Origin of the sequence: Ensifer sp. Root423, from assembly GCF_001426275.1 — a bacterium.
Classification (GTDB): Bacteria; Pseudomonadota; Alphaproteobacteria; order Rhizobiales; family Rhizobiaceae; genus Ensifer; species Ensifer adhaerens.
The window spans coordinates 379321-492208 of record NZ_LMEG01000045.1; the positions used below are offsets into that span (position 1 = coordinate 379321).

The window sequence follows — 112888 nt, forward strand, 5'->3', positions numbered from 1 at the left end:
CGCAACGGACCGGACTTTCTGCTGCGCGAAATGGGCGGCATTCTCGCCGGACTGCACGGAACCGGCACGATCAGCAACTTTCAGTGGGCGCAGCTGGATGGCACGCTCGGCAAGATGTCGGCCATGCTTGCGGCCTGCGAGCGGATCCGCAACACCCCCGTGCCGTTCGGCTATACGCTGCTCCTGCACCGCACCGCCTATCTCTTCTGCTTTCTGCTGCCCTTCGGCTTTGCCGATGCGCTCGGCTGGGCGACGCCCTTCGTCACCGCGCTTGTCGCATACACCTTCTTCGGCCTCGACGCGCTCGGCGACGAACTGGAGGAGCCGTTCGGCGTGTTGCCGAACGACTTGCCGATCGTTGCGCTTGCCGAGACCATCGAAATCAACCTGCGCGAGGCGCTGGGCGAGACCAACCTTCCGCCTCTGCCGCAGCCGAAGAACTACATCCTGATGTAGCCGCAACTGCCGAGGCGTCAGACCTTCAGCATCGCCAGCACCCGGGCGACGGCCGGACGTGCCGTCATGCGGTTGCGGTGATCGACGATTTTTGGGAAGCGCGCGGGATCCACACCGTCCGGCTCGATCCAGCCGGCGACGGTGAAGAGATAGGGATCGGCGATCGAATAGCTGTCGCCAAAAACGAACGGCCCTTCGAACATCTTGCTTTCGATCAGTTCGTAGCAGGCGGTCATGTTGGAGGCGACCTTGGCCTTCATCGCCTCATGCGCGGCCGGATCGTCGGCCCAGCGTGCGCCACGGCGGCCGTGGGCGTGGGCAATATGCACCGTCGAGCAGAGGTAATTCAGAAACGACTGCAACTGCGCGAAGGCGAAGGCGTCGTTCGCCGGAGCGAGCTTCGCAGCTGGAAAGGCCTGCGCGATGTAGGTCAGGATCGCCGGCGTTTCGGTGATGACGCCCCTGTCGGTCACGAGCGCTGGGACCCGCGCCTTCGGGTTCACCGCGAGATAGTCGGGTTTGGTCTGCTCGGCTGTCGAAAAATCGACACGGCGCGCCTCGTATTCGGCGCCCGCTTCTTCCAGCGCGATATGCGAAGCCAGTGAACAGGTTGCGGGGGCGTAGAACAGTTTCAACACTTTGAGCTCTCCTCTGCGATCATGCGGACCGGTTGACGTGATGTCGATGGACCGAACCGGCTCTGTCAATTCCATGGATAGAAGCGGCATGCGAGCGGAGAACCGCGCGCTTCCTGCCGTGTCGCTCCAAAGCAAAGACCGGCTGCAGAAGAAAGGAAGTCACCCCGATTGACAAGCAGAAGTGGCAAGGCGCCGCAGATCGCTGCCGTCCGCGTTTAGGGGGGCCCGGCAGGCTACAACTGCCGGGCCTGCGCGTTCACGCGACCAGCGGCTCGCTGCAGCCGGGTACGTCCTCCAGGCGATAATAGACGGGAATGCCGCGCTCGCGGGCAATGCGCACGTCGTTATCGGCCCCCTTGCTGTCGCCCGGCAGGCGCAGAACCGCCTCGCAAAGCGCCAGCAACCGGCCCGCCACAGGATGAAAAATCTCCTCATAGAGATCGTCGCCGATCCGTGCGCCGCCAGCCGCATGCCAGACCGGCAGCGCCATCCACTCGCCGATCATCGGCACGTGGCCTGCCTTGAACAGCGCATAGGACGGCTCTTCCAGCCGCTTCAGGTTGGCGGCCATTTTCGCCGGGTCGTCCCCGGTTCCCGAACGATAGGGGCCTGCGATCAAGATCAGCATTTTTCTCTCCCGAGATGCTATGAACGATCCAGATTATTCTGGAATAATCGTGATATTTCGTGCAATATCGTGAAGAGTCAAGGAGACATTTCATGCTGACGATACAGAGGCGGGCTTTGATTTCGGCGCGACTGGCGCGAGACGGCGAGGTCGTTGCCAAGCGCATGGCTGACGAGTTGAACCTGTCCGAGGACACGATCCGGCGCGACCTGCGCGAAATGGCGGCGGAGGGACTGCTGAAGCGCGTGCACGGCGGCGCGCTGCCTCTGGTGCCGCCGCTGCCCAACTTTGCGGCGCGTCAGGAGATCGCCGGCGACGTCAAACGCCGGCTCGGACAAAAGGCGGCTGCGATGATCGAAGCCGGTCAGACAATCTTTCTCGATGGCGGCACCAGCAATGCAGAGATTGCCCGGGCGATGCCGCGCGACATGCGGCTGACCGTCGTCACCCACAGCCCGACGATCGCCGCCGAACTCGAGCGCCACGAAGCGGAGGTTATCCTGATCGGCGGGCGGCTCTACAAGCATTCGATGGTCGCGACGGGAGCAGCAGCGCTTGCAGCGATTGCCGGCATCCGAGCCGACCTGTTCTTCCTCGGCGTCACCGCCATTCACCCGGCCCACGGTGTTTCAACCGGCGACTTCGAGGAGGCGGCCGTCAAGCGGGCGATCCTCGGCCAGGCCGCGGAAACCTACGTGCTCGCAACGGTGGAAAAATTCGATGCGGTCTCGCCGCACCACGTGGCCGCGATCCCTGAGCTCTCGGGCTTCATCGTTCCCAACGAGATCAGCGACGACATGCTCGCCCCTTATGACGGCACGGACATTGCGATCATCGGCGCTTGATGGCGCACTGCGCCGACAGCGGAACGTCGGGAAAGTGAGCGGGCCGAGATGGCCCGCCACAGTTCAGGCGGCGAAAGCGTCGGTCACTCTGACGTCGCCGACATGGATGCCGTTCCAGTTGTGCATGGAATGGTTGGCCTGCGCCATCAGCGCCGCGTGCAGCTCGGGCTCGTCCCTGAAGAAGCGGGCAAGCGTTGCCGCGACCATGGCTTCGGCAGCCCGGGTCGTACCATCTTCGCACTTCAAAGCGATCGCGATGCCTTTTTCCGGAATGGCGGCGCAGAACACACCTTCCGCCCCGGTCTTGGCAAAGATGCGGCCGGGCGCCGTCTTCATCAGCCGCGTGCAGGCGCGCTTGGTGCCAGCAACGAAAAAGGGCTCGGCCATGCAGGCCTCGATCAGCCGCCGCGAGACGCGGGCGCGCTCGGCTTCAAGGCCGACGCCGGTCGCCATCTTCGCGAAACCGTGTGCGAGCCCCTTCAGCGGCACCGCATAGGTCGGGATCGAGCAGCCGTCGACGCCGCAATTGTCCTTGGCAAGGATCGCACCCGTCAGGCTTTCCATAGCGCCGCGGATTTCGCGCTGCAGCGGATGGTCGTAGCCGACATAACCCTTCACCTCCGTGCCCGAATGGCAGCAGGCACAGATGAAGCCGGAATGTTTGCCGGAGCAATTGTTGTGCAGCGCCGTCGGCGCTTCCAGGCTGCGGGCCTGGCCGATCAAGGTCTTCTGGTCGGACGACCAATGGGCGCCGCATTCGAGCGCCGAGACATCGCGGCCTGCGGCGGCCAGCATCTTGGCGGCCAGTTCCACATGTTCCGGCTCACCGGAATGGGACGAACAAGCAAGCGCCAGTTCCCGGTTGCCGAAGCCGTAGGCGTCGGCCGCGCCGCTTTCCATCAGCGGCAGCGCCTGCATCGCCTTGCAGGCCGAGCGCGGGAAGACGGCGCTGTCGGTTTCGCCCAGAGAGAAGACGGTCCGGCCGTCGCCGTCGACGGCAATGACCACGCCGCGGTGGCGGCTTTCGACGAGGTTTCCGCGGGTAACTTCGACGAGAACGGGATTTGACATGCCTTGCCCTCAAATATCCGAAATTGCTCCGTGCATTTAGCAGGATTTTACCGGCAAGGAACGGAGTTTTCATGAAATTCGCCCGCAGGCTGGCCGCTGCTTTTCTCGTCATTTACCTGCTGCCGGCGTTGGCCTCGGCCGGCTGGTGGTACATGCAGGACCGGCCGCAAAGCTGGCGCGACGCCGATTGGTCCTCGGCCGGGATCCTGCCGAAGGCAACGGAAAGCGCGGACGCGGCGATCTACGTGTTCTCGGCGACCACGGGCGGCATGAAGGGTGCTGTCGCGAGCCACGCCTGGATCGTGACCAAGAATGAGGGCGCTGCCACCTACGATCGCTACGACAAGGTCGGCTGGGGCAAACCGATCCGCAAGAACGGCTATCCGGCGGATGCACGCTGGTACTCGAATGAGCCGCGGCTGGTCGTCTCGGTGACCGGCGCTGACGCCACGCGGCTGATCCCGAAGATCGAGGCGGCGATCGCCAGCTACCCTTACGCTTCGCCTGGCGGCTACCGGATCTGGCCCGGCCCGAACTCCAACACCTTCGTCGCCCACGTGCTGCGAACCGTACCGGAACTCGGCGCCGTGCTGCCGCCGGACGCAGTCGGCCGCGACTATCTGCCGGAGGGAAAGCTGTTCCAGATCGATGCCGACGGGCGCGACCTGCACGCGACGCCTATGGCCTGGCCGGTATCTCGGCGGGTGTTCGCAGCGGCCTCGAGCTGCATTTCTTCGGCCTTGTCGCCGGTTTCGACTTCGCCAATCCCGGCATCAAGGTTCCGGCGATCGGACGCATCGGCATATGATGGTCCAGGCTTGACGGGCCATCGCTTAGGTTGAGCGCCGGTGATTTGCATTGCATGGTGCGCCGGTCGAATCAGGAGGACGCGCCCGCATGCATGAAATACCGATCAGGAGCTTTGCTGTTTCGGTTGTCGTTCTCCGCCCGGCTGGGAGCACCTTCGAGGTTCTCCTTCTCAAGCGCACCGGAACACTTGCGGGAACCTGGTGCCAAGTCGCCGGCGCGATCGAAGCGAATGAAACGGCCTGGCAGGCGGGCCTGCGCGAAGTCGAGGAGGAAACGGGCCTGCGGCCCGACCGCTTCTATTCCGCCGACATCTGCGAGCAGTTTTACGAGGCCGACCGCAATGCCATCAGCCTGCTGCCCGTCTTCGTCGGCTTTGCAGCCAAGGGCGCCACGGTCCGGCTCAATGCCGAACACAGCGCGTTTCGCTGGGTGAGCTTTGACGAAGCGCTCCGCATGGTGCCCTTTGCCGGGCAAAGGAAAGTGCTGAAGCATATCCGGGACGAGTTCGTCGACAACGAACCGAACCCTTGGCTGCTGATCCAGGAAACGGCGCCGGTCGGATCGGCCGGTTAGGCGAGGCTTGATGCTGAGCCAAGTGCTAAAAATGGAAAAGGGCCGCGCGAGGCGACCCTTCCATGAGTTTTGGCCGTATGACTGGCCCGGGCTTTCAGACCCGAAGGAAGGCGGGGATTATGCCGAGGGCTGCCTCGACACCTTCACCTCTTCCATGCCCTTCACCAAGACCGAAATCTCATTAGACATTGGACCACCTTCCTTTCTGTTCGTTGCTGATGATTTGAAGGTAAGCGATCCATCAGCGATTACAAGGGCGACGATGGTCGAAGATCGTTTTCCTCTTCGCCGCCGATCACAGGCCTGACGATCGTTCCGATCACAGGGACATGATGATCTTGCCGACATGGTCGCCCTGCTCCATCTGGCGATGGCCGTCGGCGACCGCGCTGAAGGGCAGGACGGAATGGATGACCGGCGCGACCTTGCCCGCTTCCAGCAGCGGCCAGACCTTCTCAACCAGACCGTCGCGGATCGCCTGCTTTTCCGCCGCCGTGCGCGGACGTAAGGCCGAGCCCATGACATGCAGCCGCTTGGTCAGGATCGGCGCGATGTTCGCCCCTTCAACCTTGGCGCCGCCGAGGAAGGCGATGATCGACAGACGGCCGTCCTTGGCGAGCGAACCGATGTTGCGGTCGAAATAGCGGGCGCCGACCATGTCGAGAATGACATCGACGCCACGCCCGCCGGTCTCTTCGAGAACGACCGTCTTGAAATCCTCGTCGCGATAGTTGATCGCCCGCTTGGCGCCGAGCGCTTCGCAGGCGCGGCATTTCTCGGTGCTGCCGGCAGTGACGAAGACCTCGGCGCCGAAGGCCTTGGCGAGCTGGATCGCCGTCGTGCCGATGCCGCTGGAGCCGCCGTGGATGAGGATGGTTTCGCCCGCTTTCAGCCCGGCCATATCGAAGACATTGGCCCAGACGGTGAAGAAAGTTTCCGGCAGGGCGGCCGCCTTCACGGCGTCATAGCCCCTAGGCCAGGCGAGCACCTGGGTCGCGGGCACCGCCGTATATTCCGCATAGCCGCCGCCATTGGCGAGCGCACAGACCTTGTCGCCGATCCGGAACCCTTGAGCCCCCTCGCCGAGCGCCACGACTTCGCCCGCCACTTCCAGGCCGAGGATCGGGCTTGCGCCCGGCGGCGGCGGATAGTCGCCCTTGCGCTGCAAAACGTCGGGACGGTTGATGCCCGCCGCCTCCACCCGAACGAGGATGTCGCCCGGCTTGAGCTCTGGCAACGGCCCCTTCGCGAGCACCATGTTTTCAGGCCCGCCCGGGGCTGGAAGGTCAACGAATTGCATTTCCAATGGAAGAGACATGGCACTACCTCGCGAATTCTCAAGGCGCATAGGTAGCGCCGGAAACGCGAGGCGAAAAGGCTGATTGTCGAACGACCGGCCGTCGAAAGCGCAGCTCAGCCGCCGAGTGCATCCATGACAAGACCGGTATCGCTCGCCTTGGCGCGCGACTTGATCTCGGCGATGCGGGCGCTGACGGCCTGGGCGTCGGAGAAAACAAAGCCTTCGGGCAGCCCAAGGACGGCGATCGAGCAGCGCATCAGCGGAAAATCCTTCGCCGAGCCGTCACGGCCGTAGCCGCTGATGCGGCCCTCCGCCTGATGCTCTGGCGAATAGAGCTGGCCTACGTCGGAGCGAAAATCGTCGAGCAGGCGGTTCAGCACCGCTTCCAGCTCCTCGACCGAACAGCCGCTGACACCGACGAAGAAGTCGTCGCCGCCGACATGGCCGAGGAATTTCTCCTCGCCGATGAAATGGCGGCGCAGCAGGGCGGCAAAGAGCGTGATCGCGAGATCGCCCTTCTGGAAACCGTAGGTATCGTTGAAGGGCTTGAAGTCGTCGAAATCGCAATAGCAGAAGTAACGCGCATGATCGCCGTCGAGGATCGCGTCCTGGACATAGTCGCGGATGGCGCGGTTGCCGGGCAGACCCGTCAGCGGATTCTGCTCCTGCGCCATCTTCAATTGTTTTTCGTTGATAATCTTCAAGAGCGACGAGGCCGAGAGCGTGCCGGCGTAGCGCATGTTCTCCGTCAGGATCAGGCAATCGCTGCCGTCCATGCCGGCGAAGATTTTCAGCATTTCATCCGCCGGCGTGTCGAGATCGGCAATCGGCGCCGGGCTGGCGAAGTGCGAAATCCGCCGCTGGTAGATCCGGTTCTTCAGGAGATCGCGGCCGAAAGGGTGATAGATCAGCTCCTTGACGTGATACTCGTGCAGGATGCCGCGCGGCTCGCCATTGGCGTTCAGGACCGGGAAGAATCCCTGGCGCGGATTGCGCCGGAAGAGATCGAAGACGGAATCGAGTTCGTCACTTTCGCGAACGGTCGGCAGTTGCTCGATCTGCTTGCGGATCAGGATGCCGTCCAGCGTCGACGAGGACCGCCGGCTGGCGACGCTCTGGTCGAGATGCGGATAGGCAGGCAGAAGTTCGCTCAGATGCGTCGTCGGCCGGGCGACGTAATAACCCTGCACCAGATCGCAGCCGAGGTCGCGACAGGTCAGAAACTCCGCCTCCGTCTCCACACCTTCGGCAATCACCCGCGTGCCGAGCACATGGGCGGTGTTGACCGTGTGGCGGACGAGATGGCGCTTGCGGGCATCGGCCTCGATGCCCGAGACGAAGTGTCTGTCGATCTTCACATAGTCGACCGGCTGGTCGCAGAGCAGCTTCAGCCCGTTGAAGCCGGCGCCGAAATCGTCAATCGCCAGCTTGAAACCGGCAAGCCGGAGATCACGCACGAGGGCCGAGAAATCCGGCATCTTGCCGCCATCGAAGCGCTCGGAAAGCTCGAAACAGAGTGACGACGGGGCGATATTGGCGCGCTTCAAGTGGTTGACGAGGCGTTCGACGATGTCGCCTTCACCGCCAACGAGGCGTGAGTCGAAGTTGAGGAACAGCGTGCGTGCGGAATGATCGGGCAGCGTCGCAAAGCCGGCGACGGCGCGACTGTTGATCATGTGTTCGAGCGCCAGCAGCTGCCCTTCTTCTTCCGCCTTGTCGAGCAGCTCCAGCGGCGAGGCAAAGCCGAGTTTCTGAAAGCCGCGCATCAGGGATTCGTAGCCGAAGACGGTGCCGGTCGCCGCTTCTGCGATCGGCTGGAAGGCGGTTTCGATCACCAACTTGGCGAGCGTTACGATCTGGTCGTCGCCGAACCGGCGCAACGAGAGAATTTCGGCGGGGGCGGCGGACATGCCGGGCTCCAGAAATATGGGACGGACGGTCGAACGCCGGCAGCATGGCCAGCAAGCGTCAACGAAGTCTTTCCCCATTATGAAGCTTTGATGAAAGCTATGTGACAGCCGCAACTGCGCCAATCAGATGCAAACACTCTAATGAAATCAGTAGTTTCATGAGCAAGTCCTGCGATCGGTCGGCGTCTGCCCCATCCTGACCGTCGCGCCAGGATGGTTCAGACGAGAACGAGCAATGTCAGGTATCCGGCACCGATGACCAGGCAGAGCGGACCGTAGATGCGACGGTCGAGCGTCACGAAGGGCTCCGTGCCGTGGCGTTGGTGGAACGCGGTGGTGAAGGCCAGGAGGCCACGGGCGACGAAGATGGCGGCAAGCCCGGCAAGGCCGCCATGGCCGAGGATCGGCGGCAAAAGCCCTGCAAAGACGGGCGTCACGGACAATGGCAGGAGCGCCGCCGCAAAGAGGAGTACGACGACGACCAGCGTCAGCCAGACCGGCGGCATCGCCGACCGGTGCTTCGTGCCGACCACCGTGCGGACAAGCGTTTCTTCGTCGTCACAGGGCCAAAGTCCGCCGAACGCCCAGTAGGCATGCAGCCCGGCGATACCGGAAAGAACGAGGAAAAGCAGGATCGCGATTGCCGCCAACATGATGGGTTCCTTGCTTGCCTGTGGGCGGACCGCCTCAAGCGGTCACGGTTGACGGAGACCCTTTGCCCGACCGCACGCCGATCGCCGCGAGCGCGGCCATGAGGAGAAAGGCCGCCCATTGCGGCGTGGTCGAGAGAGAACCGAGATGGGCAAGCCCGTAGCCGATGAAGAGCACCGCATAGGCGAGATATTGCACGATCACCGCAGCGGCCAGCGGCGCACGGTAACGCCCGTTCACGGCGGCAAACAGCAGGGTGATACTGTTGATCAGGAGGATGGCGCTCGTCGCGTGCCAGAGAAGCGAGACATAGGTTTTAAGCAGCGCCGAGGGGCTGCTTGCAAGCAAAGGCACATGCACCTCCGGCCCGCCGGCAAAGAGATGAATGCCCGTTGTCGCCAGGGACAGGATGCCCGCTGCCAGAAGCCATTTGCTCATGCCTTCGCCTCCAATCTTCACCATACGGCAGCGTATGTACGCGACCTGGTTGCATCAGTCAATACGGTGACGTATGGAAGGCTATGACGACAAAAAGTACCCTCACGAGCGATGATTGGATCAAGGCCGCCTTCCGCGCACTGACGACCGGCGGCGTGCAGGCGATCCGGGCCGAGGCGATCGCCCGCGACCTGAAGGTGAGCAAGGGCTCCTTCTACTGGCATTTCAAGGATGTGCCGGATCTGAAGGCAAAGATGCTAGCCCATTGGGCGCGCGAAGCGACAGACGCGATCATCGCGGAAATCGAAGCCGTGGAAGTAACGGCGCAGGAGCGATTGCGGTTGTTGGTGCATGCCGCGACCGACGAACGCAGCCTTCCCTATGGCGGCTTGCTGACGGACGGCGCGGTCCGCGAATGGGCGCGCTTCGACACCATGGCCGCCATGACCCTTAAGTCCGTCGACGAACGCCGCCTTGGCTACATTGCCGACCTGCTCGGTCATTGCGGATTTTCGTCAAGTGAGAGTCGCAGCGGCGCCAGCGCGCTCTACGGCGCGCTGATCGGACTTGAGGCGCTCGCTGCAAACGGTCTTGCTGATCTTCGCGGCGATCTGCTCCGGCTGCTCGAGGCGCTGCTCGGCAGCAGAACCTCGCGCTAAACTCAGCCCTTGGCCAGAACGCCGAAGGCGATCAGCGACAAGCCCTGCATGACGAGGTCGACGGCGAGAAACAGGCCGAGGATCCAGAGGCTGTTGACCGGCCAGCCGGCAGCGATGATCAGGCCGGCCACAAGCGTGACCAGACCGCCGAGTGCAACCCAGCCCCAGCCCTGCAGCGGCCTGAGCTTCAGGCCAACCCAGATGCGGAAGCAACCCGCGACGATCAAGGCGATCGCCATGATAAAGGTGAGGAAGGACGAGGCGAGCACGGGATTGATGAAGGCAAAAAGGCCGGCGATCGTATAGCAGGCGCCGCTCAGGCCCCAGTAGAGCACGCTGTCCCAGCCCTTTACCTGAAAGGCGTGGGCGAGGTTGAACAGCCCGCCGACCAGCATGATGATCCCGACATAATAGACGGACGCGACCGTCGCCATCAGCAGATTGCCGAAGGCAAGGCCGCCGCACATGATCAACAGCACGCCGAGGGCGACGAACCACCCCCATTTACCGGCAACCGCTGACTTGTCGGCTCGATCGAATGCGTGGGTCATCTCAACCTCCAGTCCTTTGCAACGCGAGATCGCTAACGCGGGGATTGAGCCGGATTTCTGCACAAAAGGAAAGTGAAAACACAGTCGATTTTTATTGATTGATGAGTCAATCAAAAATAGACTGATCATCGTCAAGGGAGAGACGGATGCCGAAGGTCGGGATGGAACCGGTGCGCCGCAAGGCGCTGGTCGACGCAGCGCTGCGCGTGATCGGCGACCAGGGCACGCTTGCCGTCACCATGTCCGAGATCGCCCGCCACGCCGGCGTTTCCCCTGCCCTTGCCCACCACTATTTCGGCAGCAAGGAACAATTGCTGATCGAGACCATCCGCAGCCTTCTAAGGCAATTGCGCGACGACACGGTGACGGCGCTCCGCACCGTGGCAGGCCCGCGCGAAAGGCTGAGCGCGCTCATCCGCGTCTCCTTCCAGGCAAGCCAGTTCGCCCCCGATACGATCGCCGCCTGGCTTGCCTTTTACTCGGAAGCGCAGCGCTCGGAAGAGGTGCGGCGGCTGCTCGTCGTCTATGCCCGGCGCCTGCGATCCAATCTGCTGGCGAGCCTCAAGACGCTTTGTGCCGATGATGACGCGGAACGCATTGCCGAAGGCGCAGCTGCGATGATCGACGGGCTCTATATCCGCCAGAGTCTGCGCTCCGCGCCGATCAGCATCGAAGCTTCGATCGCACTTACCGAAGACTATGTCACCTCGCACATCGATCGGCTCACATACCAGGGAACGGCCGCATGACCGCAAGACCGAACATCCTGATCATCATGGTCGACCAGCTGAACGGAAAGTTCTTTCCCGACGGACCGGCCGCGTTCCTGCATGCGCCGCACCTGAAGGCACTCGCCGCCCGCTCGGCCCGGTTCCGCAACAATTACACCTCGTCGCCGCTCTGCGCCCCTGCCCGCGCCTCGTTCATGGCCGGGCAACTGCCGAGCCGCACCCGCGTCTACGACAACGCCGCCGAGTACCAGTCGTCGATCCCGACCTATGCACACCACCTGCGCCGCGCCGGCTACTACACGGCGCTGTCGGGCAAGATGCATTTCGTCGGCCCGGACCAACTGCACGGCTTCGAGGAACGGCTGACGACCGACATCTACCCGGCCGATTTCGGCTGGACGCCGGACTATCGCAAACCCGGCGAGCGCATCGACTGGTGGTACCACAATCTCGGCTCGGTCACCGGCGCCGGCGTCGCCGAGATCACCAACCAGATGGAATATGACGACGAGGTCGCCTTCCTTGCCAACCAGAAGCTCTACCAGCTGTCGCGCGAAAACGATGACGCGGAGCGCCGCCCCTGGTGCCTGACGGTCTCGTTCACCCACCCGCACGACCCTTACGTGGCGCGAAAGAAGTTCTGGGACCTCTACGAGGATTGCGAGCATCTGTTGCCCGAGGTCGGCATGCTGCCGGACGACCGGCAGGATCCGCATTCCAAGCGCATCATGCATTCCTGCGACTACGTCAATTTTGACCTGACGGAAGACAACATCCGCCGCTCGCGCCGCGCCTATTTCGCCAACATTTCCTATCTTGACGAAAAGGTCGGCGAACTTCTGGATACGTTGACGCGCACCCGCATGCTCGACGACACGCTGATCCTCTTCTGCTCGGATCACGGCGATATGCTTGGCGAGCGCGGCCTGTGGTTCAAGATGAACTTCTTCGAGGGGTCGGCCCGCGTGCCGCTGATGGTCGCCGGACCGGGTGTGACGCCCGGCCTGCATCTGGCGCCGACCTCCAATCTCGACGTGACGCCGACGCTCGCCGATCTCGCCGGCATCTCCCTGGACGAGGTCAAGCCCTGGACCGATGGCATCAGCCTGGTGCCCATGATCAACGGCGAGGAGCGCTCAGAGCCGGTGCTGATGGAATATGCGGCGGAAGCCTCCTACGCGCCGCTGGTCGCCATCCGCGAAGGCAAATGGAAATACATCCACTGTGCGCTCGATCCCGACCAGCTCTACGATCTCGAAGCGGATCCGCTGGAACTGACAAACCTCGCTGCCAAGCCCGAAACGCCGGTACAGGCGGCAACCCTGCAGGCGTTCCAGGACATGTGCGCCGCCCATTGGGACATGGCGGCCTTCGATGCGGCCGTGCGTGAAAGCCAGGCCCGGCGCTGGGTGGTCTACGAGGCGCTCCGGAACGGCGCCTATTACCCTTGGGATCACCAGCCGCTGCAGAAGGCATCCGAGCGCTACATGCGCAACCATATGAACCTCGACAATCTCGAGGAATCCAAACGCTATCCGCGGGGAGAATGACATGAAAGCCCAACCGCAAGCCTCGCACTTCATCGACGGCGAATATGTCGAGGACATCGAAGGCACTGTCATCGAGAGCATCTACCCGGCGACCGGCGAAGTGATCGCCCGGCTGCATGCGGCAACGCCGGCGATCGTCGAAAAGGCGATTGCCGCTGCCAAGCGCGCCCAGCCGGAATGGGCGGCTATGAGCCCGACGGCGCGTGGCCGGGTCCTTAAGCGCGCCGCCGAGATCATGCGCGAGCGCAACCGCGAGCTCTCCGAGCTCGAAACGCTCGACACCGGCAAGCCGATCCAGGAGACGATCGTCGCCGATCCGACCTCCGGCGCCGACAGTTTCGAGTTCTTCGGCGGTGTCATCGCCACGGCGCTCAATGGCGACTACATCCCGCTTGGCGGCGACTTTGCCTATACCAAGCGCGTGCCGCTTGGCGTATGCGTCGGGATCGGCGCCTGGAACTATCCGCAGCAGATCGCCTGCTGGAAGGGCGCGCCGGCGCTCGCCGCCGGCAACGCCATGGTCTTCAAGCCCTCGGAAAACACGCCGCTCGGCGCCCTGAAGATCGCCGAAATTCTCGTCGAAGCCGGCCTGCCGAAGGGCCTCTACAATGTCATCCAGGGCGATCGCACCACCGGGCCCCTGCTCGTCAACCATCCCGACGTCGCCAAGGTATCGCTGACAGGCTCGGTCCCGACCGGCAAGAAGGTGGCGGGTGCAGCAGCGGCCGAACTCAAGCACGTCACCATGGAGCTTGGCGGCAAGTCGCCGCTGATCGTCTTCGACGACGCCGACCTCGAAAGCGCCATCGGCGGCGCCATGCTCGGCAACTTCTATTCGACCGGCCAGGTCTGCTCGAACGGCACCCGCGTCTTCGTGCACAAGGGCATCAAGGAACAGTTCCTGACGCGGCTCAAAGCCCGCACCGAGGCGATCGTCATCGGCGACCCGATGGACGAGGCAACGCAGCTCGGGCCGATGGTCTCGGCGCCGCAGCGCGACAAGGTCTTCTCCTATATCGAGAAGGGCAAGGCCGAAGGTGCGCGACTGGTGACCGGTGGCGGCATTCCGAATGCGGTCAATGCCGAAGGCACCTATATCCAGCCGACCGTCTTTGCCGACGTCACCGACGGGATGACGATCGCCCGCGAGGAGATCTTCGGGCCTGTCATGTGCGTGCTCGACTTCGACGACGAGGCCGAGGTGATCGCCCGCGCCAATGCCACCGAATTCGGCCTTTCGGCCGGCGTCTTCACCGCCGACATTACGCGCGCCCACCGCGTCGTCGACCAGCTGGAGGCCGGTACGCTGTGGATCAACACCTACAATCTCTGCCCGGTGGAAATCCCCTTCGGCGGCTCCAAGCAATCCGGCTTCGGCCGCGAGAATTCGGTCGCGGCGCTCAACCATTATAGCGAGCTGAAGACCGTCTATGTCGGCATGGGACCGGTGCAGGCGCCGTATTGAGATTGTTGATTTGGCCCTCCCCCTAGCCCTCTCCCCGCTCGCGGGGAGAGGGGACGAGGCCTGCTCGCCAGACCACACGCGGCAACGCATAGGGACGTCAGAGAGGGAGCAAGACATATCCGCGTTTTCCTTCTCCCCGCCTGCGGGGAGAAGGTGGCGGCAGCCGGATGAGGGGCGGATCCCTCACCGTGCGTATGAGCGGCGCATCCCGTCACTGCGGATGAGAGGCATGCCGAGGGGCAACGATTAAAAGAAAGACCACGCTTATGCAGGCAGATTACATCATCATCGGCTCCGGCTCCGCCGGCTCGGCGCTCGCCTATCGCCTCTCAGAAGACGGCAAGAATACCGTCCTGGTACTGGAATATGGCGGAACGGATGCGGGGCCGTTCATCCAGATGCCAGCAGCGCTTGCCTGGCCGATGAGCATGAAGCGCTACAACTGGGGCTATCTGTCTGAGCCTGAGCCGAACCTCAACAACCGCCGCATCACCGCGCCACGCGGCAAGGTGATCGGCGGCTCCTCCTCGATCAACGGCCTCGTCTATGTGCGCGGCCATGCGGAAGACTTCAACCGTTGGGAAGAACTCGGCGCGCGCGGCTGGGCCTATGCGGATGTGCTGCCCTATTTCAAGCGCATGGAAAACAGCCACGGCGGCGAAGCCGGCTGGCGCGGAACCGACGGACCGCTGCACGTTAAACGCGGCCCGGTCCACAATCCGCTGTTCCATGCCTTTATCGAGGCCGGCCAGCAGGCCGGTTTCGAACTCACCGATGACTATAACGGCTCGAAGCAGGAAGGCTTCGGGCTGATGGAGCAGACCGTCTGGCAGGGCCGGCGCTGGTCGGCGGCAAACGCCTATCTGAAGCCGGCGATGAAGCGGCAGAACGTGTCGCTCGTGCGTTGCTTCGCCCGTCGGATCATCATCGAGAACGGCCGAGCGAGCGGGGTCGAGATCGAGCGCGGCGGCAAGATCGAGGTCGTCAAGGCCAACCGTGAGGTCGTCGTCTCGGCCTCCTCGTTCAATTCGCCGAAGCTCTTGATGCTCTCGGGCATCGGCCCGGCCGAGCACCTGAAGGACATGGGCATCGAGGTGAAGGTTGACCGACCAGGCGTCGGCGCAAACCTGCAGGACCATATGGAGTTCTATTTCCAGCAGATTTCGACCAAGCCCGTGTCGCTCTATTCCTGGCTGCCCTGGTTCTGGCAGGGCGTTGCCGGCGCGCAGTGGCTGTTCTTCAAGAAGGGCCTCGGCATCTCTAACCAGTTCGAGGCCTGCGCCTTCCTGCGCTCGGCCCCCGGCGTCAAGCAGCCAGATATCCAGTACCACTTCCTGCCGGTGGCGATCAGCTACGACGGCAAGGCGGCCGCCAACACCCACGGCTTCCAGGTGCATGTCGGCTACAACCTCTCGAAGTCGCGCGGCAACGTCACGCTGCGCTCCTCCGATCCGATGGCCGACCCCGTCATCCGCTTCAACTATATGAGCCACCCGGAGGACTGGGAGAAGTTCCGCCACTGCGTGCGCCTCACCCGCGAGATCTTCGGCCAGAAAGCCTTCGACCACTATCGCGGTCCGGAGATCCAGCCGGGCGAGAAAGTCCAGTCGGACGAACAGATCGACGCGTTCCTGCGCGAGCATCTGGAAAGCGCCTACCACCCCTGCGGCACCTGCCGGATGGGTGCCAAGGACGACCCGATGGCGGTGGTCGATCCGGAGACCCGCGTCATCGGTGTCGAAGGGCTTCGTGTCGCCGACAGCTCGATCTTCCCGCACGTGACCTACGGCAACTTGAACAGCCCGTCGATCATGACCGGCGAGAAGGCGGCCGACCACATTCTCGGCAAGCAGCCCCTCGCCAGATCGAACCAGGAACCGTGGATCAATCCGCGCTGGCAGGTCAGCGACAGATAGTTCGCGGCAAGGCGAACTTTTTTGCCGGCGATCGACGGCCGCATGTCACATTCGCCGGTGTTATCTTGTCTTGTCTTCTCGAGTGCTTGAGATGAAGGAGACGAAGATGACAGCGAAGCCCGATCCGCATGGGACCGCCGCAGCGGTGATGCCATCATGGCCTCGTGTGCGCGCTAGCCATTTCGGGGCCGGCCGCGCCATATCGCAGCGGGGCGCGTGATGGCCGGGATGATCGACGAAGACGTCAGAACGACCTTCGGCGCGGTACGCCCGCGACTGATCCGCATCGCCTATCGCATGCTGGGCTCCGTCAGCGAAGCCGAAGATGTCGTACAGGAAGCATTCCTGCGCTGGCTGAACGCCGACCGTGCGGCCGTCAAAGAACCATCGGCATTTCTGGGCCGGATCGTGACACGCCTTTGCCTCAACCAGTTGAAGTCGGCACGGCGGCGGCGCGAAACCTACCTCGGGCCATGGCTGCCGGAACCGGTCGTCGAGCAGTGCGACGAACTCGACGACATTACCCTGCCTCTGATGATGGCACTGGAACGCCTGTCGCCGCTGGAACGAGCGGCCTTCCTGCTGCACGACGTCTTCGGTGTCAGCTTCGATGAAATCGGCGAGACGCTCGGCCGCAAGGCAGCAACCTGCCGTCAACTGGCCAGTCGTGCCCGTGTCAATGTCCGCGAGACCCGCCGCCGATTTGCGATGCCACGGGAACAGGGCATGGAAATCGCCGCCGCCTTCTTTGCCGCTTCCCGTGGCGGCGATTTGCACAAGCTCCGTTCGCTGCTTGCGACCGGCGCGATCGTCTATGCCGACGGCGGCGGCAAGACAGTGGCGCCAAGACGGCCGATCGTCGGAATAGACGAAGTGATAATGCTGCACGCCTCGCTGAGGCTGATCTTTGCCCGGGCGATGTCGCGGCTCGTGCGTTACGAATTCATCAATGGGCTGCCCGGTTTTATCACCATCGAAGACGGGGTCCTGCAGACCACCGCGATCGAGATCGAGCGGGATAGAATCACCGTCATCTATGTCACGCGCAATCCGGACAAGCTAAAACACCTCCCAGAAGCGCTGACATATCTCGATGCTCCGGCCGTTCATTGAGTGACGGGTGACCGCGCCCTAACGATCGCGCCCCCGCGCACAGGCACCAGAGCCGACAGCTCTGCTGATCGCCCCTGCTCCAAACAAACTTAACCTGCCACGCGCCGAAGGCGCGTGCCTCTACTCGCTCGGCAGGCCCAACACCAAACCATAGGAGACCAAACCATGAGCAACATATGCATTGCCGTCATCTACCACAGCGGATACGGGCACACGGCACGCCAGGCCAAGGCTGTTAAAGCCGGTATCGAGCGCGTCGACGGCGCACAAGGTCTGCTCCTAGCGGTTGAGGATGTACCGGCACGGTGGAACGATCTCCGCTCGGCCGAGGCGATCATTTTCGGCACGCCGACCTATGTCGGAGGCCAGTCAGCCGCGTTCAAGTCATTTCAGGAAGCGAGTTCCAGTGCCGTGATGGCCAAGGGCTACCTTTGGAAAAACAAGTTTGCTGCCGGTTTCACCAACTCGGGAACCGCCTCGGGCGATAAACTCGCGACGCTGATGCAACTTGCTCTCTTTGCTGCCCAGCATGGCATGCACTGGATCAACCTCGACCTACCACCGGCCAACCACTCGACCAAAGGATCACCTGACGATCTCAACCGGCTTGGCTTCTGGCTGGGCGCCGGCGCCCAGTCCTATGTCGACCAGGGCGCCGATCTGGCGCCGCCACCATCCGATCTTGAGACGGCAAGTCATCTCGGCCAACGCGTGGCCGAGACAACGCTGCAATTCGTGCGAGGAAGAACGGTCGAACAGGAGCCTGCCCTTCCCGCGTGGAGAACGGCAGGCGAGCGATAGGATCAGCGTCAGAGAAAGCCGATCCAGCGGCCGGCGAGCAGAGCACCCAGCCATGTGACCAAGGAGGCAAGCGCCTGCGCACGCAGGCGCAACGCAACGGCTCCCCCTGCGCGCGCGACCGACCAGGCCGTACCCACGCGGACCGACAGTGCATTGAGCGTTCCGATTGCCAGCAGCGCGAGCTTGGTCAGAAACGCCGGATTGGCGAGATAGGCCGAAGGCCTGACGCTGAAGAGGCAAAAGCCGGTGACGATCGCCATCGCCAGGCCGATCGCAGCCGCTTGCGCCAGAAAGGGTCCAAGCACCGCGACGGGCGCATCACCGACAAGCCCGAGCAGCCTCAGATCAAGCGGTACGATCGCGCCGATGAGCAGGCCGATCGCGAGAATATGAGCCGCGTTGACCACGAGATAGAGGATCGCCGAGCGTCTGAGCGCCGCGCCCACCGGCCAGCCGGCGATCCACTCGACGAGTTCCGCGCCGCTCATCCACCGGCCCGGATGCGTTCCGGATAGATGTCATAGGTCTTGCCGGCGACCGTGATGCGCACCGCCTTCATGCGCTTTTCGTTCGGGTCGAGCGAACGGTTGCCGAGAACGATGATCTCGTCACCGGCCTTGGCCGATCCCTCGACAAAGCCTGAGCGCTCCGTCTGGCGGGGATTGCCGAGTTCGACGTGCCACATGCCATCCGTGGACGACTCCACCTGTAAGGTCGGATGCGGCGGCGCCATCGAGATCTCGCGGATGGTGCCCTTGAGCTCGATCTGGTCGGCCTCGGCCCAGGACCATCCGTGATGGGCATAGGCGCCGGTAACCAGAAGCCCCGTCAGGATGATTGCGACAACGCCACGGCGTGAAATGGCATTCAACATGTCCCTGCTCCTTCGCCTGTTTCGGAGAGGTGGCAGCTTGAACCCGAAGAGCGGTTTGCGAAAGGACGCGGTCTTCAACACTTCTTGAGCATCGCAGACAGCCACCGCCTATGGTTGCGATAATCTTGGGTTGCGCGAACTTTAATCAACAGCTTAAAATTTAGCCATTCTTAATCTCCGGTTGTTATGTCTATATGAGACGGAGTGAACGCTGGGCGAACATGCCATGACGGCAGTTTCGCCGCGCAATATCGCGTGCTCCATCCCATCATCGACATCACTCCCCTGCCAAGGCGAGCTCGCTTACCGATGCCTTTGCGGCCATGCCCGCGGCCATCGGCCGAGGATGATTTGCCTTGCGGGCAACCGCGGAGCGTTATTCATGACAATCAAAGCACGCCTGCTCGTCTGTCTGTCCCTGCTCGCCGTCGCCATGCTGGTCATGATCGTTACGGCCTTCAGTGCGCTGACTTCCATCTCCAAACGCACTGAATCGATTGTCGCCGACCGGTTGCTGCCGGTCGACCACTTGAAGACGGTGTCCGACATGTATGCGGTCGAAATCGTCGACACGAGCCATAAGGTCCGCAGCGGCGCCCTAGACTGGGCGGCCGGCGCAAAAGCGATCGACACGGCGCTTGCGACCATCGATACGCGCTGGCGCACCTACGAAGCCACACGACTCACGCCGGAGGAAAAGACGCTGACCGAGATTTTCGACAGGGCGCGCATCGCAAGTGATGCGTCGATCCGCGATCTCGTGCAGATCATGCAGCGTCAGGACAAGGCCGAACTCGAACGCTTTGTCGATACCAAGCTCTACTCATCAGTCGATCCCCTCGCCGCGCCAATCAGCGACTTGATCAAGCTGCAGCTTTCCGAGGCTAACGGCGAACTCGAAGCGGCGAATGCCGAGAAGGACAACCTGACACTCTGGCAAAGTGTGATTGCCGGCTTCGCCCTGCTCATGCTTGGCGCGACCGTCTGGTTCGTCATTGCCGGCCTGCTGCGCCCGCTGACGAGCCTGCGCGAAGCCATGCGCCAGCTTGCCGCCGGCAATCTCAAGGCACTGATCTTCGGCGAAGGTCGCCGCGACGAAATCGGCCAGATGGCCGGCGCTGTCGCCGTCTTCCGAGACAATGCGCTGGAACGCGAGCGGCTGGAGCAAGAGGCCGAAGCCGGTCGTTCGCTGTCTGAACGCGAGCGTGAACAGCGCGAGGCACAGAAGGCGAAAGAGGCGGCCGAGGTCCAGGCGGCAGTCAGCGCGCTCGGCTTTGGTCTCGATCGCCTTGCCGAAGGTGATCTGACCTTCCGCATCGACACGCCGCTTGCCGAACGGCTCGACGCGCTGCGAACCAACTTCAACAGCTCGGTCACCAACCTCGAAGAGGCACTGCGCTCGGTCGGGGAGAATGCCCGCAGCATCAATGCCGGCGCCAGCGAAATCCGCTCCGCCGCCGGCGACCTCTCCAAGCGCACGGAACAACAGGCCGCCTCGGTCGAGGAAACCGCAGCCGCGCTCGACCAGATCGCCACCACCGTCGCCGATGCCAGCCGGCGCGCGGAAGAGGCGGGCACGCTCGTCACCCGCACCCGAGGTGCTGCGGAGAAATCCGGCGAAATCGTCGGCAATGCCGTCACCGCCATGAGCGGCATCGAAGCCTCGTCGCGGGAGATCTCCAGCATCATCGGCGTGATCGACGACATCGCCTTCCAGACGAACCTCTTGGCGCTCAACGCCGGCGTCGAGGCGGCTCGCGCCGGTGAGGCGGGCAAGGGTTTTGCCGTCGTCGCCCAGGAAGTGCGCGAGCTTGCCCAGCGCTCGGCTCAGGCTGCCAAGGAGATCAAGGTGCTGATCGCCACATCCGGCCAGCAGGTCAAATCCGGCGTCACCCTGGTGCGAGAGACCGGCGCGGCACTCGAAAGCATCATCGTCGAGGTCAAGGAGATCAGCAACCACGTGACGGCGATCGTCGAAAGCGCCCGCGAACAGGCAGCCGGCATCCAGCAGATCAATACGGCGGTGAATGCCATCGACCAGGGCACGCAGCAGAATGCGGCGATGGTGGAGCAATCGACCGCCGCCAGCCACAGCCTTGCCCGCGAGGCCGGCGCGCTCAACGACCTCCTGATGCGCTTCAGGACCGGCAACGGCTCTTCGGCAGGACCACGCCTCGTGGCAAGTGGTGCCACGGAAAGTGCAGCCCCCTCGCCCGCACGTGCGTTGACCCGCAAGCTCGCCGGCGCCTATCGCGGCGGCGCGCGACCACAGGAGGACGGCTGGGCGGAGTTCTGACGATCAGGCTTCGGCCGCAAAACAAGGAGACGCGAGCCGCAGGGTTCGCGTCTCTAGCTTTTGCCACATACAGTATTAAATCTAGTAAATTAATAGTCTATATTCGGTTTTTCGCTGCTTTTCGATCTGAGAGGCAGATTTGCTCCAAACAAACAGCATTAGAAACCGCTATTTCTGTCCATTGTCCTGTTCGGCTGCGATATTCCGCCCAAGTTGGAACAGGACGCAGCCATGACCACGTCATCCCTCGAAACCACCGCCAAGGCACTGAACGAGAGGCTCGAAAGCCTGGATCTCGCCGGGCGGCTGGCGCTCGTTGCAAGCCTTGAAGGGCGGGCAGTCTTCACGACCTCGCTCGGCATCGAGGATCAGGTGATTACCGCCGCGATCGGCAAGAACAAGCTTGCCGTCGATGTCGTCACGCTTCAGACCGGTCGTCTCTTCGATGAGACCGCGGCGCTGATCGACAAGACGGAAGAAGCCTACGACATCCTGATCAAGCGCTACCATCCGGAAAAGGCCGACATCGATGCCTATGCGGCGCGCTACGGTCTCAACGGTTTCTATGAAAGCGTCGAAGCGCGACATGCCTGTTGCGACGTGCGCAAGCTGAAGCCGCTTGCGCGCGCACTCGAAGGAGCAAGCTTCTGGGTTACCGGGCTGCGCCGCGGCCAGTCGGGCAACCGTGCCTCCACGCCCTTTGCCGAGGCAGATGCCGAACGCGGCCTGATCAAGATCAATCCGCTGGCCGACTGGGACATCGAGACCATCAACAGCTACGTCGCCACGCACGCCGTTCCGGTCAACCCGCTGCACGCCCGCGGCTATCCGTCGATCGGCTGTGAGCCCTGCACCCGCGCCATCAAGCCCGGCGAGCCCGAGCGCGCCGGCCGCTGGTGGTGGGAGAACGACGAGAAGCGCGAATGTGGTCTGCATGTTCCCGAGGCCGCCGCAAGCTCCATCATCCCCAATTCGAGCAGCGCCGCCTGAGGCTGGCGCGCTCGTCCGAAGACAAATCCTCCCGGAGACTGAAATGCCCCACATCCATCCGGAAACGGAACTGCATAATCCGCAGAGTGCCAAGCCGCCGCTCGATCCGCATCTGAAGGCGCTGGAAAACGAAGCGATCCACATCTTCCGCGAAGTGGCCGCCGAGTTCGAGCGCCCGGTCATGCTTTATTCGATCGGCAAGGATTCCTCGGTTCTCTTGCATCTGGCACGCAAGGCCTTCTATCCCGGCCGCGTTCCCTTCCCGCTGCTGCACGTCAACACCGGCTGGAAATTCGCCGAGATGATCGCGTTCCGCAACGAGATCGTCGAGCGCTACGACCTTGACCTGATCGAGCACGTCAATCCGCGCGGTGCCGCCGAGAACGTCACGCCGTTCACCCACGGTTCGGCGCTCTATACGGACATCATGAAGACCGAGGCGCTGCGCCAGGCGCTCGACGCCGGCCAGTTCGATGCTGCCTTCGGCGGCGCGCGTCGCGACGAAGAGGCGAGCCGCGCCAAGGAGCGCATCTACTCCTTCCGCACGCCCGACCACCGCTGGGACCCGCGCAACCAGCGTCCGGAACTCTGGAACGTCTACAACGGCATGATCCGCAAGGGCGAGAGCGTGCGCGCCTTCCCGCTGTCCAACTGGACCGAGGTCGATATCTGGCGCTACATCCAGGCCGAAGACATTCCGATCGTGCCGCTCTACTTTTCTGAAAAGCGCCCGATCGTCGAACGCGACGGCATGATGATCCTCGCCGAAGACCCGCGCCTCGAACTTTTGCCTGGCGAGACCAAGCGCGAAGAAGTCATCCGCTTCCGCACGCTCGGCTGCTTCCCGCTGACCGGCGCCATCCGTTCGACCGCGACGACGCTCGACGACATCATCTCCGAACTCGAAACCGCGACCGTTTCCGAACGCCAGGGCCGCGCCATCGACCGTGACCAATCCGGCTCGATGGAAAAGAAGAAGCGCGAAGGATATTTCTGATGACCGCACCCGCAACCGCGAATGCCGTCGAGCACGTTGCAGCTGGCGAAGTTCTCGCTTTCCCGGCGCAGGAGCCGGCGCGCGCCACCCGTGACAGCCGTCCCCTTCGGCTCATCACCTGCGGCTCGGTCGACGACGGCAAGTCGACACTGATCGGCCGCTTGCTCTGGGACACCAAGGCGGTCAAGGAAGACCAGGCAGCGACGCTTCAGCGCGATTCCAAAGGCAAGCAGAACGATCTTGGCCTTCCCGATTTCGCGCTGCTGCTCGACGGGCTGCAGGCCGAGCGCGAACAGGGCATCACCATTGATGTCGCCTATCGCTACTTCTCGACCGACAAGCGCTCGTTCATCGTCGCCGACACGCCCGGTCATGAGCAATATACCCGCAACATGGCGACCGGCGCCTCGACCGCCGACCTCGCCGTGCTGCTCGTCGACGCCCGCGTCGGACTGCTCGAACAGACCCGCCGGCATGCGACGATCGCGACACTGATGGGCATCAAGCAGTTCGTGCTGGCGGTCAACAAGATCGATCTCACCGACTACGACCGCGCCCGTTTCGAAGAGATCAGCCACGAGTTCCGCGAGCTGGCGCTGTCGCTTGGCGTGCGCCAGGTCATCGCCATCCCGGTCTCGGCGCTAAAGGGCGAGAACGTCGTCTACGACGGCCGCGCCTCGATGCCCTGGTATGACGGCCCGACGCTGATCGAGGTACTGGAGCTGGCAACCACCCGTTCGGCCCAGACCGTTGGTTTCCGCCTGCCGGTGCAGCGCGTCTCGCGGCCCGGCGAAAGCTTCCGCGGCTATCAGGGCACGGTTGCCGGCGGCTCGGTGAAGCCCGGCGACAGTGTTGTCATCCTGCCCTCGGGCATGGTTGCCAACGTCACCAAGATCGTCACCTTCGATCTCGTGCGCAACGCAGCGGTCGCCGGCGACGCGATCACGCTCGTGCTCGACCGCCAAGTGGACGTCTCGCGCGGCGACATGATCGTCGCGATCGACAGCCAGCCGCTGACCGGTCTTTCCTTCGACGCCCAGCTCGTCGCGCTGCAGGCCGAAGGCATCCAGCCCGGCAAGCGCTACTGGCTGAAGAGTGGCAGCCGACGCCAGCGCGTCCAGGTGCAGCCGGCAAGCCAGCTTGACCTCCAGACCGGTAAGTGGAACCAGGCCGATCAGCTGCCGATGAACGCCATCGGCAAGGTGCATCTTGCCTTCGACGAGCAGGCGATCTTCGACACTTACGAGCAGAACCGCACCACCGGCGCGTTCATCCTGATCGATCCGGACACCAACAACACGGTGGCGGGCGGCATGATCACCGCCAAGCGCTCGGCGCTCGGCGGCATCCACACGGAAGACGCCCGCGTCATCCTCTCGCTGCCGGCCGACCTTGCCGACCAGCTGATGGCGACCGAACTTTTCGCCGGTCGCCGCGAGGAAGCCGAAGTTCGCCGCGTCTCCGCCGGCAGGGCCGTGGAGATCATCGACGACATCGACGGGTGAGCGACATCGCACGCAGCAAAAAGGGGCCGGAGCGGCCCCTTTTTATTTTGCATGGACGGCTGAGAACCAGTGGTGATCGCCGTGGACGCATTTCGACAGCTTGCCGGAGGCGCAACTCCGCAGGCATCCATCAAAGCTGCTGCTCGATCGCAGGAAGAGTGATCGTCAGCGGCGCAGGATCGGCGTGCTGCCAAAGCTGGTAGCCGACGACGCTGCCAAGAATAGCGGACCAAATGGCGATCTCGCGAAAGTTAAAAATTGGTTCCTTCAACATCTGAGCCTCTCGGGCAAAAACAAGTGTTGATGGAAATATCGCCCCGATTGTTCACGCTGATAAGACACCAATCTGCGAACACGTCGTTTCCATGTGAACAATAAACGGCCTGCGTCGGCGCCGCGATCGCCGAGGTCAAGGTTCCGTTGCGGCGTTATCAAGCCGGAGAGGCGCTGTTTCAAAATGAAACAACGCTGGTAATCGCTTCACCATGACGCAAGCCTCGCGCGATCACGACTATCAATCCAACGCCGCATTCGTAACTTGGCGCGTCGATCATGAGGATCGATAGGGCTGTTTCACCGTTTCCGAACGCCGTGGGACAGTCCGCCTGACTATGGACTAATGAAAGCGGACGCGACGTTCGCCTTCACCCCCTCGCCCGGAACATTTGCATCGACGGTCGCGCACCCTGCGGTGGACAGAACCGCTCTCCTCGGCGTATCTGGGCGGCCTTGGCGCAAGAATGCCGAATCAGGGAGACGACAGGGTGAGCACCGACAAGCAACCGGAAACCACCGTAAAGGTCGAGAAACGCATCAACGGCAAATGGTGCTTCGTCATCAAGTTCCGCGGCGTCACCTACCCCGCCCAAGGCAACTTCACGTCGATGCTGGAGGCACAGGCCGCCGCGCAATCCGTGCTGAACGGCCTGGAAAAGCGGGGCTGACCGAGCGCATGGCGGGCGGCGGTGCTATGCGGCCCGCACCGCACCGCCCCTACACAAGTCAAGCGCAGCTACCGAGCAAACGCCGAGAGCCACTGCCACTTCTTTCTGATCGATAGCAGCAGCGTGCGAATGCGCCGGTCGCGATTTGTGATTAGTCGCGCCGAACGCCAGGGCGTTTGTTTCCGGTACTCCAGAAACGTCGCCTTCTCCGGGTGCTCGCATTCTTTCGTGTTCGGCTTGGCGTGAGTGAAGTGCACGATGGAAGCTTGAGAATAGTCTTCCCACCCCTTCTGCGCATTCCAGTGGCCGGGGAGATGAACGAAATTCCCTTCGGTCGTAAGGTTCAGTACGTCCTGATCCAAGAAATCGAACGAACGCGCCTGAAGCAGCCTGGCAATGCGAGCCGTGTAGTCCTGCGCGTTCCAGGCATCGATATCGACCAGCAGGACTCCCGCGTTGAAGTAGGGTGTGTTCGCCTCTCGGCCGAGCGACGGATTGAAACGCGTCGGGTCATCATAGGGAACGGCTGCAACGGCCCTGCCTTCAAACGACAGATCGGCCAGTGGTGCCAGGCTCTTTTTGATCAGCGTGTCAGCGTCCAGGTAGAGCAGACGGTCGTGCCGGTCGGCTAGCAATTCCGGCAGATACAGTCGAGCGTAGGTAGCGCGGCTCCAGTAGCTCGTCGTCTTCAGGCCTGAGATTTTTGAGAGAATGTCGCCTTCGACATCGATGAAGCACAGCTTCCGTTTGGCACAGGCTTGCAGCATCTCCTTGTCGGACGCCCGCAGCCCGTCACCTAGGATAAAGACCTGCGCATCTGGAATGCCACCGTTCTTTTCGAGCGAGTAAAGCATGACACCCGCGAGTTCCGCGAAGCGCCTGTCGATCGAGCATGCAACAATCATTTAAAGTCAATTTCAGCAATGCAACGCGCAGCCACAGGGCCGCATGCAGTGTCCAGGCCAAAAGCAAGATCTCGCTCGACCGCACATACCGGTAGACGCTTTGATTGCTTTCATTTGAAATGGCGTGACCCTCGCCAAGCGAGGGCCACGCTCATGGTGTCGCGCAATATGCGACGGAAGTATCAATGAAATTAATAGGTCATCTCTTACCCGAAAACACGCGGATGCACTGGTGTGCTTCTCTTCATGGCGAATGACTTCGCACACCATGCTTCCGCGTCAAGTGGGCAGAGCAGATAATAGTTGTTTGTCCGCAGAATCTCGCGCAGATCGTGTAAAAGACCTGCGCGCGGCACCTATTCGGTCGCGGACCGGATGATGTTGCAAAGGCCTTCCTGCACCACCTGCTTGGTGGCCACCTGCCCCACCTGAATATCAAACATCGCATCAACCCGCGTGCCTGAACCGCGCTTGCGGGCGACGACTCGCAATGTCTGCAGCCGCCCGGAGCCTGCCGTATCCTGGTAAGCTTCGATGGTTCCGAGTGCCTTGTTGATCTCGATCCCGGAAAAGCCTTCCGCCGCGACGCCCCGCGCCATCCGCTGCAGAGCGGTCTCGGGCTTCAGCTTCGGGAACTCCTGCCAGGTCTTATAGAAAACAGGCGTCACCAGCGGAACGCCGCTCGCCTTGAAATTCTTCTCGCAGCTCTGCGCCGCCGCCACCGAATGGCCGGCCACCAGCAGAACCGTCGCAATGGATAGATGCTTGATCGACATTCCCGTTCCCCGTCGTCCGTGATTGAATGGCGGGAACCTAGAGGCTTCGCCCGCATGCCGACAGAGCAACCCCGTTGCGAATACACCTCTATTCGACCAACGGCTTTTAAGCGGCGACGAACGGCATTTGCGCAGACATTAAGGCACCGGAGTGCAGCGTCGCGAATAGCCATCTCAAACAACCCCAAACCGGTTGCGTCACAAAAGTGTGCAGCACTGGTTGTGAATCCACCAGCGAGGCTCTAAAGCTGCCTCAAAGGCTCCCTGTAACAGGATTGCGCTCATGAAGCTGGTGACCGGTAACTCCAACCGCGCCCTTGCCGAAGCCATTGCCAGATATCTCAATCTTCCCCTCACGGACTGTACGGTCGGGCGCTTCGCCGACCAGGAAGTCAACGTTCAACTTCACGAGAACGTGCGCGGCGAGGATGTCTATATCCTCCAGTCGACCAGTGCTCCTGCCGACGGCAACCTCATGGAACTGTTGATCCTGACCGATGCGCTGCGCCGTTCGTCTGCGCGCCGGATCACCGCCGTCATCCCCTATTTCGGCTATGCCCGTCAGGACCGCCGCGCCACCGGCCGCACACCGATTTCGGCGAAGCTGGTCGCCAACATGATCGCCGGCGCGGGTGTTAATCGCGTTATGACGCTCGATCTGCATACAGACCAGATTCAGGGCTTTTTCGATATCCCGACCGACAACCTTTATTCGGCGCCGGTGACGACCCGCGACATCAAAGAGCGCTACGACGTCGGGAATCTCATGATCGTTTCGCCTGACGTCGGCGGCGTGGCGCGGGCTCGCGGCATCGCCAAGCGCATTGGCACCGATCTTGCGATCGTCGACAAGAGGCGCCCCCGCGCCGGCGTGTCGGAGGTCATGAACATCATTGGTGACGTCTTCGGGAAGACCTGCCTCTTGATCGACGACATCATCGATAGCGGCGGGACCTTGATCAATGCGGCTGACGCCTTGCTGGAAGCGGGCGCCAGAGAGGTCTCGGCATACATCACCCACGGCGTGCTTTCCGAGGGGGCTTGCGAGCGTATTGGCGCCAGCAACCTCAGGGAACTGGTGCTGACCGATTCCATTCAAGACACCGAAGCGCAACGCCAGACCGCCAACATCCGCCGCGTCACCGTCGCGCCGCTGCTCGGAGAAGCCCTTGCCCGAACCGCGCGAGAGCAAAGCGTTTCAAGCCTTTTCGACTGAACCACGCGAACAGTGCAAAGCCGTTTCGATTGAGCCAGGCGGCGTTTGCCGGTGAGAAAAGAACGTAATCCGCCCGCTCATCCGAAAAGACCACAGCGTCACGCGGCGCAAGATACAAATGCATTATAGAAGTGATGATTGAAGCAGTCCGCAGTCGATCCGCGCTTTGGCGCATATTTCGGGAAAGATCGGCTAAGCGGTTGATTTGGCTGGTCGGAGTGGCAAGATTCGAACTTGCGACCCCCACGTCCCGAACGTGGTGCGCTACCAGACTGCGCTACACTCCGTGACCAGCGGCGCCTCTATAGAACAGGCATTTTGATTTCACAAGCGCCTATCTCGAAAAACATTGCGCCTTTTCCAAAAAAATCGTGACGGTGGAAAACGTAGGCGCAAAATGGCCCTGGTCAGCACCAACGGCGCCCCGGAGATGCGCGTGATAGGGACTTTCTGCAACGCTTCATAATTTCCTGGAACCGGAACCGCTGCGTGCATTTCCTTTCGTCTCTTTTGGCGCTAGAGGCTCAACGGAAAGCGCGGAAAGCCAGGGGATACGGGCTTCCGTGCCATGCCGATTTCAGAACGAGAGCCAAAGGGGCAGAAACATGAACTTCCGCATGATGACGGTGGCGGGCCTCGCGCTCGTGCTCGCCGGCTGCACGACGACCGGGACGGGGATTTCCAGGAACGCAGTCGAAGCCCGTTGGCTCGGCCAGCCGGCCGGCGGCTTCTTCGCCCAGTACGGTCCGCCGATCTCCGACGTCGAAAGCGGCAGCTCCACGGTCTATAGCTGGAAGGGCGGCTACAAGACCCGCAAGATCCCGGCGCAGTACGAAACCACCAAGGACGGCAAGCGCGGCAAGCGCATTTCCTCGGCGCGCACCGAGTATCTGAGCTGCGCGGTGCAACTGACCGTCTCGTCCGACTACGTCATCCGCTCGATCCACATTGCCGGCGACCGCAAGCGTGCCGAAGGCCCGAGCTGGTGCGAAGAGTTCCTCGGCGCCCCGGCCCAGACCAAGCCGGCGGCAACCGCAGGCTAAACCAACAAACAAAAAACCCGCCGGTGAAAATCGGCGGGTTTTTTCTAGGGGATTGCGTCGAACTCAGCCGGCGCTGTTGTCCTCGACGGGCGCGTCGGGACCGTTCTTCTTGATCGAGTCGATGGCGTTCTGCGCGCTGGCCTTGGTCTTGTAGCCCTCGGTCGAGAACATCACTTCGCTGTTGTACTTGAAGCGAACACGGAACTCGCCAGCCTTGTCTTTGTAGATTTCGAATTTGTGAGCCATCTTCTCCCTCACACATGTTGGAATCAACGAAACTAGCGTGTCAGTTGCAAGATGACTTGACAAGAGTGCATGCAAATCCGGCGCGCGCGATCGCCCGCCCAATGGATCAACTGCCTGGAAAAATGTGGCTGGGGCGCCAGGATTCGAACCTGGGAATGCCGGTACCAAAAACCGGTGCCTTACCGCTTGGCGACGCCCCAACGGATTGACGGGACAATACGTCCGCCAAATCGAGCGCCTGATTATCAAAGCTCGCCGCCCGTCACAATCACTAAGTTGGCACTAAGTTGAATTTTCGGCGGATTTGTTGGCGACGACGCCGAAGGGCGCTCGCCGTGGGTACCGGATGTACCCTTCCCTTCGCTGACCGCACCTCCTATTGTCCCGGCAGATGGAGAATTTCATGAGCCAGTTTCGCGCCCGCCCCCCTGCCGTTCCAACCGTACTCGTCGACGACACGGTCGTCAGGATCACCCGTTGGGATTTCGAGCCCGGCGCCGACACCGGTCACCATGTGCACGGGCTCGGCTATGTGGTGGTGCCGATGACCGACTGCCAGTTCCTGCTCGAGGAAGAGGCGGGCAGCCGGCGGGTCGATATCGCCAAGGGTGCCGCCTACCGCCGTGAGGCGGGCATGGCGCACAACGTCGTCAATGCCGGCAAAGAGCCGATGTCGTTCATCGAGATCGAATACAAGTGAAATCCAGGAAGAGACGCATGCAGGGCCCGGACTTCGATCTCGATTTCAAGCCGGCCCATGGCGAGGCCGTGATGGTTGCGGACGATGTGCAGCGCATCACGGTCAACAATCCCGGCCCTTTCACCTTTCACGGAACCAACAGCTATATCGTCGGAAGACGTTCCGTTGCCGTCATCGATCCCGGCCCCGATGACGAGGCGCATTTCCAGGCGCTGATGGCGGCGCTCGCCGGCCGTGAGGTCACCCATATCGCCGTCAGCCACACGCATCGCGACCACTCGCCGCTGGCGCGCCGGCTGAAGGCTGCCACAGGTGCGGTGATCGTCGGCGAAGGCCCGCATCGCTCCGCCCGTCCCTTGCATGCGGGCGAGAGCAATCCTTTCGCCGAGAGTTCCGACATGGAGTTCGTCCCCGATCTCGGGCTTGCCGACGGCGGGCGCATCGAGGGCGACGGCTGGAGCCTGACGGGGCTTGCCACGCCCGGCCATACGGCCAACCACATGGCCTTCGCGCTCGATGGCACCGGCATTCTCTTTTCCGCCGACCACGTCATGGCCTGGGCGACGACGATCGTCGCGCCGCCCGATGGCGCCATGGCCGATTACATGGCCTCGCTCGAAAAGCTGCTTTCCCGCGACGAGCATCTCTACCTGCCCGGCCATGGCGGACCTGTGATCGAGCCTGCCTCCTTCCTTCGCGGCCTGCGCGCCCACCGCAAGATGCGCGAGCGTGCCGTGCTCGAACGCATCCGCGCCGGCGACAGCCATATCCCTGACATGGTCAAGGTCATCTATGCGTCCACCGACGTGCGGCTGCATGGGGCGGCGGCACTTTCGGTGCTCGCCCATCTCGAAGACCTGATCGAACAGGGACGGATCGAAACCGATGGCCCGCCCTCGCTTCTCGGCGCCTACCGGCTGGCGCCCGGCGGAGCGGGCTGATCATGCGGCGCGAGGCCTACAGCTATCGCAATGATGCTTCGGTGCCCGCCTTTGCCGACGACAAGCCGGTGATCGTCTTCGACGGCGAATGCATCTTTTGTTCCGGCTGGGTGCGCTTTCTGCTTCGCCACGACCGACGGGCGCAATATCGCTATTTGACAGCACAGTCGCCGCTTGGCCAGGCGCTCTACCGGCACTACGGGCTCGATACCTTCCATTTTGAGAGCAACATGCTGATCGAGGACGGCATCGCCCGCATCAAATCCGACGGATCGATCCGCACGCTTGCGCGGCTGGGTCTGCCGTGGTCGCTCGCCAACATCTGCCGGATCCTGCCCGCTGCCCTTCGCGATCCGCTCTATGATCTCGTGGCGAGAAACCGCTACCGCATCGCCGGCCGCCGCCAGAGCTGCATGGTGCCGACGCCTGAGGAGCGTGGGCGCTTCATCGCATGACGATGGAAGACATGGTCCAAAAACAGAGCCTTTACCGCCAGATCCTCGGCCGGCAATGGAACCACCTGCCCGCGTCGATCCGCGCCCTGCACCACCTGTCAGAGGGGCATGCCACCTTTCGCGGACGTGCGGTCATCGAGCGCGGCAGCTCGATAGGGGCTCGGCTCGTCGCCTCCATGCTCGGCTTTCCCGGTGCAGGCGCTGACGTCCCTGTTGAAATCCACTTCGCATGCAGCAATGGTCGGGAAGTCTGGACCCGACGCTTCGGTGGGAAAGTCCTGCGCAGCTCGCAACGGAAGGCCGAGAGGCGGAACGAACCACTGCTCGCGGAAGATTTCGGACCGTTCCGTGTCCTGTGCGCGCTTGAGCCCGCCGAAAACCGCCTGCATCTCTCGGTTCGCGCCTGGTCCTTTCTTGGCCTTCCGCTTCCTTTACTGCTTGCGCCGGGTGGCCGGACGTTCGAGGAGGATCGTGACGGCCTGTTTCATTTCCACGTGGAGGTCGCAAGCCCGTCGACCAGCCTGATCGTGCGTTATCGCGGCTGGCTACGGCCAGCGGGCGAGCCGACAGCCGACTTGGGTGGTCGCAAAGCCCTCGTAGACGAATGACGTTTTCTGGCGGGCACTCCGCCGATCAGTCGCCGGCAATGCCCAACAGCTCGGCATCGAGCGCCCGCAGGAATTGATCGGCGAAGGCGGCGCCCATGCCGAGATCATGAGGCCCGTAACGCGAGGCGACGCGCAGGTCGACGAAGGTGGTCTCCGCCTCTTCGCGCAGCCGGATCAATACATCGAAACGAAAACCCGCGATCAGCGTGCGCCACTCGCCCTGCAGCACGACATCGCTGGCGCGGCGCCCTGCAATCGCGCCTTCGAGAGCCATCTCCGGGCGCGCCGCCGGAACGGGTACATTTTCCGGTTCGGCGTTCGTATCCGCGCCCGCATTCGGCCGTACTGCCAGATCCTCCAGATCGGCGCGGGCGTTCTCGACACCAAGTTCTTCGGTGATGCCGACGCGGCTCTGTTCGATGACGTTGCGCACCCCCTGATAGACGCGGTCGAGTGCGCCATCGTAGCGCCGGCCGGTCAGAGCCGGATAGGCGAGGATCTGCGCTTCACGGTCCTGAGGCGTTACCGCCGCCTTGCGCTTCAGCCAGCTCTCTTCCGCCTGCGGCACCTTGAGCCACGGCGGCGGCGTCACCGTATCCGTGCTGACGTCGTAGATTTCCGGGCGGGTGAGATACTGGACGACGCCATAGCCGATAAAACCGAGCGTCGGCGCGGCGTAGACAAGCGCCGCAGCAGACGCCAGGCCACCAATCGCCGCAACCTGCCACAAGCGCGCCAACCCGACGACGGCAAACAGCACGCCCAACAGCGCAAAGGCGCCGGCGAGGCCGACAAGGGCGAGGAAATGCGGTGTCGTCAGCGGACCGAAGCGGTGCGCCAGCAGCGAGAGCGCAAAAAGCAGGAACGAGACACGGGCGAAGCGGCGCGCCCAGTGGGCGGCAAAGGAATAGGGGCGCTCGTACCGGACCATCATATAGTTGAATCAATTCCCTGCCGCGAAACAGACCGCATTCTTAGACCATGCCCCGTGCCGAGGGAACAGGCAATGCGGCAGTCCGCCACCGCGCTCCGGGCCTACCTTACAGTTCGCCGCAAAATCGCCATTCTCGTTAACCACCTATCAACACATGGGAATGTGCCCGCGCGCCCGGGATTCAAAGGGCACGCGGAGTTTCAATCGGAGGCAACGGCCAGCGCGCAACATCAATCGAGGGCGCTCGGCAATCGACGGAGAACCGACATGGGCGCATCGCAAGCAGCCGTGGCCATCGCCACCCCCTCTGCCCTACCGGCCGGAGACGGCGGCATCCCCATGGGGCTCCTTGAGCTCGAACTCTCCCTCGATGGTTTCTCCGGCAACAATGCCGATTTCACCAGCTTCGTCCGCACGGTTGCTGACAACGTCGGCGGTGAGTTTCTGTTTGCCCTGCCCGCTTCTGATCTGATCGAAGACTGCCGCAGCATTGCCGTGCTCCGTCTGGCTGATGCCGGAGGCGACGCTTCGATCCTGTTTGCCTGCCTCGACGAACAAGGCCGAGCCGTCCGTATCGAACATCCGAGCGACACCACGCGCGACCTCGAGCGCTTCGCCGAATCCTTTGTCGGCGTGCTCGAACGCATGTAGCACTGCAGGCCTCTCACAGGGACAACTCCAACCACATCCCTGGGCGAGGCAGCAAGCGACGGTGAATGCGTTTTGGCAGCGGATTACGCGCAATCGGACCATCGCGCAGGGATCACACCCCGACACCCCTCCGGAACAGGCTCACACACACACACGTCAACGACGGGTGTGAGGTGCCCTCGCCTACAACCGCGACATGGCACAGAATTGGCATCGTTCGTTTCGATTCTCGATACAAGTCCCTATATTGATTGTGATTCGAGGCGTTGAGTGGTGTGCCGCTCGATTGCTCACGGCGAGACGCAGACCGGTACGGCCTCACACGACCCGGTTGCGCCCAGGAGGCGCGAGAACCATGATGAAACGACTGTCCATCCTTATCGCAGCCGCGCTTCTCTTGACGGCATGCCAGACGATGACGCCGGAGGAACGGCGCATCGCCGACGGCAACACCTGCGCGTCCTACGGCTTCCGCCGCGGCACCGATGCGTTTGCCACCTGCCTGCAGCGGATCGAGCTCGACCGCCGCGCCGAATCGCGCGCCTTCCGCTACCAGAACGACATGATGATGTGGGGCTGGGACCGGCCGGTCATCGTCTCACGACCGGTAATCGTCCAGGCCAGGTGAAGCGGATCATGCCGAGCCAACGCCGCTTGGGCGGCGTTGGCGATAGACGTTACCCCTTGCCGTTGATCGCGGCCTGGGCCGCGGCGAGCCGGGCGATCGGCACGCGGAAGGGTGAACAGGAGACGTAGTCGAGGCCGGCGTCCTCGCAGAAGCGGATCGAGGCCGGGTCGCCGCCGTGTTCGCCGCAGATACCGAGTTTCAGACCGTTCTTGGTGCGACGACCACGCTCGGCTGCGATCTGGATCAGTTCGCCGACGCCGTCGAAATCGAGCGAGACAAAGGGGTCCTGCTCGATGATGCCCTTCTGCTGGTAGGTCGCCAGGAACTGCGAGGCGTCGTCGCGCGAGATGCCGAAGGTCGTCTGCGTCAGGTCGTTGGTGCCGAAGGAGAAGAAGTCGGCCGCTTCGGCGATGACGCCGGCGCGCAGGGCTGCACGCGGCAATTCGATCATGGTACCGACGAGATAGTCGATGTCGATACCCGCCTCACCGATCACCTCCTTGGCGACCGCATCGATGCGCGCCTTGACGTAATCGAGCTCTGCCTTGAGGCCGACAAGCGGCACCATGATTTCGGGAACGACGGCCGCTCCGGTCTCGTGCGCCGCTTCAACGGCGGCTTCGAAGATGGCACGCGCCTGCATCTCGGCGATCTCCGGATAGGAGATGGCCAGCCGGCAACCACGGTGGCCGAGCATCGGATTGAATTCGTGCAGTTCATCGACGCGCTGGCGCAGTTCCGACGGATCGAGCGAGAGCGCGCCGGCAACGTCGGCGATCTCCTCGTCGGTCTTCGGCAGGAACTCGTGCAGAGGCGGGTCGAGCAGGCGGATCGTTACCGGAAGGCCGTGCATGATCGAGAACAGCTCGGCGAAATCCGAGCGCTGCATCGGCAGAAGCTTGGCGAGCGCTGAACGGCGACCTTCTTCGTCGTCGGCGAGGATCATTTCGCGCATGACATTGATGCGGTCGTCCTCGAAGAACATGTGTTCCGTGCGGCAGAGGCCGATGCCTTCGGCGCCGAAGGAGCGAGCGGCGCGCGCGTCCGCCGGCGTTTCGGCATTGGTCCTGACGGTCATCCGGCGGGTGGCGTCCGCCCAGGCCATGATCTTGCCGAAGTCCCCGGAAAGTTCCGGTTGCAGCATGGCGATCGCGCCCTTCAGCACCTGGCCGGACGAGCCGTCGATGGTGATGACGTCGCCCTTCCTGAGCGTCACGCCTCCGGCGGTCAGCGTTTCGTTGCGAAGGTCGACACGAATGCTGCCGGCGCCGGAAACGCAAGGGGTACCCATGCCGCGGGCAACCACGGCGGCGTGGCTGGTCATGCCGCCGCGGGTCGTCAGAATGCCTTCGGCGGCATGCATGCCGTGGATATCTTCAGGGCTGGTCTCGACGCGGACGAGGATGACCTTGCGGCCTTCCTTGTCGGCCTGCACCGCTTCCTCCGAGGTAAAGACGATCTCGCCCGTCGCAGCCCCCGGCGAGGCCGGAAGGCCCGAGCCGATGATGTCGCGGCGCGCATGCGGATCGATCGTCGGGTGCAGCAGCTGGTCGAGCGAGGCGGGATCGATGCGGGCAACGGCCTCCTGTTCGGAGATCAGCCCCTCCTCCGCCATATCGACCGCGACCTTCAGCGCCGCCTTGGCGGTGCGCTTGCCGGAGCGCGTCTGCAGCATCCAGAGCGTGCCGCGCTCGATGGTGAATTCCAGATCCTGCATATCGCGATAGTGGCGTTCCAGCGTATCGCAGATCGAGCGAAACTCGGCGAAGGCTTCCGGCATCAGCTTTTCGAGCGAGGGCTTGTCGGAGCCGGAGCCAAGGCGCGCCGCTTCGGTAATGTTCTGCGGCGTGCGGATGCCGGCAACGACGTCCTCGCCCTGTGCATTGACCAGAAACTCGCCGTAAAGCTCGTTCTCGCCGGTCGAGGGGTTGCGGGTGAAGGCAACGCCAGTCGCCGACGAATTGCCGAGATTGCCGAAGACCATCGCCTGGACGTTAACGGCGGTGCCCCAGGCGGCGGGGATGGCGTGCAGGTGGCGATAGGTGATCGCCCGCGGGTTCATCCAGCTCGAAAACACGGCGCCGATCGCGCCCCAGAGCTGCACTTCCGGATCCTGCGGAAAGGGTTCGCCCAGCGCTTCCTCGATCGCTTCCTTGTAACGGGCAATGACGCTCTGCCACTCCACCGCCGAAAGCTCGGTATCCTGCTCATGGCCGAGGCGCGCCTTTTCGTCCTCGAGGATTTCCTCGAATACGTCGTGGTCGACGCCCATGACGACGTCGCCATACATCTGGATGAAGCGACGATAGCTGTCCCAGGCAAAGCGGGCATCACCGGCGTCATGGCCAAGCGCATGTACCGACTGATCGTTGAGACCGAGGTTGAGAACCGTGTCCATCATGCCGGGCATGGACGCGCGCGCGCCTGAGCGAACCGAAAGCAGCAGCGGACGGGAGGTGTCGCCGAAGACGCGGCCGGTCACCTCTTCCATCCGGCTGATCCCCTCGCGCACCTGGTCGCGCAGACCATCCGGCATCTGCCTGTCATTGTCGAAGAAGCTGTTGCAGGCATCGGTGATGATCGTCAGGCCCGGCGGAACCGGCAGGCCGAGGTTGCACATCTCGGCAAGGTTGGCGCCCTTGCCACCCAAGCGCTCACGATCACCCGCACGTCCCTCGGCCTTGCCCCCACCGAAGGTGTAAACCCATTTCGTCATGCCTGCTCTCCACCCAGAAACAGTCTTTAATGACGATTTACAGTATATGCTTCAGGCTGAAAATGCACCCGGCGAAGATTTATGCTGCAGCGCATCATTTTCTGTAACATTGCTACACATCGCGCTTGACCTCCCACAAATCGTGTCGGTGGCTTTAAATTGCAGCCGAAATTCCTGAAAAGGCTGCGCCAGGCGGCCCGATCCGACATTGCCCGAAACATAACAATTATCTAATATACAGATGTGCGATGGGGGTGCATCCAGGAATATCCCGTCATGGCAATCCGTTTCCGTCTCGATGGCTCGGAGGGTCGGTCATGAGGTGGCGTGCAAATCTGACAACCTGGCTCCTTTCGGCGGCGCTCATGGTCCTTTTCACCATGGGAAACGCCTTTGCCGAAGGAAACGGCAAGCGGCTGGCGCTCGTCGTCGGCATGAGCAACTACGTGCTCGCTGGAACGCTGCCCAATGCTTCACGCGATGCAGAAGCCTTCAACACTTTTCTCAAGGACCAGGGCTTCGAAACGAACCTCGTGCTCAACGCCGATCGCCGCGGCCTTGCCGGTGCACTTTCAAACTTCTCGCGCAAGATCGGGCCTGACGATACCGCCCTGTTTTACTACGCCGGCCACGGCATGCAGTTGCACGGCGAGAATTTCCTTGTTGGCACCGATGCCAAGCTCGAAAGCGAGTTCGACGTGCCGGCCGAGACCGTGGCACTGTCCGAGATCATCGGCGCGATGGAAAAACGTGCCCGCATCTCGATGGTCTTCCTCGATGCCTGCCGCAACAATCCGCTCGCCGAGCGGCTGACACGCGAAGTCGAAGGTGCGACCCGCGGTGCGGCGACCCGCGGGCTGGCGCCGATCGAAACGCAGGGCGGCGGCACGCTCGTCGCCTTTGCCGCAGCCCCCGGACAGGTCGCCGCCGACGGCACCGACGGGCATTCGCCCTTTACGCGGGCGCTGATCGCCAATCTCTCGGGCGCCGGCCTCGAGGTCGGCACCGCCTTCAAGCGGGTCGTGCGTGACGTGCGCAAGGAGACGCAGGGCAAGCAGCAGCCGCAGATCCTGTCATCCCTGTCGCTAGAGTTCTACTTCGGGCCGGAAACCGCAGCGCCCCAGACGACCCCGGCGGTGCAAACCCCGGCGGTACAGACGGCCATGCCGCAGACTGCGGCGGTTCAGCCGGTGCAGCCGGCACTCACTGTGCCGGCCATGGATCCCGAAGCGCTTGAGGCAGAGAAGGACTTCAAAAAGGCGCTGAAGATCGGAACGGCGCGCATCTGGCACTTCTTCGTCGAAAAACACCGCACCGGCGAATATGCCGACCTCGGACGCCAGGCGCTGGCGCAGATCGAACCCGCCGCCGTGCGCAACCAGTCGCATCTGCCTCAGTCCGTCGAAGCGCGGCTATTGCCGGACAAGGACAAGCGACGAAACGTCCAGGTGGCACTCGCCTCGCGCGGATTTGCGGCGGGCACGGCCGATGGTGTTTTTGGTGGACAGACGCGCGAAGCGATCAAGCGGTTCCAGAGCACCAACCAGCAGCCAGCAAGCGGCTTCATCACAGAGCGCACGGCAGAAGCCCTCGGCATCAAAGTCAACGACAGAGCCGAGGGCATATACAGCTCTCCGAAGGCCCGACGCTATGATGTTGCCAACCTCGAGGGTCTGGAAACCGATCAAACCGTCCTGCGGGCGCTGACCTGCCTGCGCCACTTCGAAACCGTATATGGCGTGTTCGAAGGGCACCTCTATGTCGCAGTGCGGACGGGAATAATTTTGGCCGTTTATGCGCGGGGGATCGCCGGCGGTTGCGGCGCGCACCTCGCGTCGATTTCGTCTCAAGAGGAGAACGCCTTCGTCGCATCGCTTTTCAACGCCGATCAGACCTTTTTCAACACCGGCTACGACCCCTCAGGCAATGTCAGCTACAAGATGGGCCCCTGGATCGGCCTGACGCAGGACCCACAGGGCAAGGAGCCCAGAGGCGGCTGGCGCTGGGACACCGGCGCGCCCCTGACCTACACGAAATGGTTCCAGGACATGCCGAACGAAGGCAAGAAGGGCGACGATATCGGCATGTACTACGCCCATCGCAACGGCAGAGCCGACACGAAATCCGTCTACGTCGATAGCTGGGACGATATGGGGCCAACCGATGGAACGGGCGGTCTGATCCTCGAATTCGAGTGACCGCTTGGGGCAATTCAACACCTGCACGGCTGAGTCAATCATAAGCAGGAGGCAAGGTCATGAACTGGCGTGTGAAGCTGCTATGGCTGGTTCTTTGCGCTCTGATCGTGCCCTTCACCACAGGGAATGCCCCCGCCGAAGGCAATGGCAAACGACTGGCGCTTGTCATCGGCATGAGCAACTATGTGCTTGCTGGAACGCTGCCCAATGCTTCACGCGATGCAGAAGCCTTCAACACCTTTCTCAAGGACCAGGGCTTCGAAACGAACCTCGTGCTCAACGCCGATCGCCGTGGTCTTGCCGGCGCACTTTCAAACTTCTCGCGCAAGATCGGGCCTGACGATACCGCCTTGTTCTACTACGCCGGTCACGGCATGCAGTTGCGCGGCGAGAACTTCCTCGTCGGCACCGACGCACGGCTCGAAAGCGAGTTTGACGTTCCGGCAGAAACCATGCCGCTGTCGGAGATCATGAACGCGCTGGAACAACGCGCGAAAATCTCCCTGATCTTCCTCGACGCCTGCCGCAACAATCCGCTCGCAGACAGACTCAATCGTGACGTGGCGGGCACAAGCCGCGGCGGCGCCACCAGAGGTCTGGCACCGATCGAGACACAGGGCGCCGGCACGCTCGTTGCCTTTGCTGCGGCGCCCGGACAGGTGGCGGCTGACGGAACCGACGGGCATTCGCCCTTCACCCGGGCGCTGATAGCCAACCTCTCCGGCCCAGGGATCGAAATCGGCACCGCCTTCAAGCGCGTGATCCGTGAGGTGCGCTCGGCAACGGGCGGCAAACAGTCGCCGCAGATCCTCTCCTCTCTCGATCTGGAATTCTACCTCGACGGCAGCGCCACGCTTGAAGCGCCTCGACCCTTGAAAGTTGACAACGTCGATATCGCCGCGCTCGACTTCAACAAGGCGATGCGCGTGGACACGGCCAGGACCTGGAAGCGCTTCATCGCCAAACATGGCGAGAGCAGCTACGCCGACGCGGCGCGTCAATCCATTCAGCGGCTCGGCAAAAGCGACGACTTCAGATCATCCCTGGCTGCGATGGCACAGGAACAGAAGATGCTCGATAGCAAGGACAAGCGCGCAGCCGCGCAACAGGCCCTGCAGAGTAAGGGTTTTGACACGGGCGCGACGGACGGCGCCTTCGGTGGCCAGACACGCAGGGCGGTCACGGCATTTCAGGCGGCCCGCGGGCTAAAGCAATCCGGATTTCTCGATCAGGAGACCGGAGCGAGCCTGGGTCTCACCTTTGCCCGCATCGATCAGGACATTCTCTCGGCTACCAGCGCACGTCGCTATGACGCCACCGATCTCGAGGGACTGGAGGACGAACCGGTGATCGCCATGGTGCGGTGTCTTTCGCCTCTACCACTGACCTATGGCACCTTTGCCAGACACCTCTATGCAGCGGTCTATGACGGGCAGCAAGTCGGCTGGCAGGAAGCGAAGGCGATCGTCGAGCGCTGCGGCGGTCACCTTGCCACGATCGATTCCAGCGATGAAAATACGTTCGTCGCCTCACTCGTGAATACGGATGACCGGTTCTTCAGCAGTTCGTTCGAAGGCGGCGAGCACCGGCGGGTCGGGCCATGGCTCGGGCTCTCCAACGAGAACGGCAGTGCCGAAGGGTGGAGATGGACGACGGGCGCTGCCGTCACCTTCGGCAGGTGGTTCAGGCGGCCGCCGGAAAAGGCTGGGGCGGCAACGCTTTACGCAGCCTATCGAGCAAACAAGGTCCCCCTCGCCGCCTACGTCGACACCTGGGAAGCGCGCGACCCATCGCGGCCGGTATCCGGTTTCATCGCCGAATTTGAGTGAATCAGACGACTTCGCGCAGGCGTTCCGCCGTCTGCAGGTCAACGGAGACGAGCTGGGATACGCCCTGCTCGGCCATGGTCACGCCGAACAGGCGGTTCATGCGGGCCATGGTGATCGGGTTGTGGGTGATGATGATGAAGCGTGTCTCGGTCGACGCCGCCATTTCGTCCATCAGGTTGCAGTAGCGCTCGACATTGTGGTCGTCGAGCGGTGCATCCACTTCGTCCAGCACGCAGATTGGCGCGGGATTGGTCAGGAACACGGCGAAGATCAATGCCATCGCCGTCAGCGCCTGCTCGCCGCCGGAAAGCAACGTCATGGTCTGTGGCTTCTTGCCCGGCGGGCGGGCGAGAATTTCAAGGCCGGCCTCCAGTGGATCGTCGCTCTCGATCAGTTGCAGCTCGGCCGTGCCACCCCCGAAGAGGTGGGTGAACAGCCGTTGGAACTGTACGTTGACGACGTCGAATGCGGCGATCAGGCGCTCGCGGCCCTCGCGGTTCAGGTTCTGGATGGCGCTCCTGAGCTTGCGGATCGCCTCGATGACGTCGTCGCGCTCTCTGAGCAGCAGGGCGAGCTTTTCCGAAAGCTCCTTCTGTTCTTCTTCGGCACGCAGGTTGACGGCGCCAAGCCGCTCGCGCTCGATCTTCAGCCGTTCGAGTTCGCGCTCGATGTTGCGCATGTCCGGCAGTGCCTCGTCGACGGCAAGCCCCGTCAATCGCATGACCTCGTGCGGCGCGCAGGAGAGCGCTTCCTGAATGCGGGCCTCGATCTCGACGCGGCGTTCGCGGGCGGAGACCAGCCGCTCTTCGGCGCGGCCGCGCTTTTCGCGCGATTCCGCCAGTTCGGAGAGCGCGGTTGCCGCCAACCGGTCCGCCTCGCGCTGACGGTTTTCAGCCTCGGCAAGCAGATCGGCCGCTTCGCGTCGGGCCGCTTCCGCCTTCTGCAACTCGTTCATCAGCGCCCGGCGCTTGTCCTCGAACTCGTCGGGCGCATCGATCAGCTCTTCGACCTCGTCGCGGGCTTCTGCCTCGCGGTCGCGCAGGGTCGCGATGTGCTCATCGGCGCTCGCCGCGCGCGCCTTCCAGGTCTGTCGTTCATTGGCAATCGCCGCGATGCGCCGCTGACGCGCCTCGTTCTCGCGCGCCAGGCCATCATGCGCAGCACGGGCCTCGGCGACGGCGGCACGATCGGCTGCGACATCGGCCGCCTGGGTGCGCAGCGTCAGTTCCAGTTCGGAGAGATCGGGCGCATCGGCGAGCGCGTCGTTGGCCGTCTCGATCTGCTCGGCCACCTCTTCGACCTGCGCCTCGATCTGGCTGCGCGATTCGGCAAGCACCGCGCGGCGGCGGGCAAGGTCGCCCGAGGCGCGTTCAGCTGCGGCGAGCGCGTCGCGGGCTTCGCCGAGCTGTCGGGTGATCATGCGCTGCGCGTCGCGGGCAAGCCGCAGCCGCTCGTCCTCGGCGCGGATGCGACTGCCCGCAGAGGCAAGTTCGGCCTCCGCGAGGCGCAGCGCCTCAGCGGCGCCGTCGGCCTCGGTATCGAGTTCGGCCAACCGGTTCTTCTGCGCCAGCCGCAATGCGGCAGCACTTGGCGCCTCGGAGCCGGTCACGTGGCCGTCCCAGCGCCAGACGGAGCCCTGCTTGGTGACAAGGCTCTGGCCGGGTTTCAACAGGGGCAGCAGCCGCTCGGCTTCCGCCTCGCTTGCGACGATGCCGATCTGCTTCAGGGCGCGGGTCAGCGCGTCGGGCGCCTTCACATGGGCAATCAGCGGGCTCACGCCTTCCGGCAATCCGTCGTCCCCGACATGATCCCCCGGCGCGCGCCAATGGGCCGGCGCGTCGGTTTCGAGCGGCGAGTCGAGATCGTCGCCAAGGGCCGCGCCCAATGCGGTCTCGAAGCCCCGGTCGACCTTCATCTCCTCGACGACGGCGGGATAGGCGCCACCGGCCACCGCCTCCAGCATGCGCCGGATGGTGCGTGCCTCGGTCTCGATGCCGTTCAGCGTCGCGCGCGTCCGATCGACGGGCTGACGCGCCTCGACCTCCATGCGCCGCGCGTCAGCGAGGCTTTCCTCGATCGCGAGCACATTGCTTTCGGCTTCTTCCAGCGCAGCTTCTGCGACCTCGACCTGACCCTGCTTTTCGTGCGGATCGGGAAGGGCCGCCATCTGGCGGTCGAGTTCGTCGAGATCGCGCGACTGGTCGCCAAGTTGGCGGGCAAGACGTGCCTGGCGCTCCGACAGGTCGCGCAGCGTGCGCTCCAGCTGGTTGCGGCCGGCCTGTGCCTCGGCGCGTTCCGCCGTTAGACGCGCCAATAGCGCCTCGCTGCCGGCGAGCTTTTCGTTTGCGTCTTCGAGGCGCTCACGCGCTTCCGTCGCACGGTCGTCGGCCTCGGCGAGCATGTCGCTGAGTTCGGCTTCCTCTTCGTCGAGACGCGAAAGAATGCCGGCATTGTCGGCGACAAGGCGCTCCTCGCGGGCGATATCCTCGGCAAGCTGCGCCAGCCGGCGCTGCAACTCGTCGCGGCGCCTGAGGATGCGGCCGGCATCCTCTTCGAGCTGTGAGCGGGCAATCTGCAGACGCTGGAGGGCGGCGGCGAACTTCGCTTCGTTTTCGCGCAGCTCCGGCAGCTTCAGGCTGGCGATCGCCTGGTCCTTGGCCGCCTGCATCTGCTGCTGCGCCTTTTCCGCGACCAGCGCAGTCACCTGGTTGAGCTGGCTCGTCGCCTCGCCCTCCGCCTCCTTGGCCTGTACCCAGCGAATATGGAACAGGATCGCCTCGTGCTTGCGGATATCGGCCGAGAGCATTTTGAAGCGGTTGGCCTGGCGCGCTTGGCGCTTGAGGCTCTCGATCTGGCTTTCGAGCTGCGAGGTGACGTCGTCGAGACGCTCGAGATTGGTCTCGGCGGCACGCAGACGCAGCTCCGCTTCGTGGCGGCGAGAGTGCAGGCCGGAGATGCCGGCCGCCTCTTCCAGGAGCTGGCGACGGGCCTGCGGCTTGGCGGCGATCAGTTCGCCGATGCGCCCCTGCCCGACCATCGACGGCGAGCGTGCACCAGTCGACGCGTCGGCGAAGAGAAGCTGTACATCCTTGGCGCGCGCTTCCTTGCCGTTGATGCGGTAGACCGAGCCCTGCTCGCGCTCGATGCGGCGGCTGACCTGGATCTCGTCGCTGTCGTTGAAGGCAGCGGGTGCCGTGCGGTCGCTGTTATCGAGATAGAGGCCGACCTCGGCCGTGTTACGCGCGGGACGATTGCCGGATCCGGAAAAGATCACGTCGTCCATGCCGGAAGCGCGCATGTTCTTGTAGGAGTTCTCCCCCATCACCCAGCGCAAGGCTTCGACGAGGTTCGACTTGCCGCAACCGTTCGGTCCGACGACACCGGTCAATCCGCGCTCGATGATGAATTCGGTCGGTTCGACGAAGGACTTGAAACCGAGCAGGCGAAGCTTGTTGAACTTCATGGAGCGGACGCTGGGGCTACGAGGTCCCCCCCTCTACCATCAGCCCAGACAAGAAAAACGGGCGCACAGCTGCTGCCGTCGCCCGTTTTCAGGAAAAGCGAAGGATCAGAGCTTGCTGTCGATGAGGGCCGACATAACGTCAACCGACATGTCCCCCGAATAGTGCTCGCCATTGACAAAGAAGGTCGGCGTCGACTGAACCCCGAATTCCTTGGCGCCCCGTTGCATAACAGTGTTCACATCATCCAGAAGTTTTTGGTTCGTCAAGCAGGCCTCGAAGCTCTCCTGTGTAAAACCAGCGAGTTTGGACATCTGCAGCAGAGCGTCGCGACCATTCTGGGCTGCGGCCCACTGCTGCTGCTGCTTGAACAGCATCGAGATCATCGGGAAGTACTGGCCTTCCGGAGCGCAGCGCGCCAGCATGAAGGCAGCCGCCGCGCGCGGATCGAACGGGAATTCGCGCAGCACGAAGCGGACCTTGCCGCTGTCGACATACTTGGTCTTGATCGCCTCGAAGGTGTTGTTGTGGAAGGCGGCGCAGTGCGGGCAGGTCATCGACATGTATTCGACGATCGTCACCGGCGCGTTGGCGTCGCCGATCGCCATTTCCGGCAGGGCGCCCGGTTCCATCAGCTTGGCGACGTCGACGGACCCTTCCGACGAGGGGAGCTCGACCTTGACGGGAGCAGCCGTCGTCTGGGCGACTTCGGTGCCGGCAGAGGGCTTGGCTTCGGTGGTGGCCGGGGTCGCGGTCGTCGATGCAGTCGTGGTCGCGTCCGTTGCCGGCTTGGTTTCAGCCTTGGCGGCTTCGGTGGTCGCGGCCGGTGTGGTGGAGGCCGTTTCCTTCTTTTCGTCGCTGCAGGCAGCAAGCACCAGGGCGACAGTTGCGATGGCGGCACCGCTGAGCAGGCGCTTGGTAAGGTTCATTGCGGAAGCGGACATGATTTGACCCGTGTTCGGAGGGAATTGCAGTGCGGATTCGATATCTTGCCCCGCGCAGGGCGGCAAGTGGCGCGGCGTCAACAGAATTCAAAGAATTGTGACCGAGCGATGGCCGCCCAAAAGCGCGTCGCGATCTTTCCGATTCGCTGCTTGCGCTTTAAGCCTCTGGTTTTCGCGTCTCGTAGTCGCGAAAACCGCTGCATAGTTTTGCGCGCCGTGCCTTAGCGGCGCCGGGGATTGAGCACGGCGGTCCCCAGCCGACGCAAGGCGGCCTTCAGCTCCTCGCTTTCGATGCCTTCGACCATGGCCTCGAGCCGCCGGGCGGGTTCGCCCGAAAGCGGCTTGGGCTTGCCACGGTGTTTCGGCTGCTGGGAGACGGGCTTTTGAACGATGCGCAGCTGCCCGATCGCATAGAAGCCGAAGAAGCCGTTGATGCGCTGGATCAATTCGCCCTGAGCGTGGGTCAAAAACAGGGCGCGCGCGCCCTCGCAGGCAACCGTCAGGACGCCCGGCTGATGGCCGCCCTCGCCCATGATCTCGGAGGCCCGGCGCGGCCAGGCGATCTTTTCGGGCCGCGTGCAATCGGCAAAGTCCTCGCCGGCGATTTCGTCCCAGGAGCCGAGCAGCATGGTGTTGATGCCTGCCCGCTTGGCGAGCACCGGGTCGATCAGGCCGTTCGCGACTTCGCTGATCTGGACGACGCCCTTCCGGGTCTTCTGCTCGCTCACGTATGGACTTTCTGTAGGCAATGTCGATTGAGCCTTGATGCCGCGGCTCCGCTTCGCCAAGTATAGGCCGGAAACGGAACTCCCGGCAAATCATGCACGATACGATACCGGCGGCGGACGCCGCACCCCTGCTTTTGGAATGGTACGACAGGCACCATCGCGACCTGCCCTGGCGGGTTTCGCCGCCGATGGCGCGCCGAGGCATCGTCGCCGATCCCTACCATGTCTGGCTTTCCGAAGTGATGCTGCAGCAGACGACGGTGCAGGCGGTAAAAGCCTATTTCGAAAAGTTCCTGTCACTGTGGCCGACCGTCGAGGACCTTGCGCGCGCCGAGAATGAGGACGTGATGAAGGCATGGGCCGGGCTCGGCTATTATGCGCGCGCCCGCAACCTGAAGAAATGCGCCGAGGCCGTCGCGAACGATCATGGCGGCCGCTTTCCCGACACGGAGGATGGGCTGAAGTCCCTTCCCGGCATCGGCGACTATACCGCCGCCGCGATCGCGGCGATCGCCTTCAATCGCAGAAGCGCCGTGCTCGACGGCAATGTCGAGCGGGTGATTTCCCGCCTCTATGCAATCGAAACGCCGCTGCCGGCGGCAAAGCCCGAGATGCGGGCCCGCGTCGCCGCGCTCACCCCTGAGAGCAGGCCGGGTGATTTCGCCCAGGCGATGATGGATCTCGGCGCGACGATCTGCACGCCGAAACGGCCCGCCTGCTCGCTCTGTCCCTTCCGCGCCCACTGTCGCGCGCTTGCCGTCGCAGACCCGGAAACCTTTCCGCGCAAGGCGCAGAAGAAGGACAAACCGCTTCGGCGCGGCGCCGCCTTCGTCGCGATCGACGCCGACAACGCGGTCTATCTGCGCAAGCGGGCCGAGACAGGCCTGCTTGGCGGCATGACCGAAGTGCCCGGCACTGACTGGACATCGCGGCAGGACGGCGACACCTCGCTTGCCTCCCAACCCTTTGCAGCGGCCTGGGAAGATTGCGGCACCATCAGCCACGTGTTCACGCATTTCGAGTTGCGTCTCTCGGTCTACCGCGCCAATGTCGCGCGCGCCGGGACGCAGGGCAACGGCTGGTGGGAGCCGGTTCACTCGCTGAGTGCCCAGGCGCTGCCGACGGTGATGAAGAAGGCGATCGCCCAGGCGATCCCGCATGCCTTCAAGGCGGAACGCTAGCACGGTACGGGGCCACCCGTCCCGCTCCAACTCCGAAAGTTCAAGCAGGGAATACGTTCATGAGCAGCATCGATATCCGCCACATCGTCTTCGACATCGGCAAGGTGCTTATCCACTACGACCCCAACCTGCCCTACAGCCGCATCATCCCCGACGAGGCCGAGCGCGAGTGGTTCTTTGCCAATGTCTGCACCCACGACTGGAATATCGAGCAGGACCGCGGCCGTTCCTGGGAAGAGGCGGAAGCGCTGCTGATCAAGGACTTTCCCGAGCGTGAAGAACAGATCCGCGCCTTCCGCAAATATTGGCAGGAGATGGTGCCGCACGCCTATGTGGAGACGGTGTCGCTCCTGGAGCGACTGATCGCCGAAGGGCGCGACGTGACGATGCTGACCAACTTCGCCTCCGACACGTTCCGCGAGGCGCAGGTCCTTTATCCCTTCCTGACGCTGCCACGCGGCGTCACCGTTTCGGGCGACGTCAAGCTGATCAAGCCCGATATCGCCATCTATGAGACGCACACGCGGACCTTCGATCTCGACCCATCGGCCACCCTCTTCATCGACGACAGCATTCCCAACGTCGAAGCTGCGCGGCTTGCCGGCTGGCATGCGGTGCATTTCGTCGATCCGGAAAAGCTGAAGGCCGATCTCGCCGGCTACGGCATTCATCCGTAGGCTGAACTGCCGATCGACGATGGCTCCTGCTCGTGGCGGCACGATTCCGCCACGAATCATATTTACTACCTGCGATTGCGTAATCGCAGAGGCAATATATGAATAGTTTAGAATTTTCAGTAATTCGAGACGGCGCCGCCAAGGACGCCTTCATCGACGAGCTCTACGCGACGACCGAGGCCAGCTTTCGCGACGAGGTGCCTCCGGAAGAGTTTGGAGAACGGTTTTCAGATACCCGTTTCGTCGTCGCCAGACGCGATGCCAAACTGGCGGGCTGGCTCAGCCTTCGGCCGCCGACTGAAGGCGACAACAAGAGAGCGGCCGATCGAGGCTGGCACGCCATGCCGTCGCACGACCTGCACGACGCCGAAATTCTCGCGCGGCTCTTTCGGCTTGCAGCCGTAGAGGCCGGTTCAGAAGGCATCATCTGGCACTCCCGAAAAACCGCCCTCAACCAGCAGGTCGTCGAAATGACCGGCGCGACCGCGCTTCGGGATCTGTTCAGGACCTGGCAGGCGTCACCCAAGCGCTGGCCGGCCGCAATCGCAAAACCCAAGGACGGTGCCGTCGTTTACGCCGTCCAGGCGACTCTCCCAGAAAATCTCCTCGCAAAGTTCGTGGACTTCCTCACACGCGCGGGGATATCGGACTGCAGTGGAGAAACCTGCTCCACGACCTGGGACGCGGACTCCGTCGCCCAACGTATCGCTGACTGGGATGAGGGCGGGCTGCTGATGCAGTGGCTGGAACATCACGACCTCGTGGTCGCCGAGGCCTACGCCTTTGTCTGGAGCGATGAAATGATGATCCACATCACCGAACACCATGCCCCGTCTTGCGGGCTGATTGCCCTGGTTGCCGCCCTGCTTCAGCGCATACCCGCGGCCTATCCCGATATCAGGGTCGCCACCGTCGAGTTACAGGAAGACGAAAGAGCACGCTTCGAGCCTGTGCTCGCCAGTTGCGGCTTCGAGGATAAGGGCGCCCGAACCCTCTACCACTTGCGCCCACAGGGAACGCCGGCTCTCTAAAGGCGGCGTATCCTCCATTCAACGCGCGGCGGCGGCACGGGTCGCCGCCGCCCATTGTCAGGGCCTGGCCGCGGTGAAGCCCCATGCCAGCCAGGCCGCAATGACTGCGGCCACGAACCAGACACTCAGGATCGCGAGGAGGCCGCTGCGGCTGGACGGGCGTCCTTCCAATGCCGCCGCCCGCTCTCGGAATTCTTCCATCAGCGCTGGCGGCACCAGACGTACGGCCAAGAGGATGCCGAGCGGAACGAGAATAAGATCATCGAGGTAGCCGAGTATCGGAATGAAATCGGGGATCAGGTCGACCGGCGAAAGTGCGTAGGCCGCCACAGTGCCGGCAACGAATTTCGCCGAAAACGGCGTTCGACGATCTCGCGCGGCGAACCAGAGCGCAACGACGTCGCGTTTGATTTGCCGCGCCCATTGCTTCGCGCGCTGGAGACGATCGGGCACGGCCATGCGGATAACACTCTTGTTCGGATGAAGGTTGCTCTGTCCGAACCCTATGAGCGGATGCGAAGATTGGCAATCGACCTCAGGGCCCTAGAGCTCGCTTCAAACGCTCCATCGGATGGCCCAAACATACAAATGCCCGGAATCCTCACATTGAGGATTCCGGGCATTTAAAGCTCTCTTTCCGGGACTGAAGGTACAAAAACCGGTTAGAGCGCTTTTCGAAGGATCCGGCGGAACTGGTTGATCAGTTCAGTTTTGCCAGATCATTTCGAATGACGCTTCTGAGTTCGTCGATGGGCTTCAGGGTGTTCCCCTCTTCGAAGTGCCAGAATGTCCATCCGTTGCAGGCATCAAGCCCCTGGACCTTGGCGCCCAGGCGATGAATTGAACCGGCCTCGCCGCCGGAGGCGACCGTGCCGTCTGCACGAACGATCGCGCTGTAGCGGCGCTTGGCGTCCGTCAGAACCGTGCCGGGCTTGATCAGCCCGCTTTCGATCAGCGTGTTGAAGGCGACGCGCGGCTCAGCCTTCTTGCCGGTCATGACAGAGAGCATCGCCTTGCCGAGCGGTTCGACCGCGTCGATGCGTGCCGATGCCGCGTCGATGTAATCCTGCTCGCGCTCGATGCCGACGAAGTGGCGGCCGAGGCGTTTGGCGACGGCACCGGTCGTGCCGGAACCGAAGAAGGGATCGAGAATGACGTCGCCCGGCTTGGTCGAAGCCATCATGATACGGGCGAGCAGCGCTTCCGGCTTCTGGGTCGGATGCACCTTCTTGCCGTCGTCACCTTTCAGGCGCTCGTGACCGGAGCAGATCGGGAACAGCCAATCGGAGCGCATCTGCACGTCGTCATTGGCCGCCTTCATCGCATCGTAGTTGAAGGTGTAGCCCTTGGCATTGGCGTTCGGCGTCGCCCAGATCAGCGTCTCATGAGCGTTCTGGAACCGGCGGCCCTTGAAATTCGGCATCGGGTTGGTCTTGCGCCAGATGATGTCGTTGAGGATCCAGAAGTGCAGATCCTGCAGGATGGCGCCGACGCGGAAGATGTTGTGGTACGAGCCGATCACCCAAAGGGTGCCGGTCGGCTTCAGCACGCGGCGGCAGGCGAGCAACCAGGCGCGGGTGAAGGCGTCGTAAGCTTCGAACGATGCGAACTGGTCCCATTCGTCGTCGACGGCGTCGACCACCGACTGATCGGGACGGGTCAGCATGCCGCCGAGCTGAAGGTTGTAGGGCGGGTCGGCGAAAACGACGTCGACCGAATTGTCGGGAAGCGCATTGAGCGCGGCAACGCAGTCACCCTTGATGATGCTGTCGAGCCAGCCCAACGGACGGGTGGAACGGGAGACTTCGGCAAGCGAAACAACTGAAGACATGGACAACTCGCAAATACGCTTACTCGGAACGGATCATGGAGCGTATGGTTACCGAAGATGGTTACCAAAGCCTGAAGGCCGTTTCGAAAAAGTGCGTAGTCGCGCTATGTTAGAGAGGTCTTCTGGAGTGGACAGGAAAGGCGGGAACGGGCGTTCACCCGCCTCCCGCCGCCCCGTTCAAGCGTCGCGGACGCCGTTTCACCGGGCATCGTGAAAGGCGCGGCTGTCTGAGGGGGCCTCATGGCGCTCGTTCAGCCCGTAGTCGCGGATCACGGAGGCGATGCGCAGGCGGTAATCGGCAAAGACGCCGTGACGCCCCGCATCCTGGGCGGCACGATGTTCGGCGCCGTTCCGCCAGGCCTTCACCGCCTCCTCGTCGCGCCAGAAAGACAGGGACAACACCTTGTCGGGATTGGCCAGACTCTGGAACCGCTCGATCGAGATGAAGCCATCGATGTCGTCGAGCAGCGGGCGCAGGTCGGCGGCAATGCCGAGATAGGCGTCACGCCGGCCCTCGGCCGGCAGGACTTCGAAGATGACGGCAATCATGTTTCACTTTGCTCCGATGGGCGTCGAGACGTTCTTCAGGAAAATACGATCCTCCTTCAGGATAAACCGCTCGCGGCGGGAGAAGGCATAATTTTCCCGGCCGAGCGGATCGGCGGCAAGCCGGGCGCGATAGGCCTCGTAGGCCGCGAGGCTCTCGATGTTGTAGGCGCCGTAAGCCGTTGTCGCCGACCCCTCATGCGGGCCGAAGTAGCCGATAAGATCGGCGCCGCAGCGCGGGATCGCCTCGCCCCAGTTGCGCGAATAGGTGGCGAACTCCTCCTTTTTGAAGGGATCGATTTCATAGCGGATGAAGCAGGTGATCATCGTCGTCTCCTTGTGGTCGGGCAAGGCGCCAAGCCTTCGATGGAGTGACTATGCCTCCTTGTTCGACGCGGATGCTTCGACTACGATCGAAGTATGAAGGAAGGTCCAGATATCGCTCTCATCGGATCGCTGATCGGCGATCCCGCCCGCGCCAACATGTTGACGGCGCTGATGGGCGGACGTGCGCTGACCGCAACCGAACTTGCGACACATGCCGGCATCACGCTGCAGACCGCCAGTTCCCACCTGTCCAAGCTCGAGGCCGGCGGTCTGCTCAGCCAGCGCAAGCAAGGCCGTCACCGTTATTTTCAGCTGGCAGAAGACGAAGTCGGGCTGATGCTCGAGAACCTGATGGGCTTTGCCGCCAGCCGCGGCATGAACCGGCACCGCCGCGGGCCGAAGGATCCGGCGCTGAGAAAAGCGCGCGTCTGCTACAATCATCTGGCCGGCGACTATGGCGTGCGCATGTATGACAGCCTGATTGCCGAAAAGCAGATCGAAGTCACCGGCGACGACCTGGCGCTGACGCCCGACGGGCAGAACCGGATCGAGGCGCTCGGCATCGACTATTCAGCACTCAAGAAATCCCGCCGCCCGATCTGCCGCACTTGCCTCGACTGGAGCGAGCGCCGCTCGCATCTGGCCGGTTCGCTTGGCGAAGCGTTGCTGACGCTATTCATCGACAAGGGCTGGGCCAAGCGCGAGGCGAACAGCCGCGCCATCCGCTTCACCGCCAATGGCGAGAAGGCTTTCTCCGAGCTGTTTCCGCAGTAGCGGCTGCCAGCAAAACCACTCTAGCCGACGATGGAAAAGGCCTCGCGGGTTTCGCCCGCGGCGGTCCTGACCGGCGTCTTGCCGATCCAGCCCACATGGCGTTCGAGGATCTTTGCCGCCTCGTCGCCTCGGCCTTCGCGCAAGGCGGCGAGGATCGCGCGGTGATCGTGATCGGTGCGCGCCTCCCAGCTCGTGCGCCAGGCGGAAAACAGGAAGCGGGCGCTCGCTGCATGCAGATCATCGATCGCCGCCAGCAGCCGCGGCATGCCGCAGGGTTCGAGGATCAGCCGATGGAAGGCGCGGTTTGCCGCCTCCCAGGAGCGCACGTCGCGCGAAGTATCGGCGGCGGCCGTGGCCATCTCGGCCCGATCGAGGATCGCCGGCGTCAGATGCGGGATGGCATGGCGAAGCGCCAGAACCTCAAGAACAGCGCGCATTTCGGCGACCTCCCTCACCTCCTTCAGGTCGAAGGAGGCAACGCGAACGCCGCGGCGCGGTTCGCTGACGGCAAGGCCCTGGGCCTCCAGCCGTCGAAAGGCTTCGCGAACGGGAACGTGGCTCGCACCGAACTCCTCGGCGATATGATCCTGCCGCAAGCGCTCCCCGGGCATGAGCATGCCGGAGATGATCCGCTCGGCCAGGGCCTTGCTGATGCGACTTGCGAGCGTGTCGTCCTGCTGCTTTTCCATCGCCTACTGATAGAGCCGCGAAACAATGCTGTCGAGCAAGCGCACGGGCGGTTTCGATAATTTCCAATGGTTGAGCTTTGGCCTACCATCGTATAAAAGCTCTGCCGTACGAAAGCCCCGCGCCGCGCGAACATTCCTCCCCCCGCCTGCGGCGCCTCTCCTCCCAGGGAACTGTTCCATATGACCGGTATCGATCTCATCATTTTTGATTGCGACGGCGTTCTCGTCGATTCCGAAATCATCGCGTCGGAAGTCGAAGCAGCACTGTTGACAGAAGCGGGTTACCCGATCAGCGTCGAGGAAATGGCGGAGCGTTTTGCCGGCATGACCTGGCACAACACGCTGCTGCAAATCGAGAAGGAAGCAAGCATCCCGCTTTCGGCCCAGCTCATCAGCAAGGTCGACGTCATCCTCGACGAGCGCCTTGCCCGCGACCTCAACATCATCGACGGCGTCAAGCCGATGCTGGCGCAACTGACGCTGCCGCACTGCATCTGCTCCAACTCGACCTCGGCGCGGCTTGCCATGATGCTCGGCAAGGTCGGCATCAAGGACCATTTCGGCCGACACATCTATTCCGCGCGCGACCTCGGCGCCGACCGCGTCAAGCCGAAGCCGGATATCTTCCTGCACGGCGCCAAGCAGATGGGCGTCGACCCGTCGCGGGTGCTGGTGATCGAGGACTCCGTGCACGGCATTCACGGTGCACGTGCCGCAGGCATGCGCGTCGTCGGCTTCACCGGCGGTTCGCACACCCATCCCTCGCATGCCGACCAGCTGACCGAAGCGGGTGCGGAAACGGTGATTTCGCGCATGACGGCGTTGCCGGGCGTGATCGCGGCCCTTTCCGCATGGTCGGAGTCGATGACGGCCTGATTGGCCGCAGGCGGTCGCACACCGCCATGCCCCTTTCGCTCCGGCTTTTCGGCCGGAGCGGGAAAGAAGCCTTCGGCCAACACGGCAGACGTCCAATTAGACGCCGAGGGACATGATGACACATTGCAGTGGCGTCACGTCCCCTAGAAAATCTTCCCGGTTTTCGAGGAGCCGCGCACGAGGGCCGTACCAAGCAAGCCCCATCGGGGTATTTTTAGGAGGAAACACAATGCGTCTTTCAATGTTGACCGGCCTGACCCTGGCGGCCAGCGTCGCCTTTGGCCCGCTCGCCTTCGCCGACATCACCATTGGCGTGATCACGCCGCTCACCGGCCCGGTCGCGGCCTATGGCGAGCAGGTGAAGAACGGCGCGGAAACGGCTGCAGACGAGATCAACAAGGCTGGCGGCATCAATGGCGAGAAGATCGTGCTGAAGATGCTCGACGACGCCGGCGATCCGAAGCAGGCCGTTTCGGTTGCCAACCAGGCTGCTGGTGAAGGCATCCGCTACGTCGTCGGCCCGGTTCTGTCGGGCACCTCGATGGCGGCTTCGGACATCCTTGCCGAAAACGGCATCCTGATGGTGACGCCGACGGCAACCACGCCTGACCTCACCACCCGCGGTCTCTGGAACGTGCTGCGCACCTGCGGCCGCGATGACCAGCAGGCCGAAGTCGCCGCTGCCTATGTGGTCAAGAACCTCAAGGACAAGAAGATCGCCGTCCTCCACGACAAGGCGCCTTACGGCAAGGGCCTTGCTGACGGCTTCAAGAAGGCGATCAATGCCGGCGGCATCACCGAAGTCGTTTATGAAGGCCTGAACCCGGGCGACAAGGACTTCAGCGCGATCGTTACCCGCCTGAAGTCGGAAAACGTCGATGTCGTCTACTTCGGCGGCTACCATCCGGAAGGTGGCCTGCTGGCACGCCAGATGCACGACCAGGGCGTGAAGGCGCAGATCTTCGGCGGCGACGGCCTGTCCAACACCGAGTTCTGGGCAATCGGCGGCGAAGCTGCGACCGGCACGGTCTACACCAATGCCAGCGACGCGACCAGCAACCCCGCCTCGGCTCCGGCTGTCGAAGCGCTGAAGGCGAAGAACATCCCGGCCGAAGCCTTCACGCTCAACGCCTATGCTGCCGTCCAGGTGCTGAAGGCCGGCATCGAGAAGGCAGGCTCCGCCGAAGACGCGACCGCGGTTGCAACTGCGATCAAGTCTGGCGAAGCCATCGACACGGTTCTCGGCAAGCTGACCTACAGCGAAGCCGGCGACCTGACCTCGCAGGCTTTCTCGCTCTACAAGTGGGAAGGCGGCAAGAGCGTTCCGGCTGAATAAGCCGCACACGACGGAAATGAAAACGCCGGGGCAAGCCCCGGCGTTTTTTTTGCGGCATAGGCCGCTGCTTACTTCTTCTTGCCCTTGGCCGGCGGGCCTTCGTCGAAGCCCACATAGACGGTGACATTGGATCCGGCGCCGGCCGGCAGCGTCACGTCGGCCTTGGTGAAGACGAACTGGGCCGAACCGGTTGCGGGGATTTCCACCGCATGCTGCGTCAGTTCCGAATAGAGCGTCTTGTCTTCGTCGGTTGCAGCCACGCGGATCGGCATGGTGACCTTGCCGGGACCACCGGCAGGACCGCTGACGACGCGGCCCTGGACCACGACGGTTATCGTCAACGCGCTCTCGCTCTGCACGCATTGCCGCGTGGTGTCTGCCAGGGAGGCCTGATAGACGAGCTTCGTCGGGTCGTTCTTGGCCCCCTTTGCGTAGCTGGCATGCACATTTGTGCCGTCACGAATGACGACCTGCGGGCATGCGGCCTGAACGACGGCCGGCGTCGGAGCAGCGGCACTGCCGCCTGCGTCGATCGCCCCACCGGATTGCGTCTTATTGCAGCCGGCTAGGACTGCGAGAAAAGATATTGCGAGAACAGGCCGGGAAACTTTGCCAAACACGTTGAACAACCTCTGCTGGACCGGTTGAAACTCCTTGACCGAAATCTCGGCCGGAAGACCTTTCATGGCCTTCGGGCATCGTCTATAGCAGCGACAAACTGAAAAATCGATTGGGTCAGTTCGTCCCTTCCGAATTTTCCGAAGCTAGTTTTGCGACCGGAAATTGGGTCGGTGACAAGAATAGATGCAGACTTTGTCAAGGACTGACGCAATAAGACGAGCGTGTCGCGACGACGTTTCCCAAGGTCGCCGCAATCCTTGAGGTGGGACGAAGGACAACGATGGTGAAGTATATCTCGACGCGCGGCGAAGCCGCTCCTCTCGGCTTCTGCGACGCGCTGCTTGCCGGTCTTGCGCGCGATGGCGGTCTCTATCTCCCCAAGGAATGGCCGAAGTTTTCCAAGAAGGAAATTCGCGGCCTGCGCGGCAAATCCTACCAGGACATTGCCTTTACCGTGCTCGAACCCTTCATCAATGGCGAGATCCCGGCGGCCAAGTTCCGCGAAATGATCGACGAGGCCTATGCCACCTTCCGCCACCCGGCGGTGGCGCCGCTGGTGCAGACCGGACCTAACGCCTTCGTCATGGAGCTCTTCCACGGCTCGACGCTCGCCTTCAAGGACGTGGCGATGCAACTGCTCGCCCGGCTGATGGACTATGTGCTTTCCGAACGCGGCGAGCGCGCCACCATCGTCGGCGCGACTTCGGGCGACACCGGGGGCGCCGCCATCGACGCCTTTGCCGGTCGTGAGCGCACCGACATCTTCATTCTTTTCCCGCACGGCAAAGTCTCACCGGTGCAGCAGCGGCAGATGACGACCTCGAGCGCATCGAACGTCCATGCGATTGCAGTCAACGGCAACTTCGACGACTGCCAGAACCTCGTCAAAGCGATGTTCAACGACGTCGCCTTCCGCGACCGCGTCAAGCTTTCGGGTGTCAACTCGATCAACTGGGCGCGCATCATGGCCCAGATCGTCTATTACTTCACGACGGCGGTCGCGCTCGGCGGCCCAGACCGCAAGATTTCTTTCACGGTCCCCACCGGCAACTTCGGCGATATCTTCGCCGGCTACGTCGCCAAGCGCATGGGCCTGCCGATCGATAAGCTGATCATCGCCACCAACGAAAACGACATTCTCGCCCGCACGCTGAAGACCGGCCGCTACGAGATGCGCGACGTCAAGGCGACCACCGCACCGTCGATGGACATCCAGATCTCGTCGAACTTCGAACGGCTTCTGTTCGAGGCGAACGATCGCGACCCGGGCGAAATCCGCTCGGCGATGGACGGGCTGAAGCAGTCCGGTTCCTTCACCATCCGCGAAAAGGCGCTGAAGGCGATCCGCAAGGAGTTCCGCGCCGGTCGCGCCTCGGAGAAAGAAGTCGCCAAGACGATCGCAAAGACGCTTGCAGACACGGGCTATCTGCTCGATCCGCATAGCGCCGTCGGCGTCTTCGTCGCCGCCAAACACGAGAAGGCATCCGCTCCCATGGTGACGCTTGCCACCGCCCATCCGGCGAAATTCCCGGACGCGGTAAAATCGGCAAGTGGTATTGACCCGGCGCTTCCGACGTGGCTTGCTGACCTGATGAACAGGGAGGAGCGTTTCGATATCCTGGATCCGGACCTGAAAACCGTCGAAGCCTTTATCGGCGAGCGTACCCGTCTCCGGGGGTAAGAACGAGAAGAAACGTATGATGAAAGTTGAGTGCACCCGGCTCCCTTCCGGGTTGACGGTGGTAACCGAGCACATGCCGCATCTCGAAAGTGTGGCGCTCGGCGTGTGGATCAAGTCCGGTTCGCGCAATGAAACTCTCGGCGAACATGGCATTGCCCATCTGCTGGAGCACATGGCTTTCAAGGGCACCGCGCGGCGCACCGCCCGCCAGATTGCCGAAGAGATCGAAAACGTCGGTGGAGAGGTCAATGCTGCGACCTCCACCGAAACGACCTCCTATTATGCCAGGGTTCTCAAGGACCACGTGCCGCTTGCTGTCGATATTCTCGCCGACATTCTGACCGAGTCCAGCTTCGACGAGGAAGAACTGCGCCGCGAGAAGCACGTGATCCTGCAGGAGATCGGCGCTGCCGACGACACACCCGACGATGTCGTCTTCGACCGCTTCGCCGAGACCGCCTATCGCAATCAGACCGTCGGCCGGCCGATCCTCGGCACGCCGGACACGGTCATGTCGTTCTCCGCCGACCAGATCCGGCACTATCTCGGCCGCAACTACACGACCGACCGCATGTTCGTGGTCGCCGCCGGCGCCGTCGAACACGAATCCTTTGTTCGCCAGGTCGAAGAACGCTTCTCGTCATTGCCGCGCACACCGATCGCAACGCCCGTGCTCGAGACTGCCCTCTACACCGGCGGCGAGAGCCGCGAAACCCGCGACCTGATGGACGCGCAGGTGCTGCTCGGCTTTGAAGGCAAGGCCTACCACGCGCGCGACTTCTATTGCTCGCAGATCCTCGCCAACATTCTCGGCGGCGGCATGTCCTCGCGCCTCTTCCAGGAAGTGCGCGAGCATCGTGGCCTCTGTTATTCGGTCTATGCCTTCCACTGGGGTTTCTCCGACACCGGCATCTTCGGCGTGCATGCTGCGACCGGCGGCGAGAACCTGCCGGAGCTGATGCCGGTCATCGTCGATGAACTGCGCAAATCCTCGATGAACATCGAGCAGCAGGAAATCGAGCGCGCCCGTGCCCAGATCCGCGCACAGCTTTTGATGGGTCAGGAAAGCCCGGCGGCCCGTGCCGGCCAGATCGCCCGTCAGATGATGCTCTACGGTCGCCCGATCCCGAATGAAGAACTGATGGAGCGCCTCTCCGGCATCACCATCGAACGCCTGACCGACCTTGCCGGTCGGCTGTTCTTCGACACCACGCCGACGCTTTCGGCGATCGGCCCGCTGGAACAACTTGCCCCGATGGGCGACATCCTGTCGTCACTGACCGGCAAGGCCGCCGTCCCGCACGCCGTCGCAAGCTAAGCCGAAGGCTGAACGGCCGGGCTCCATTTCATCAAAACGATGAAGCGATCCCGGCCTCCCAAACATTGCGCAATTTCGCGCGGAAGGCGCTTTCAAGCGTCGCCTGGAAACTGCGTTCGGCCAGCCGGCGCGCCACGGATGATGACCGCATGTCCGAATGGTGAAGTCTTTGCGACTTTTCGCAAAATCGGATTCGATTTGCGCGCAAAGTTGTGCAACGTTTCGATTTGTGACGGCGCAAAGACGTGCCGTCGGGCGGATGGTACAAGGTCCTCGCGCGTAAACGGAACGGCCTCGGAGGCAGCTATGACACGATCGGTTTTTCGGTTCCTGTCGCGGCAGCCGGAGACGGTCGAAATCGCCGACCAGAATTACCTGCTCCGCCTCCCCCGCTATTCCGATTATCGCCAGTGGTATCAGCTCAGAAGCGACAGCCGCGCCTTCCTGGAGCCGTGGGAGCCGACCTGGCGCACCGACGAAATGACCGAAAGCGCCTTCCGCGGCCGGGTCGTCCGCAACGAGCAGGAATATGCCTCCGGCCAGGCGGTACCGCTCTTCCTTTTCCACAAGCCAGGCGAGGTCCTGCTCGGCGGACTGACGATCGGCCACATTCGCCGCGGCGCCGGGCAAAACTGCATGATCGGCTACTGGATGGGCGCGCGCCACGCGGGCAAAGGCCACATGTTTGCGGCCCTCAGGCTCGCGATCCCCTACATCTTTTCGACCCTTGAGTTGCACCGTATTGAAGCAGCCTGTATTCCGGACAACTCAAGAAGCATCCGGCTCCTTGAAAAGGCCGGTTTTGAGCGTGAAGGCTATTTAAGACAGTACTTGAGAATCAACGGCCAGTGGCGAGACCATCTGCTCTTTTCTCTCCTGTCCGACGATGCCCTACCGAACAGGAATATGCCCCTTTGATGCCTCTAGCCCGCTCGCCCTTCGCCTGGTCAGCCTCCAAGCTGGCAGCGTTTCTGATAACGCTCACGACGATTTTCTGTGCGCTCGGCGGCGCGGCCCAGGCTTTGGAGCCGGTCAAGATTTCGCGCGAAGACACGGCGCTCGACCTGACGGCAACGACCGAAATCTACAGCGGCCGCAACGAAGCCTTTCAGGTTTCGACAGCACCCGGAACCGACGGCATCGTGCGCCGCATCGAAGTGCGCTCCAACAGTGCGGACCATCAGGGCGACTGGGCTGTGTTCGCGCTCGCCAACGTTTCGGCCGAACCGCTCGACCGCGTGATCGTCGCACCGCATTTCCGACTGGTGAATTCCAAGCTCTTCTGGCCGGACCTCGGCTCCAAGCGCATTCTTTCGATCACGCCAAGCGAAGGCTCCGCGCTCAGCCGCGAACCGAGCGACGAGGCGGACGTTTTCCGCATCACGCTGGCGCCGGGCGTCATCATCACCTTCGTCGCCGAACTGGCAACACCGGAACTGCCGCAGATCTATCTCTGGGAGCCGGACTCCTACAAGGACACGGTCAACGCCTTCACGCTCTATCGCGGCATCGTGCTCGGCATTGCCGGGCTGCTTGCGGTGTTCCTGACCATCCTTTTCGTCGTCAAGGGAACCTCGATGCTGCCGGCAACGGCAGCCCTTGCCTGGGCCGTTCTCGCCTATATCTGCGTCGACTTCGGCTTCTTGTCGAAGCTCATCAGCGTGACGGCGGGGGACGAGCGAATATGGCGCGCGGGCACAGAGGTCTTCCTTGCGGCCGGCCTCGTGATCTTCCTGTTCACCTACCTCAATCTCAACCGCTGGCACCAGCATCTCGGCTATGCGACGCTCGCCTGGATCCTCGGCCTCGGCCTGCTCTTCGGCGTCGCCGTCTACGACCCAGCGATCGCATCCGGCATCGCCCGCCTCTCCTTCGCGCTGACCGGCACGGTCGGCATCGTCCTGATCGCCTATCTCGGCTTCAACCGCTACGACCGCGCGATCCTTCTCGTTCCCGCCTGGCTGCTGATCCTCGTCTGGCTCTTCGGCGCCTGGCTGACGGTCACCGGCCAGCTCGCCAACGACATCGTGCAGCCGGCGCTCGGCGGTGGTCTCGTGCTGATCGTACTGTTGATCGGCTTTACCGTCATGCAGCACGCGGTCGCCGGCAGCGGCTACCAGCAGGGCCTGTTCTCCGATCTCGAGCGCCAGTCGCTGGCGCTCACCGGCTCCGGCGACACCGTCTGGGACTGGGACGTCGCCCGCGACCGGGTGGTGACGATGCCCGATATCTCGACGCAGCTCGGCCTGTCGCTCGGCAGCATGCACGGCCCCTTGCGCAACTGGCTTCCGCGGCTTCACCCTGACGATCGCGACCGCTTCCGCGCCACGCTCGACGTGTTGCTGGAACGCCGCCGCGGCAAGCTGAACCATGAATTCCGCGTACGCGCCGAGGACGGCCACTATCACTGGCTCTCGATCCGTGCCCGGCCGGTGCTTGGTGCCAACGGCGAAATCATCCGCTGCGTCGGCACGATCATCGACATTACCGAACAGCGCAACTCGGTCGAACGGCTGCTGCACAACGCCCTGCTCGACAATCTGACCGGGCTTCCGAACCGTCAGGTCTTCCTCGACCGGCTGCAGGCCATGCTCTTGATGGCCGACGGCAGCAACTCGGTCCGCCCGACGGTGCTTGCGATCGACATCGACCGCTACAAGCAGGTCAACGATCTCTTGGGCATTGCCGCCGGCGATAACATCCTCATCGCGCTGACGCGACGCCTGCGCCGGCTGCTGCGCCCGCAGGACACGCTGGCTCGCCTCGGTGGCGACCAGTTCGGCCTGATCCTGATGTCCGAGCGCGATCCGGCCAAAGTCGCCGATTTCGCCGATGCGGTGAGCAAGGCGATCATGGTGCCCCTCAACTACGGCAACCGCGAAATCAACCTGACCGCATCGATCGGGCTCGTCTCCTGGCTCGACCAGGAACAGAGTGCGACCGGCCTTCTCGACGACGCAGAGCTCGCGATGTTCCGGGCCAAGAAGGAAGGCGGCAACCGCGTCGAGCCTTTCCGCCCGGCCTTCCGCACCTCCGGCTCGGACCGCATGCAGCTTGAAGCCGATCTCAAGAAGGCAATCGAGCGCAAGGAACTTTCTCTCGTCTACCAGCCGATCGTGCGATTGAACGATGCCGAGATCGCCGGCTTCGAGGCCCTGATGCGCTGGGATCACCCCAAGCGTGGCAACATCTCGCCGACCGAGTTCATCCCGATCGCCGAGAATTCCGACCTCATCAACCAGCTCGGCATGTTCGCCTTCGACCGGGCGACCAGCGACCTGACGGAATGGCAGCTGCAGACCGGCGATCTGCCGATCTTCGTCTCGATCAACCTTTCGAGCGCGCAGCTTCTCAACAATGAGCTTTATGACGACGTCCGTGCCATTCTCACCAAGAACCGCTGCGACCCGGGCAAGGTGAAGATGGAGCTGACTGAATCGCTGGTAATGGAAAATCCGGAGCAGGCCCGTCTCGTACTCGAAAAGCTGAAGGAAGCCGGTCTCAAGCTGGCACTCGACGACTTCGGCACAGGCCACTCGTCGCTCTCCTACCTCACCCGCTTCCCCTTCGACACGATCAAGATCGACAAGGCGCTGGTGCGCGACCCAAGCGACAAGCGCGGCATCCTCTTGCGCTCCGTCATCACGATGGCGCGCGAGCTCGACATGCAGGTGGTGGCCGAGGGCATCGAATCCGAGGACGACGCAATCCAGCTGTCGCAGATGGGCTGCGACTATGGGCAGAGCTTCCTCTTCGGTCCGCCGATCGGTTCGGAATCGATCCAGCGCCTGCTGAAGGAACGCTTTCCACTGATGAAGCGGGCGTAATCGCCAAGGCGACGCCGCTCAGCGCGCAGACCAACGTCTCCAGGCCCGTCGGTTACAATCCGACGGGCTTTTCATTTCTGCATCAAGGATCTGGGAAAGGTCGGTCAGCCGCCAATCAGGCGTGGCCGGCATCCATGGAGAGCATCGCGGCCGAAACACCCATCAGCGCCAGCGCCCGATCGTATTTGTCGTCGAGCGCCTTGTCGAAGATCAGTTCATCGCGCGCCGGGCATGTGAGCCAGCCATTCTGGGTGATTTCCGATTCGAGCTGGCCCGGTCCCCACCCGGCGTAGCCGAGCATCATTGTCGCGCGCACAGGCCCCTCCCCGCGCGAAATGGCGCGGACGATGTCGAGCGTCGCCGTCAGGCAGATATCGTCGCTGACGGGAATGCTGGAATCGCTCAGATAATCGTCGGAATGCAGCACGAAGCCGCGCCCGGTCTCGACCGGACCGCCCGCCTGAATCTGGAAATCCCGTGTTACCTGCGGGAGTCGGATCGCCTCGTCCTCATCGAGAAGATCGAGGTGAAGCAGCACGTCGGGGAAGGTCAGTTGCTGAGGCCGGTTGAGAATGAAGCCCATGGCGCCATCGTCCGAATGGGCGCAGATGAAGATGACCGTGCGAGCGAAATTGGCGTCAAACATCCCGGGCATGGCGATCAGGAACTGACCGTCAAGAAAGCCTCGCTCGCGTCTCTTTTGCGCCATCGGAGTAGCCATCATGCGAACAGCCTATCAATTCGCCGCGAAATGAAAAGCGCCTCAGCGTCGCGGCCCATAATTATTGCACGCACGGCGTTCACTTCGCCGTGTCCGATCAAGCAATTATGATCGTTGCGTCCGTCGCAGCGTCTGGAGCGGTTTTGGCAAAAGCGATATTGCTTGCCGTATGATCCAGTGCTTCACCCACCAGAAAATGGCCCAGTTCATCGGCGCGGCAAGCCTTGCCGGCTGTTTTTTTCTCCCCTTCGGCGCCAACGCGGCCACCAGCGAGTGGGTCACCTCCCCCGGCGGCATGATCCGTCTGGTCGCCGCCCAGCCCAAAGAGGATGGCACGATCCCGGCGACGCTGGAGGTCAAGCTCAACCCTGGCTGGAAGACCTATTGGCGCGAGCCGGGTGCAAGCGGCATTCCCCCGCAGGTGACGCTCGACCCGGCAGGCGACGTGGAGCTGGAAAAGATCGGCTTCCCGGTGCCCAAGACGTTCGACGACGGCGTCGTGCGCTACATCGGCTATGACAGGCCGGTCGCCTTTCCGCTGACCTTGAAGCGCGTCCACGGCAGCGGCGACGTTACCATTCGCGCCTCCGTGTTCCTCGGCATCTGCGAGGACATCTGCATCCCCATTCAGGGCGAGCTAACGCTCGCCATCAAGCAAGGCGGCTTCGACAATCCGCTCGACGGCGCGCGGATCGACGATGCCGTTGCCGCGTTGCCGGAGGCGCCGTCGGCTGATTTCTCGGTGACGGCGAGCCGCTACGATGCCGACAAGGCGCTGATGCATCTGTCGGTTCGCCTGCCCGCCGACGACAAGGATCCGGAACTCTTTCTCGCCGGACCTTCAGGCATTTCGTTCGGCAAGCCTGAGATCCTGCCTGCAGGCGACAGGGCGTTAAACGCAGCCGTTCCGGTGAGGCTCACGGGCAAGGACAGGGAACTCAAAGGCAAGCCGATCGTTTTGACTGTGCGCGCCCAGGGCCGCAGCATGGAGACGACCCTTGCCTTTGATTAGGGCGCATCTATAGTCCGCCGAGTTCTCCGACGAGTGCGGAGAACCGAGACGCAAGCAACGCAAGGAGAGCGCCGTGACCATTGCCGTCGGAGACAAGCTGCCAGCCGCAACCTTCAAGGAAAAGACCGCCGACGGTCCCGTCGAGGTCACCACCGATCAGCTCTTTGCCGGCAAGCGCGTCGTGCTCTTTGCCGTTCCCGGCGCGTTCACGCCCACCTGCTCGCTCAACCACCTGCCCGGCTATCTCGAAAACCGCGACGCGATCCTTGCCCGCGGTGTCGACGACATCGCCGTGGTCTCGGTCAACGACCTGCATGTGATGGGTGCCTGTGCGACCACGTCGGGCGGCATGGGCAAGATTCACTTCCTCTCGGACTGGAACGCCGCCTTCACCAAGGCGCTCGGTATGGACATCGACCTGTCGGCCGGCACGCTCGGTGTGCGCTCCAAGCGCTATTCGATGCTCGTCGAGGACGGCGTGGTGAAGTCGCTCAATCTCGAAGAAAGCCCTGGCCAGGCGACCGTTTCGGGCGCCGCCGCCATGCTCGAGCAGCTCTGAGCGCAGAAGCGAGTGCAAATGAAAAACGGGCCTCTACGGCCCGTTTTTTTCATTTCACGAGAAGTGAGTCCGAACGACGCCCCTTCTTGTAGGGTTCCATGCCCTTGCGGGCGAGCTCGTCGGCGCGTTCGTTTTCCGGATGACCGGCATGGCCCTTGACCCAGTGCCATGTCACCTTGTGGCGGCGATTGGCTTCGTCGAGCCGCTGCCAGAGCTCGCCGTTTTTCACCGGCTTCTTGTCCGCAGTCTTCCAGCCGTTCTTCTTCCAGCCGTGGATCCACTTGGAGATGCCGTCCATCACATATTTGCTGTCGGTGTAGAGATCGACCTCGCAGGCGCTCTTCAGGGCGTCGAGCGCCGAGATTGCCGCCAGCAGCTCCATGCGGTTGTTGGTGGTCTCGGCCTCGCCGCCGGACAGCTCCTTTTCCACCTCGCCATAGCGCAGCACAGCGCCCCAGCCGCCCGGCCCCGGATTGCCCGAGCAGGCACCGTCGGTAAAGATATCGACATGTTTCATGCCTGACCCCCGTCCCGGCGCAGGCCATATTCGGCGCTGGACGTAATCGCCCGGTGGAACCGGATCTTCGTCAGATATTCGAGCGGATCTTTCTTGACCACCAACGCGCCCGCGGGCGTCATCAGCCAGTCGTAGAGGCGCGTCAGGAAGAAGCGCAGCGCCGAGCCGCGGCAAAGCAGCGGCAGGGCGTCGACCTCGGCGGGCGTCAGCTTGCGCACGCTCTCGTAGCCCGAAAGCATCGCCATGCCCTTGGTGATGTTGTAGGAGCCGTTCTTCTCGAAGCACCAGGAATTGAGGCAGACGGCGACGTCATAGGCGAGATAGTCGTTGCAGGCGAAGTAGAAGTCGATCAGCCCGGAGAGCTGGTCGCCGAGGAAGAAGACGTTGTCCGGAAAGAGATCGGCGTGGATGACGCCTTCCGGCAGCGATTTCGGCCAATGGCGCTCCAGATGTTCGAGCTCCGCCGATATCTCGTCCTTGAGACCTGCCTGAACCTCATCGGCGCGCGCTTCGGAATTGACCCAGAGCGGCCGCCAGCCGCCGACGGAGAGCGCATTGGTGCGCTTCAGCGCAAAGCCTTCGCCGGCGACGTGCATGGCCGCCAGCGCCTTGCCCACTTCGTGGCAGTGCTTGGCTTCAGGCTTTCTCAGCCACATGCCCTCGAGGAAGGAGATGACGGCGGCAGGGCGGCCGGAGAGCTCACCGAGTAGCTCGCCATCGGCGCGCGGCAGCGGCAGCGGGCAGGACAACCCACGTTCGGCCAGATGATGCATGAGGCCCAGGAAGAACGGCAGGTCGCCGGCATTCACGCGCTTTTCGTAGAGCGTGAGGATGTAGGAGCCTTTGGTCGTGTGCAGCAGGAAATTGGAGTTCTCGACACCCTCGGCGATCCCCTTGTAGGAGGTCAGCTGGCCGACGTCATAAGCGGTGAGAAAACGGGCGAGATCATCTTCCGTAATATCGGTGTAAACGGCCAAGGGTGTCCACTCTCAAGAAAATGCGGGCAGGGAATGCGGCTTATTCGCCGTTGACGAAGGCCATGTCGGCAGCCGTCAGCGGCACGTGGCGGATCTCGCGGTTTACGAGGAAGTTCTCGTTCTCCTCGACCGTATCGGCAAGTTCCACCGAAGCGTCGTAGCGTTCGCGAAACGCCTCGATGATCTCGTTGACGATTACTTCCGGCGCAGACGCGCCGGCCGACAGGCCGACCGTAGAGATATCGCCGATTTCGTCCCAGTCGATTTCCGACGCCCGCTGGACCAGCACTGATTTTTTCGCGCCGGCCCGAAGGGCCACCTCGACAAGCCGCTTGGAATTGGACGAGTTGGGCGCGCCGACGACCAGGAACAGGTCGCAGCCGGGTGCTGCCTGCTTCACCGCCTCCTGGCGATTGGTGGTGGCGTAGCAAATCGAATCGGCGGCGGGCGCCGTCAGGTTCGGGAAGCGCTCGTGCAGCCGCTTGATGACGCCGGCGGTGTCGTCGACCGACAGTGTCGTCTGGGTGACGAAACCAAGATTGTCCGGGTCCGGCGGCTGATAGACGTCGGCGTCCTCGACGGTCTCGACCAGCGATACCGTGCCTTCAGGCAATTGGCCCATAGTGCCGATCACTTCCGGATGGCCGGCATGGCCGATCAGGACCACATGGCGGCCGAGGCGGTTGTGGCGCATCGCCTGCTTGTGGACTTTCGAGACCAGCGGACAGGTGGCGTCGAGATAGAAAAGGTTGCGGGCATCCGCGTCGGCGGGCACCGATTTCGGCACGCCGTGCGCCGAAAAGACGACCGGTTGCTTGCGGTGCTCCGGCGGGATCTCGTCGAGCTCTTCAACGAAGATTGCGCCCTTGGCTTCGAGGCCTTCGACGACGTAGCGATTGTGGACGATCTCATGGCGGACATAGACCGGTGCGCCGAATTCCTTCAGCGCCAGGACGACGATCTGGATCGCGCGGTCGACGCCGGCGCAAAAGCCGCGCGGGCCGCAAAGGCGGATGGTGATCGGGGATTTTTCTGCCGCTGATGATGCCATGGATCAGGATGCCATTAGTAGGAAAACGAGCGCTGCGATCGCCGGGCCGCCCTGGATGAGGAGGATGCGCGGCTTGACCGACCACGCGCCATATATAGCGGCAACGACCACGCACACAAGGAAGAACACCTTCAGCTGAAAGGCAAAGGCGGCTTCCGCCTGGATCAACGACCAGAACAGACCGGCGGCAAGAAAGCCGTTGTAGAGCCCCTGGTTGGCCGCGAGCACCCGTGTCGCCTCGGCCTGCTCGGCCGTCATGCGGAACACGGCCCTTCCCTTCGGCCCGGTCCACAGGAACATTTCCAGCACCAGAAAACCGATATGCAGCAAGCCGGTCAAAGCAATCAATGTGTTTGCAATGATCGTCATAATTGCTCCCACCGCCGTTCGTCCCACACGGTTAGCATGACGGCAAACGCGAGACTATCGCCCGCGCCGCATAGCATAGATGCCGCTGACCAACACCAGAGCCGCTGCCAGCCCATACCAGGTCAGCGCATATTGCAGGTGGTTGTTGGGCAGGTCGAACTGGGTGACACCGCCAATCGGCAGACCGCCCGGATTGGGCGTCGCATCGGCATCGACGAACAGCGGCACGACCTTGTCGGCGGGAAGGCCGACCGAAGACGCCATCGTGTCGAGATCCTTCCAGTAGAAGATGTTCTTGGCGAGGTCGTTGTCGGGAACGAGCGACGACGGCTTTCCGTCAAGCTTCGGCCTTGCAAGACCATGAACGCCTACGAAGGCGGGAAGCTCGCCGGCAAGCCGGGTCGATGCATCCTTCTGCTCGAAAGGCACGAAACCGCGATTGACGAAGAGAAAACGGTCGTCGTCCAGCCGTAGCGGCGTGAAGACGTAATAGCCGGTGCGGCCATTGAACGTCGCGAAGAAATGCCGCTCCTTGGTGTGGTCGAACCCACCGGTCACCGAAACCGTGCGGTAGTCGATGTCGCCACCATCAGCGAGGATCTTCTCGATCTCGGCAAGCGTCGCCGGCGGCGCAGACCTGCGCTCGGCCATGGCTGAAAGCAAGCTTTCCTTCCAGTGTAGCCGCTGCATCTGCCAGGTACCGAGAGAGACAAGAATGGCAAATGTCGCGACGAGCAGCAGCAACGTGCCGATGCGGCCGATCAGGCCACGCTTTTTGCTGGTCGCGATCTCAGCCACGGTCGATCTCGCCGGGACGCGCATTGTTGCGATATTGCAGGTTGATCAGGATACCCTTCAGCATCCGCGTCAGGCCGAGGCTGAAAATCACCGCAAGCGGGATCCACAAGATGAAATGCAGCCAGAGCGGCGGGTTGAAGTTGACCTCCGCCCAGAGCGCCGCGCCGACGACAATGAAGCCGACGATCAGGATCACGAAGACCACGGGACCGTCGCCGGCATCGGCGAACTTGTAGTCGAGATCACAGCTTGCGCAGGCGGGCTTGACCTTCAGAAACCCGTCGAAAAGCTTGCCCTGGCCGCAGCGCGGGCAAAGCCCCTTGATCCCGGTCATCACCGGGTCAACCGGCGGGAAATGTGCCTTGTCTTCACTCACGGCTTGATCTCGATTGGCGTGTTGTTGGGAACCATGGCCCAGATTTCTTCCATTTCGGCATTGGTAACGGCAATGCAGCCATTCGTCCAATCGAAGCGCTGCGTCAAAAAGGCCAGCCAGCCGAAATAATTGGGCTGGCCATGGATCATGATCATGCCGCCCGGATCGACACCGTTCGCGGCAGCGGCAGAGACATCGGCCAGCGCCGGATAAGAGACGTGGATGGACTTGTAGTAACCGCTGCCGGGATTGCGCCAGTCGAGAGAATAGAGCCCTTCCGGCGTCCGCTGGTCTCCCTCCTGACGCTTGTGACCGATGGGGTTGCCGCCGAGGGCAACCGTGTATTCACGGATCACCTGGTCACCTTGCAAGAGCTGCAACAGCCGCCGCTCCTTGTGCACGACAACCCTGTCCGCGCTATCGGCCGCCGCAGCGGGAAAACCGCCGGATACCACTAGCGTCGCAGCCACCAAGGCCAACCTCATTTCCGTCTCCCCTCAAGCCGATCTGCGGGCACACCACCAAAAGAACAAGGCGGCTGCATGACTGCAACCGCCTTGTTCCTTGACTTAGATGCTCGCGCTATCAGCCGTGCGCGATCGGCGCGCCCCAGCTTCCCCAGATGTAGATGGAGAAGAACAGGAACAGCCAGACGACGTCAACGAAGTGCCAGTACCAGGCGGCCGCTTCGAAGCCGAAGTGCTGCTTCGGTGTGAAGTCACCACGCAGTGCGCGGAACAGGCAGACGAGCAGGAAGATCGTGCCGACCAGAACGTGGAAGCCGTGGAAACCGGTCGCCATGAAGAAGGTCGCGCCGTAGATCGAGTCCTTGAAGGCGAAGGGAGCGTGGGCGTATTCGTACGCCTGGACGAAGGAGAACAGCACGCCGAGCACGACCGTCAGCGTCAGGCCGTTGATCAGGCCCTTGCGGTCATTGTGCAGCAGCGCGTGATGCGCCCAGGTCACCGTCGTGCCCGACAAAAGCAGGATGACGGTGTTGTAGAGCGGCAAGTGCCACGGATCGAGCACTTCGATGCCCTTCGGCGGCCAGACGCCACCGGTGAAGGTAGCGCGGGTTGCCTGGATGGCTTCACCCGGGAACAGGCTCGCATCGAAGAAGGCCCAGAACCAGGCCGCGAAGAACATCACTTCAGAAGCGATGAACATGAGCATGCCGTAGCGCAGATGCAGCGAAACGACGCGGGTGTGGTGGCCCTCGTGCGCTTCCTTCACCGTGTCCGACCACCAGCCGTACATGGTGTAGAGCACGATGATGAGGCCTGCGAGCAGGATCCAGACGTTGGCAAGCTCGAGGCCGAAGATCTTCAGCGAGCTACCCGACAGGTAACGCATGTAGCAGATGCCGCCGAACGCCATGACAAAGGCGCCGATGGAAGCAAGCAGCGGCCAGGGGCTCGGGTCGATGATGTGGTAGTCGTGATTCTTCTGATGCGCACCGGCCATGTCAGTAATCCCCGATATGTCTCTCTCTTGTCGCCCTTCCGGCATAGCCGAAAAGGACCTCCAGTCAAAGTTTGTTCTGTTCCGTCTTCACCTGTGCGACCGGTTTCGACGGTTCGCGCGGATAGAAGGTGTAGGAAAGGGTCAGCGTCTTGATGTCCTTGGTCTCCACCGCCTTGACCATGTCCGGATCGACGAAGAATACCACCGGCATCTCCATCTCCTCTCCCGGCTGCAGGGTCGTCTCGGTGAAGCAGAAGCACTGGACCTTGTTGAAATAGGCGCCCGCCTGCATCGGCGTGACGTTGAAGGTCGCCTGGCCCGTCGTCGGCTTCGACGACAGGTTCTTTGCCTTATACATCACCTGCACCGTTTCACCGATGCGGATGTCGATGTCGCGCTGGACCGGCTTGAACTCCCAGGGCAGGCCGCCCGAAGTGTTCGCGTCAAAGGTGACCTTGACCTTCTCGTCGAGGATGACGTCCGACGCCTGCTCGACGCGCTGCGTCGTGCCGTTATAGCCGGTGACGCGGCAGAACATGTCGTAAAGCGGTACAGCCGCATAGGCCATGCCCACCATGCCGCCAACGAAGGCGAGGCAAGTGCCGACGACGACGCGGTTGGAGCGCTGCGAGCTTGTGGTCTGCGGTGATTTCGTCATGCCATTTCGCCTCAGTTGACCATGCCGTTGCCGAACTTGATCAGCGTGACGATGTAGAAGAGGACGACGAGGCCGAAGAGCACGAAGCCGAGCGCGATGTTGCGGCCGCGGCGCGATTTCTTCTGGGCATCAGTGAGCTTGACGGTTTCCATCAGGCAATACTCCCGGCATTCAGCCAGATATTGACGATCAGGTGATCCGCCATCAGGGCGGAGAAGATCACGAACAGATACATGATCGAGAAGGCAAAGAGCTTCTTGGCCGGCAGCATGCGCTCATCTGATTCCGGCATGCGCAGCACGCCGATCGAGTACCATACGAAGCCAAGGCCGAGGGCCGCTGCGACTGCGCCGTAACCAATGCTCGCAAAACCGAGCAAGGTGGGACAGATGCCGATAAGTGCGGTCAGAACGGCGTAGATGACGATCTGCTTCTTGGTGGTCGCCTGGCCGCAGACATTTGGCATCATCGGTACGCCGACAGCGCCGTAGTCGCCCATCTTGAAGAGGGCGAGCGCCCAGAAATGCGCCGGGGTCCATAGGAAGGTGATCAGGAAAAGCACGATGCTCTCCACCGACACGGCGCCGGTCACGCAGGCCCAGCCGATCATCGGCGGGAAAGCGCCGGCAGCACCGCCGATGACGATGTTCTGCGGCGTCGAGCGCTTCAGCCACATCGTGTAGATGACCACGTAGAAGAAGATGGTGAATGCGAGCAACCCGGCTGCGAGCCAATTGACGGCGAGCCCGAGGATGATCACGGAAAAAGCAGACAGCGTCAGGCCGAATGCCAGCGCTTCCTGCGGCAGGATCTTGCCTGCCGGGATCGGGCGCTTGGCGGTACGGGTCATGACCGCGTCGATGTCGGCGTCATACCACATGTTCAGCGCGCCCGAGGCGCCAGCGCCGACGGCGATGCAGAGGATGGCGATGAAACCGATGAAAGGATTGATGTGTCCTGGTGCCAGCACCAGCCCGGCGAATGCCGTGAAGACGACCAGGGACATGACACGCGGCTTCAAAAGCTCGAAGTAATCGCGCGCAGAGGCTTCGGACAGGCGCGGTACGCCTTCCATGCCGACTGCTTCGTGATTGTCGATGACCGTCATGTCCTGTCCCTGCAAAAGTCCCGGCCGCAAGGGCCGTGTGTCGCCGGTTGCCCGGCGGGGTGAAGCCGCCGGAACCGGCGGCTTCTGTTCTTTGCCCGTCACTTGATGCGCGGGAGCTGTTCCCACTGGTGGAACGGCGGCGGCGAAGACAGCTGCCATTCCAGAGTGTTCGCGCCCTCGCCCCACGGGTTGTCGCCAGCGACGCGCTTCTTGGCGAAGGCTTCGAAGACGCCGAAGAGGAAGATCAGGACGCCGACGGCTGCGATGTAGGAGCCGTAGGACGAAACCATGTTCCAGCCGGCATAGGCATCCGGATAGTCGATGTAACGGCGCGGCATGCCTGCGAGGCCGAGGAAGTGCTGCGGGAAGAAGATCAGGTTCACGCCGATGAACATGACCCAGAAATGCAGCTTGCCGACGAACTCGGAGTACATGTAGCCGGTCATCTTCGGGAACCAGTAGTACCAGGCAGCAAAGATTGCGAAGACGGCGCCGAGCGACAGAACGTAGTGGAAGTGAGCAACCACGTAGTAGGTGTCGTGCAGCGAGCGGTCGAGGCCGGCGTTGGCGAGCTGAACGCCCGTGACGCCACCGACGGTGAACAGGAAGATGAAGCCGATCGCCCAGACCATCGGGGTCGTGAAGCGGATCGAACCACCCCACATCGTCGCGATCCACGAGAAGATCTTAACGCCCGTCGGAACAGCGATGACCATCGTCGCGAAGACGAAGTAGCGCTGCGTGTCGAGCGACATGCCGACGGTGTACATGTGGTGTGCCCACACGATGAAGCCGACGGCGCCGATCGCGACCATGGCGTAGGCCATGCCGAGGTAGCCGAAGATCGGCTTGCGCGAGAAAGTGGAAACGATGTGGCTGACGATGCCGAAGCCCGGCAGGATCAGGATGTAGACTTCCGGGTGACCGAAGAACCAGAACAGGTGCTGGAACAGGATCGGGTCGCCGCCGCCTTCAGGCGCGAAGAAGGCCGTGCCGAAGTTGCGGTCGGTGAGCAGCATGGTGATGCCGCCTGCCAGAACCGGCAGCGAGAGCAGAAGCAGGAAGGCGGTGATCAGAACCGACCAGGCAAAGAGCGGCATCTTGTGCAGCGTCATGCCCGGAGCGCGCATGTTCAGGATCGTGGTGATGAAGTTGATCGCACCGAGGATCGAGGACGCGCCGGCAATGTGCAGGCCGAGGATGACGAAGTCCATCGCCGGTCCTGGCATGCCCGATGTCGAGAATGGCGGATAGATCGTCCACCCTCCCCCTGCGCCGTAGGCACCAGCCGGGCCTTCGACGAACATCGAAAGCAGCACGAGCAGGAAGGCAGGAATGATCAGCCAGAAGGAGATGTTGTTCATGCGCGGGAACGCCATGTCCGGCGCACCGATCATGATCGGAACCATCCAGTTGGCGAAGCCACCGATCAGCGCCGGCATGACCATGAAGAAGATCATGATGAGCGCGTGCGCGGTCGTGAACACGTTGAACATGTGCTTGCCGCCATCGATGGCAGCATCGCCCTCGAAGCCGTAAACCATCTGCGCCAGGCCGTGGAAGATCTGGATGCCTGGCTCCTGGAGCTCGGCGCGCATGAAGATGGACAGCGTGCCGCCGATGATGCCCGCGAAAATCGCGAAGATCAGGTAGAGCGTGCCGATGTCCTTGTGGTTGGTCGACAGGAACCAGCGCTGGAAGAAGCTCAAAGGCTTATGCGCATGGTCTGCGTGGCCATGATCGGAGTGATCATGGCGTTGGTCGTGATGAACGGCTGTTCCAGCCATGGGTCGAGCTCCCCTTCCGATTACTGTGCGGCGTTAGCGGCGACGTCGACGGTCTTGGCCGAGTCGATGGACGCCATGAGCGCCTTGTTCGCATCGCCAACATTCGTTGCGGCGGCTGCGAGCCAGGTGTCGTATTTTTCCTGCGAAACCACGCGGATGGCGATCGGCATGTAAGCGTGGTCCTTACCGCAGAGCTCGGAACACTGGCCGTAGTAGAGACCTTCGCGCTCGGCCTTGAACCAGGTTTCGTTCAGGCGACCGGGAACGGCGTCGATCTTCACGCCAAAGGCAGGCATTGCAAAAGCGTGGATCACGTCAGCAGCGGTGACGAGAACACGAACCGTCTTGCCGACCGGCACGACGACTTCGTTGTCGACGGCGAGCAGGCGCGGATATTCTTTCTTGTCTTCCTTGCCGAGCGTCGCGCGATCTTCTTCCTTCATCATGATGCTGTCGAAGGTGAGCGGGCTTTCGCCGACTTCATACTCGTAGGACCAGTACCACTGGTTGCCGGTCGCCTTGAGCGTCAGGTCCGGATTGGCCGGCGGCGTCAGCTGCGCGGTCAGGAGCTGGAAGGACGGAATGGCGAGGAAGAGAAGGATGACGACCGGACCGACGGTCCAGACGACTTCGATCGCGGTGTTGTGGCTGGTCTTGGACGGAACCGGGTTCGCGCTTTCGCGGAACTTGATCACAACGATGATCAAAAGGAGGAGAACGAAGAGAGTAATCGGAATGATGAACCACAGGGTATAATGTTCAAACCACGTGATTTCTTCCATGATGCCCGTAGCGGCCGTCTGAAAATTCGTCTGCCATTCGACAGGCTTGTCAGCAAAGGCGCTCGAAGCAAAAAGCAGACAGGCAAGCGCTGCCAGAACTGCATAAGCCTTGTTTTTCACAATGTGTCTCCCCAATGCGCTTGATCAGGATCAAACCGGAACGCAGAATCCCTGCGATACTGCTGCGCTTCAAACCACAGTTTGTCCGATGCCGCAACATCTGACCAATCAACCCCATGCGGCATTTTTGCACAAACGCAGCTTTTCACACAGGCACCCCTCGAAACCCGTGGCGAAACCACCTATAGGGGCTCTTCTGCGCGCTTGGCGATCCGATTGCACAGCGCTTTGACGGCGGCGCGCCGGATAGGGCGCCCAACCCGCCCAATTTCCGCCATATGGCGCTGGAATGTGCCCCGCAGGGCTTTTCATTTATTCCTGCGCGCTTCAAGAATAGCCCTGATGATTCGACGTTTTGAGGTTTACATGGGCCTGCCCCTCTTTTCCCGACTGTCGGCCTTCGCCGCCTTCGGCCTTGCCGTTCTCGCTCTCCCGGCTCAAAGCCTGGCCCAGCAGCCCGCCGGAACACCCGGCACGGTCAAGTCCAACCATGGCGCATGGTCGATCGTCTGCGATCAGCCGCCGGGCGCCTCCGCTGACCAGTGCGCGCTGATGCAAAACGTCATCGCCGAAGACCGGCCCGAAGTTGGCCTGTCGGTGGTCGTTTTGAAGACTGCGGATCGCAAGGCCAAGATCCTGCGCGTACTCGCTCCGCTCGGCGTGCTTCTGCCGAACGGCCTCGGCCTGAACGTCGACGGCAAGGATATCGGCCGCGCCTATTTCGTGCGTTGCTTCTCCGACGGCTGCTACGCAGAAGTGGTGCTCGAGGACGAACTATTGAAGACCTTCCGTTCCGGTGCGACCGCGACCTTCATCGTCTTCCAGTCGCCCGAAGAAGGCATCGGCATCCCTGTCGACCTCAAGGGCTTCGGCGAAGGCTACGACGCGTTGCCCTGAACGGCGACAAATTCAAAGACAAACAAAGAGCCGCGCTTCGAGCGCGGCTTTTTTGTTGGCTGCCGCCGAGCATAAAAGACAAGGCCCGGATCGATGATCCGGGCCTGATGCATGCGAGAGCGACGCGTCTTTAGATGATGTCGGTCCCGACGATCTTGATGCCGAAGCCTTCGAGGCCGACATAGTGGCGTTCACGCGAAGCGAGCAGCCTGATGGAGCTGATGCCGAGATCCTTCAGGATCTGCGCGCCGAGGCCGATTTCCAGCCACTCGTTTTCGCGCGCCTGCGCCTCGTCGTGCGCTTCGCGCTCGTGCTTGCCCTTGCGCGCCGTCTGCGACACGCCGACGCCGACCGAGCCTTCGCGCAGATAGACGATGACCCCCCTGCCCTCATCGGCAATGCGCTTCATGATGCGGTCGATCTGGCAGTCCCTGCCGAAGACGTCGGCGCCGACATTTTCGAGATGCAGGCGAACCGGGATATCGACGCCGTCACGGATGTCGCCAAAGACGACGGCGAGATGCTGCATCGGATCCCAGGGCAGAGAATAGGAATGTCCCTTGGCCGGACCATAGGGCGTCTCGATATCGAAGGAGCCGCCATGCTCGATCAGCGTTTCCTTGCGCTGACGATAGGCGATGAGATCGGCGACCGAAACCTGCTTCAGGCCATGGGTGTCGGCGAAGCTCGCCACCTGCGGCCCACGCATGACGGTGCCGTCGTCATTGACGAGTTCGCAGATGACGCCGATCGGCGGCAGGCTGGCGAGCCTGCAGAGGTCGACGGCAGCTTCCGTATGGCCGGAGCGCATGAGAACGCCGCCTTCGCGCGCGACCAGCGGGAAAATGTGGCCGGGGCGAACGAAGTCCGTCGGCCCGACATTGGGATTGGCGAGGTTGCGTACCGTCAGCGTGCGGTCGTCGGCGGAAATGCCCGTCGTCGTGCCGTGCTTGAAGTCGACCGAGACTGTGAAGGCGGTGGTGTGCGCGGAATCGTTTTCCGCCACCATGGCGTTGAGGTTCAGGCGCTTGGCCTCCTCGCGCGGCATCGGCGTGCAGACGATGCCCGAGGTGTGGCGCACGATGAAGGCCATCTTTTCCGGCGTGCAATGCACCGCCGCGACGATCAGGTCGCCCTCGTTCTCGCGGCCGTCGTCATCGGTGACGACGACGATTTCGCCGGCCTCGAAGGCGCGAATGGCATCGACGACACGCTTCTGATCATAGGACATGGTGTTCTTCCCGAATTGTCTGGGCCGGTTGAAGCCGAATTACTTGAGGCGGCCGGTCTGGCCGCGGTCACGCAGGTAGTGATCGGCGATCGTGCAGGCAAGCATCGCCTCGCCGATCGGCACGGCGCGGATGCCGACGCACGGATCGTGGCGACCCTTGGTACGCACATCGACCTCGTTGCCGTCGCTGTCGACCGAGCGTCGCTCGGTGAGGATCGACGAGGTCGGCTTGATGGCGAAACGCGCGATCACCGGCTCGCCGGTGGCGATGCCACCAAGAATACCGCCAGCATGGTTCGACAGGAAGACCGGCTTGCCGTCAGCGCCGATGCGCATTTCGTCGGCGTTTTCCTCGCCGGTGATTTCGGCCGCACCGAAACCGTTGCCGATCTCGACACCCTTGACGGCGTTGATCGACATCAGGTTCGAGGCGATGTCCTGGTCAAGCTTGGCATAGATCGGCGCACCGATGCCGGCGGGCACGCCCTCGGCAACCACTTCGACGACGGCGCCGATCGAGGATCCGGACTTGCGGATGCTATCGAGATATTCTTCCCAGACCGGCACGATCTCCGGATCCGGTGCGAAGAAGGGGTTGTTGTCGACCTCGGTCCAATCCCAGTTGGCGCGGTTGATCTTGTGTTTGCCGATCTGCACGAGCGCGCCGCGCACGACGAGACCCGGCACGACCTTGCGGGCGACACCACCGGCAGCGACGCGCGCCGCGGTCTCGCGCGCCGAGGAACGGCCGCCACCGCGATAATCGCGGATGCCGTATTTCAGATCGTAGGTGTAATCGGCGTGGCCCGGGCGATAGCGCTTGGCGATCTCGGAATAGTCCTTCGAGCGCTGGTCGGTGTTTTCGATCAGCATCGAGATCGGCGTTCCGGTCGAGATCATCGTCTCGCCGTCCTCGTCGAACATGACGCCGGAGAGAACCTTGACCAGATCGTCCTCGCGGCGCTGTGTCACGAAGCGCGACTGGCCGGGTTTGCGCTTGTCGAGCCAGACCTGGAGTTCGGCGAGCGTGAAACGGATGCCGGGCGGGCAGCCGTCGATGACGCAGCCGAGCGCCGGCCCGTGGCTTTCGCCCCAGGTGGTAACGCGGAAGAGATGACCGAAAGTGTTATGCGACATGAAGGCAACCGACCCTAAGCAAGCAACGGCCGTACGTTTTGTACGCGGATGCCTTCTCTTAGTGGAAAGCCGGAGATGGGGAAAGGCTTTTGCGACCCGACGCGACCTCCTTCATCACGACGCCAGGCGCAAGCCGCGTTCGGTTGCAAAGGCGAGAAACTTCTCCGCGCTCAACGGCCGGGCAAATGCGTAGCCCTGCAGCACATCACAGCCCAGAATGCCGAGCATTTCGGCATGCGCCATGGTTTCCACGCCCTCGGCCACGGTCTCGATATTGAGCGAGCGGGCAATCTCGATAATCGAGCGCACCAACGCCTGCTCCCTGCGGGCGCTCAAAACCGGAACGACGAGCTGGCGGTCGATCTTCAACCGCTTCGGCTTGATCTTCAAAAGGCTGACGATCGAGGTATGGCCGGTGCCGAAATCGTCGAGTTCGATATCGATCCCGAGCTTCTTGATGCCCTCGATGTTGGCGGCGACGATATCGTCGCTTTCGTCGAGGAAGATCGACTCCACCAGTTCGAAACAGATCTGTCCGGGCGTGATGCTCATGCCTTCAAGCGAGGACAGCAGGTCGTCGTCCTGCAGCCGCTTGGCCGAAACATTGACCGAGATCTTGGGAACCCGAATGCCGGCCGCTGCCCATCGCATCTGATCGGTGAGAGATTTCTCCAGAACGAGACGGTCGAGCATCGCCGTCACGTTGAGTTCGTCGGCGATGCCGAGAAAACGATCCGGCGTCAATATGCCCTCGCGCGGATGCCTCCAGCGCACCAGTGCCTCGACGCCGCAAAGCGCGAGCGTCGTCGCATCGAACTGCGGTTGATACCAGGGTTCGAATTCGTCGCGCTCGATGCCTTCCAAAATCTCGTCGGCAATGCGCTTGGCGGTCACCACTTCCGCCTGCAGCACCTCGGTGAAGAACTGGTAGCGGTTCCGGCCCGCCTCCTTGGCGCGATAGAGCGCGATATCGGCGTTAACAAGCAGCTTGCGCGCGTCGATGTCGGCGCCATGCCCGACTGCCACGCCGATGCTGACACCAAAACGGCAGGGAAATCCGTTGTAGTCGACCGGCTGCCGCATCGCGGCAATGATCCGGTCGCAACGGGCAGCAAGCGTCGCCTCGCCCTGTTCGCCGGTAACGGCGACAACGAACTCGTCGCCACCGATGCGGGCAATGATGTCGCCCGACGATGTGTTCGCCCGCAGGATCTCCGAGGCATGGATCAGCATGGCGTCGCCGGCTGCGTGACCCAGGGTGTCGTTGATCTGCTTGAACCGGTCGAGATCGATATGAAGGATGGCGATGTCCTCACGGTCGCTGCCGGCGTCCAGGGTCAGTCGCTCCAGCGCCTTGTCGAGCATGCGGCGGTTGCCGAGCCCTGTCAGCGGGTCATGCAGTGCGTTGTGCTCGATGCGAACCCGGGCCTGCTCCAGCTCGGCGTTCTTTGCGTCCGCCATGGCCTTGGCCGCGCGCAACTGTTCCGTCATCAGCACGTCGTCGGTAACATCGAGCGCCATGCCGACGAATTTCCGTGCACCGTCCGGGGCGACGTGCAGCTTGCCGACCGAGCGGATGTGGCGAACCGTTCCGGCCGACAATATCACCCGCACCTGATGCACATAGGTTTCGTCCGCTTCGATGGCGCGATTGACCGCGTTGAGCGCCGGCTGCCGGTCATCGGGGTGCAGCGCTTGAAGCCATGTCTGCTCGTTGGTGGCGCCGTCGGTATAGACCAGCCCGTAGAGCTGATGCATGCGCTCGTCCCAATAGGCGACGTTGTTGTCGAGATCGGCCTCCCACATGCCGCAGCGATAGGAATCAAGAGCGAGGTCGAGACGTCGTGACAAGAGTTCTAGATCCTGTTCACGCTCGTAGAGACCCTTCAGCGCCTGCTCGAGCTCAAGGTTCTGCTGGTCGACCTGTGCCTTGGCCGCACTCAGCCGCTCGTTCTTCAGCACATCGTCGCTGACATCCCAGCTGATACCGGTGACCTTGGCGCGGCCATCGGCGCCGCGGTGGCTGGATCCGACATTGCGGATGTGGCGCACCGTACCGTCGTGCAGAATGACACGATACTGCGATCGGTACTCGAGGCCGTCATCGAGACTACGGAACAGCGCATTGGCGGCAATACCTATGTCGTCGGGATGCACGGTCGCGCGCCACTCGTCGTACGTGGGCTCGTCCAGATGCACCTCCAGTCCATGCAGGTGGAACATCCGGTCGTCCCAGGAACGCTGCTGGCTCTCTACGTCGATTTCCCAGATACCGATCTTCGACGCGTCGAGCGCGAGGTTCAGGCGGTGAGACAGCGTCATCACCTCCCCTTCCCGCGCCTTCAGCTTGGCGATGTTGCGCTGTCGCTCGTTGACGAGGCCGCCAGCCAGGAGGATCGGGATAACCACCACCGTGACGGCGACGGCGATCGCCAATTGGATGAAGATGCTGTTTTCGGGAAGCTGCTGCCATCCGCCGACGGGCATGGCCGCCAGCTCCCACACGCCGCCTGCTAGCTCCAACCGGCGGTTGACCGGCGCAGCGCGAAAAAGAGCGTCGTCGCCATAGAACGCATCCTGTATGCGGTCCGGCTCGGAAATATCGCGGATCGCCAGGTGAACGTCGACATGGCGGTGGTCCCGCGCCAGTTCCGGCGCCTCGCCGCCCGACTCGAGCAGGCGCGCGGCGCGGTACAGCGCCTTCTCGTCGAGTATGGCCTCGACGTAGCCCCAACGCTCCATGCGTCCCTGGATCTTGGAAAAGACTGGCAGGAACAGCTCGAAACCATTGCGACCGCTTGGCAACCGGATCGGGCCGATCATCACCGGCCTAACCGTCGAGGACGCGCGCTCGATGGCATGTCTTGTCGCGCCGAATCGGTTGAAGTCGCTGCCGACGAACCATTGCTGGCTCTCGCGCGGAAAGGCGATCCGCACGACGCCACCGGGCGCTGCCGAGGCGCGCACCATTTGCGGATTCTGCAGGAGGAGCTTCGTCGCCATGACGGTGAAATCGTCTGTTGTCATGGCCGGATGCACGCCGATGCTGTTGGCAAAACCGTTCAGCGCGGCAATGCTGGTGTTAACCTCCGATTGCAGGCGGTTGGCAATGAGGTTCAGTTCGTTCTCGACGTCGATCCTGAGGTCGTTCTGGAAGTTTTCACGGTTTTGCCGCTCATAGACATGCCCGCCCGTAAACACGACGAGGCCCGCGATCGCCGCCGGAATGAGCGAGGGTTTCGCAAATCTGGCGGCGGCCCGAATGCGCTGGCGCAGAACATCAATGATCTTCAATCTCTTCCCCTCGATCCCCAACCAAAGGTAGCGAGCGAGTCTTAAGATTGGCTTTCGTCACAATTCCTTGGCAAACCCTATAATTCATGGGGAAACCACCCCGCCGATACCCGGAGTTCGGCCCCTGCCCGCTTGAAAAATACGGTACCGCCGTCCAGTCTCCAGAGTTCGGATAGACCATCAAAAAAGCGGGGGCGTCCGGCCAAAAGCCACGCCGCAAGGCAATTTTTGCCACAATCGGGGATCAAAGGGGAGTGACAAGGATGTTCGCAGAAACGTTGAAGAGGGCAAGAAGAATGCGTTTTGTTATTGCCGCACTCATGGCCACCGCAGGGCTGCTCTCCCCCTTGTCCGCCCTTGCCGAAAGCGCCGACGTTGAAGCTACCATTACGGGTGTTGATACCGAAAGGCTGAGCCTGTCGCTTGACGACGGCAAGAACTATCAGGCGCCCGAGGAATTCAATTTCGAGGGCCTGAAGGCCGGCGTAAAGGTTCTCGTCTTCTACACGGAAGTGGACGGCAAGCGGGTCATCAACGATCTCGAAATCGTTCAATAGAAAGCGCGGCCTTTCCTACAGGCCGCTGCGCGGTTCGCCCGAACCGGATTTTCACATTTCTGGAAAATGACCTTTTATCGGATGCCCCTCGCGCGGGCATCCATGTGAAGCGCTTTGCGCGTCGCTGCGCCAATCTACGCCCTACGCTTCAGGCTATCAGACCCAGCCGATGGCATTGCCGGAGATGCGCAGAAGGCGGTCCTGCGGGATCGCCGCGGTCGCGGCCTCCTCGGCTTCCATTTCCCCGAAAAGCTTGAAGAGCACGCGAATGACGCCGCCGTGGCTGACGCAGACCGTCGGCTTCGTCACGTCCCTGAGCCAGGCGGCTATGCGCCAGGACAGAATTTCGTAACTCTCGGCATCCTCACCGGGCGGAATGAAGTCCCATTTCACCGCGCGCCGCTCGGCGATCCTCTGTGGCGCAGAGCGCTTGAGTTCTGGCAGCGTGTGCCCTTCCCAATCGCCGAAGGAAACTTCCTTGAGCCGCTCGTCGGTGCGGTAGGCGTCCGGATCGAGCCCCATGGCCCGCCGGACACGCTCCATGGTCTCGCGCGTGCGGCCGAGCGGACTGGCGACGAAGTCGAAATGCCGGGCATCGGCGCCGAGGATGCCTCCAAGCGCCACGCCGTTGCCGGTCGCCTGCTGGCGACCGAAATCATTGAGAGGGATATCCTTTTGCCCCTGGAGCCGGCTTTCGGCGTTCCAGTCGGTCTGTCCGTGACGGATCACATAGATCAGCACAACATGTCTCCGGGCAGCAGGCTGCCGAATCCGCCTTGGCGGTTCGGTCAGTCCTTGATCACGGAGATATCGGGCGCGTCCACAGCCTTCATGCCGACGACATGGTAGCCGCTGTCGGCGTGGTGCACTTCACCGGTAACCGAGCGCGACAGGTCCGAAAGCATGTAGAGGCCGACGTCGCCGACTTCCTCGATGGTGACGGTGCGGCGCAGCGGCGCGTTGTACTCGTTCCACTTGAGGATATAGCGGAAGTCGCCGATGCCCGAAGCGGCCAGCGTCTTGATCGGGCCTGCAGAAATCGCGTTGACGCGGATGTTCTTGGGGCCGAGGTCAACGGCGAGGTACTTGACGCTTGCTTCCAGGGCAGCCTTGGCGACACCCATGACGTTGTAGTTCGGCATGACCTTTTCGGCGCCGTAATAGGTCAGCGTCAGCATCGATCCGCCGTCCGTCATCAGCTTTTCAGCGCGACGGGCAACCGAAGTGAAGGAATAGACCGAGATCTGCATCGTCTTGGCGAAGTTGTCGGCCGAGGTATCGACGTAGCGGCCGGTCAGTTCGTCCTTGTCGGAGAAGCCGATCGCATGCACCACGAAATCGATCTTGCCCCACTTCTTCTCAAGCGCGTCGAAGACCGCGTCGATGGTGGCTTCGTCGCTGACGTCGCAATGGCCGGCCATGAAGCCGTCGATTTCCGCGAGCAGCGGCTCGACGCGCTTTTTCAGAGCGTCGCCCTGATAGGTCAACGCAACTTCACCACCCTGCGCGTGGATGGCCTTGGCAATGCCCCATGCGATGGAACGGTTGTTTGCAACGCCCATGATGACGCCGCGCTTGCCCTTCATCAGACCGGATGCCTGAGCCATGGTAAGTCCCCAATACTATTCCAGCATCGGCCGTCGCCGGTGCCAAAGATCAAAAATGTCACAGACGCCCCACGAGAACGGGTGCGGCAAAATGTCGAGAATTGCCTATGGCATAGCCGCAAGGGTGGTTCAAGCACGGCTGAGATCAGGAACTGTTAGTCCCCGTAATATTGGTTCAGTGTGTCAGCGAACTGTCACAAATGGCCTGTCACAGATAGAGGCCGTCGCGCTGCGACTTCATCAGATCGGTGATCTTGTCGTCGGGCGCCTCGGGCAGGACCAGCCGCAATTCGACCAGCAGATCGCCATGCGTACCATAAGCACCGGGCATCCCGCTGCCCGCAAGGCGGAGGACCTTGTCGGAGCCGGACCAGGCCGGCACGACCACCGTAACCTGCCCGACCGGGGTTTCGAGCACCTGTTCGCAGCCGAGCACGGCGCCCTGCAGATCGATCGGCAAGGTGGTCATGAGATCGAGGCCGCGGGCGCGGAACGTCCCGCCCTGGTCGACCCTGAGCGTGACGACGACGTCGCCACGGGTCATGCCGGTCACCCGATAGCCCTGCTCCGCCAGACGAATGCTCTGACCGTCGACGGCGCCCGGAGGGATCTGCACCTTCAGGCTTTCGCCGTCGGGAAGCTCGACGCTGAGGCGCTGGCGGCTGATCAGGTCCTCAATACTGACGGCGAGATCGACGGGAAGATCCGGGACCTTCTCGGCCGTCTTTGCCGCGCGACCCCGGATGCGCCGGACGATCGCCGCCACAAGCTCGGCGGCCGGTGCTGCTGCACGCTGCATCAGCGGAGTCTCTGTCTTGAGAGCGTTTTCCTGCTGCGGTTCGAGGGCTGGTTCCGGCTTGCTTTCGGAAGCCTGGGCCGGGCGCTCCGGCTCCTTTGCTGCCGCAGCCGGCTTGGGCGATGGTTTCGGCGTCGGCTTCGGCGATGGGCGGGCCGACTTGCTGCGGGTCTCCGCGCCGAAAATCTGTGAAATGGCGTCCTCGGCGGTCTCGGCGTCGACCGGCGCCTCTTCCTGAGGCCGCATCTTTGCCTTCATCGCCTCCATGCGACGAAGCTCGGCTTCGCGGCGCGCATAGTCGTAGCGGCTTCTGAGCTTCGGGTCGCGCAGCAGCTCATAGGCCTTGCCGGCTTCGGCAAAACGCTCCGCGGCGTTGGGATCGTCCTGGTTATGGTCCGGATGCACGGCCTTTGCCAGCGAACGCCAGGCGGCCTTGATTTCATCCTGCCCGGCATTGCGCCGCACCCCGAGGATCACATAGGGATCACGCATGGTTTCTACCATCTTCTCTGATCGGCGGCCTCTCCCTGATGCCCGCCTTTGCCCCGATTGCAGGCGCCATTGTCGCCCGTCCACTGAACACCGATGATCCGGAGAAGTTGCTAAATAGTGGTTAGCCACGCGGCCTCATGTGGCCGTTGAGACGGCAACGTCGGCCGTCATGCGCGCATTTGCCAAAACGTGGTTAATCACCGATTTCAACGGCTTGCGTCGAACGCTCCCTCAGGCGCGCGGGCCGAAGCTCGTCAGATACCAGGCGCCGTCGCCGCCCTGGCAAGTGCTGCCGTCGAACTTGGCGATGCCTTCGTAGGAATGACGCGTCGTGGTGAAGCGGCGGCAGAGCATGCCGCTGGCGCGGTCTTCCTGGATGCTGCTGATGACACCGGCACTGCCGGAGGTCGCATTGGCCCAGGGAATAGGATTGATGGCGCCGCTGTTGAGCTCGGCCGATGTCACGGCGTTGCGAACCATCACCGCATCGGAAAGGCCATCGGAGGTCTTGGCAACGGGAACTGTGCCCGTCGAAACCGTGCGGTCGACTCCGCTGCCGAAAAGGTCGAGGCCAGCCCCCATGCAGCCGGACAGCGCCAGGACCGGCAGGCAAATTGCCGCGCTACGCAGCAAGGCGAAGGAATACCCCTTCTTGGCGTCGATCCACTTTGCTATGTCTTGCACGGCAATCCTGTCAGACTCGCTGGAGCCGCACGTTTCTCGACAAGGTCAACATACAGGCTCCGACATTTTCGATGCGGAAACACCGGTCGGGCTCATCCCGAAGTATTTCCGCGCCAGACATCACGGCATTGGAACGCAATATGGCGGCGAATGAGTTAACAAGCGGTGACTTCACCGAATCAAATGAACCCTTTTCCCTGTTTGGCACATGGCTGAAGGACGCGGAAGGTAGCGAGATCAACGACCCGAATGCGGTGGCGCTCGCAACCGTCGATGCCGACGGACTGCCGAATGTCCGCATGGTGCTGCTTAAGGGTTTCGACGAGCGCGGCTTCGTTTTCTACACGAATTTCGAAAGCCAGAAGGGTGAGGAGATCCTTGGCGCCCGCAAGGCGGCGATGTGCTTCCACTGGAAATCGCTGCGTCGGCAGGTGCGCGTGCGCGGCCCGGTCGAGATCGTCACCGACGAGGAGGCCGACGAGTATTTCAAGAGCCGGCCGCGCGGCAGCCGCATCGGCGCCTGGGCCTCGAAGCAGTCGCGGCCACTCGAAGGCCGCTTCGCGCTGGAAAAGGCCGTTGCCGAATACACGGCCCGCCACGCGCTCGGCGAAATCCCGCGCCCAAGCTATTGGTCAGGCTTCCGCATCTGCCCGACGTCGATCGAATTCTGGCACGACCGCCCCTTCCGGCTTCATGACCGGATGGAGTTTCGCCGCGAGGCACCCGAAGGCGGCTGGGAAAAGGTGCGTATGTACCCATAAGCCGCGCGTCCGTCGCAAGAGAGGCGCCAGATGCAATCACGACGCTCGGCCATGCAGGTGGCCGAGCGGATCTTTTCTTTTGCCCGGCCCGAGCCGGGCATTTTCGTTGAGTGCCTATTGATGACGATCGATGTTCGTGACGCGACGCTCGACGATATAGCCGGTTGTCACCGCTGCCTCGATGACGTCGCCCAGGAAGGCCGCTGGCTTTCACGGCTAAGCGCACCACCCTTCGACGGATGCCGCATACATGACAGTCCTGCATCGCGCCCGGGCGCCCAGATCGTTGCAGTCGACGATCGCGTGGTCGGCTGGTGCGATATCCGGCTGGATGCCTCACCCGTTCGGCGCATGTCGGGACCGTGGGCATGGGGCTCCTCGGTAACGTGGGAAGGGAATTGGACGCCGCCGCCTGCAACTGGCGATGCAACGCGCTCGCGAACGCGGATTGGAACGCATCGAGCTTTCCGTCCTTCATGAGAACGCCGCTGCCCGGGCGCTCTACGCGCAGTTTGACTTCCAGATCGAAGGCCGTCGTGTTCGCGACTGGAAACACGACGGTGTCTACCAGGACAGCATTCTCATGGCTTTCGCCTTCAATTGACGTCGAAGCACTCGGCTGCCCAAGTCGCCTTTTCTAGCCGGCCGCCCGGCGGAACGGTATGCCGGAGGCCAGAGCCGAAACGTAGCGGGCGCGCTGGAAATGGCCGTTCAGAGAAATGCGCGGTAGCGCATAAAGGCTGGCTTGCGCGCGAGCGATGAGCGTGCCGGGCTGGGTGGTGACGGCCAGGGTGAAACCCAAATCGGCGACGATGCGGTGGTCGCGCTCGGATACCGCCGGCGCGTCGCCATAGGGATAGGCGAAAGTCTGGGGCGGCCGACCGGTGATCGCCTCGACGCGCCGCAGCGATCCCTCGATCTCCCGCCGCGCCTCAGCATCCGTCAGGCGCGCGACCGCGCGGTGGCTGATCGTGTGGGCGCCGAGGCTCGCGATAGGACTTTCGATCAGGCGCCGCAAACCGGCCTCGTCCAGTGTGAGGCGTTCGGTAATCGCCTGCGGATCGATGCCGCCATCGAGGGCTGCAGCGTTCAAGGAAGCGATCGCCTTTGCCTCATCATGGCCGTGAATGAACGCCGCAATGCGATTGAAGACGGCATGCCTTTCGGCCGCGGTCGACGCCTGCAATGTTTCTACGCCACGGCCGAAGTCAAAGCGCAGCTTCTCGCTCGTTGCGAGCATATCGGCAAGCGTCTCCCACCAAAGCGTATGGGTGCGATCGACGAACCCGCCGGTAACGAACACCGTGAATGGCGCCTGATGGCGCTGGAAGACCGGCAACGCGCGCTCGAGATTGTTCCGGTAGCCGTCATCAAGGGTAAAGCAGGCGACCGGCCCACCTTTGGCGGCCAGCGCCTCCGGCAAGTGTTCGAGCGGGGTGAAGCGATAGCCGTCGCGCTTCAGCGTCCTCAACGCGACATCGAGGAATTCCGGCGTGATTTCCAGGTGCGCATTGGGATCGAAGGCACGGGCAGATTTCGGCCGGACATGATGCAGGGTAAAGATCGCCCCCTGCCCGCGCGCGCTGGCAATCAGCCCGGCGCGGCTCAGCCCCCCCGCGACTTCCAGCCCACCGGCAATTGCGGCGCGGCGAACAATTGTCCTGATCATGCCCTTGATGGTCGCCCCCAAATCTGGCCCGCGAGGTTCCGGCGCGGACTAACAGCCTGGAAAGTTAACGGCGAGGGCGTTAAACCTTGTTGAACGGGGAGAGCGTTCATCGGCCATTTACCACAACCTCGAAAACAAGGTCGGCTCGCCACATTCCGCCCTAAAGTTGCAGCAAAGACACGGATCTTGTCACAAAACGAAACAGCTTTGCGCCTTGCCGAGGGCGCTACTCGACGGGGATCGATATGAAAACTTTGCGCTGCCTCCTGCTGGCGACCTTCGCACTGGCGCTCGGGACGGCGACAGCCGTCGCCGGAAGCGCCTCGCTGGTGCTCGATGCGCGCACCGGCAAGGTCCTCTCGTCTGAAAACGCCGATGTCCTCAATCATCCTGCCTCCCTGACCAAGATGATGACGGTCTATATGGCCTTCGAGGCGCTGAAGAGCGGCAAGCTTTCCTGGGACAGCAAGATCAAGGTTTCGAAGGCGGCGGCCGCCAAGCCGCCGATGCGGCTCGGCCTCAAGTCCGGCATGACGATCACGGTGCGCGAGGCGGTCCTCGGCATGATCGTGCGCTCGGGCAACGATGCCGCGGCAGCGATGGCCGAGAAGCTCGGCGGCTCCGAGGCGAATTTCGCCCGCATGATGACCGCCAAGGCGCGTCAGCTCGGCATGAGCAAGACCATCTTCATCAATGCCTCCGGCCTGCCTGCCAGCAAGCAGGTGACGACGGCGCGTGAAATGTCGACGCTCGCCGTGGCGCTGATGCGCGACTTCCCCAGGGAGTACCGGCTGTTTGCGACCGAAAGCTTCAATTTCCGCGGCCGCAAGGTGCGGGGGCACAACAACCTGATGTACCGCTACGACGGCATGGACGGCATCAAGACCGGCTACACCAATGCCTCCGGCTTCAACCTCGTCAGCGCCGTCAAGGACGGCAATCGCCGGGTGGTCGGCGTCGTTCTCGGCGGCAAGACGGCGCGCAGCCGCGACGCCAAGATGGCGGCCCTTCTCGATCGCCATGTCGGCAAGGCAGCCAAGGGCGGACGGCAGCTGGTGGCATCCAAGCGCGGCGGCAAGACGATTGAAGCCCCCGTCGAAGTAGCCGCGGTCGCGACATCCGAGGTTCCGATGCCCTACACCGCACCGCAGCGGGCCAAGCGGGATTCGGTTGCTGCCCTGATTACAGCGACATCGACGTCCGCCATCCCCGCGGAACGACCGACGGAGCTTGCCGAGATCGAAACGACGGCTGCAGTTCCAGCTGCGTCAGGCGGCTGGCAGATCCAGATTTCGGCGGCACCATCAGCCGAGGCTGCGCGCATGCTGCTGGCGCAGGCGCGCTCGGAAGCCGGTGCGCCGCTCGCGGGCGCCACGCCCTACACGGAAGCCGTCGGTAAGGGTGCCAAAGCGATCTATCGTGCCCGCTTCGTCGGCTTTTCGAGCCGCGACGCGGCAGCGGCAGCCTGCGATGCCCTCAAAGAGCGCTCCTATGACTGCATGATGCTGCCGTCGCGCGGCTGATTGGCCGCCGGCCTCAGAGCCTTCGTCACTCTTGCACGACGGCTCTACGGAAGCGGTTGGCGAGCCACCAGTCGCACTGCTCCTGGCTATAGCCAAGCAGCAGCCCCTCCTCGCGCTCGTCTTCTGCCGTCCATGGGCGCCAATTGCAAAAGAGCTGGTGGCAGCGTTGCCTGAAGCGCTCGAAACGCCACTCATCCCCCGGCAACGCATAGGTGAGGTAGAGAACCCTCTGCTCCTTCTCGCCACCGGTCGTTGTCGGGCACATCCGCGAGAACTCGAACATGTCCGCAAGCAAAGTTCCGTCGGCAACGTGCGGCGCGAACAACTCTTTGGTTTCGGCAAGCCAGGGCGACGCGGCATCGTCGCTGAAGAAGGCGAAGGGCTTGCGCCCTTCCAGCATCAGCGGAAGCTCATAGCCGGTGTGCACCAGATAGGGCACGGTATCGAACGCATGCGGCCGCCGAAGCTCAGCTTCCTCGCCTGTTTCTGGCAAGGCAAGCCCGACGGCCGACGCCAGCAGCGTCAGGTCGTCTTGATCCAGACGGTAGCAGGCATGATCCAGGAAGACGCCGTTGCGCAGGCCCAACGCCCGCGCGATCTCGGCGGCATCGCGATCAAACCTCAGTTCGTGCGTCGGTGTGGCGGTCTTCGGCGACAGAAAGGACAGCTTGAAGACCGCCATCGGACCTTACGCCTGCGTGCCGCCGACGGTGATCTGATCCATGCGCAGATGCGGCTGGCCGACGCCGACCGGTACCCATTGGCCGGCCTTGCCGCAATTGCCGATGCCCGTGTCGAGCTTGGTGTCGTTGCCGACCATGGTGACACGCTTCATCGCGTCCGGACCGTTGCCGATCAACATGGCGCCCTTCACCGGCGCGCCGATCTTGCCGTTTTCGATCAGGTAGGCCTCGGTGCAGCCGAAGACGAACTTGCCGGAGGTGATGTCCACCTGGCCGCCGCCGAAGGAGACGGCATAGATGCCCTTCTTGACCGAGGCGATGATTTCCTCCGGCGTTTTGTCGCCGGAGAGCATGTAGGTATTGGTCATGCGCGGCATCGGCACATGGGCATAGCCCTGGCGACGGCCGTTGCCGGTCGGCTGCATGCCCATCAGCCGGGCGTTCTGCCGGTCCTGCATGTAGCCGACGAGCTTGCCGTCCTCGATCAGCACGTTGTAGCCGGACGGCGTGCCCTCGTCGTCGATCGAAATCGAGCCGCGGCGGGCCTCGATGGTGCCGTCGTCGACGACCGTCACGCCCTTGGCGGCCACCTGCTGGCCCAGCAGGCCGGCAAAAGCCGAGGTCTTCTTGCGGTTGAAGTCCCCTTCCAGGCCATGGCCGACGGCTTCGTGCAGCATGACGCCCGGCCAGCCGGAGGCAAGCACCACGTCCATGGTGCCGGCGGGCGCATCGATCGCTTCGAGATTGACGAGTGCCTGGCGCAGCGCCTCGTCGGCGCCCTGCTTCCAGTTTTCCGCGGTGACGAAATCGCCGAAGCCGCGACGCCCGCCGGTGCCGAAGGAGCCGCTTTCCTGGCGATCGCCTTCGCCGGTGACGACGGAGATGTTGATGCGGGTCATCGGCCGGACGTCATGGACGCGGTGGCCATCGGCGCGAAGGATGTCGACGACCTGCCAGCTAGCGGCGATGGTCGCCGTCACCTGACGGACCTTCGGATCCTTGGCGCGCAGATAGGCGTCGATTTCCTGGAGCAGCGCGACCTTCGCCTCGAAGCTCGGTTCGCCGATCGGGTTTTCGTCGCCGTAGAGTTTCTTGTTGGTGCGCTGAGGGGCTGCGGCATAGGAACCGGCATAACCGCGCGTCACCTGCGCCACCGCATCGGAAGCACGGCGGAGCGCCGAAAGCGAAAGTTCGCCGGAATGCGCGTAGCCGACCGCTTCGCCGGCAACGGCGCGCAAGCCAAAACCCTGGTCGGTATTGAAGCTGCCGCCCTTTAGCCGGCCGTTGTCGAAGGAAAGCACCTCGGCCTGCGCATGTTCGAGGAACAGTTCGCCGTCGTCGGCACCGGCGAGCGTTTCCGAGAGAACCTTGCGGACCGTTGCCTCGTCGGCATCGAAGAGGCTCATCAGATCGGTGTTCATAGTGGCACGCTCCCGCGTCAGGAATTTCTATCGCCTCCATTTAGGAAGGCGGCGGGTTCAAGCCAAGGAAAATATCACAGGCCGCATGTTTCCTCGATCCGCACTGATCGACGCAAGCATGCAGCAGCTCAAGTCGCTACAGCGACGTATTCCAGCCGTCGAGCCGTTCCACCCGCTCGACGCCGGCGAAGCGGGCAACCCGATCGAGCTCGGCATCGATGCGTTCCAGGCGCCCTGCCGAGGCGCGGACGCCCTTTTCGAGCCAGAGCTTGCGGACATCGAGGCTGCCGCGCTTGCGGTCCGCCTTCATGTCGATGCGGCCGATCAACCGGTCGCCCTCGATCAGCGGGAAGACGTAATAGCCATATTCGCGCTTGGCCTCGGGCACGAAGATCTCGATGCGATAATAGAACCCGAACAGGCGCTCGGTACGATTGCGGTCGCGCAGCAGCGGATCGAAGGGGCTCAGCACCCGCACCCGGCCCGGCGGCTCAGGGATATCGCCAAGTGCGTCCGGGAATCCAGCGAAGGCGTAGGCGACACGCGGGCGTCCACCATCGATCGCTTCGATCTGCACTTCCACGAGTTCGTCGCGATGCTCCGCCACCCAGGTCTTGGCCTCCTCGGGCGACACCAGATCCCAGAAGGCGGCAATCTCGCCATGGGTGGCAAAGCCGAGACGCTCCAGCGCACTGCGGCAAGCCCAGTCGATGAACTCCGGATGGCTGACGTCATCCTCGTTGTGGTGCGGCGGGATCACTCTTTCCGTGAGATCGTAGACCTTCTGGAAATTCTCGCGCCGCGCGATCGCCAGCTTGCCCGTGCGCCACAGCACTTCCAGCGCCGTCTTCGACGGATGCCAGTTCCACCAGCCGCCAGACTGGTGTTCGGCTTCCTTCAAGTCTCGGGCGAGCACCGGGCCGCCTTCGGCAATACGTTGATAAGTGTCGTCGCAGCCTTTTTCAAAGCCTTCGCCACGCCACGCCTTCCACCGCTCGACGATCGTCTCACCTTCCCATTTGAAGCGATGCTTCCAATAGCGGAAGAAGCTGCTTGGAATGATCGAGGCATCGTGGGTCCAATGCTCGAAGAGGTCGCGATCGTCCTCCAGCAGCGCCGTCAGATGCTCTCGACGATAGGTCTGGTTGCGGGAAAACAGGATCTGGTGATGGGCGCGCTCCACCGTGGCGATGCTGTCTACCTGCACGAAGCCGATGTCGTGGATGAGCTTCAAGAGGCCTTCCTTGCCGAGCGCGCGGTTGGGCGCGCCTGAAAGGCCCTGCTTGGCGAGGAAGATGCGACGGGCGTCGCTGTTGGAAAGGCGAATCGTCATGACGATAACAATAGGCTTTTATTCCCATAATTCAAATGCCGCATCGGTCCGCGGACTGCATTGCCCTTGTTGTCGCACTTGGCCTATAGAGCAACCCGAAAACGGCGCGGGCCGGAGACAGCGAGGAACGGAATGGACATCCGCTTTACCGATTGCGCGGTCCGCTTCGGCGAGCGGGTGGCTTTGCACCCCTTGACGCTCACGCTCAACGAAAAACGGATCGGCATCATCGGCCTCAACGGTTCCGGCAAGACAACCTTCGCCCGGCTGATCAACGGTCTGGTGAAGCCTTCCTCCGGCGGCGTTACGGTCAACGGGCTCGATACGATCAAAGACGACCGCGCCGTGCTTTCCGAGGCCGGCTTCATCTTCCAGAACCCGCACAACCAGCTGATCATGCCGATCGTCGCCGAGGACATCGCCTTCGGGCTGAAAAACCGCGGGCTTTCGCGCGAAGAAGTCGACCGCCGCATGCAGGCAGCACTTTCGCGCTTCGGCATCGAACACCTGGCAAGGCGGCGCGTGCATGAGCTTTCGGGCGGAGAAACGCAGCTCGTCGCCATGGCGAGCGTCGTCGTTACCGATCCGAAGATCCTGATCCTCGACGAGCCGACGAACCAGCTTGACCTGAAGAACCGCCGCCGTGTCGCCGTGGCGATCGACGACCTGCCGGAGGATACGGTGGTGATCACCCATGATCTCGGTCTCGTCGAGAATGTCGAACGGCTATTGCTCTTCCATGAGGGCCGTCTTGCCTTCGACGGCAACCCGCAAGACGCGATCCGCCGCTATCACGAGATCGCCGGATGCTGACGAGCCTGCACATCGAGGGCAGCAGCTTGCTCCACCGGCTGCCGGTCAGGGTCAAGCTGATGGCACTCGTGGCGTCGAGCATCGGCCTTTTTTTGAGCGCTTCGCTCGCGGTTCAGGCGATCGCCTTCATCGTGGCCGCCGCACTTTATCTCTCCGCCGGCCTCACGCCCAAGGAGGCGCTGAAGCGCGTCGGCTTCGTCTTCCTGACGATCTTCTTTCTGGCGGCCGTCAATCTCTTTTACCTGTCCGTTGCCGAGGTCGCCACGTTAACCTTGCGGCTGATGGCGCTGGTTCTGTTTGCAGCCGCCGTCACGGCGACGACGACGATCAGCGCCTTCATGGACGAGATCACCATCCTCTTGAGCCCGCTGGAACGGCTGGGCTGGCTGAAGGGGGCCGATGTCAGCCTGGCGCTCGGGCTCGTACTGCGCTTCGTCCCGGATATCTTTGCGCGCTATCAGGCAATCCGCGAAGCCCATCACGCCCGCGGACTGCCCGTCCGGCCGTTGACGATCATAGGGCCGCTGATCATCCTGACGCTGAAAGATGCCGACACGATTGCTGCCGCGATTGACGCGCGCGGATTTCGCCGTCAATAAATTCGCGAATTCTAAAAAACAGGGAAGCGGAACTACATGAATACCAGAGATCTCGTGCTCATCGCCCTCTTCGCCGCGATCGTCGTCGTGCTCGGCTTCATTCCGCCGATCACGCTCGGCTTCATTCCGGTCCCGATCACTGCGCAATCCATGGGCGTCATGCTCGCCGGCTGCATTCTCGGCGCCAGGCGCGGCGCGCTCGCCTTCCTGCTGTTCCTGCTGCTGGTCGCCATCGGCCTGCCGGCGCTTTCGGGCGGCCGCGGCGGCCTTGCGGTCTTTGCCGGCCCGTCGGGCGGCTTCATCATCGGCTGGGTCGTTGCCACCTTCGTCACCGGCCTGATCGCCGAGCGCACCGTGCGCGAAGGCCAGGCCGAAACGCGCCAGTTCATCGGCTTCTTCCTCGCCTCCGTCCTCGGCGGCATCGTCGTGCTCTATGCGATCGGCATGCCCTGGGTTTCCGCCGTCACCGGCACCCCGCTCATGACCGTTGCAGCCGGCTCGCTCGCCTTCATTCCGGGCGACCTGCTGAAGGCTGCGATCGCGACGCTTGCCGCACGCGCGGTCTACGCCGGCTATCCGCTGTTGCCGGCCCGCGCCTGAGCCGATGCCGTTTGCCGCCGCGATCCATCGCCACGCGCAAGACCATCCGCATGCCCCGGCCTTCCAAATCGAGGGCCGGGTTTTCACTTTTGGTGACCTCGCACGCATCGCCGGCGCACTTGCCGAACGTTTCGGAGACTTGGTTAGGATTGCCGAACGCCGCAGCGTGCTCGGCGACCGCTCTCGCCTGATCGCACTGGAGACGGGCAATCACCCGCTCTTCGCCGCTGCCTTCCTGGCCGCCACCAGCGGCGGCAACTGCGTCGCGCTGATCGATCCGCATCTGCCGGAGGCGACGCGCCAGACGATGCACGATCGCCTTTCGCCCGATCTCATTGTCACGGCCGATGGCGCCAACCTCTCGCTCCATGCGCCCGCAAGCGGCGAGACGCGAACCTTTCGCGAGGCCGAAGGCAACGAGCGAAAGCCGCTCGCAATCGGCGACGACACCGAGCCATTCCTGATCGTCTTCACCTCGGGCACGACAGGAACGCCGAAAGCGATCATCCGCGATCGCGGTTCGTGGCGCAGAAGCTTGGCCACGGGCGAACCCTTCTTCGGCATCGACCGCGCCACCCGCACCTTTGCGCCCGGTCCGCTCGCGCACGGGCTGACACTTTATGCGCTTGCCGAAACCCTTGTCGCCGGCGCCGAATTCATCGGGGCCGCGCATTTCGAGGCCTCCCGGGCGATGTCCATCGTCGAGGCGAAAGAGGTCAAGCGACTGGCGCTGGTGCCGACGATGCTGCGGCGGCTCTGCGCTGCAGCCGCCGACCGGCCGCAAACATCCGTCACCCAGATCACCGTCGCCGGCGCCAAGCTGACCGAAAACGATCGCGACAGCGCGGCACTCGCGTTTCCTCAAGCCGATATCATCGAATATTACGGCGCCTCGGAACTGGGCTTCATCAGTGTTGCTACCAACGGCGACACCGCTTCGGCCACCGCCGTCGGCCGTGCCTTCCCGGGTGTTACGCTCAGCATTCGCGACGACAGGGGGGGCGAAATGCCAACCCGTGAGACGGGCACGATCTTCGTCGACAGCGCCCTCATATCCGACGGGTATGTCGGCACCACCGATGGTGCCGGCTTCCGTCGTCTCGGGTCGCTGGCGACGGTCGGCGATCTCGGCTTCCTCGATGAGTGCGGCACCCTGCACCTCCTCGGCCGGTCCGGCGGCATGGTGCTTTCGGGCGGCAACAACATCTACCCGCAGGAAGTGGAAGCCGCGCTGACCGCAGATCCCGGCGTGCACGCCGCTCTCGTCCTCGGGCTCGACCACCCGGATCTCGGCAGCGAACTCGTCGCCGTCATCGAGCCGGAAGGCGGTATGTTTGATCGAGAAGCGCTTGAGCGTCATCTCGCCGCCCACCTGCCGCGCTATAAGCATCCGCGCCGCATCTGGCTCTGCCTGAATATGCCGATGACGCAGTCGGGCAAGGTGGCGGCGGGCACGCTCAGACAATGGATCGCGGATGGAAACGATGCTCTCGAACTCATCGACTGACCCGGCACGCATACCTGTCATTATCGCCGCTCTCCGCACACCGATCGGCCGCGTCAACGGCACGCTTCGCGATATCGAACCGTCGCAGCTGGCGGCACCGCTGATCGCCCGTATTCTCCGCGATACCGGTGTAAAGGCGAGCGAGATCGACGACGTTCTTCTCGGAAACGCCGCCAACAGCGCCGGCAATCTCGCCCGGCTCGCCGCCCTCGAAGCCGGCCTGCCGGTCTCGACGCCGGGTGTCACCGTCGACCGCCAATGCGGTTCCGGGCTGGAGGCGATCACCCTTGCCGCACGGATGATCCAGGCGGGCGCCGGCCGTTTCTACCTGGCCGGCGGCGCCGAGAGCGCCAGCCGTGCGCATATCCGCCTGAGACCGCCGCTGGAGCGCGGCGGCGAACTCGCGCCGGTCAAGCGCGCCCGCATGGCACCAGACGAGATCGGTGATCCGGATATGGGCGTCGCCGCCGAAAACGTCGCGACCGCCTGCAAGATCTCCCGTGAGCGCCAGGACGCCTTTGCGCTTCAAAGCCACCGTCGCGCGGTCGAGGCCGCCGTTGCCGGCCGCTTCGCCCGCGAGATTGTGCCGGTCGAAACAGCGACGGACCTTATGTCGCGCGATGAGTGCCCTCGTGCCAATGCTTCGCTGGAGACGCTGCAACGGCTGAAGCCGGTCTTCGTCGAGGGCGGGACGGTAACGGCCGGCAATGCCTGCCCGATCAACGACGGCGCGGCGGTGGTGCTGGTGACGAACCTTGCCGAGGCCCAACGACTTGGCGTTTCCTTCGCACTCGAATTCGTCGACGCGGCGACCGCGGGCGTCGATCCCAATCTGCTCGGGCTTGGCCCGGTCCCGGCAATGCAGAAGCTGAAGGCACGGCAATCCGCGCTCGATCCGGCAAAGGTCGATTTCATCGAATTCAACGAGGCCTTCGCTTCGCAGGTGCTCGGCAGCCTCGACCAACTCGATATCGCCGCGGAAAGGGTCAATCTCGACGGCGGCGCCATCGCACTCGGCCATCCGTATGGCGCCTCGGGGGCGATCCTCACCGTCCGGCTTTTCTCGCAGATGCTGGCATCGCCGAAAGGCACGGAAGGACTGGCGATGATGGGCGTCGGCGGCGGCATGGGCATCGTCACCCTGTTTCGCGCGGTTTAGGCGGCGCAATTCCGGACGGAAAACCGCTTCGCATAGTACGCGACACTGGTCTGGTAACGAGATAGATGCCCCCTCTGCTCTGCCGGACAGAGGGGGGGCGCCTTTTGCCTGGACGGGCCAAAAACACCATGAAAGCTGGAGCGTCGTCTATTGTGACGGCTGCGCGCTTTTCCCGGAATCGCTTTGGCTAGACCGAATAGGCCGCCAGCCATTCGCGCGTCGCCGTCGGCAGCGGCAGCGGCGTGTGTCGCTGCGGATCAACCGCGACCCAGACGACCTCGACTTCGGCAGCGAGTTGGCCGCGTGCTTCGACCTTGACGACAAAACTGATCGAGCTGCCGCCGACCTTCGCCACGTTGACGGTAAGACGGGCCGGCTCGTCGTAGCGCAGACCACGGTGATAGACGCAGGCCGAGCGGCGCACGAGATAGCTCGGCTCGTTCACCACATGCGGACGGTGACGCCAGAGGCTGGAAAGCGCGGCCTCGGCGTGGGCATAATAGGCGGCATTGTGCATGTGGCCGTGCATGTCTATATCGCGAAACGGAATCCGGATTTCCGTGACGTTCTCCAGCTCCCTGCCGTCCATGCGAGGCTCCCTGACGATGCGCTCCACCCTCGTTAGCCAGTTCGGTGATCCCCGGCAAGTGATTGCGATGGTCGACGCCGGGCGCGTGGCGCCTGCGGCGGGCGAAGTCGAGGTTGCGCTGTCGCTTGCCGCCATCAACCCGTCCGATCTCATCCCGGTGACTGGCGCCTATAGCGCCCGCACCACGCTGCCCTTCGTGCCGGGCTTCGAAGGCTTCGGCACGGTGACGCGCGTCGGCCCTGGCGTGACGTCGCTGAAACCCGGTGATCGCGTGGTGCCCATCGGTGCCAGCGGTCTCTGGCAGGAATATCTGATCCGGCCGGCCGAATGGTGTTTCGCCCTGCCCGACGACATCGGCGAGACCGATGCGGCCACCTGCTACGTCAATCCGCTGACGGCGCTGCAACTGGTCGAGGCGCTGCGCCAACATTTCGGCCCGCTCGGTGGCCGCCGTATCGGCGTCACCGCGGCAGGGTCGGCGATCGGCGGCATGCTGATGAAGCTGCTGGCCGGCGAAGACGCGGATGCCACCGGGATCGTCCGCAGCGCGCGCAGCGCCGAGCGGCTGGCAACCGGGGTCCCCGGCCACATCGTGTTTGGCGACGAGGGCCGCGTGCCGCAGCTTCGCCTCGACGCAATCATCGACGCTGTTGGCGGTCCGTTTGCCGGCGATCTTATTCTGCGCACGCTCGAACCGGGCGGCGCCTTCATCCAGTATGGGGCGCTCAGCGGCGTTCCGGTGCCGCAGGCGGCGATCCAGGCGCGGCCGGACATCCGCTTCTCCTTCCTGTGGCTGCGGACCTGGGTGCATTCGGCCGGGCGACCCGTGATCGAAGCGGCCTTTGCCAAGAGTTTCGAAGGTTTGCGATCGGGTCTCTTTTCCAGCCGCATCGCCGAAATCTATCCGCTAAGCAAGCTCGACGCGGCGCTCGCGCATCAGGCGGATCCGAGCCGCGACGGCAAGCTGCTCATCGATCCGCGCTGTTGAAAATTGCGCCTTTCGACCGGCTCGCCATGGACCTTGCAGGGTGGGCGCACTAGGTTCCGGGCATGACCACGTTCCTCTATGAAAATCCGGTCTTTCTGGAACACGAGGTTCCGGAAGGGCATCCCGAGCGGCCGGACCGGCTGAAGGCGCTGAACCTTGCGCTCGAACATCCGAACTTCTCCGATCTCAAGCGGATCGAGGCGAAGAAGGCGAGTGAGGATCTCGTCCTGCTCGCACATCCGGAAGAGCATCTCGCTGCCGTCAGGCGCGCCATTCCGGAGGAAGGCCTCAACCATTTCGAGGCCGACACCTGTGCCAGCCCCTTGAGCCTCGACGCGGCGCTAACCGGGATCGGCGGAGCGACCGCAGCGGTGGACGCCGTCTTTACCGGCGAGACCGACAACGCCTTCGTCGCGGCGCGGCCGCCAGGACACCACGCCGAGAAGAACAAGGCGATGGGGTTCTGTCTTTTCAACACGGTGGCGATCGCCGCCCGCTATGCCCAGAAGGTCCACGGCGCCGAGCGGGTCGCGATCGTCGACTGGGACGTGCACCACGGCAACGGCACGCAGGACATCTTCTGGGACGACCCCTCGGTGCTCTTCTGCTCGACGCACCAGATGCCGCTCTATCCCGGCACCGGCGCCAAGGACGAGACGGGTATCAAGGGCAATGTCGTCAACGCGCCGCTGTCGCCGAACATGGGCAGTGAACATTTCCGCGAGGCGTTCCGCAGCCGCGTGCTTTCAGCACTCACCAATTTCCGGCCGGACTTCATCCTGATCTCCGCCGGCTTCGACGCGCATCACCGCGATCCGCTGGCGCAGATCAATCTCGTCGCCGAGGATTTCGACTGGGCGACCGGGCGTCTGCACGAGATCGCCGATCGCAGCGCTGGCAACCGCATGGTCAGCCTGCTCGAAGGCGGCTATGACCTTCAGGGCCTGGCCGAATCGGCCGGCCTGCACATCTTGAGACTGATGAGAGGGTAGACATGAACACCACTACGCAACCGGACGTTTCCGCCCTCTCCTTCGAGCAGGCCGTCGAGGAACTGGAGCGGATCGTTTCGGCGCTGGAGCGCGGCGATGTCGCCCTCGACAAGTCGATCGAGATCTACGAGCGCGGCGAAGCGCTGAAGAAGCATTGCGAGGCGCTGTTGAAGGCCGCCGAGGACCGCATCGAAAAGATCCGCCTCGACCGCGCCGGCAGACCGCAGGGCGTGGAGCCGCTCGACGCCGACTGATCGTTTCATCGCAATTCCGGGCGGAAAATCGCTTCACGCTTTTCCCGGAATTGCCAAGATCGGATTGATCGTCGCGCGGAAACACTGCGTCCTTGCTTCGCCCCTACCCGCCTGATGTCATAGGCGTTAGGACTTGAAGCGACAGCAAAAACGGGAGCACGCGCCATGTCTTTCTTTCCAGGCCCCGACCCGCTCGCCGGCGACAAGCCCGCCTGCGACGCCATCGAACATCTGATCGTTCCGCGCACCAGCGACATCGGCGGGCTGCAGGTTCGTCGCGCTTTGCCGACAGCCAAGCGCCGCCTGGTCGGCCCCTTCATCTTCTTCGATCGCATGGGTCCGGCGCTGCTGCGCGCCGGCGAGGCGATCGACGTGCGTCCGCACCCGCATATCGGTCTTTCGACCGTCACCTATCTCTTCGACGGCGAGATCAAGCACCGCGACAGCCTCGGCACCGAGATGGTCATCCGTCCCGGCGACGTGAACCTGATGACGGCCGGCCGCGGCATCGTGCATTCAGAGCGCTCGCCCGAGAACCAGCGCGGCCACGACCGTTCGATCTCGGGCCTGCAGACCTGGCTGGCGCTGCCCGATCACAAGGAAGAAATCGACCCGATCTTCAGCCATACCGAAGAACGCATGCTGCCGCATATGAGCGACGACGGCATCAAGGCGCGGGTGGTGATCGGCAACTTCGAGGGCTCGAAGTCGCCGGTCTCGGTCTTCACCGACACGATCTATGTCGATCTCAACATTGCACCCGGCAAGAGCGCCCCCTTCGCGGCGCAATGGGAAGAGCGCGCGCTCTATATCCTCTCCGGCGAGGCGATCATTGCCGGCGATCATTTTGCAGACAACCAGCTGCTCGTCTTCCGTGCCGGCGACGAGATCACGGTCACGGCCGGACCGCAGGGTTGTCACGTGATGCTCTTCGGGGGTGCTGCGCTCGGGTCGTCCCGCCACATCTGGTGGAATTTCGTTTCGTCTTCGAAGGAGCGCATCGAGAAAGCCAAGGAAGAGTGGCGCAGCGGACGCTTCGACATCGTGCCCGGAGACGAAGAGGAATTCGTTCCGCTGCCCGAGGGCTGACCGCGACCTAAAGTGGCACAGGATGGATGCGGAAAACCGCGCAACATTGCCTCATGGCGCTTGAATCGATTTCGATTCACAGAATCATGCGCTAGTCTCTTGGTTGACGACGCAGGAACGCCTAATTTTGCATTCAGCAACGATTGCGTCTAAAGAGCCGCTTCGACGGTACCCACCAACTATCGCGCGCCCGACCTTTGGGGCGCGCATGAGGCATGCAGCGTGACACAACTGCCAACCAATCCGATGCCGGCTACTCCCTTGCTCGACAAGGTGACCTATCCCGACGATCTGAAGAAGGTCGACGACAAGGATCTGCCGCAGCTTGCCGGAGAAGTCCGGGCAGAAATGATCGACGCGGTGTCGCGTACCGGCGGGCACCTTGGCGCGGGCCTTGGCGTCGTCGAACTGACGATCGCCATCCACAAGGTCTTCAACACGCCGCATGACCGGCTGATCTTCGATGTCGGCCACCAGTGCTATCCGCACAAGATCCTCACCGGCCGCCGCGATCGCATCCGCACGCTGCGTCAGGAAGGCGGCCTCTCGGGCTTTACCCGCCGCGCCGAGAGCGAATACGACCCCTTCGGTGCCGCGCACTCCTCGACCTCGATTTCCGCCGGCCTCGGCATGGCGGTCGCCGCCGACCTCGACGGCAAGAACCGCAATGTCATCGCCGTCATCGGTGATGGCGCGCTTTCGGCCGGCATGGCCTATGAGGCGCTGAACAATGCCGGTGCGCTCGACGCGCGGCTGATCGTCATCCTCAATGACAACGACATGTCGATCGCGCCGCCGACCGGCGCGATGAGCGCCTATCTCGCGCGCCTTGCCTCCGGCCGCACCTATATGGGCATCCGCGAAGTCGGCAAGAAGCTGACGGCCTATCTCGGCAAGACCGTCGACCGGGCGATCACCCGCGCGGTCGAGCATGCCCGCGGCTACGTCACCGGCGGCACGCTCTTCGAAGAGATGGGCTTCTACCATATCGGCCCGATCGACGGGCATTCCTTCGACCATCTGCTGCCGGTGCTGCGCAACGTGCGCGACAACGCCAAAGGTCCGGTGCTGATCCATGTGGTGACGCAGAAGGGCAAGGGCTATCCGCCGGCGGAAGCTGCCGCCGACAAGTACCACGGCGTCAACAAGTTCGACGTCATCACCGGCGCCCAGGCGAAGGCGAAGCCGAACGCGCCCGCCTATACCTCTGTTTTCGCCGATGCGCTGACGCAGGAAGCCGGCTTCGACGACAAGATCGTCGCCGTCACCGCCGCCATGCCGTCCGGCACCGGGCTCGACAAGTTCGCCAAGGTCCATCCGTCGCGCTGCTTCGATGTCGGCATTGCCGAGCAGCACGCCGTAACCTTTGCCGCCGGCCTTGCCGCCGAAGGCTACAAGCCGTTCGCAGCGCTTTATTCGACCTTCCTGCAGCGCGGCTACGACCAGGTGGTCCACGACGTGGCGATCCAAGGCCTACCGGTGCGCTTCCCGATCGACCGTGCCGGTTTCGTCGGCGCCGACGGTCCGACGCATGCGGGCTCGTTCGACACGACCTATCTCGCCACCCTTCCCGGCTTCGTGGTGATGGCGGCTGCCGACGAGGCGGAACTGAAGCACATGGTGCGCACGGCTGCTGCCTATGACGCCGGCCCGATCTCGTTCCGTTATCCGCGCGGCGAAGGCGTTGGCGTCGAGATGCCGGAGCGGGGCCAGATCCTCGAGATCGGCAAGGGCCGTATCGTCAAGGAGGGCTCCAAGGTGGCGCTGCTTTCCTTCGGAACGCGCCTTGCCGACTGTCTGCTGGCCGCAGAAGACCTCGACGCCGCCGGGCTTTCGACCACGGTCGCGGATGCGCGCTTTGCCAAGCCGCTGGACCATGACCTCATCCGCGAGCTTGCCCGCAACCACGAGGTGCTGATCACCATCGAGGAAGGTGCCGTCGGCGGCTTTGCCAGCCACGTGCTGCAGTTCCTCGCCGAGGACGGCCTGCTCGACGGCGGCCTCAAGGTTCGTCCGATGGTCATGCCCGACGTCTGGATGGAACAGGCCAAGCCCGAGGCCATGTATGCCGCCGCGGGCCTCGACCGCGCCGGCATCGTCTCGACCGTCTTCAAGGCACTCGGCCAAAAGCAGGATATCGGCATCGGCGCTGCCGGCTGAGGCTTCCGTGCGACTTCAAGCAAAAACCCCGGCTCGTCCCCGGGGTTTTTGCTTTTCCGGACGGAATTGCAGGAAGGGCTCGATGGCTGCGAGCACAGGGGGCTTGCCATTGCGGCGGCAAGTCGCCATGAGAAACACATGTCAGAAGATCGCCAGAACGAAGAACACAAGAACCGGGTCCGCCTCGATCAGCTGCTGCTGAACTCGGGGCTGGTCGCAAGCCGCGCGCGTGCCCGTGACGCAATCCAGCGCGGGACCGTCAAGGTCGACGGCCGCACGGTCACCAAGGCAGCGTCGATGTTTGCCGAGAGCGTGACGATCACCATCGATGACCCGGCGCAGGACTATGTCTCGCGCGCCGCGCTGAAGCTGGTCGCGGCACTCGATCATTTCGGGCTCGACCCTGCAGGCGAAAGCTGTCTCGATATCGGCGCCTCGACCGGTGGCTTCACCGAAGTGCTGTTGAAGCGTGGAGCCGAGCATGTGGTCGCGATCGATGTCGGCCATGGCCAGATCCATCCGCGCATCGAAGGTGACGAACGCGTCACCAGCATTGAGGGCCTCAATGCACGCGCGATGACCGAGGAGGACATCGACGACCGCGAAGTCACCTTCGTCGTCTCGGACGTCTCGTTCATCTCGCTCAAGCTCGCGCTGCCGCCGGCACTCGATATGGCGCTTCCCGGTTCGTACTGCATCCTGCTGGTGAAGCCTCAGTTCGAGGCGGGCCGCGACGCCATCAGCAAGGCGGGCCTGCTCAAGGATCCCGACAGCGCACCTGATGTCGCCGCCGAACTCGAGCGCTGGCTTGTCGAGGACATGGGCTGGCAAAGCCTCGGCCTTATCCCCTCCCCCATTGCCGGCGGCGACGGCAATGTCGAATACCTGCTGGCAGGCAAGAAGCCATGACCACTGAAGCCGTCACCATCAAGCGGCTGGGCGCTCAGGGCGACGGCATTGCCGAAGGTCCTGACGGGCCGATCTATGCACCCTTCACCCTGCCCGGCGAAAGCGTCGCGCTCGCCGTCAACAAATCGCACGGCACGCTGATGTCGGTGAGAGAAGCCTCACCCGAGCGCGTCGAACCGCACTGTCGGCACTTCGGGCCGGACGGCATCAACGGCACCTGCGGCGGCTGCACGATGCAACATGCCTCCGACACGCTCTACCACGGCTTCAAGCGCGATCTGGTGATCGCCGCCCTGAAGTCGAAAGGGCTTACTCCCGAGGTGGCGCCGCTCATCACCGCCGAGCCCGGCCAGCGCCGCCGCGCGGTCTTCACCGCCCGCAAGACCGAGAAGGATCTGCTTCTCGGCTTCAACCAGGCGGAAAGCCACCATATCGTCGCGATCTCGGAATGTCCGATCGCGAGCCCGGGTATCGTCTCGAAGCTCGCCACCATTGCCAAAGTCGGCGCGGCCATGGCCGTCAATGCCGAGCCGTTCCGCATCACCGTGCTCGAAACGCTCTCCGGCCTCGACCTCTCGGTCGATGGCATCAAGAAGCTCGACGACCGCGAGCGCCGCCGCACGGTCGAAGCCGTGCTCGGTGAGCGCGGCATCGCCCGCGTCAGCCTCAATGGCGAGATCATTGTCGAGCCGGTGAAGCCTGTCATCGATTTCGGCGGTGTTTCCGTCTCGCCGCCGCCCGGCAGCTTCACCCAGGCGACGGCGCAGGCCGAAGAGGCAATGGCGAAGCTGGTGCTCGACCATCTCGGCAAGTCCAAGCGCGTCGCCGACCTCTTTGCCGGCTGCGGCACCTTTGCGCTGCGCATCGCCCGCAAGGCGCGGGTGCATGCGGTCGAAGGCGAAGACAAGGCGCTGAAGGCGCTTGATCTGGCGGCTCGCAACACGCAGGGGCTCAAGCCCGTCACCATCGAGAAGCGTGATCTCTTCCGCCGCCCGCTCATGGCGCAGGAACTGAAGGTCTTCGACGCGGTCGTCTTCGATCCGCCACGCGCCGGCGCGGACGTGCAGTGTCACGAGATCGCCCGCTCCGGCGTCAAGAAGGTCGTCGCCGTCTCCTGCAATCCAGTGACGCTTGCGCGCGACCTCTCGATCCTCGTTGCCGCCGGGTACCGCATCACCTCGGTGACGCCGATCGACCAGTTCCTCTGGTCGGCCCATGTCGAGGCGGTGGTCACGCTGGAGAAATGAGAAAGGCCCGGTTTCCCGGGCCTTCGTTATCGTTCGACTTGAAGCGTCTGCCAGACTGATTCACGCTTGCGTGCTATCCTCTTGTTTTTGCACTCGTCTTAGCATGACCCGCGGACGCCGATCCGTCGTCACGCCGCGCGGCGGCGGTATCCACCCCCACCTGCGTAAGAGCCCTGCCCTTCTCCGAGGTTGAACTGGGCGAGCAGCGCATTGAGCGAGGCTGCTTCCGACGCCAGGCCATGGCTTGCCGCCGTCTGTTCCTCGACCATGGCCGCGTTCTGTTGCGTGCCCTGGTCCATGGTGTTTACGGCCGTGTTGATCTCCTGGAGACCGGTGGACTGTTCGCGCGTCGCGGTCACGATCGCGCTCACATGCTTGTTGATCTCATGAACTTCGGCAACGATCGTCTCCAGTGCCTTGCCGGTATCGCCGACCAAGGTCACGCCGTTGCGGACCTGGTTTCCCGAGGTGGTGATCAGCGCCTTGATCTCCTTGGCGGCCTGTGCCGAGCGCTGGGCGAGTTCACGCACTTCTTGAGCAACAACGGCAAAACCCTTGCCGGCTTCACCGGCACGGGCCGCCTCGACGCCGGCATTCAGCGCGAGCAAGTTGGTCTGGAAGGCGATATCGTCGATGACGCCGATGATATTGGAGATCTCGCCCGAGGACTTCTCGATCGCATGCATCGCGTCTACGGCGTTGGCAACGACTTCGCCGGACTTCTCAGCGCCGGCACGGGTGCGGGCGACCAGCGCACCAACCTCTTCGGCGCGGCGAGCCGAGTCCTTGACCGTCGTGGTGATCTCCTCGAGTGCCGCGGCGGTCTCTTCGACCGAGGCTGCCTGCTGCTCCGTGCGGCGGGCGAGATCGTCGGCGGCCGAGCGGATTTCCGTCGCGCCGGCATCAATGCCGCGGGCATTGGCACCGACGGCGCAGAGCGTGTCGTGCAGCTTGGCGACCGANAGATCGTCGGCGGCCGAGCGGATTTCCGTCGCGCCGGCATCAATGCCGCGGGCATTGGCACCGACGGCGCAGAGCGTGTCGTGCAGCTTGGCGACCGAGTTGTTGAAGTCGGCGCGCAGGCGATCGAGACGATCGGCAAAGGGATTGTCGATGCGATAGGCCAGATCGCCGTCAGCAAGACGGCCGAGACCGGTTGCCAGACCATCGACGGCCTGCTGCACTTCGGCAGCATCGCGCGCCTTCTGCGCTTCGCGTTCCAGACGTTCGCGTTCCGATAGCGAGCGGTTCGCATCCGCCTCGCTTTCGAGCTGCATCTTGGCGATCGTCGCATCACGCAGGACACGCAGCGACCGGGCGAGATCCCCGATCTCATCCTTGCGCTCGGCCTCGGACAGGTCGACGTCGGTCTCGCCAGCGGCGATCTGGCCGGTGACGCCGATGACATTGGCGACGCGCTTGCGGAAGCGGCTCGCCAGTGTCCAACCGACGATGATCATGATCGCGGCGGCAACGGCAATGACGGCGATCGAAATCATCGCGAGATGCGAAAGGCCGGCAAAGACCGTGGCTTCGGGCACCGAGACCACGACGTACCATTCGGTGTCGGGCAGCAGGTTGACCGGTACGGCGACGGCCAGATGCCCGCTGCCATCCGTGTGCTTCAGCGCGAAGGCCTGGCCGGTGTGGCTCAGGAGGTCACCCCACCCCTCACCCGCGAGCGGCGTGTCTTTCAGCACCTTGCCGAGGACCTTGGCATCCGGATGGCTGATGATGCTGCCATCTTTGCTGAGCAATGAGACGAAACCGGTGCCGAAGGGCTTCAGTTTGGCGAGTTCGGTCGAGAGTTCGCCGAGCGCCATGTCGACGCCGACCACACCGATGAAGGCGCCGTCCTTCTTCAGCGGCACCATGATCGAGGTCATCAGCACGTCCTTGCCGTTGATCGGGTAGACATAAGGCTCGGTGACCATGTCGAGGCCGGTCTTCTTCGGGATCTGGTAGTAGTCGCCGGGACCCGGCTTGTCATAATCGGCGAGCGCCTCGTGGATCACCTTGTCGCCGGAGCGGGCGATATAGGGAACGAAGCGGCCGGTCGCGTCATGGCCGGGCTTGCCGACGAATTCGGCGTCCTTGCCGTCGAAGGCGTTCGGCTCCCAGCCGGTGCTCATGCCGACGGCAAGCGGATTGTCGACGATCCAGCGTTTCATCAGGGTTTCGATTTCGGCGCGCGACGGCTCGCCGGTGCCCTTTACCGCATAGAGCGCGGAGCGGATGTTGTTTGCGAGCGTCTTTGCCTCGGCAAACTTCGTCTCGACGCTGCGCGCGCTTGCGGATGCGGCATTGGTCATTTCGGCGATGCTGCGCTCGCGCAATTGCTGATAGGAGAGCCAGAAGACGACGGCGGCGGTGACCATGGAGGTCAACAGGCCGGTCATCACGATGGCGAACATGTTTCTTGCCGTTGCAGTCTTTAGGATCACCGTATGTCTCCCCTCGCGCCTCCGCCGTTGCGGTCGTGCGCGGCCAAATCATCGATTGCGTGACGGGCACGCTGAGCATTGGGACAGGTGTCTGGGGCACATCGCGATGATGAATGCTGGAGGCGACGTGCGGGCGAAGTCATTTCGCGGCGAAGAAACGGTATGCGCGAGCGCTTTATCAAAGCTTAAGAAACAAGGGGATGACTCGCGATCCTGCAGTGAAAAGCGAGAATCCTGATGCACTGCGCAAAGAAAAGGCCCGGTCTCCCGGGCCTTTTGCTTCTCAAATGTCGGCGAGGACTAGGCTGCCCGGCGGCGGTGGCTGGTCGCTGCCGCGTATACGCTCTGCGTATCGCCGAGGTTAAACTGGGCCAGCAGTGCGTTGAGCGAGGCTGCTTCCGACGCCAAACCATGGCTTGCCGCCGTCTGTTCCTCGACCATGGCCGCGTTCTGTTGCGTGCCCTGATCCATGGTGTTGACCGCCGTGTTGATCTCCTGGAGGCCCGTCGACTGCTCGCGCGTCGCGGTCACGATCGCGCTCACGTGCTTGTTGATCTCCTGGACTTCGGCGACGATCGTCTCCAGTGCCTTGCCGGTGTCGCCGACCAAGGTCACGCCGTTGCGGACCTGGTTGCCGGAGGTGGTGATCAGTGCCTTGATCTCCTTGGCCGCATTGGCCGAGCGCTGGGCGAGTTCACGCACTTCCTGCGCGACGACGGCAAAGCCCTTGCCGGCTTCACCGGCACGGGCCGCCTCGACGCCGGCGTTCAGTGCAAGGAGGTTGGTCTGGAAGGCGATATCATCGATGACGCCGATGATGTTGGAGATCTCGCCCGAGGACTTCTCGATCGCATGCATCGCATCTACGGCGTTGGCAACGACTTCGCCGGACTTCTCAGCGCCGGCACGCGTGCGGGCGACCAGCGCGCCGACCTCTTCAGCCCGACGGGCGGAGTCCTTGACCGTCGTGGTGATCTCTTCAAGCGCTGCGGCGGTCTCTTCGACCGAGGCTGCCTGCTGCTCGGTGCGGCGGGCGAGATCGTCGGCGGCCGAGCGGATTTCCGTCGCGCCGGCATCAATGCCGCGGGCATTGGCACCGACGGCGCAGAGCGTGTCGTGCAGCTTGGCGACCGAGNGGTGCGGCGGGCGAGATCGTCGGCGGCCGAGCGGATTTCCGTCGCGCCGGCATCAATGCCGCGGGCATTGGCACCGACGGCGCAGAGCGTGTCGTGCAGCTTGGCGACCGAATTGTTGAAGTCGGCGCGCAGGCGATCGAGACGATCGGCGAAGGGATTGTCGATGCGATAGGCCAGATCGCCGTCAGCAAGACGGCCGAGGCCGGTTGCCAGACCATCGACAGCCTGCTGCACTTCGGCAGCGTCGCGCGCCTTCTGCGCCTCGCGTTCCAGGCGCTCGCGTTCCGACAGCGAACGGTTCGCATCCGCCTCGCTTTCGAGGCGGGCGCGCTCGACGGCATTGGCCTTGAAGACGGCGACGGCGGCGGCCATCGAGCCGATCTGGTCGGTCCGCTCTTCGCCGGGGATTGCAACGTTGTGGTTACCCGACGCGAGCTTCTCCATCGCGCTGGTCATATCCGTGACAGGACGGATGACGAGGCGGTTGAGGAAGGTCGCGAGGAAGACGAGCATCACGCCGACCGCAAGGATCGTGGCGATGGTCGCGGCAATGCGGAACTGATCGATCGCCGAATAGGCGGCGTCGGCGTCGATGACGAAGCCGACATACCATTCGACCGAGGGCAGGCCCTGGACCGGAACGAAGCTCACCAGCATCGGCTTGCCGTCGAGCTCGGTGTTCATGATACCGGAGCCGATTGCCGGTGTGTCGATCGGGAAGGCATCGGCGAGCGACTTGGTGACCAGCTTGGCATCGGGATGAACCAGGATCTGGCCGTCCTTGCTGGCGAGGAAGGCAAAGCCTTCACCGCCGACATCGACGCCCTTGATCATCGTCACCAGGGTATCGAGCGAGAAGTCGCTGGCGGCAACGCCATAGAGCTTGCCGTCGCGCTTGACCGGAACGGCGGCGCTGATGATCAGCGCGCCGCTGGACGCGTCGACATAGGGTTCGGTCAGCACGCGAGCGTCAGCCTTGACGGCCTGCTGGTACCAGGGGCGCTGACGCGGGTCATAGCCTGCCGGCATCGGATTGTCGGGCCAGGTGATGAACTTGCCGCTTTCGTTGCCAACATAGGTCGACATGAATTCGCTGGTGAGAACGTCGTTCTTCAGGATCGGCTGGACCCCACCGTCATCCGCGACGTTGCCGGTGGCATCAGCCACCATCGCCGTCAGCGTGACGCGGCCGTTCAGCCACTTGGCGACGCTCTGCGCGGCCTGGGTGCCGGAGGAGGCAATGTTCTCCTCGACGGCCTTGGTGGTCGTGTCGCGCTGCAGGCTGTCGATGTAAACGGAAAAGCCGGCGAAAGCGCCGACGACGACACAGGACGCGGCAACGAGAATGCGCGTCATGAGGTTCGATCGCTTGGACAAGGTGGGCTCCCAATGGGTGCCGGCGGCGGCCGCCGGACATGAGCTCTTGATGATTTTCGCGCAGCATCCGTCGTCCGTCCGTGAAGACGGCGCGCAGAGGCTGACGGGAAAACGTTGAACATGCCCGAAGGCGAGGCCAGCCCTGCTTCATGCGGCTGGGGCCATCCCAAAATAGGGATGGGCCTATCGCGCAGGACGATAGCGACCGGTATTTAAGAACAAATTAAAATTGATCTATTCAAGTTCGCGATGGCGGCGGCAACGGGATCTTTACCGCCGGCCGGGTAAGAGCTTGCCCCCGAATGCAAAACGGGTGCACAGAGGCACCCGTCTCACCCATCACAAATCCAAACTGGTTTAGCGGCGCATGAAGGCCTCGAAGGCGGCCCGCGCCTCGGCACTCTTCAATTGCGCGGCGAAGTGCTTCGCCTCTTCGTCGATACGCGCCAGCACGTCGCTGCGGTCGCCACGGACGAGATCGCGGGCGATGCGAAGCGCCTCCGGCGGCTTCTTGGCGAGCCGGCCAGCAAGCGCCAGGGTTTCGCGCTCGACCGCGTCCGCGCCGACAATCTTCCAGATCAGTCCCGCGTCCACGGCCTCGCCTGCGGTGAGCGGTTCGCCGGCGGCAAGCAGCGCGAAGGCCCGCTGGTGACCCATGATGCGCGGCGCGATCAGGCTGGAGGCCGCTTCCGGCACCAGCGCCAGGTCGACGAAGGGCGTCTTGAAGACCGAGCGCTCGGACGCAATCGTCAGGTCGCAATGCAGATGGATCGTCGTGCCGATGCCAATCGCGAGACCGTCGACGCCCGAAACGACAGGCTTCGTTGCGGTCGCGAGTGCCTTCAGGAACTCGATCACCTCTATGCCCATGGAACCGCCCATGGCGAAGGCGAGGAAGTCGGCCATGTCGTTGCCGGCGGAGAAGCAACCATCGGTGCCGAGAAAGGCGGTGGCGCGCACGGCCGGATCGCTAGAAGCGACCGTCAGCGCATTGGTCATCTTCGCGTACATGTCGCGCGTGATGGCGTTTTTCTTTTCCGGCCGGTTGAAGCGGATCACCTGGACGCCGGGGTGGGCTTCCGGCCGTTCGATGAGCACGTGGTCGGTCATGATGGGTCCTTTCAGGCCAGAACAGCGCGAGCGACGGCGAGGCTGTCGGCACCGTTGACGACACGGTCTTTCAGTGCGGCAGTCTCGGCCAGCAGGTTTTCGGCGGTGAAGCGGCAGAGCGCAAT

108 protein-coding genes, 2 tRNA genes and 5 pseudogenes (2 of these 115 running past the window's edge) are annotated in these 112888 nt (G+C 63.0%); 56 read left to right on the plus strand and 59 right to left on the minus strand.

The genetic code is table 11. The annotated features are described in order from the left end of the window. Positions 1 to 456: the 3' portion of a bestrophin family protein gene (locus tag ASD01_RS30480; RefSeq protein ID WP_060644841.1), read on the plus strand. Its footprint begins 450 nt before the window's first position; 456 of the gene's 906 nt are visible here — the last part of the coding sequence; its start codon lies beyond the left edge, outside the window; its stop codon occupies positions 454 to 456. Positions 457 to 473: 17 nt separating this feature from the next. On the opposite strand, the gene ASD01_RS30485 is transcribed toward ASD01_RS30480, so the two are convergent. Beyond that, positions 474 to 1094, minus strand: a complete 621-nt coding sequence (locus ASD01_RS30485) for a glutathione S-transferase family protein (RefSeq protein ID WP_034789436.1) — start codon at positions 1092 to 1094, stop codon at positions 474 to 476. 256 nt (positions 1095 to 1350) lie between these two features. Then, positions 1351 to 1722, minus strand: coding sequence for an NUDIX hydrolase (locus ASD01_RS30490; RefSeq protein WP_034789226.1), 372 nt, complete (start codon positions 1720 to 1722; stop codon positions 1351 to 1353). Between the two features lie 92 nt (positions 1723 to 1814). Here ASD01_RS30490 and ASD01_RS30495 point away from each other — a divergent pair, with 92 nt between their 5' ends. Continuing rightward, positions 1815 to 2567, plus strand: a complete 753-nt coding sequence (locus ASD01_RS30495; RefSeq protein WP_034789225.1) for a DeoR/GlpR family DNA-binding transcription regulator — start codon at positions 1815 to 1817, stop codon at positions 2565 to 2567. Positions 2568 to 2630: 63 nt separating this feature from the next. Here the strand turns inward: ASD01_RS30495 and ASD01_RS30500 are convergent, their stop codons facing one another. Then, entirely contained in the window at positions 2631 to 3638 is a 1008-nt protein-coding gene (locus ASD01_RS30500) for an asparaginase (protein ID WP_034789224.1), read from the minus strand. Positions 3639 to 3709: 71 nt separating this feature from the next. Between ASD01_RS30500 and ASD01_RS30505 the strand changes: the two are divergent. The 3 genes and pseudogenes from ASD01_RS30505 (at position 3710) to ASD01_RS30515 (ending at position 5328) form a co-directional block, all read left to right on the plus strand. Further along, positions 3710 to 4446: pseudogene (locus tag ASD01_RS30505) on the plus strand (DUF3750 domain-containing protein). An 89-nt stretch (positions 4447 to 4535) separates the two neighbouring features. Then, positions 4536 to 5021: an NUDIX hydrolase gene (locus ASD01_RS30510; RefSeq protein WP_034789222.1), complete on the plus strand. Its 486-nt coding sequence runs from the start codon at positions 4536 to 4538 to the stop codon at positions 5019 to 5021. Positions 5022 to 5031: 10 nt separating this feature from the next. Continuing rightward, complete coding sequence (locus tag ASD01_RS30515) at positions 5032 to 5328, plus strand: hypothetical protein (protein WP_034789220.1); 297 nt, start codon at positions 5032 to 5034, stop codon at positions 5326 to 5328. A 12-nt stretch (positions 5329 to 5340) separates the two neighbouring features. On the opposite strand, the gene ASD01_RS30520 is transcribed toward ASD01_RS30515, so the two are convergent. From ASD01_RS30520 to ASD01_RS30535, 4 genes are all read right to left on the minus strand, one after another. Then, positions 5341 to 6339: an NAD(P)H-quinone oxidoreductase gene (locus ASD01_RS30520; protein ID WP_034789217.1), complete on the minus strand. Its 999-nt coding sequence runs from the start codon at positions 6337 to 6339 to the stop codon at positions 5341 to 5343. A gap of 95 nt (positions 6340 to 6434) precedes the next feature. Then, positions 6435 to 8231: a GGDEF domain-containing protein gene (locus tag ASD01_RS30525; protein WP_034789215.1), complete on the minus strand. Its 1797-nt coding sequence runs from the start codon at positions 8229 to 8231 to the stop codon at positions 6435 to 6437. A gap of 218 nt (positions 8232 to 8449) precedes the next feature. Next, positions 8450 to 8884: a DUF3995 domain-containing protein gene (locus tag ASD01_RS30530; protein ID WP_051659152.1), complete on the minus strand. Its 435-nt coding sequence runs from the start codon at positions 8882 to 8884 to the stop codon at positions 8450 to 8452. A gap of 34 nt (positions 8885 to 8918) precedes the next feature. Next, positions 8919 to 9320, minus strand: coding sequence for a hypothetical protein (locus tag ASD01_RS30535; protein ID WP_034789430.1), 402 nt, complete (start codon positions 9318 to 9320; stop codon positions 8919 to 8921). A gap of 83 nt (positions 9321 to 9403) precedes the next feature. Here ASD01_RS30535 and ASD01_RS30540 point away from each other — a divergent pair, with 83 nt between their 5' ends. Then, on the plus strand, positions 9404 to 9979 hold the full coding sequence (locus ASD01_RS30540) for a TetR/AcrR family transcriptional regulator (RefSeq protein WP_034789212.1): 576 nt from the start codon (positions 9404 to 9406) through the stop codon (positions 9977 to 9979). A gap of 2 nt (positions 9980 to 9981) precedes the next feature. Here ASD01_RS30540 and ASD01_RS30545 read toward each other — a convergent pair whose 3' ends face one another. Then, positions 9982 to 10530, minus strand: a complete 549-nt coding sequence (locus ASD01_RS30545; protein WP_034789210.1) for an HdeD family acid-resistance protein — start codon at positions 10528 to 10530, stop codon at positions 9982 to 9984. 146 nt (positions 10531 to 10676) lie between these two features. Between ASD01_RS30545 and betI the strand changes: the two genes are divergently transcribed. From betI to ASD01_RS30575, 6 genes are all read left to right on the plus strand, one after another. Next, positions 10677 to 11279 carry a transcriptional regulator BetI gene (gene betI, locus ASD01_RS30550; RefSeq protein WP_034789209.1) on the plus strand — a complete coding sequence of 201 codons (603 nt, stop codon included), beginning with the start codon at positions 10677 to 10679 and terminating at the stop codon, positions 11277 to 11279. Then, complete coding sequence (gene betC / locus ASD01_RS30555; RefSeq protein WP_034789207.1) at positions 11276 to 12811, plus strand: choline-sulfatase; 1536 nt, start codon at positions 11276 to 11278, stop codon at positions 12809 to 12811. The genes betI and betC overlap by 4 nt, the downstream gene beginning before the upstream one ends. Position 12812: 1 nt before the next feature. After that, positions 12813 to 14276 (plus strand): betaine-aldehyde dehydrogenase, encoded by a 1464-nt coding sequence (gene betB, locus ASD01_RS30560; RefSeq protein WP_034789204.1) that lies wholly within the window; start codon positions 12813 to 12815, stop codon positions 14274 to 14276. Positions 14277 to 14542: 266 nt separating this feature from the next. Beyond that, positions 14543 to 16192 carry a choline dehydrogenase gene (gene betA, locus ASD01_RS30565; RefSeq protein WP_060529828.1) on the plus strand — a complete coding sequence of 550 codons (1650 nt, stop codon included), beginning with the start codon at positions 14543 to 14545 and terminating at the stop codon, positions 16190 to 16192. Positions 16193 to 16411: 219 nt separating this feature from the next. Next, on the plus strand, positions 16412 to 17305 hold the full coding sequence (locus ASD01_RS30570) for a sigma-70 family RNA polymerase sigma factor (RefSeq protein ID WP_051659150.1): 894 nt from the start codon (positions 16412 to 16414) through the stop codon (positions 17303 to 17305). A 165-nt stretch (positions 17306 to 17470) separates the two neighbouring features. After that, entirely contained in the window at positions 17471 to 18106 is a 636-nt protein-coding gene (locus ASD01_RS30575) for a flavodoxin family protein (RefSeq protein WP_034789198.1), read from the plus strand. A gap of 8 nt (positions 18107 to 18114) precedes the next feature. Here ASD01_RS30575 and ASD01_RS30580 read toward each other — a convergent pair whose 3' ends face one another. Beyond that, positions 18115 to 18594: a DUF6644 family protein gene (locus ASD01_RS30580; RefSeq protein WP_060529829.1), complete on the minus strand. Its 480-nt coding sequence runs from the start codon at positions 18592 to 18594 to the stop codon at positions 18115 to 18117. Next, positions 18591 to 18980, minus strand: coding sequence for a DUF6152 family protein (locus ASD01_RS30585; protein ID WP_034789195.1), 390 nt, complete (start codon positions 18978 to 18980; stop codon positions 18591 to 18593). The genes ASD01_RS30580 and ASD01_RS30585 overlap by 4 nt, the downstream gene beginning before the upstream one ends. Positions 18981 to 19362: 382 nt before the next feature. Between ASD01_RS30585 and ASD01_RS30590 the strand changes: the two genes are divergently transcribed. The 4 genes from ASD01_RS30590 to cysN all read left to right on the plus strand — a co-directional run bounded on the left by ASD01_RS30590 (position 19363) and on the right by cysN (position 24768). After that, positions 19363 to 21276, plus strand: coding sequence for a HAMP domain-containing methyl-accepting chemotaxis protein (locus tag ASD01_RS30590; protein WP_034789192.1), 1914 nt, complete (start codon positions 19363 to 19365; stop codon positions 21274 to 21276). 231 nt (positions 21277 to 21507) lie between these two features. Beyond that, positions 21508 to 22266, plus strand: a complete 759-nt coding sequence (locus ASD01_RS30595) for a phosphoadenylyl-sulfate reductase (RefSeq protein WP_034789190.1) — start codon at positions 21508 to 21510, stop codon at positions 22264 to 22266. A 43-nt stretch (positions 22267 to 22309) separates the two neighbouring features. Further along, positions 22310 to 23263, plus strand: a complete 954-nt coding sequence (gene cysD / locus ASD01_RS30600; protein WP_034789188.1) for a sulfate adenylyltransferase subunit CysD — start codon at positions 22310 to 22312, stop codon at positions 23261 to 23263. Then, positions 23263 to 24768 carry a sulfate adenylyltransferase subunit CysN gene (cysN, locus tag ASD01_RS30605; RefSeq protein ID WP_034789186.1) on the plus strand — a complete coding sequence of 502 codons (1506 nt, stop codon included), beginning with the start codon at positions 23263 to 23265 and terminating at the stop codon, positions 24766 to 24768. The genes cysD and cysN overlap by 1 nt, the downstream gene beginning before the upstream one ends. 130 nt (positions 24769 to 24898) lie before the next feature. On the opposite strand, the gene ASD01_RS36320 is transcribed toward cysN, so the two are convergent. After that, complete coding sequence (locus ASD01_RS36320) at positions 24899 to 25042, minus strand: hypothetical protein (protein ID WP_090294740.1); 144 nt, start codon at positions 25040 to 25042, stop codon at positions 24899 to 24901. A gap of 490 nt (positions 25043 to 25532) precedes the next feature. Here ASD01_RS36320 and ASD01_RS30610 point away from each other — a divergent pair, with 490 nt between their 5' ends. Further along, positions 25533 to 25712 carry a hypothetical protein gene (locus ASD01_RS30610; RefSeq protein WP_034789185.1) on the plus strand — a complete coding sequence of 60 codons (180 nt, stop codon included), beginning with the start codon at positions 25533 to 25535 and terminating at the stop codon, positions 25710 to 25712. Positions 25713 to 25780: 68 nt separating this feature from the next. On the opposite strand, the gene ASD01_RS30615 is transcribed toward ASD01_RS30610, so the two are convergent. Further along, the gene (locus ASD01_RS30615) at positions 25781 to 26617 is read right to left on the minus strand and encodes a glycosyltransferase family 8 protein (RefSeq protein ID WP_051659149.1); all 837 of its coding nucleotides are present in this window, start codon (positions 26615 to 26617) and stop codon (positions 25781 to 25783) included. Between the two features lie 356 nt (positions 26618 to 26973). Continuing rightward, the gene (locus ASD01_RS30620) at positions 26974 to 27387 is read right to left on the minus strand and encodes a hypothetical protein (protein WP_034789415.1); all 414 of its coding nucleotides are present in this window, start codon (positions 27385 to 27387) and stop codon (positions 26974 to 26976) included. Positions 27388 to 27676: 289 nt separating this feature from the next. On the opposite strand from ASD01_RS30620, the gene ASD01_RS30625 reads away from it, so the two are divergent. Continuing rightward, complete coding sequence (locus ASD01_RS30625; protein ID WP_034789183.1) at positions 27677 to 28609, plus strand: ribose-phosphate pyrophosphokinase; 933 nt, start codon at positions 27677 to 27679, stop codon at positions 28607 to 28609. Between the two features lie 210 nt (positions 28610 to 28819). Here ASD01_RS30625 and ASD01_RS30630 read toward each other — a convergent pair. Further along, a tRNA-Pro gene (locus tag ASD01_RS30630) sits at positions 28820 to 28896 on the minus strand. Between the two features lie 318 nt (positions 28897 to 29214). Here ASD01_RS30630 and ASD01_RS30635 point away from each other — a divergent pair. Next, positions 29215 to 29652: a hypothetical protein gene (locus ASD01_RS30635; RefSeq protein WP_034801335.1), complete on the plus strand. Its 438-nt coding sequence runs from the start codon at positions 29215 to 29217 to the stop codon at positions 29650 to 29652. Between the two features lie 63 nt (positions 29653 to 29715). Here ASD01_RS30635 and ASD01_RS30640 read toward each other — a convergent pair whose 3' ends face one another. Together ASD01_RS30640 and ASD01_RS30645 are read right to left on the minus strand one after the other, a co-directional pair. After that, a complete protein-coding gene (locus ASD01_RS30640; protein ID WP_034801332.1) occupies positions 29716 to 29898 on the minus strand; it encodes a YegP family protein in 183 nt (60 codons plus the stop codon). 125 nt (positions 29899 to 30023) lie between these two features. Further along, positions 30024 to 30098 (minus strand) — tRNA-Gln (locus ASD01_RS30645). A gap of 203 nt (positions 30099 to 30301) precedes the next feature. On the opposite strand from ASD01_RS30645, the gene ASD01_RS30650 reads away from it, so the two are divergent. The 4 genes from ASD01_RS30650 to ASD01_RS30665 are packed head-to-tail and all read left to right on the plus strand — an operon-like array spanning position 30302 to position 32602. Beyond that, positions 30302 to 30598 (plus strand): cupin domain-containing protein, encoded by a 297-nt coding sequence (locus ASD01_RS30650; protein ID WP_034801330.1) that lies wholly within the window; start codon positions 30302 to 30304, stop codon positions 30596 to 30598. Positions 30599 to 30615: 17 nt separating this feature from the next. Then, positions 30616 to 31539 (plus strand): MBL fold metallo-hydrolase, encoded by a 924-nt coding sequence (locus ASD01_RS30655; protein WP_034801327.1) that lies wholly within the window; start codon positions 30616 to 30618, stop codon positions 31537 to 31539. 2 nt (positions 31540 to 31541) lie between these two features. Then, positions 31542 to 31994: a thiol-disulfide oxidoreductase DCC family protein gene (locus tag ASD01_RS30660; protein ID WP_034801324.1), complete on the plus strand. Its 453-nt coding sequence runs from the start codon at positions 31542 to 31544 to the stop codon at positions 31992 to 31994. Continuing rightward, entirely contained in the window at positions 31991 to 32602 is a 612-nt protein-coding gene (locus tag ASD01_RS30665; protein WP_060644842.1) for a DUF4166 domain-containing protein, read from the plus strand. The genes ASD01_RS30660 and ASD01_RS30665 overlap by 4 nt, the downstream gene beginning before the upstream one ends. A 25-nt stretch (positions 32603 to 32627) precedes the next feature. Here the strand turns inward: ASD01_RS30665 and ASD01_RS30670 are convergent, their stop codons facing one another. Continuing rightward, a complete protein-coding gene (locus ASD01_RS30670) occupies positions 32628 to 33536 on the minus strand; it encodes a DUF1499 domain-containing protein (RefSeq protein WP_034801322.1) in 909 nt (302 codons plus the stop codon). A 72-nt stretch (positions 33537 to 33608) separates the two neighbouring features. Here ASD01_RS30670 and ASD01_RS30675 point away from each other — a divergent pair, with 72 nt between their 5' ends. After that, the gene (locus tag ASD01_RS30675; protein WP_244495318.1) at positions 33609 to 34187 is read left to right on the plus strand and encodes a hypothetical protein; all 579 of its coding nucleotides are present in this window, start codon (positions 33609 to 33611) and stop codon (positions 34185 to 34187) included. 355 nt (positions 34188 to 34542) lie between these two features. Then, positions 34543 to 34815, plus strand: a complete 273-nt coding sequence (locus ASD01_RS30680) for a hypothetical protein (RefSeq protein WP_034801317.1) — start codon at positions 34543 to 34545, stop codon at positions 34813 to 34815. A 49-nt stretch (positions 34816 to 34864) separates the two neighbouring features. On the opposite strand, the gene ppdK is transcribed toward ASD01_RS30680, so the two are convergent. Further along, positions 34865 to 37531 carry a pyruvate, phosphate dikinase gene (gene ppdK / locus ASD01_RS30685; RefSeq protein ID WP_034801313.1) on the minus strand — a complete coding sequence of 889 codons (2667 nt, stop codon included), beginning with the start codon at positions 37529 to 37531 and terminating at the stop codon, positions 34865 to 34867. A 317-nt stretch (positions 37532 to 37848) separates the two neighbouring features. Between ppdK and ASD01_RS30690 the strand changes: the two genes are divergently transcribed. Both ASD01_RS30690 and ASD01_RS30695 read left to right on the plus strand, forming a co-directional pair. Continuing rightward, positions 37849 to 39729, plus strand: a complete 1881-nt coding sequence (locus tag ASD01_RS30690) for a caspase family protein (RefSeq protein ID WP_034801311.1) — start codon at positions 37849 to 37851, stop codon at positions 39727 to 39729. Positions 39730 to 39788: 59 nt separating this feature from the next. Beyond that, positions 39789 to 41558: a caspase family protein gene (locus tag ASD01_RS30695; protein WP_051659577.1), complete on the plus strand. Its 1770-nt coding sequence runs from the start codon at positions 39789 to 39791 to the stop codon at positions 41556 to 41558. Position 41559: 1 nt separating this feature from the next. On the opposite strand, the gene ASD01_RS30700 is transcribed toward ASD01_RS30695, so the two are convergent. The 3 genes from ASD01_RS30700 to ASD01_RS30710 form a co-directional block, all read right to left on the minus strand. Beyond that, positions 41560 to 45021 carry a chromosome segregation SMC family protein gene (locus ASD01_RS30700; RefSeq protein ID WP_034801308.1) on the minus strand — a complete coding sequence of 1154 codons (3462 nt, stop codon included), beginning with the start codon at positions 45019 to 45021 and terminating at the stop codon, positions 41560 to 41562. Between the two features lie 105 nt (positions 45022 to 45126). After that, positions 45127 to 45963 (minus strand): DsbA family protein, encoded by an 837-nt coding sequence (locus ASD01_RS30705; RefSeq protein ID WP_034801306.1) that lies wholly within the window; start codon positions 45961 to 45963, stop codon positions 45127 to 45129. A 221-nt stretch (positions 45964 to 46184) separates the two neighbouring features. After that, entirely contained in the window at positions 46185 to 46691 is a 507-nt protein-coding gene (locus ASD01_RS30710; RefSeq protein WP_034801304.1) for a DUF721 domain-containing protein, read from the minus strand. A gap of 92 nt (positions 46692 to 46783) precedes the next feature. Here ASD01_RS30710 and mutY point away from each other — a divergent pair, with 92 nt between their 5' ends. The 3 genes from mutY to ASD01_RS30725 all read left to right on the plus strand — a co-directional run bounded on the left by mutY (position 46784) and on the right by ASD01_RS30725 (position 49580). Further along, entirely contained in the window at positions 46784 to 47872 is a 1089-nt protein-coding gene (gene mutY, locus ASD01_RS30715; RefSeq protein WP_060529831.1) for an A/G-specific adenine glycosylase, read from the plus strand. 59 nt (positions 47873 to 47931) lie between these two features. Next, positions 47932 to 48549, plus strand: coding sequence for an HAD family hydrolase (locus tag ASD01_RS30720; RefSeq protein WP_034801299.1), 618 nt, complete (start codon positions 47932 to 47934; stop codon positions 48547 to 48549). A gap of 98 nt (positions 48550 to 48647) precedes the next feature. Beyond that, positions 48648 to 49580: a hypothetical protein gene (locus tag ASD01_RS30725; RefSeq protein ID WP_034801297.1), complete on the plus strand. Its 933-nt coding sequence runs from the start codon at positions 48648 to 48650 to the stop codon at positions 49578 to 49580. 57 nt (positions 49581 to 49637) lie between these two features. On the opposite strand, the gene ASD01_RS30730 is transcribed toward ASD01_RS30725, so the two are convergent. The 4 genes from ASD01_RS30730 to ASD01_RS30745 form a co-directional block, all read right to left on the minus strand. After that, on the minus strand, positions 49638 to 50039 hold the full coding sequence (locus tag ASD01_RS30730) for a YkvA family protein (RefSeq protein ID WP_034801295.1): 402 nt from the start codon (positions 50037 to 50039) through the stop codon (positions 49638 to 49640). A gap of 241 nt (positions 50040 to 50280) precedes the next feature. Continuing rightward, positions 50281 to 51411, minus strand: coding sequence for a site-specific DNA-methyltransferase (locus tag ASD01_RS30735; RefSeq protein WP_034801293.1), 1131 nt, complete (start codon positions 51409 to 51411; stop codon positions 50281 to 50283). A 198-nt stretch (positions 51412 to 51609) separates the two neighbouring features. Then, entirely contained in the window at positions 51610 to 51960 is a 351-nt protein-coding gene (locus tag ASD01_RS30740) for an antibiotic biosynthesis monooxygenase family protein (protein ID WP_034801289.1), read from the minus strand. Positions 51961 to 51963: 3 nt separating this feature from the next. Further along, positions 51964 to 52284 (minus strand): NIPSNAP family protein, encoded by a 321-nt coding sequence (locus ASD01_RS30745; protein ID WP_034801286.1) that lies wholly within the window; start codon positions 52282 to 52284, stop codon positions 51964 to 51966. A gap of 93 nt (positions 52285 to 52377) precedes the next feature. Between ASD01_RS30745 and ASD01_RS30750 the strand changes: the two genes are divergently transcribed. After that, positions 52378 to 53058: an ArsR/SmtB family transcription factor gene (locus tag ASD01_RS30750; RefSeq protein WP_034801284.1), complete on the plus strand. Its 681-nt coding sequence runs from the start codon at positions 52378 to 52380 to the stop codon at positions 53056 to 53058. Between the two features lie 20 nt (positions 53059 to 53078). On the opposite strand, the gene ASD01_RS30755 is transcribed toward ASD01_RS30750, so the two are convergent. Beyond that, entirely contained in the window at positions 53079 to 53747 is a 669-nt protein-coding gene (locus ASD01_RS30755; protein ID WP_034801282.1) for a GntR family transcriptional regulator, read from the minus strand. A 180-nt stretch (positions 53748 to 53927) separates the two neighbouring features. Between ASD01_RS30755 and ASD01_RS30760 the strand changes: the two genes are divergently transcribed. Both ASD01_RS30760 and ASD01_RS30765 read left to right on the plus strand, forming a co-directional pair. Next, positions 53928 to 54623, plus strand: a complete 696-nt coding sequence (locus ASD01_RS30760) for an HAD family hydrolase (RefSeq protein WP_034801280.1) — start codon at positions 53928 to 53930, stop codon at positions 54621 to 54623. 229 nt (positions 54624 to 54852) lie between these two features. Next, positions 54853 to 55959, plus strand: coding sequence for an ABC transporter substrate-binding protein (locus ASD01_RS30765; protein WP_034801278.1), 1107 nt, complete (start codon positions 54853 to 54855; stop codon positions 55957 to 55959). 68 nt (positions 55960 to 56027) lie between these two features. Here ASD01_RS30765 and ASD01_RS30770 read toward each other — a convergent pair whose 3' ends face one another. Further along, entirely contained in the window at positions 56028 to 56579 is a 552-nt protein-coding gene (locus tag ASD01_RS30770; protein ID WP_034801474.1) for a hypothetical protein, read from the minus strand. A gap of 281 nt (positions 56580 to 56860) precedes the next feature. Here ASD01_RS30770 and thrC point away from each other — a divergent pair, with 281 nt between their 5' ends. The 4 genes from thrC (at position 56861) to ASD01_RS30790 (ending at position 63406) form a co-directional block, all read left to right on the plus strand. Continuing rightward, entirely contained in the window at positions 56861 to 58261 is a 1401-nt protein-coding gene (gene thrC / locus ASD01_RS30775; protein WP_034801276.1) for a threonine synthase, read from the plus strand. Positions 58262 to 58277: 16 nt separating this feature from the next. After that, positions 58278 to 59579, plus strand: a complete 1302-nt coding sequence (locus ASD01_RS30780) for a M16 family metallopeptidase (protein WP_034801274.1) — start codon at positions 58278 to 58280, stop codon at positions 59577 to 59579. Between the two features lie 306 nt (positions 59580 to 59885). After that, the gene (locus ASD01_RS30785; RefSeq protein ID WP_034801272.1) at positions 59886 to 60497 is read left to right on the plus strand and encodes a GNAT family N-acetyltransferase; all 612 of its coding nucleotides are present in this window, start codon (positions 59886 to 59888) and stop codon (positions 60495 to 60497) included. Next, complete coding sequence (locus ASD01_RS30790; RefSeq protein ID WP_034801269.1) at positions 60497 to 63406, plus strand: EAL domain-containing protein; 2910 nt, start codon at positions 60497 to 60499, stop codon at positions 63404 to 63406. The genes ASD01_RS30785 and ASD01_RS30790 overlap by 1 nt, the downstream gene beginning before the upstream one ends. Before the next feature lie 115 nt (positions 63407 to 63521). Here ASD01_RS30790 and ASD01_RS30795 read toward each other — a convergent pair whose 3' ends face one another. Next, complete coding sequence (locus ASD01_RS30795; RefSeq protein WP_034801471.1) at positions 63522 to 64127, minus strand: YqgE/AlgH family protein; 606 nt, start codon at positions 64125 to 64127, stop codon at positions 63522 to 63524. A gap of 169 nt (positions 64128 to 64296) precedes the next feature. Between ASD01_RS30795 and ASD01_RS30800 the strand changes: the two genes are divergently transcribed. Then, complete coding sequence (locus ASD01_RS30800; RefSeq protein WP_034801258.1) at positions 64297 to 65139, plus strand: protein-disulfide reductase DsbD domain-containing protein; 843 nt, start codon at positions 64297 to 64299, stop codon at positions 65137 to 65139. Between the two features lie 73 nt (positions 65140 to 65212). Beyond that, positions 65213 to 65698 carry a peroxiredoxin gene (locus ASD01_RS30805; RefSeq protein ID WP_060644843.1) on the plus strand — a complete coding sequence of 162 codons (486 nt, stop codon included), beginning with the start codon at positions 65213 to 65215 and terminating at the stop codon, positions 65696 to 65698. 49 nt (positions 65699 to 65747) lie between these two features. On the opposite strand, the gene rnhA is transcribed toward ASD01_RS30805, so the two are convergent. The 13 genes from rnhA to coxB all read right to left on the minus strand — a co-directional run bounded on the left by rnhA (position 65748) and on the right by coxB (position 75705). After that, a complete protein-coding gene (rnhA, locus tag ASD01_RS30810; protein ID WP_034801253.1) occupies positions 65748 to 66215 on the minus strand; it encodes a ribonuclease HI in 468 nt (155 codons plus the stop codon). Next, positions 66212 to 67192, minus strand: a complete 981-nt coding sequence (locus tag ASD01_RS30815) for a homoserine kinase (RefSeq protein WP_034801252.1) — start codon at positions 67190 to 67192, stop codon at positions 66212 to 66214. The genes rnhA and ASD01_RS30815 overlap by 4 nt, the downstream gene beginning before the upstream one ends. 40 nt (positions 67193 to 67232) lie before the next feature. After that, on the minus strand, positions 67233 to 68243 hold the full coding sequence (ispH, locus tag ASD01_RS30820; protein WP_034801247.1) for a 4-hydroxy-3-methylbut-2-enyl diphosphate reductase: 1011 nt from the start codon (positions 68241 to 68243) through the stop codon (positions 67233 to 67235). A gap of 3 nt (positions 68244 to 68246) precedes the next feature. Continuing rightward, entirely contained in the window at positions 68247 to 68612 is a 366-nt protein-coding gene (locus ASD01_RS30825; RefSeq protein ID WP_034801245.1) for a DUF1304 domain-containing protein, read from the minus strand. 54 nt (positions 68613 to 68666) lie between these two features. Then, entirely contained in the window at positions 68667 to 69434 is a 768-nt protein-coding gene (locus ASD01_RS30830; protein ID WP_034801243.1) for an SURF1 family protein, read from the minus strand. Continuing rightward, a complete protein-coding gene (locus ASD01_RS30835) occupies positions 69403 to 69786 on the minus strand; it encodes a DUF983 domain-containing protein (RefSeq protein WP_034801241.1) in 384 nt (127 codons plus the stop codon). The genes ASD01_RS30830 and ASD01_RS30835 overlap by 32 nt, the downstream gene beginning before the upstream one ends. Further along, a complete protein-coding gene (locus ASD01_RS30840; RefSeq protein ID WP_034801239.1) occupies positions 69783 to 70271 on the minus strand; it encodes a L,D-transpeptidase family protein in 489 nt (162 codons plus the stop codon). The genes ASD01_RS30835 and ASD01_RS30840 overlap by 4 nt, the downstream gene beginning before the upstream one ends. A 100-nt stretch (positions 70272 to 70371) precedes the next feature. Continuing rightward, positions 70372 to 71250 (minus strand): cytochrome c oxidase subunit 3, encoded by an 879-nt coding sequence (locus ASD01_RS30845; RefSeq protein ID WP_034801236.1) that lies wholly within the window; start codon positions 71248 to 71250, stop codon positions 70372 to 70374. Between the two features lie 64 nt (positions 71251 to 71314). Beyond that, a complete protein-coding gene (locus ASD01_RS30850) occupies positions 71315 to 71908 on the minus strand; it encodes a cytochrome c oxidase assembly protein (RefSeq protein ID WP_034801235.1) in 594 nt (197 codons plus the stop codon). Between the two features lie 11 nt (positions 71909 to 71919). Continuing rightward, positions 71920 to 72060 (minus strand): hypothetical protein, encoded by a 141-nt coding sequence (locus tag ASD01_RS35860; RefSeq protein WP_043619862.1) that lies wholly within the window; start codon positions 72058 to 72060, stop codon positions 71920 to 71922. Next, positions 72060 to 73016 carry a heme o synthase gene (locus ASD01_RS30860; protein ID WP_034801469.1) on the minus strand — a complete coding sequence of 319 codons (957 nt, stop codon included), beginning with the start codon at positions 73014 to 73016 and terminating at the stop codon, positions 72060 to 72062. Before ASD01_RS30860 ends, ASD01_RS35860 begins: the two co-directional genes overlap by 1 nt. A 98-nt stretch (positions 73017 to 73114) precedes the next feature. After that, positions 73115 to 74803: a cytochrome c oxidase subunit I gene (gene ctaD, locus ASD01_RS30865; protein WP_034801224.1), complete on the minus strand. Its 1689-nt coding sequence runs from the start codon at positions 74801 to 74803 to the stop codon at positions 73115 to 73117. 20 nt (positions 74804 to 74823) lie between these two features. Continuing rightward, positions 74824 to 75705 (minus strand): cytochrome c oxidase subunit II, encoded by an 882-nt coding sequence (gene coxB / locus ASD01_RS30870; protein WP_034801222.1) that lies wholly within the window; start codon positions 75703 to 75705, stop codon positions 74824 to 74826. A gap of 366 nt (positions 75706 to 76071) precedes the next feature. Between coxB and ASD01_RS30875 the strand changes: the two genes are divergently transcribed. Continuing rightward, on the plus strand, positions 76072 to 76602 hold the full coding sequence (locus ASD01_RS30875) for an invasion associated locus B family protein (protein ID WP_034801218.1): 531 nt from the start codon (positions 76072 to 76074) through the stop codon (positions 76600 to 76602). Positions 76603 to 76732: 130 nt separating this feature from the next. Here ASD01_RS30875 and ribB read toward each other — a convergent pair whose 3' ends face one another. The 3 genes from ribB to ASD01_RS30890 all read right to left on the minus strand — a co-directional run bounded on the left by ribB (position 76733) and on the right by ASD01_RS30890 (position 82264). Beyond that, positions 76733 to 77833: a 3,4-dihydroxy-2-butanone-4-phosphate synthase gene (gene ribB, locus ASD01_RS30880; RefSeq protein ID WP_034801216.1), complete on the minus strand. Its 1101-nt coding sequence runs from the start codon at positions 77831 to 77833 to the stop codon at positions 76733 to 76735. A 39-nt stretch (positions 77834 to 77872) separates the two neighbouring features. Beyond that, complete coding sequence (gene aroC, locus ASD01_RS30885; RefSeq protein WP_034801213.1) at positions 77873 to 78970, minus strand: chorismate synthase; 1098 nt, start codon at positions 78968 to 78970, stop codon at positions 77873 to 77875. 114 nt (positions 78971 to 79084) lie between these two features. Next, positions 79085 to 82264 (minus strand): bifunctional diguanylate cyclase/phosphodiesterase, encoded by a 3180-nt coding sequence (locus ASD01_RS30890; protein WP_051659576.1) that lies wholly within the window; start codon positions 82262 to 82264, stop codon positions 79085 to 79087. A gap of 296 nt (positions 82265 to 82560) precedes the next feature. Here ASD01_RS30890 and ASD01_RS30895 point away from each other — a divergent pair, with 296 nt between their 5' ends. Then, complete coding sequence (locus tag ASD01_RS30895; protein WP_034801209.1) at positions 82561 to 82821, plus strand: DUF1344 domain-containing protein; 261 nt, start codon at positions 82561 to 82563, stop codon at positions 82819 to 82821. 156 nt (positions 82822 to 82977) lie between these two features. Here ASD01_RS30895 and ASD01_RS30900 read toward each other — a convergent pair whose 3' ends face one another. The 4 genes from ASD01_RS30900 to ASD01_RS30915 all read right to left on the minus strand — a co-directional run bounded on the left by ASD01_RS30900 (position 82978) and on the right by ASD01_RS30915 (position 86400). Beyond that, positions 82978 to 83562 carry a histidine phosphatase family protein gene (locus ASD01_RS30900; RefSeq protein WP_034801207.1) on the minus strand — a complete coding sequence of 195 codons (585 nt, stop codon included), beginning with the start codon at positions 83560 to 83562 and terminating at the stop codon, positions 82978 to 82980. Positions 83563 to 83609: 47 nt separating this feature from the next. Beyond that, complete coding sequence (gene fabI, locus ASD01_RS30905) at positions 83610 to 84428, minus strand: enoyl-ACP reductase FabI (protein ID WP_034801205.1); 819 nt, start codon at positions 84426 to 84428, stop codon at positions 83610 to 83612. Between the two features lie 208 nt (positions 84429 to 84636). Continuing rightward, positions 84637 to 85728, minus strand: coding sequence for a DnaJ C-terminal domain-containing protein (locus ASD01_RS30910; protein WP_034801202.1), 1092 nt, complete (start codon positions 85726 to 85728; stop codon positions 84637 to 84639). A gap of 219 nt (positions 85729 to 85947) precedes the next feature. Next, positions 85948 to 86400: an RT0821/Lpp0805 family surface protein gene (locus ASD01_RS30915; RefSeq protein WP_034801195.1), complete on the minus strand. Its 453-nt coding sequence runs from the start codon at positions 86398 to 86400 to the stop codon at positions 85948 to 85950. Positions 86401 to 86471: 71 nt separating this feature from the next. On the opposite strand from ASD01_RS30915, the gene pdxH reads away from it, so the two are divergent. Then, the gene (gene pdxH, locus ASD01_RS30920) at positions 86472 to 87161 is read left to right on the plus strand and encodes a pyridoxamine 5'-phosphate oxidase (protein ID WP_082566261.1); all 690 of its coding nucleotides are present in this window, start codon (positions 86472 to 86474) and stop codon (positions 87159 to 87161) included. Between the two features lie 397 nt (positions 87162 to 87558). Continuing rightward, positions 87559 to 87765 carry a GNAT family N-acetyltransferase gene (locus tag ASD01_RS30925; protein WP_256385271.1) on the plus strand — a complete coding sequence of 69 codons (207 nt, stop codon included), beginning with the start codon at positions 87559 to 87561 and terminating at the stop codon, positions 87763 to 87765. 33 nt (positions 87766 to 87798) lie between these two features. Here ASD01_RS30925 and ASD01_RS30930 read toward each other — a convergent pair whose 3' ends face one another. Continuing rightward, positions 87799 to 88830 (minus strand): polysaccharide deacetylase family protein, encoded by a 1032-nt coding sequence (locus ASD01_RS30930; protein WP_034801463.1) that lies wholly within the window; start codon positions 88828 to 88830, stop codon positions 87799 to 87801. Positions 88831 to 89075: 245 nt separating this feature from the next. On the opposite strand from ASD01_RS30930, the gene ASD01_RS30935 reads away from it, so the two are divergent. Further along, positions 89076 to 90353, plus strand: coding sequence for a D-alanyl-D-alanine carboxypeptidase family protein (locus ASD01_RS30935; RefSeq protein WP_082572958.1), 1278 nt, complete (start codon positions 89076 to 89078; stop codon positions 90351 to 90353). A gap of 25 nt (positions 90354 to 90378) precedes the next feature. On the opposite strand, the gene ASD01_RS30940 is transcribed toward ASD01_RS30935, so the two are convergent. The 3 genes from ASD01_RS30940 to ASD01_RS30950 form a co-directional block, all read right to left on the minus strand. Further along, a complete protein-coding gene (locus tag ASD01_RS30940) occupies positions 90379 to 91035 on the minus strand; it encodes a hypothetical protein (protein WP_051659574.1) in 657 nt (218 codons plus the stop codon). A gap of 6 nt (positions 91036 to 91041) precedes the next feature. After that, the gene (gene tldD, locus ASD01_RS30945; protein ID WP_034801178.1) at positions 91042 to 92457 is read right to left on the minus strand and encodes a metalloprotease TldD; all 1416 of its coding nucleotides are present in this window, start codon (positions 92455 to 92457) and stop codon (positions 91042 to 91044) included. A gap of 136 nt (positions 92458 to 92593) precedes the next feature. Next, entirely contained in the window at positions 92594 to 93790 is a 1197-nt protein-coding gene (locus ASD01_RS30950; RefSeq protein ID WP_034801172.1) for a winged helix-turn-helix domain-containing protein, read from the minus strand. Between the two features lie 132 nt (positions 93791 to 93922). Between ASD01_RS30950 and ASD01_RS30955 the strand changes: the two genes are divergently transcribed. Genes ASD01_RS30955 through ASD01_RS30975 form a run of 5 tightly spaced genes read left to right on the plus strand, consistent with a single transcriptional unit; the run spans position 93923 to position 98468 of the window. Next, on the plus strand, positions 93923 to 94603 hold the full coding sequence (locus ASD01_RS30955) for an energy-coupling factor ABC transporter ATP-binding protein (protein WP_034801169.1): 681 nt from the start codon (positions 93923 to 93925) through the stop codon (positions 94601 to 94603). Continuing rightward, positions 94597 to 95202 carry a CbiQ family ECF transporter T component gene (locus ASD01_RS30960; RefSeq protein ID WP_082572959.1) on the plus strand — a complete coding sequence of 202 codons (606 nt, stop codon included), beginning with the start codon at positions 94597 to 94599 and terminating at the stop codon, positions 95200 to 95202. Before ASD01_RS30955 ends, ASD01_RS30960 begins: the two co-directional genes overlap by 7 nt. Before the next feature lie 36 nt (positions 95203 to 95238). After that, positions 95239 to 95802: a biotin transporter BioY gene (locus tag ASD01_RS30965; RefSeq protein ID WP_034801167.1), complete on the plus strand. Its 564-nt coding sequence runs from the start codon at positions 95239 to 95241 to the stop codon at positions 95800 to 95802. A gap of 4 nt (positions 95803 to 95806) precedes the next feature. Continuing rightward, complete coding sequence (locus tag ASD01_RS30970; protein ID WP_034801164.1) at positions 95807 to 97309, plus strand: AMP-binding protein; 1503 nt, start codon at positions 95807 to 95809, stop codon at positions 97307 to 97309. Then, positions 97287 to 98468, plus strand: coding sequence for a thiolase family protein (locus ASD01_RS30975; RefSeq protein WP_034801161.1), 1182 nt, complete (start codon positions 97287 to 97289; stop codon positions 98466 to 98468). Before ASD01_RS30970 ends, ASD01_RS30975 begins: the two co-directional genes overlap by 23 nt. Positions 98469 to 98655: 187 nt before the next feature. Here the strand turns inward: ASD01_RS30975 and ASD01_RS30980 are convergent, their stop codons facing one another. After that, complete coding sequence (locus tag ASD01_RS30980; protein ID WP_034801160.1) at positions 98656 to 99057, minus strand: acyl-CoA thioesterase; 402 nt, start codon at positions 99055 to 99057, stop codon at positions 98656 to 98658. A gap of 16 nt (positions 99058 to 99073) precedes the next feature. Between ASD01_RS30980 and ASD01_RS30985 the strand changes: the two genes are divergently transcribed. The 7 genes from ASD01_RS30985 to ASD01_RS31015 all read left to right on the plus strand — a co-directional run bounded on the left by ASD01_RS30985 (position 99074) and on the right by ASD01_RS31015 (position 106696). Next, entirely contained in the window at positions 99074 to 100045 is a 972-nt protein-coding gene (locus ASD01_RS30985; protein WP_034801158.1) for a zinc-dependent alcohol dehydrogenase family protein, read from the plus strand. A 62-nt stretch (positions 100046 to 100107) separates the two neighbouring features. Next, positions 100108 to 101037, plus strand: coding sequence for a histone deacetylase family protein (locus ASD01_RS30990; RefSeq protein ID WP_034801156.1), 930 nt, complete (start codon positions 100108 to 100110; stop codon positions 101035 to 101037). Positions 101038 to 101039: 2 nt separating this feature from the next. Next, positions 101040 to 101291 (plus strand): exodeoxyribonuclease VII small subunit, encoded by a 252-nt coding sequence (locus tag ASD01_RS30995; protein ID WP_034801154.1) that lies wholly within the window; start codon positions 101040 to 101042, stop codon positions 101289 to 101291. Positions 101292 to 101456: 165 nt separating this feature from the next. Beyond that, positions 101457 to 102380, plus strand: a complete 924-nt coding sequence (locus ASD01_RS31000; RefSeq protein ID WP_034801152.1) for a pirin family protein — start codon at positions 101457 to 101459, stop codon at positions 102378 to 102380. Positions 102381 to 102626: 246 nt separating this feature from the next. Further along, complete coding sequence (dxs, locus tag ASD01_RS31005; RefSeq protein ID WP_034801149.1) at positions 102627 to 104540, plus strand: 1-deoxy-D-xylulose-5-phosphate synthase; 1914 nt, start codon at positions 102627 to 102629, stop codon at positions 104538 to 104540. Between the two features lie 138 nt (positions 104541 to 104678). Continuing rightward, positions 104679 to 105449 (plus strand): TlyA family RNA methyltransferase, encoded by a 771-nt coding sequence (locus tag ASD01_RS31010; RefSeq protein ID WP_034801147.1) that lies wholly within the window; start codon positions 104679 to 104681, stop codon positions 105447 to 105449. Beyond that, entirely contained in the window at positions 105446 to 106696 is a 1251-nt protein-coding gene (locus ASD01_RS31015; RefSeq protein WP_034801145.1) for a class I SAM-dependent RNA methyltransferase, read from the plus strand. Before ASD01_RS31010 ends, ASD01_RS31015 begins: the two co-directional genes overlap by 4 nt. Before the next feature lie 128 nt (positions 106697 to 106824). Here ASD01_RS31015 and mcpU (ASD01_RS37060) read toward each other — a convergent pair. The 6 genes and pseudogenes from mcpU (ASD01_RS37060) to ASD01_RS31040 all read right to left on the minus strand — a co-directional run. Then, positions 106825 to 107658, minus strand: a pseudogene (mcpU, locus tag ASD01_RS37060) (methyl-accepting chemotaxis protein McpU); the annotation flags it as partial. A 1-nt stretch (position 107659) separates the two neighbouring features. After that, a pseudogene (locus tag ASD01_RS37065) lies at positions 107660 to 109110 on the minus strand (PDC sensor domain-containing protein); the annotation flags it as partial. Positions 109111 to 109440: 330 nt separating this feature from the next. Further along, positions 109441 to 110275, minus strand: a pseudogene (gene mcpU / locus ASD01_RS31025) (methyl-accepting chemotaxis protein McpU); the annotation flags it as partial. 1 nt (position 110276) lies between these two features. Further along, positions 110277 to 111653 (minus strand): annotated as a pseudogene (locus tag ASD01_RS31030) (PDC sensor domain-containing protein); the annotation flags it as partial. Positions 111654 to 112010: 357 nt separating this feature from the next. Then, complete coding sequence (locus ASD01_RS31035) at positions 112011 to 112763, minus strand: crotonase/enoyl-CoA hydratase family protein (protein WP_034801139.1); 753 nt, start codon at positions 112761 to 112763, stop codon at positions 112011 to 112013. Positions 112764 to 112774: 11 nt separating this feature from the next. After that, positions 112775 to 112888 carry the 3' end of an acyl-CoA dehydrogenase gene (locus tag ASD01_RS31040; protein WP_034801137.1) on the minus strand. Its footprint extends 1668 nt past the window's final position, so 114 of the gene's 1782 nt are visible here — the last part of the coding sequence; the start codon falls outside the window, past its right edge; it ends in the stop codon at positions 112775 to 112777.

Bases quoted from the DNA above. Each gene is read 5' to 3' on its own strand.
- ASD01_RS30490 (WP_034789226.1), bottom strand. From the start codon at position 1,722: ATGCTGATCTTGATCGCAGGCCCCTATCGTTCGGGAACCGGGGACGAC.
- ASD01_RS30495 (WP_034789225.1), top strand. From the start codon at position 1,815: ATGCTGACGATACAGAGGCGGGCTTTGATTTCGGCGCGACTGGCGCGA.
- ASD01_RS30500 (WP_034789224.1), bottom strand. From the start codon at position 3,638: ATGTCAAATCCCGTTCTCGTCGAAGTTACCCGCGGAAACCTCGTCGAA.
- ASD01_RS30510 (WP_034789222.1), top strand. From the start codon at position 4,536: ATGCATGAAATACCGATCAGGAGCTTTGCTGTTTCGGTTGTCGTTCTC.
- ASD01_RS30515 (WP_034789220.1), top strand. From the start codon at position 5,032: ATGCTGAGCCAAGTGCTAAAAATGGAAAAGGGCCGCGCGAGGCGACCC.
- ASD01_RS30520 (WP_034789217.1), bottom strand. From the start codon at position 6,339: ATGTCTCTTCCATTGGAAATGCAATTCGTTGACCTTCCAGCCCCGGGC.
- ASD01_RS30525 (WP_034789215.1), bottom strand. From the start codon at position 8,231: ATGTCCGCCGCCCCCGCCGAAATTCTCTCGTTGCGCCGGTTCGGCGAC.
- ASD01_RS30530 (WP_051659152.1), bottom strand. From the start codon at position 8,884: ATGTTGGCGGCAATCGCGATCCTGCTTTTCCTCGTTCTTTCCGGTATC.
- ASD01_RS30535 (WP_034789430.1), bottom strand. From the start codon at position 9,320: ATGAGCAAATGGCTTCTGGCAGCGGGCATCCTGTCCCTGGCGACAACG.
- ASD01_RS30540 (WP_034789212.1), top strand. From the start codon at position 9,404: ATGACGACAAAAAGTACCCTCACGAGCGATGATTGGATCAAGGCCGCC.
- ASD01_RS30545 (WP_034789210.1), bottom strand. From the start codon at position 10,530: ATGACCCACGCATTCGATCGAGCCGACAAGTCAGCGGTTGCCGGTAAA.
- betI (WP_034789209.1), top strand. From the start codon at position 10,677: ATGCCGAAGGTCGGGATGGAACCGGTGCGCCGCAAGGCGCTGGTCGAC.
- betC (WP_034789207.1), top strand. From the start codon at position 11,276: ATGACCGCAAGACCGAACATCCTGATCATCATGGTCGACCAGCTGAAC.
- betB (WP_034789204.1), top strand. From the start codon at position 12,813: ATGAAAGCCCAACCGCAAGCCTCGCACTTCATCGACGGCGAATATGTC.
- betA (WP_060529828.1), top strand. From the start codon at position 14,543: ATGCAGGCAGATTACATCATCATCGGCTCCGGCTCCGCCGGCTCGGCG.
- ASD01_RS30570 (WP_051659150.1), top strand. From the start codon at position 16,412: ATGGCCGGGATGATCGACGAAGACGTCAGAACGACCTTCGGCGCGGTA.
- ASD01_RS30575 (WP_034789198.1), top strand. From the start codon at position 17,471: ATGAGCAACATATGCATTGCCGTCATCTACCACAGCGGATACGGGCAC.
- ASD01_RS30580 (WP_060529829.1), bottom strand. From the start codon at position 18,594: ATGAGCGGCGCGGAACTCGTCGAGTGGATCGCCGGCTGGCCGGTGGGC.
- ASD01_RS30585 (WP_034789195.1), bottom strand. From the start codon at position 18,980: ATGTTGAATGCCATTTCACGCCGTGGCGTTGTCGCAATCATCCTGACG.
- ASD01_RS30590 (WP_034789192.1), top strand. From the start codon at position 19,363: ATGACAATCAAAGCACGCCTGCTCGTCTGTCTGTCCCTGCTCGCCGTC.
- ASD01_RS30595 (WP_034789190.1), top strand. From the start codon at position 21,508: ATGACCACGTCATCCCTCGAAACCACCGCCAAGGCACTGAACGAGAGG.
- cysD (WP_034789188.1), top strand. From the start codon at position 22,310: ATGCCCCACATCCATCCGGAAACGGAACTGCATAATCCGCAGAGTGCC.
- cysN (WP_034789186.1), top strand. From the start codon at position 23,263: ATGACCGCACCCGCAACCGCGAATGCCGTCGAGCACGTTGCAGCTGGC.
- ASD01_RS36320 (WP_090294740.1), bottom strand. From the start codon at position 25,042: ATGTTGAAGGAACCAATTTTTAACTTTCGCGAGATCGCCATTTGGTCC.
- ASD01_RS30615 (WP_051659149.1), bottom strand. From the start codon at position 26,617: ATGATTGTTGCATGCTCGATCGACAGGCGCTTCGCGGAACTCGCGGGT.
- ASD01_RS30625 (WP_034789183.1), top strand. From the start codon at position 27,677: ATGAAGCTGGTGACCGGTAACTCCAACCGCGCCCTTGCCGAAGCCATT.
- ASD01_RS30635 (WP_034801335.1), top strand. From the start codon at position 29,215: ATGAACTTCCGCATGATGACGGTGGCGGGCCTCGCGCTCGTGCTCGCC.
- ASD01_RS30640 (WP_034801332.1), bottom strand. From the start codon at position 29,898: ATGGCTCACAAATTCGAAATCTACAAAGACAAGGCTGGCGAGTTCCGT.
- ASD01_RS30650 (WP_034801330.1), top strand. From the start codon at position 30,302: ATGAGCCAGTTTCGCGCCCGCCCCCCTGCCGTTCCAACCGTACTCGTC.
- ASD01_RS30655 (WP_034801327.1), top strand. From the start codon at position 30,616: ATGCAGGGCCCGGACTTCGATCTCGATTTCAAGCCGGCCCATGGCGAG.
- ASD01_RS30660 (WP_034801324.1), top strand. From the start codon at position 31,542: ATGCGGCGCGAGGCCTACAGCTATCGCAATGATGCTTCGGTGCCCGCC.
- ASD01_RS30665 (WP_060644842.1), top strand. From the start codon at position 31,991: ATGACGATGGAAGACATGGTCCAAAAACAGAGCCTTTACCGCCAGATC.
- ASD01_RS30670 (WP_034801322.1), bottom strand. From the start codon at position 33,536: ATGATGGTCCGGTACGAGCGCCCCTATTCCTTTGCCGCCCACTGGGCG.
- ASD01_RS30675 (WP_244495318.1), top strand. From the start codon at position 33,609: ATGCGGCAGTCCGCCACCGCGCTCCGGGCCTACCTTACAGTTCGCCGC.
- ASD01_RS30680 (WP_034801317.1), top strand. From the start codon at position 34,543: ATGATGAAACGACTGTCCATCCTTATCGCAGCCGCGCTTCTCTTGACG.
- ppdK (WP_034801313.1), bottom strand. From the start codon at position 37,531: ATGACGAAATGGGTTTACACCTTCGGTGGGGGCAAGGCCGAGGGACGT.
- ASD01_RS30690 (WP_034801311.1), top strand. From the start codon at position 37,849: ATGAGGTGGCGTGCAAATCTGACAACCTGGCTCCTTTCGGCGGCGCTC.
- ASD01_RS30695 (WP_051659577.1), top strand. From the start codon at position 39,789: ATGAACTGGCGTGTGAAGCTGCTATGGCTGGTTCTTTGCGCTCTGATC.
- ASD01_RS30700 (WP_034801308.1), bottom strand. From the start codon at position 45,021: ATGAAGTTCAACAAGCTTCGCCTGCTCGGTTTCAAGTCCTTCGTCGAA.
- ASD01_RS30705 (WP_034801306.1), bottom strand. From the start codon at position 45,963: ATGTCCGCTTCCGCAATGAACCTTACCAAGCGCCTGCTCAGCGGTGCC.
- mutY (WP_060529831.1), top strand. From the start codon at position 46,784: ATGCACGATACGATACCGGCGGCGGACGCCGCACCCCTGCTTTTGGAA.
- ASD01_RS30720 (WP_034801299.1), top strand. From the start codon at position 47,932: ATGAGCAGCATCGATATCCGCCACATCGTCTTCGACATCGGCAAGGTG.
- ASD01_RS30725 (WP_034801297.1), top strand. From the start codon at position 48,648: ATGAATAGTTTAGAATTTTCAGTAATTCGAGACGGCGCCGCCAAGGAC.
- ASD01_RS30730 (WP_034801295.1), bottom strand. From the start codon at position 50,039: ATGGCCGTGCCCGATCGTCTCCAGCGCGCGAAGCAATGGGCGCGGCAA.
- ASD01_RS30735 (WP_034801293.1), bottom strand. From the start codon at position 51,411: ATGTCTTCAGTTGTTTCGCTTGCCGAAGTCTCCCGTTCCACCCGTCCG.
- ASD01_RS30740 (WP_034801289.1), bottom strand. From the start codon at position 51,960: ATGATTGCCGTCATCTTCGAAGTCCTGCCGGCCGAGGGCCGGCGTGAC.
- ASD01_RS30745 (WP_034801286.1), bottom strand. From the start codon at position 52,284: ATGATCACCTGCTTCATCCGCTATGAAATCGATCCCTTCAAAAAGGAG.
- ASD01_RS30750 (WP_034801284.1), top strand. From the start codon at position 52,378: ATGAAGGAAGGTCCAGATATCGCTCTCATCGGATCGCTGATCGGCGAT.
- ASD01_RS30755 (WP_034801282.1), bottom strand. From the start codon at position 53,747: ATGGAAAAGCAGCAGGACGACACGCTCGCAAGTCGCATCAGCAAGGCC.
- ASD01_RS30760 (WP_034801280.1), top strand. From the start codon at position 53,928: ATGACCGGTATCGATCTCATCATTTTTGATTGCGACGGCGTTCTCGTC.
- ASD01_RS30765 (WP_034801278.1), top strand. From the start codon at position 54,853: ATGCGTCTTTCAATGTTGACCGGCCTGACCCTGGCGGCCAGCGTCGCC.
- thrC (WP_034801276.1), top strand. From the start codon at position 56,861: ATGGTGAAGTATATCTCGACGCGCGGCGAAGCCGCTCCTCTCGGCTTC.
- ASD01_RS30780 (WP_034801274.1), top strand. From the start codon at position 58,278: ATGATGAAAGTTGAGTGCACCCGGCTCCCTTCCGGGTTGACGGTGGTA.
- ASD01_RS30785 (WP_034801272.1), top strand. From the start codon at position 59,886: ATGACACGATCGGTTTTTCGGTTCCTGTCGCGGCAGCCGGAGACGGTC.
- ASD01_RS30790 (WP_034801269.1), top strand. From the start codon at position 60,497: ATGCCTCTAGCCCGCTCGCCCTTCGCCTGGTCAGCCTCCAAGCTGGCA.
- ASD01_RS30795 (WP_034801471.1), bottom strand. From the start codon at position 64,127: ATGGCTACTCCGATGGCGCAAAAGAGACGCGAGCGAGGCTTTCTTGAC.
- ASD01_RS30800 (WP_034801258.1), top strand. From the start codon at position 64,297: ATGATCCAGTGCTTCACCCACCAGAAAATGGCCCAGTTCATCGGCGCG.
- rnhA (WP_034801253.1), bottom strand. From the start codon at position 66,215: ATGAAACATGTCGATATCTTTACCGACGGTGCCTGCTCGGGCAATCCG.
- ispH (WP_034801247.1), bottom strand. From the start codon at position 68,243: ATGGCATCATCAGCGGCAGAAAAATCCCCGATCACCATCCGCCTTTGC.
- ASD01_RS30825 (WP_034801245.1), bottom strand. From the start codon at position 68,612: ATGACGATCATTGCAAACACATTGATTGCTTTGACCGGCTTGCTGCAT.
- ASD01_RS30830 (WP_034801243.1), bottom strand. From the start codon at position 69,434: ATGCGCGTCCCGGCGAGATCGACCGTGGCTGAGATCGCGACCAGCAAA.
- ASD01_RS30840 (WP_034801239.1), bottom strand. From the start codon at position 70,271: ATGAGGTTGGCCTTGGTGGCTGCGACGCTAGTGGTATCCGGCGGTTTT.
- ASD01_RS30845 (WP_034801236.1), bottom strand. From the start codon at position 71,250: ATGGCCGGTGCGCATCAGAAGAATCACGACTACCACATCATCGACCCG.
- ASD01_RS30850 (WP_034801235.1), bottom strand. From the start codon at position 71,908: ATGACGAAATCACCGCAGACCACAAGCTCGCAGCGCTCCAACCGCGTC.
- ASD01_RS35860 (WP_043619862.1), bottom strand. From the start codon at position 72,060: ATGGAAACCGTCAAGCTCACTGATGCCCAGAAGAAATCGCGCCGCGGC.
- ASD01_RS30860 (WP_034801469.1), bottom strand. From the start codon at position 73,016: ATGACGGTCATCGACAATCACGAAGCAGTCGGCATGGAAGGCGTACCG.
- ctaD (WP_034801224.1), bottom strand. From the start codon at position 74,803: ATGGCTGGAACAGCCGTTCATCACGACCAACGCCATGATCACTCCGAT.
- ASD01_RS30875 (WP_034801218.1), top strand. From the start codon at position 76,072: ATGGGCCTGCCCCTCTTTTCCCGACTGTCGGCCTTCGCCGCCTTCGGC.
- ribB (WP_034801216.1), bottom strand. From the start codon at position 77,833: ATGTCCTATGATCAGAAGCGTGTCGTCGATGCCATTCGCGCCTTCGAG.
- aroC (WP_034801213.1), bottom strand. From the start codon at position 78,970: ATGTCGCATAACACTTTCGGTCATCTCTTCCGCGTTACCACCTGGGGC.
- ASD01_RS30895 (WP_034801209.1), top strand. From the start codon at position 82,561: ATGCGTTTTGTTATTGCCGCACTCATGGCCACCGCAGGGCTGCTCTCC.
- fabI (WP_034801205.1), bottom strand. From the start codon at position 84,428: ATGGCTCAGGCATCCGGTCTGATGAAGGGCAAGCGCGGCGTCATCATG.
- ASD01_RS30910 (WP_034801202.1), bottom strand. From the start codon at position 85,728: ATGGTAGAAACCATGCGTGATCCCTATGTGATCCTCGGGGTGCGGCGC.
- pdxH (WP_082566261.1), top strand. From the start codon at position 86,472: ATGCGGAAACACCGGTCGGGCTCATCCCGAAGTATTTCCGCGCCAGAC.
- ASD01_RS30930 (WP_034801463.1), bottom strand. From the start codon at position 88,830: ATGATCAGGACAATTGTTCGCCGCGCCGCAATTGCCGGTGGGCTGGAA.
- ASD01_RS30935 (WP_082572958.1), top strand. From the start codon at position 89,076: ATGAAAACTTTGCGCTGCCTCCTGCTGGCGACCTTCGCACTGGCGCTC.
- ASD01_RS30940 (WP_051659574.1), bottom strand. From the start codon at position 91,035: ATGGCGGTCTTCAAGCTGTCCTTTCTGTCGCCGAAGACCGCCACACCG.
- tldD (WP_034801178.1), bottom strand. From the start codon at position 92,457: ATGAACACCGATCTGATGAGCCTCTTCGATGCCGACGAGGCAACGGTC.
- ASD01_RS30950 (WP_034801172.1), bottom strand. From the start codon at position 93,790: ATGACGATTCGCCTTTCCAACAGCGACGCCCGTCGCATCTTCCTCGCC.
- ASD01_RS30955 (WP_034801169.1), top strand. From the start codon at position 93,923: ATGGACATCCGCTTTACCGATTGCGCGGTCCGCTTCGGCGAGCGGGTG.
- ASD01_RS30960 (WP_082572959.1), top strand. From the start codon at position 94,597: ATGCTGACGAGCCTGCACATCGAGGGCAGCAGCTTGCTCCACCGGCTG.
- ASD01_RS30965 (WP_034801167.1), top strand. From the start codon at position 95,239: ATGAATACCAGAGATCTCGTGCTCATCGCCCTCTTCGCCGCGATCGTC.
- ASD01_RS30970 (WP_034801164.1), top strand. From the start codon at position 95,807: ATGCCGTTTGCCGCCGCGATCCATCGCCACGCGCAAGACCATCCGCAT.
- ASD01_RS30975 (WP_034801161.1), top strand. From the start codon at position 97,287: ATGCTCTCGAACTCATCGACTGACCCGGCACGCATACCTGTCATTATC.
- ASD01_RS30980 (WP_034801160.1), bottom strand. From the start codon at position 99,057: ATGGACGGCAGGGAGCTGGAGAACGTCACGGAAATCCGGATTCCGTTT.
- ASD01_RS30985 (WP_034801158.1), top strand. From the start codon at position 99,074: ATGCGCTCCACCCTCGTTAGCCAGTTCGGTGATCCCCGGCAAGTGATT.
- ASD01_RS30990 (WP_034801156.1), top strand. From the start codon at position 100,108: ATGACCACGTTCCTCTATGAAAATCCGGTCTTTCTGGAACACGAGGTT.
- ASD01_RS30995 (WP_034801154.1), top strand. From the start codon at position 101,040: ATGAACACCACTACGCAACCGGACGTTTCCGCCCTCTCCTTCGAGCAG.
- ASD01_RS31000 (WP_034801152.1), top strand. From the start codon at position 101,457: ATGTCTTTCTTTCCAGGCCCCGACCCGCTCGCCGGCGACAAGCCCGCC.
- dxs (WP_034801149.1), top strand. From the start codon at position 102,627: ATGCCGGCTACTCCCTTGCTCGACAAGGTGACCTATCCCGACGATCTG.
- ASD01_RS31010 (WP_034801147.1), top strand. From the start codon at position 104,679: ATGTCAGAAGATCGCCAGAACGAAGAACACAAGAACCGGGTCCGCCTC.
- ASD01_RS31015 (WP_034801145.1), top strand. From the start codon at position 105,446: ATGACCACTGAAGCCGTCACCATCAAGCGGCTGGGCGCTCAGGGCGAC.
- ASD01_RS31035 (WP_034801139.1), bottom strand. From the start codon at position 112,763: ATGACCGACCACGTGCTCATCGAACGGCCGGAAGCCCACCCCGGCGTC.